The organism is Bacillus sp. BR3(2024), assembly GCF_039134555.1.
GTDB lineage: Bacteria > Bacillota > Bacilli > Bacillales > Bacillaceae_G > Bacillus_A > Bacillus_A cereus.
Map to the genome: position 1 here is coordinate 4542030 of NZ_CP152433.1, position 115343 is coordinate 4657372.

Consider the following 115343-nt stretch of genomic DNA (forward strand, 5'->3'; position numbering starts at 1 on the left):
TTTTGCTTCCGATTATTATCACGATTCTTCACACTTTCACCACCTACAAACCGTCTTTTTCATAATAAATAAGCCTCTTCTTAATCTATTTACAAAAATAATTTCCAAGACTATTTTTATTTTAAATAATAAAAACTCCCTTAATTCCTTAAGGGAGTCCTGCAATTGAATCCATATTATCTGTATTAGGGACAGCTTGTGCTATACCCGATGTATTTACACTTTGCCCCATATTTGTTCCTGTTACAGTACCAGCAGGAGTGCCTCTTGTATATGTTGTCGTCACCGAATCACCTGGCTGTAAACAAAGCTTCGTCTCCGTCCCTATTACTGTAACAACATCAATCCAAGTGCACCCCATTGAACCACTATATGATTTCGAAGCAGTAAATGAAGTATCACTCAAATTATCACCGGTAAATATATTCCCAGTGTTATTCACAATAACAAATTCTTTTATATGAGCAGGCATAATTACACTCTACCTTTCCTCTATGAACCTAATGTACGTGTACTTGTTGCTAACGGCGGAAGAAACACTGATGTTCTAATGACTGCTTCTGGCTGTCTTTTCCCATTTAAAAAAATAGCCGCACTCGACCCTCCAGCACCTGCATATACTTTTGCTACAGCTAAAGGCGAGATATCATAACAGTCGCCGACATTAACAGCTCCTGTATTATTCATAATTTTTACTTTACGCAAATTAATCCCCATTTACCCCTCCTCCTTTTTATACTGTATGCAAAAGAAAAAAACTTGAAACAGACTCGTTTCAAGTTTTTAACTATTAACTATTTCGTTTCACCTTCATATTGAAGCATACCGCCAACCATATTCACTGTTTTAAATCCTTGCTCATTTAAATAATGACATACATTTTCACTGCGCATTCCTGAACGACAAATAAAGATATATTCATTCTCTTTATTAAAGAAATCTACTTTATGTGGGATATCGCCCATTTTAATATGTACAGCTTCTGGAATCTTTCCTGCCGCTACTTCTTCATCTTCTCTTACGTCTACTAAAAATAACGTTTCTCCATTTTCTAAACGCTCTTGTACCTCTTCTGTAGTAATTGTTTTAACTTCTGTCATATGTAGTTCCTCCTTATATACAATAAAACCTTTAGTTTCTTTTTCACAAACATTCTCTACCAATTTTAGCACGCAAAAGAAAGAACGCAAAGAATCGAAAAACTATTTCTCAATTTTCTCGCAAAACTTATTCTTTACAAACATAACTCTTGCATTGTATCCTCAATATACTTGTCTTATGAAAGGAGCCAATGAAAATGACACTTTCCCTTTTCATAATGGGCATCATTTTCTTAATCGCTGCAATTATTACTCTTAGTATGAAAAATACTAAAAAAATAAAATCCCCCCAAGAAATGTCATTCTTATTTCTATTGCTTAGTATCGCATTCTTCGGTATAGCAATTGCCACATATATTTTCCGTCTACAAATCATGTAAAAAAAGGTGCTTACTACAAACATTGCACCTTTTCCCCATCATTTGTCTTCTAAACAAAACTAGATACTTTCCGATTTAAAAATTCATAAACTTTCTTTTCAAATAAATGAATATCAAATGCTCCCGCCATATGCCCATTTATACTTTCTATCTCATACACTTCCGCATACTTCCCTTGTTTTTGCAAAATATCTACCATTTTATAGTTGTAACGAGACGGCTGAAGCAAATCTTGTTTACATGGAATCATAAGTACATTCGCTTCTATGTTAGAAAGAGATTCTTCTAATGAAGAAAAACCATGTGCAATATCATGCAATAAAACTGCCTTTGCAGTATACATCCATGAATTTGCATCTACTAACTCTATACTTCTATATGTCGCTTTATTTATCTCTTTTTCAAATGATGTTAGTGTAGAAAACTTTTCATAAGGTTCTATCTCTATACTATTATGAGGAAATGCCATTTCATAAAAATGCTCATCAAACGCGTTCATAAACATCATTCTATTTGCTAAATGAAGCCCCTTTATCGGCTGCTCTTCTCCATATTTTCCACCTTTCCAACTTGGATCCAGTTGAATTGCTTCAATCGCATTTTGCGCTACGTTTACTGACGTAATAATTGGATTTTGTGGGTTCGTAATAACGCCAATCATCCGCTCTACCATATGTGGATAGTGAACCGCCCATTGTTGTGCAATCATTCCCCCTGCCGACGGTCCAATTACAGCGTGTAACCTTGAAATTCCCATACCTTTTATTAACTCATATTGCATACGAGCTACATCAAGAAATGTAAAAACCGGAAAATCCATAGCATATTCTTCTCCAGTTTCTGGATTAATCGATTTCGGTCCTGTTGTAATCACATATGGATTTCTCACCTGCACATTACAAAGATTATCTGTACATATAACAAAATACTTATTTGTATCAATTGCTTTTCCAGGTCCAATGAGCCCATCCCACCAACCAGACTCCTCATCATGCACTGTATATTTTCCTGCCGCATGACTTGTTGCACTAAAATAATGACAAACCAAAATCACATTTGACCTTTCTCTATTTAACATACCATATGTCTCGTATCCCATTTGAACAGGAATTTCCCTGCCATTTTCAAACGTAAACCCTTTTAAAACAAACTTCTCCTTTTTTACAATTTGCACAGATTCTCCCTCTTCTCGTTATAGTATGAACTGCTTACTAAAGATTTTTTTCCATGCAAACTAATCTCCTTCTTCTTTTCATAAATAAATGAATAATATACAAAATTAGCCACAAAATAGCACTATATTACAAGATTAAAGAGGGTATACACATGATTTGGAATTGGTTACGTAAGAAAAAAAAATCAAATAAACCAGAAGCAAACGAAACAGATAATCAGGAGCAGCATTCTAACAATGAAGAGGATGATAACAAAGAACAGACTAGAAGTATGAAACATAATAAAGGTAAAAATCACGAACAAAAAGATTCTTCTCAGGATAAGCAACAAAGTACTAAACAAAAAGATTCTTCTCAGGATAAGCAACAAAGTACTAAACAAGAGGATTCCTCTCAGGATAAGCAACAAAGTACTAAACAAGAGGATTCCTCTCAGGATAAGCAACAAAGTACTAAACAAAAAAATTCTTCTCAGGATAAGCAACAAAGTACTAAACAAGAGGATTCCTCTCAGGATAAGCAACAAAACTCTAAACAGGATGATTCCTCTCAAGATAAGCAACAAAGTGCTAAACAAGAGGATTCCTCTCAGGATAAGCAACAAAACTCTAAACAAGATGACTCTTCTCAGGATAAGCAACAAAACTCTAAACAAGATGACTCTTCTCAGGATAAGCAACAAAACTCTAAACAGGATGATTCCTCTCAAGATAAGCAACAAAGTACTAAACAAGAGGATTCCTCTCAAGATAAACAACAAGGTGCTAAACAAGGTGATTCGTCTCAAGATAAACAACAAAACGCTAAGCAAGATGAACCTTCTCAAAGTAAGCAACAACACTCTAAAGGTAATAGTATTTATGATTTTACGAAACCAGAAAAAGACCGTATCCATTCTTTACAAAATTTAATAGAGAAGCTGAAAAAATCTAGTGATTTTGTGAATTATCATACATCCGACGATGAAACGATGCCTTATTGGATTTCTTACTATCGTCCTTCGCTTGATGGAGAGAAATTACAAAAATATTTAATGCCTACTCTTTTGGAACGACCTAATGCTTCACTAGAAGAGCTGAAAGAACATATTCCAATGAGCGGCATTACAATTACGAACGACTTACAAAAAATTGAGGATATGGTTTTAAAGGGGCATGCGATTATTCAATTGAATCAGCAAGATCAAAAATGTATGCTTGCAAACATTGCAATTGATAATTATCGTGCACCAACCCCTCCTTTAAACGAATCAACTGTTATTGGTCCGCAAGAAGGTTTCGTAGAAGATATTGATACAAACATTAATTTAGTTCGAAAACGTCTTCCTGTTTTAGATTTACAAACAAAAGAAATGATTATCGGCGAGTTTTCCAAAACAAAAGTTGTCATGATGTATTTAGACAATCTCGCTGAAAAAGATAATGTAGATTTTCTCGAGGAATCATTACGCGCTCTTGAATATGATCAAATTAATGATAGTGCTTATATACAAGAATTGATGGGTGAAAAATCGATTTTCCCTCTCTATATCAATACAGAACGCACTGATAGAGTTACAAAAGCACTAATTGATGGAAAAATCGCTATTTTCGTTGATGGTTCTCCAAGTGTTTTACTAACACCTGTATCCTATTTCGATTTTTTCATTTCACCAGAAGACTATAACGTCTCCTGGATGTACGCTACATTTTCAAGGATTTTAAGATTAATTGCCGTTCTATTTTCAATTTGCGCTACACCGTTATACGTTGCAGTTTTAAATTATCATTATGAACTTATTCCAAGTGATTTACTTGAAACTTTAATTTTATCAAGGGCACAAGTACCATTCCCACCTTTAATTGAAGCGCTCTTTTTAGAACTTGCAATTGATTTATTAAGAGAAGCCGGCGCAAGGTTACCGATGAAAGTTGGGCAAACACTCGGTATTGTAGGCGGTATCGTAATCGGGCAAGCATCTGTACAAGCTGGGTTAACGAGTAACATTTTATTAATTATCGTTGCACTATCGGCACTCGCTTCCTTTATTACACCTATTTATAAAATGGGGAACGCTGTTCGATTACTACGCTTTCCTTTTCTTATGTTTGCAGAAATAGGCGGATTGTTCGGGATTTCTCTTGGATTTATCTTTTTATTTACTCATCTCTTTAGACTTACTTCCTTACGTAAGCCGTACGCTTTGTTTTATCCGACAAGGCAACAATCAGTTAAAGATTCTTGGATTCGTTTTCCATTAACAATGATTGATACGAGAGATGTGCAAGCAAGACCACAACATGTAAAAAAAGCAGCGAAAGGAATTTCAACAAAACATAGATCAGATTTTGATGATTGAGAAATGAGGTGCATTGATGAGTAAAGTTCAAGAAAAATATCAAATATCTCCTATCTTTGTTTTCTTCTTAATTCACGGTGCACAGTTTGGTGCTGGAGTTCTCGGATTCGCTCGAATCATCGCAAAGGCCGCTGGATACGACGGATGGATGGGAGTTATAATCACAGGAATTTTCATCCATATTCTTATATGGATGATGTATGTCTTATTAAAAGAAACAAATGGGAATTTAGTTGATTTACATCGGCAAACATTTGGAAAATGGCTAGGAAATGGCATTAGCATCATCTTTATGGCTTATTTTTTAATCGTTAGTATTTCGGTCATCCGAACATATGTTGAAATTATTCAAGTATGGATGTTTCCTACCGCTTCCACCTTTATGTTAACACTCTTTTTATGCTTAGTTAGCTATTACATTATCTCTTCTGGATTTCGTGTAATTACCGGTATTTGCGTCATCTCTGTTGGTGGTACATTAGGATACTTATTTCTAAGCTTATTCGTTTTGAAATATTCACATTGGGATAATTTACTACCTATATTCACACATTCTTTTTCAGACATTTTAAAATCCGCTCAACTGTCAATCTACAGTATGACCGGTTTTGAAATTTACCTCATGGTGTATCCATTTGTGAAAAAGCCTATGCAATCTCATAAATACGCTCAGTTTGGAGCACTATTTTCAAATCTTCTATATTTATTTAGCACCCTTTTAGCCTTTGCATTTTTTAGTGAAAAACAATTGTTAAAAACGATATGGGCCCAACTTTCTATGACCCAAGTCATTCAATTACCATTTATAGAAAGACTCGAATATATTGCAATTTCAGGCTATGCACTCGTTATTATTTCAAGTTTCATCCTCCCTTTATGGGCGTCAATGAGAGGAACACATGAAATATTCCGTGTAAAACAAAGGGGTATTTTAATTGCTTTTATCTTTATCACTCTCATTGTTTCGCAACTTTTAACCAACAGACACGATATTAATAACTTTATTAGTAATGTATCAAAAGTTAGTTTTTGGCTCATTTATGTATACATCCCAATCCTATTTATTATTGTGTGGGTGAAAAGAAAATGGAAAAAATCAAAAGCACAAGCAAATTAATACTTATTTCTTGTATAACATTCTTCAGTCTAATTGGATGTTTACAAAAAAATATTATCGATGATGTACAACTTATTCAAGGAAGCGTTTTTGATGTCGCAAAAGATAATAAAGTAAAAGTGACATTCGTTTGTCCCATTCAGAAAAAAGGAAATAAAGTTCAAGTTTTTGAAGGCAGTGCAAATGCAGTAAAACAAGTAAAAGCAGACACATCTTTAGAGTCTTCTCAACCATTTGCTAGCGGACAAATGCGTGTCGCTCTATATACAATAAGGCTTGCCAAAACAGGAATGTCTACTTCATTCGATACATTACTTCGAGATGTGAATATAGGGAACGCTTTATATGCTGCTTTATTAGATGGGAATGGTACTGAACTTTTAAAGGGCAAATATTCGACTTCATACAACGTTGCAATTTATATAAAAAAATTGCTAGAACATAACATGGAGACCGGACCTTTACCAGCGGATAATCTACATATAGGAGCATTTCGCTATTATCAAGAAGGAAAAGACTACTATATTCCCATTCTAAAGAAGCATGGTGATAAAATAAAAATTACCGGAATTGGCCTTTTTAAAAAAGATAAATATATCGGTAAAATTGCGGAAAAAGATATGTTCATATTTAAAGGACTATTAGAGAAACATAAATTAGATTCACATGAATTTAAAACAGATTCTGCGTACGTAATGATTAATAATATTCGTTCTGTTCCAACTTACGATATAAAAATTAAAAATGGAAAGCCTTCTTTTTTCATTAACGTTCGTCTTGATGCACGTATTCAAGAACTATCAAAACAAATTAACTTAGAAAATAATAAGAACACAAAAAACATTGAAAAAGATGTCCAAAAACAATTAGATAAACAAGCTGCTAAGTTAATTAAGCAACTTAAATCTTTAGGCGTCGACCCTCTCGGGCTAGGTGCAAAGTATAAGCAACATTATCGCCCATTCAAATTAGAAGAATGGAGACAAATGTATAAAGATGTTCCGGTTCATATAAAATACACCGTAAATATTACAAATTCTGGTGTCATTGAATGAGAAATGATTGAACTCCTCTCCCCAGCATGATACAACGGAGAGAGGAGTTTTTTTATTATCAAATAGAGAGAGAAGATATTTATGGGGGAGCTTATGTCTAAAAAATTAGTAAAGCCTATTTTAAATGGTATTTTATTTCTCGGCGTCTTTTTATTTGCTCATACATACTTAAAAAATGTTTCCTTCACACGTTACTTGCTTGTCGTTATACCAATGTTACTGGTCGGTATTTTTGGCATCGATCTTATTTCATCCCTTTTAATAAAAAAAGAAGAATAACGAGCGAACATCTTATTTCGATAAGATGTTCTTTTCATTTCATAATCACCTTATGTTACAATAAACTTCGGCATAACGTAAGAAAGGATGAAACAACATGACAAACGAAAAAGGTTTAGATAAAGGATACGAACTTGTTGCGAAAATGCATGAAGTATTCGGACATCCTGTGACAAATACTCCAACAAAATTAACAGAAGAGCGTGCAAAAATCCGTGCAAGTTTTATGCAGGAAGAACTAGAAGAATTTCTAGAGGCAACGACTGTTGAAGATCAATACGATGCACTGATTGACCTTATTTACTTTGCATTCGGAACGTTTGCAGAAATGGGCGTACGTCCAGATAAAGGATTCGAAATTGTAAACAACGCCAACATGGCAAAACTATTCCCTGATGGGAAGCCTCGATTCCGTGAAGGCGACGGTAAGATTCTAAAGCCAGAAGGCTGGCAAGCACCGGAACCACAACTTCGTGCTGAAATTGAACGTCAGCGTCAAGAAGCTGAAAAAAACTGCTAGGATTTCCTAGCAGTTTTTTATTATGTCTTTTTTTCTGGCAATCATTAATGACCCACGTGTCCCGCATGTCCTGCAGCTCCACTAATGCTAGCCGCTCCTGCTGCTGCCCCCGCTCCTCCTGCTCCAATTCCACCTGTCCAAGGAGAAGATTGTTGTTGTTGTTGATATTGCTGGTATTGTTGGTGCTGTTGGTGCTGTTGACCTTGGTGTCCATGATGTTGGCCTTGGTGCCCATGATGACCGTGTTGGCCTTGATGACCTTGGTGATGGTGGTGACCTTGGTGTCCATGATGTTGGCCTTGGTGGTGATGTCCATGGTGACCATGTTGGCCTTGGTGAGTTTGATAAAGAACAGCCTGCGGATGTATATGATGGTGGCCGTGGTGATGTACTTGTTGTTGATGATGTCCATGATGGCCATGGTGACCTTGGTGGTGATGGTGTCCATGATGGCCATGGTGACCTTGGTGGTGATGATGTCCATGATGGCCATGGTGACCTTGATGATGGTGGCCATGATGACCGTCGTGGTGGCCATGGTGACCGTAAAAACCTTGTGGATAACCACCTACTCCGCCTGCCACAACACCTACTCCCGGTACCGGAAATCCTGTTTGTACTCCTCCAACGAAAGATGGGAATGTAGTTGGTACGCCTACTGGTACTCCTCCGGCTGCTCCGCCTACAAATGTTGGGATTCCTGTTTGTGATCCAGCTACTGATGATGGAAATCCTCCTGTTAATGTTGGAATTCCAGTTTGTGCTCCAGCTACTGATGTGGAAAATCCTCCAGGTGTTCCACCCATCCAGCTCGGAATTCCGCCATATCCTTGTTGTCCGCCTCCCATTAACATCATTTGTTCATAACTATCCGATCCACCTCCGAAAAAGCCATGTGGTGCATTATTGTCCATCCCTTTCATTCCTTTCACCTCTTCTACTCAATTTAGCCTACCTTTTTTATCATATTTCCTATAGAAAAATAGGTGTTTGTCTGTATTGGAATTCCGCTCTTTTATTTGTACGTATTGGAATAATTGAAAACTTAGACTAGGGTGATCCAGAGATTATTTTCTACACAAAAAAGCTCAGAGTATACATACTCTGAGCTTTTATTTAGAATAAATTAATTTGCAACAACATTAACAAGTTTTCCAGGAACAACAATTACTTTACGAACTGTTTTCCCTTCAATTTGGTCTTGAATTGCTTCAAGTGCAAGTTGTTCCATTTCTTCTTTTGATGCGTCTTTACTCATTGTTAGTTTTGCGCGAACTTTACCCATAACTTGAACAACAATTTCAACTTCATCTTCTACAAGTTTAGACTCATCAAATGTTGGCCAGCTTGCATATGTGATTGTTTCATTGTATCCAAGTTTGCTCCATAGCTCTTCCCCGATATGAGGTGCAACTGGTGCAATCATTTTTACGAAACCTTCTACATATTCTCTCGGAAGTGTTTCAGCTTTGTATGCATCGTTGATGAATACCATCATTTGAGAAATCGCTGTGTTGAAGCGAAGCTCTGCATAGTCTTCTGTTACTTTCTTCACTGTTTGATGGTAAGCTTTTTCAAGCTCTTTATTTGGTGCGTCAGTAATTTTCTCACTTAATTCACCGTTATCTTGAACGAATAGACGCCATACGCGGTCTAGGAAACGACGAGCTCCGTCAAGACCATTTTCAGACCAAGCAATTGAAGCATCTAATGGTCCCATGAACATTTCGTATAGACGAAGTGTATCTGCACCGTGGCTTGCTACGATATCATCAGGATTTACAACGTTACCTTTTGATTTACTCATTTTCTCGTTGTTTTCACCTAGAATCATACCTTGGTTGAATAATTGTTGGAATGGCTCTTTCGTTGGAACTACACCGATATCGTATAATACTTTATGCCAGAAACGAGCATATAGTAAGTGAAGTACGGCATGTTCTGCACCACCGATATAAATATCAACTGGAAGCCATTGTTTTACTTTTTCAGGATCTACAAGTGCTTCGCTATTGTTTGGATCGATGTAACGTAGGTAGTACCAGCAGCTACCAGCCCATTGCGGCATTGTGTTCGTTTCACGACGACCTTTTTTACCAGTCTCAGGATCAACAACATTTACCCACTCGTCAATGTTAGCAAGTGGTGATTCACCTGTACCTGAAGGACGGATGTTTTCTGTTTTCGGAAGAACTAATGGTAATTCCTCCTCTTTCACAGCTGTCATTGTACCATCTTCCCAGTGAATTACTGGAATTGGTTCACCCCAGTAACGTTGACGGCTGAATAACCAGTCACGTAGACGGTACGTTACTTTTTGATTTCCTGCGCTCGTTGCTTCAAGCCATTCAATCATTTTTGCGATTGCTTCTTCTTTATTTAATCCATCAAGGAATGCTGAGTTTACGTGTGCACCATCACCTGTGTACACTTCTTTCGTAATATCTCCGCCTTTTACAACTTCCTTCATTGGAAGATTAAATACTGATGCGAATTCATAGTCACGCTCATCGTGAGCTGGAACTGCCATTACAGCACCTGTTCCGTAAGTTGCAAGAACATAGTCAGCGATCCAGATTGGTAATTTCTCACCGTTTACTGGGTTAACTGCGTAAGCACCAGTGAATACACCAGTTTTCTCTTTCGCAAGTTCTGTACGCTCTAGGTCACTCTTCATTTTTACAGCGTTAATGTAAGCTTCTACCGCTTCTTTTTGTTCTGCTGTTGTAATTTCTGCAACAAGTGCATGTTCTGGAGCTAGTACACAGTATGTTGCACCAAATAATGTATCAGGGCGCGTTGTGAAAACTGTGAATTTCTCGTCTGTACCATCGATGTTGAAGTGTACTTCTGCACCTTCAGAACGACCGATCCAGTTACGTTGCATATCTTTTAAGCTTTCAGGCCAATCAAGCTCATCTAGATCTTCTAATAGACGATCTCCGTAAGCTGTAATTTTTAACATCCACTGTCTCATCGGACGACGCTCAACTGGATGTCCACCACGCTCACTCTTACCGTCAATGATTTCTTCGTTTGCAAGTACTGTACCAAGTGCTGGGCACCAGTTTACAGGTACTTCATCAACGTAAGCTAAGCCTTTTTCAAATAGTTTTAGGAAGATCCATTGCGTCCACTTATAGTAGTTTGGATCTGTTGTATTTACTTCACGGTCCCAATCGTAAGAGAAACCTAATGATTTAATTTGGTTACGGAACGTATTAATATTATGCTCTGTAAATTCAGCTGGGCTGTTTCCAGTATCAAGTGCATATTGCTCTGCTGGAAGACCAAATGCATCCCATCCCATTGGATGCAGAACGTTATATCCTTGCATACGCTTCATACGAGATAAAATATCTGTCGCTGTATAACCTTCTGGATGTCCTACGTGTAAGCCTGCACCTGATGGATATGGGAACATATCTAGTGCATAAAATTTTGGTTTTTCTGTCTCATCTGGCGTACGGAATGTTTTATTCTCTTCCCAGTACCCTTGCCACTTCTTCTCAATTTCTTGATGATTAAAGCTCATGAGATACCCTCCTTGAAATTCTATTTATTTTCACCGCCCAAAATACAAAAAACCTCTCATCCCTAGAAAGGGACGAGAGGTTATAGATTCCCGCGGTACCACCCTAAATTAATGTACAAATATACATTCGCTTAGATCCGTAACGTGGATTAACGGCAATTGCTACTATTAGTTTCACAACTGCAACTCAAAGGCGAGTTCATAACGAAACGTGGATTGACTTGCACCGACCGTCAACTCTCTAAACCAGCTTCTATTACTACTACTCCTTCTCACTGTTATTACACATATAAGTTAAGTGAACTATCCTTCACCTAGTATCTCTTAAGAGCTTACTTAAAGCGAGGACTTCTCGGTTAATCGTTACTCTTAATAACTAACGAATTCATCTTAAGACAGCCGAGCTATCTCCCTTGTTCTAAAGGTTGTTTTATTTAAATATATTCTAAAACATGTTACATGTTCCGTCAAACTAAACTGCAATTTTTTCTTCAACTGTTTCTTCTACTTTTACTCGTTTATCATAAATGCTCGTTGCTATAAGCGCTACTACAAGCATTACCATGATTGCTATAAACAATACTTCCATATTGTATAAATCCACAATTGCTCCGCCAACGACCGGCCCGAACATTTTCCCTACAGTCGCCGCACTATTTACGACACCTTGATAAAATCCTAATTTATCTTTTGGTGCAAGTATATTTGCAATCGTTGGAACCGCAGGCCATACAAATAACTCACCAATTGTTAATGTTACCATCGCAACGAGGAACATCGTAAATTGCTGCGCTTGACTTAACACAATGAATGACGCCGCAAAAATGAAAATTCCAATCATAATTTGCTGTTTTAAAGAACGCTTCATCCAACGAATTAGCATACTAACAAGTGGTTGCGCACAAACAATCATCGCTCCGTTTATCGTCCATAGTAAACTATAGTGACGAAGGCTAATATTCAATTCTTGCATATGTGTTGCAATCGCTCCTTGCCACTGTACGTATGTAACCCAGCATAAAGCATATGCTACACACACGATAAGAAGTGCTTTAAATCCAGGTGTAAGTGACCACCCTTTTTTCGTTTCGACTTCTTTTTGCACTCCTGGCTCTTTCTTGTCTTCCATACCGCGGAATCCAATAAAAGCAATTAAAAAGAAAACAAAGTATAAAATAAAATTCGCTAAGAAAATATAATCAAAACGATACGATGCAACTAATCCACCACATGCTGTTCCGATCGCAATACCAACATTTTGTCCAACGTACATCGCATTAAATGCCCGTCTTCCGCCTTCTGGCCAAACCGTACCAACCATCGCATACATCGATGGGAAGACCATTCCAGAACCGAAGCCGATTAACGCTAGCCACACAACATATAACGGCCAACCGTGGAAGAACACAAGACCTAAAATCGATACAAGTGTAATCACAATCCCTACTAAAGTTGATTTATAACCGCCCCATTTATCAAATAAAACACCGCCGAGCAAGTTTCCGATTACACCAGTAAGCGAATTGATCATTAATACCATTCCGGCCACAGATAAAGATTTTCCTAGGTGATCATGCAAATAAATTGTATTAAAAGGCCATAAAAAAGAAGCACCCGTGACATTAATAATCATCCCAGCTACTAATAGCCATACTTTCCTTGGCATAGTTTCCCCTCCTATTCTATTTTTTTCGTTCATATATATAACAGTAAAATTGTAGTCGTTTTTAAATAGGAAGGCAACTGATTAATAGTTGATGAAATTCAGATAATGGTTCGACGGTAAATGAAATTATACTGATTGCTTCTTGGATTATCTCAGCGATTATTAAAATATATCGACTTACCGACAAAAAATGACAACAGTAACAATGTATAAAGAGGCTGCATGAACTTCATGCAGCCTCTTTATACTATCCAACTTCCTTTTCTCGCTTCGCACTTTCTTTAGCGCTCCATTTAAATATTTTATCTAATAAGGAATATATTCTCCCAGATTCTTTCGTTAACAAAGGTCCTAACGATGCTAATATTAAAACATACAAAGCAGAGAATGGTTTAATAGTTGCCATTAAGCCGCCCGCAATTCCAATATTCGCGACGATAATGGAAAATTCTCCGCGTGATACAAGTGTTAAACCGATATTCGTAGAAGCCTTATGCGATAACCCAGCTTTACGCCCCGCAACCATTCCAGCAGTAAAATTACCGATAAGAGTAATGAAAACTGCTCCTAATGCCAACCACACTGCTCCTCCAAGTGAAAATGGATCTATACTTAAACCGAAGCTGAAAAAAAATATAGCTCCAAAGAAATCACGAAACGGAACAACGAGCTGTTCAATTCGATCACTATGCTCTGTTTCAGAAAAGACGAGCCCCAATAATAATGCTCCAATCGCCTCCGCGACATGAATCGTTTCTGAAAATCCTGCTACAAAGAACAAAATAGCGAATATTACGATAATAAAAATTTCATTGGACGAAATATCTAACATTTTATTTAAAAATCGTGTAGCTTTTCTAGCAACTACAAAGAATAGTAGCATATACCCTACTGCGATTAAAATAGATGTAAGAGCCCCTACAAGTGACGTTGCCCCTCCGAGTACTAATCCTGAAATGACTGATAAATATACGGCTAAAAAGATATCATCAAACATAATGATTCCTAAAATTAGCTCCGTCTCTTTATTACCAGATCTTCTTAAATCAACAATTACTTTCGCAACAATTGCACTCGATGAAATTGTTATAATCCCAGCAATAATTAATGTTTCTAATAAGGGGAAACCCATTATATATCCGTAAAGTAAACCTAATATAAAATTAAGCGATATATGAACAGTTCCCCCAAAAGCAATTGATTTTCCTGATTTAATTAATTTTTTAATTGAGAATTCTAAGCCTAAATAGAATAAGAGGAATATAACGCCAACACGGCCGAGGAAGGAAATAACTTCTCCGCTTTCAATAAATCTTAAATCGATAAGCCCTAAATCTGGCGCATGTGGCCCCACTAGCATACCGAGTATAATGAGAAACGGAATAATCGAGAACTTTAACTTTGCAGCGAGAATAGCTGCAAAAGCGACTAATACTAACGCAGTCCCAACTTCAAAGATTAAAGTATCCATCGATTATGAATCCCCTCCTACTGAAAGCAACTCATTAATAATTCTTTTTACTTCATGTCTTTCACCTGATAGTACGAGCATATCGCCAGCTTCAATGATAGAATCTGGGCCTGGATTAAAGAACTTCTTCATATTCTTTTTCAAAATGGCAATAATCGTTACGTTATATGTGTTTCGGACATGTAAACTACCAATTGTTTTTTGTACGACTGGTGCATTATTTTCCACCTTAAACCACTCAATTGATAATCCTTCAAAGGCCATTTCAATCGTATCTAAAGCTTGTGGTCTATATACCATTCCGCCCAATATAGCTGCAATTTGTCTCGCTTCGGAATCACGAAGAGAGACGCTTGAAATACTCTCCTCATGATCAGCATCAAAATGGTACATTTCTCTTCGGCCATCATCATGAATAACGATAACCATCTTTTCATTACCTTTTGTAATCACTTCAAACTTACATCCAATACCCGGCAGTTCACTCTCTCTAATATTCATATTTTCCGCCTCCTAATTCTTTTAGTTACGGCTTTTATAAATCGACATCAATCTCCGTTTTAAAGGTCTCATCCTTTGAAATACCTAAATACTTTAGCGTCTCTGATGGAGTCGCGTGATGAAAATGTTTTTGCAACAGCGCAATCGCTATCCCTCTTTTGTACGCATGAAATCCGAACGTTTTTCGCATTGAATTCGTTCCGATCTTACCAACAACTCCAACTGCTTCTGCAGCATTATGAATTACACGATACGCTTGTTGGCGCGTAATTGAATTTGGCGTTTTATTAGATTGAAATACGTAATTTTCTCTTTTAACGCCAATAGATTGTACGTAATCTAAAAGCGCTTCTTTTACTTTTGTATTTAAATAAATATCTTGTTTGAATTTTTCATCTTTCACAGGAAGAGTATAAAACTCTTTAACAGTCCCATCTTCATTTAATACATCTTCAAATTTCATGCTAAGTAATTCTGTAATTTTTAATCCTGTGTTAATTCCAATAACAAATAAAAGATAATCTCGCTGGGAGTGCTCTTTTAAATATTTTTTCATAGCCTCAATTTGGCTTATATCTTTTAATGCCTCTACAACTTCCATACATGTATTCTCCTCATCTTATGAACGGTAATTTTCTCATTATGTTGTCCATTTTACCTTATCATGCTATGAGATTTCCATGTGTTATCCATTATTTTCACAATATACTCAGGTGGTTCTGAAAACTTTCAATGTGGAAACTTACGATTGTATAAATACGTTGCGGTAAAAAATGTGGGGATAAAAGCTTAGCTTCTTTCTACAGATTTGATTCCTCCTTTCCTTATACAGCTACTTCTACTTTTATATTACGTTACTTACTTACATTATATTATACATTTCAGTAACATTAAAGCGTTTTTTCTGAAAATAATAAAAACCGAGCGTTTTTGCTCGGTTTTTATTATTAATCTTCTTTCGGAAGAACAATTCCTTTATACAATTGAACTGTAATGAAGTAATAAATCGCATAAATAACTACGAAAATTACGATTGGTACCCAAATACGGAAGTACGGATCAAGTAAAATAAATCCGAAAATATTCATACCAACTAATACGTGAGCAATACCTACAATTGCTGGGAATAGGAATACTAAGAATAACTCTTTATAAATTGATTTTGTTAATAATTCACGGCGCACCCCGATTTTACGAAGCATTTGATAACGCGTAATATCTTTTGATGCACCAGAAAGAATTTTGAACATTAAACAACTTGCCATCATTGCTAAGAAAGCAATTCCAAGGAAGAAGCCCATAAATACTGTTCCGCTCGCAAGACCGTAGAACATGTCGTAAGATTGATATTTACTGTTCATTCTTTCAGCTGTTACATTTTTATATTTATCTAATTGCAACTCGTCAAGTTTTTTCCATTCTTTTGTATATGTTAAGAAATCATCTGCTTTTCCGATAAATGCTATACCTTCTTTACCACTTATCCCATCGTACATTTTTTGATCTACAATTTTAATTGCATGATCTTCATATATATAATATGGATGAATTGTGCTAAAAGCATCGACCCATTCTTCTGGAAGTTCTTTAGCGTTCGCATCTTTTTCATTCATTTCTCTAGAAACTGCGCCTACTGGTAATTCCTGTGAAGCCTTCTTCGTATTTACTAAATCCTTCATCGACTTCATATTTTCCATATCTTTTACTAAAGGACGATTTTTCTCTAAATCTTCTTTTACATAGTAAACGTATTTATCATCTACTTTGTAACGATATTCGCTTTTCTCTTTAAATGTAATACCGTCTAAAATTTTCTTTTCTTCAGCTGTCGGATTATGAACTACTGAATCATAGATTACTAAACCATCAACCATTTTTATAACGTTATTTTTAAACGCCATACCACCTGAAATCGCACCAGCTCCAAGAGCAACTAACATCGCTACTGTTGCAAGTACTTTCGTTAAGCTATTAATACGGAAATTTAATTGTGCAAATGTAAAAGCGTTAAGTCCTTTTTCACTACGCTTTTTATTACTTTTTAACTTTTTAATAATAACTGGAAGAAGTGATCCAAATAGCATATAAGTACCAGCTGTCGTTGTAATTAATGCAATAAGGATTCCCATTTCTCTTAGTTTTTCCATGTAAATCATTGATGCATAGCCAATGCCTAATAAAATAACCGCAAGGAATGCAACTAAGCCTGTCATTTTTCCTTTTACCGCAACACGTTCTGTTTGTGCATCTGCATGTACAAGTTGCAATACAGAAATACGTGATAACTTAATACTGTTCATAATTGCTGATAGTACAAATAGTGCAAAGAAGAAGATACAAGTAACAGTCATAGATGGCAGATAAAATGCTTTATAGCCTTCACCAGCAAATTCTAATTGTTTCATTAATAATTGACCGATACCTTCTGCAAGTCCTACACCAACTGCAATTCCAATTGCAAGAGACGCGGCGCCTAATACAATTGTCTCAATAAACATAAGTAATGTAACTTTATGCTTTTTTGCTCCTAACATCATATACATACCAAACTCTTTTTGACGAAGAGATAGTAAGAAAGAGTTCGCATATAAAATATAGAAGAACGTTATGATTGCTAATAAAAATGAACCTGCTTGGAATACAAATCCGATTGATTTAATCACTGAATTAGATTCAAGAAATGATTCATTTAGTGCTAACGTTTGAAACATATAAAAAATTGAGATCGACATGACAAGACCAACAAGTAAGACGATGTAATCTTTTAGCTTACTCTTTAGTCCTGACATGGAAAGTTTGAATAACATGCTCTAGAACCTCCTTTCTTACGCTTTTTGTGTGCCTAAGTCCGCAAGCACATCTAAAATTTCTTTATAAAACTCTTCACGTGTACCGCCGCGGTGAATTTCTTTATATAGCTCACCATCTTGAATGAATAAAATACGCTGACAGTAACTTGCACTGTACGGATCATGTGTAACCATCATAATAGATACGCCTTGATCTTTATTTAAGTTTGTCATCGCATCAAGTAAACTCGTTGCATTTTTAGAATCAAGCGCTCCTGTTGGCTCGTCCCCTAAAATAATTGCAGGCTCATGCACTAAAGCACGCGCTGCTGCCGAACGTTGCTTTTGCCCACCAGATACTTCAGATGGGTACTTTTGAAGTATTTCTGTAATTCCTAACATATCCGCTACTTTCTCGACTTTTGGTCCAATGTTACGTGATGGAACACCTTGCAAGGAAAGTGGAAGTGCAATGTTTTCATAAATAGATAAGTTTTCTAACAAATTAAAATCTTGGAAGATAAATCCTAACTTTTGTGAACGGAAATCTGAAAGCTCACCTTGCTTCATTTTTGTAATATCCGTTCCTGCAATTTCAACAACGCCGCCCGTTGCTTTATCTAACGTTGAAATTACATTTAATAATGTCGTTTTACCAGAACCAGATGGTCCCATAATTCCAACAAACTCGCCCTCTTGAATTGAGAATGACACACCTTTTAACGCGTGTGATTGGTTCTCACCTTTTTTACCGTACACTTTTTGAACGTTTTTTACGTCTACAACTGGTTTCGTCATATATATCCTCCTACGCTTGTTTTTCCATTACCTATTTTGCGCTTTTTAGAGGCGAACTGCTATTTGTTAACATTACATTTACCTTACACTTTTGTAATATAAAGAAGGTGGGCGTGTAAGTTTGGCTTTTACTACTTTGAATATTAGTGACATATTGAATCGGTAAATGAAATTATATCGGCGATTTTTCAAATATATCGGCGCAACTACAAAAGCTGAAAATAAAAATAGGCTGCTCCACAAAAAAGGAACAGCCCACTTCTCTCTTTATTTCTTTAAAGGTGTTACCGTCCAATACGTAACAACTCGCCAAATCCATTCTAATGGACCCATTTTAAAGATTTTCATCCAAATTACGCTAAATACAATTTGAATTGCATAAATTGCAATACATACATATAAAGTCTGCATGTAAGTTAAGTTACCTGCAAAGTTAAATACACTACCGGCAATTAAAATCATTGCCGTTTGTCCGATATAATTTGTTAAAGCCATACGACCATAGTATTTCAATGGTGCTAATAATGTTTGAACTGGTTTTAACTGAAGTAATAAAATTAATGCTCCTACATAGAAAGCTGAAATAATTGGTCCAACAGTAATACCAATTTTTAGAAACTGGCTTGCAGCATCCATTGTTCCGTCTTCATTCATCAATATCATATTTACAAATGGGCCAGCAGGCACGTGTCCATATTGATACCATACAGCTATGACACTTAAAACAAACATAATGCCTGTAAAAATAGCGACTTTCTTTATATTTTGCGAAAGATTTTCAAATACACGATATTGTCCTGCAGCAAGACCTAATAAAATTAAACCAAGTGGTAATAGTTCTTTAACACCCATTACACTAAAGGCTATTGTCAAAATAAGACCAATTACTAAGTTCACTTGTTTTTTCGCTTTATAAAACGGTAAAACGATTAATCCGCAAATTGCATATAACGTTAACGCTTCTCCAGGCTGAAACATGTAATGAATCAAACCAAAAATAAATAATGCAACTACACGGCGGAAAAATAGAACATATCCATTTTTCCCTTTCGCAATCGCTCTTGTAATGAAGATATAGAATCCCACTCCAAATAAGAATGAGAAAATCGAGAAGAAACGACCTTCTACAAATAAGTATAGAAACCTTTGATAGCTAGCATCTACTGTATTAGGATCTGGAGTTTTAATATTAAGTAGTGCTAAAATATTTACTAAAATAATCCCTAGTAGTGCAAAGCCACGAATGTAATCTAACTCATCAATTCGCTTGTTTATAATATTGTTCCCCATAAAGCAACTCCTTGTATAAAACTTAATCCTTTCTTACTCTACTGGAGAAAGCTGCTCACAACTATCGACAAACCTTACATAAATCTTACATTATTGTCATATAGCAAAATAAAACCAGGTCATATTGCGACCTGGTCTACTCTGATTGTTTCGATTTTTGAGGTTGTCCTTTTTTACTATTACGCTGTTTTACTTGAACAATCGGATCAAGTTCATTCGAAAACTCAGCGTTATGTCCATTTTGCGTTTTTTGTTCTGGGTTATTTTGATCTGAACGTTTCGCCATTACATTCACTCCTTATTAGTGCGGTGTAATAATCATTTGATGTTGCAATTGGCGAATTGCCATACGTGCTCTATTTAACTGCTCACGTTGCTCATCATTCGCATGTTGTTGCATCGTTTGTAAATCGTTATACGCTTGTTCTAATTGTAACTGCGCATCTGAATACTCCATCGTATTATAATGCTCTTGTCTCATACCAAGATCTAATTGTTCTTTCGCATATTCCACCGCTTGTTCCGCTTGTGTAATATAAGATTCAAGTGATTGACGCTCTGCCATAATTGTCCCTCCTTGCTTCAATTCCCCTTTAGTGTGTCCCTTCCATCTGAACCTTATGAGTATGTTATAATGGATTTTGTTTCATTTTGACTCGGCTTAGGAGGGAAAGTAATGAAGGTTCAAAACCCTTTTCCATATACAAACGACAATAAACGTTATCATACATGGAATTATCATTTACGAAATGAATTTGGTGAAAAAATCTTTAAAGTTTCATTAGATGCTGGCTTCGATTGCCCGAACCGTGACGGTACAGTTGCTTATGGCGGTTGTACATTTTGCAGTGCTGCTGGATCTGGTGACTTCGCTGGCGATCGCCGCGATGATGTTATAACGCAATATCATGAAATGAAAGAAAAAATGCGCTCAAAGTGGAAAGATGGAAAATGTATCGCTTATTTCCAGGCGTACACAAATACACATGCACCACTTGAAGTGTTAAAAGAAAAATTCGAACCGCTTCTAGCAGAAAAAGACGTTGTCGGTCTTTCTATTGCGACTCGTCCAGATTGTTTACCGGACGATGTTGTTGAATATTTAGCGGACTTAAATAAACGCACTTACCTTTGGGTTGAACTCGGACTACAAACCGTCCATGAACGTACTGCAAATCTTATTAATCGTGCTCACGATTATCCTTCTTACGTTGAAGGTGTAAATAAATTACGTAAGCACGGCATTAAAGTTTGTTCTCATATTATTAACGGCCTTCCACTTGAAGATTACGACATGATGATGGAAACAGCTCGTGAAGTAGCGAAGCTTGATGTACAAGGAATTAAAATCCACTTACTTCACTTATTAAAAGGAACGCCAATGGTGAAGCAATATGAAAAAGGACAACTCGAGTTCCTTTCTCTTGAGGATTACGTAAGTCTCGTTGTTGACCAACTTGAAATGATTCCAGAAGACGTAATTGTGCACCGCATCACAGGTGACGGTCCGCCTGATTTAATGATTGGTCCAATGTGGAGCTTAAATAAATGGGAAGTATTAAATTCCATTGATGCAGAATTTGTACGCCGCGGAAGCTGGCAAGGAAAATATGCAAATGAGGAGAAACAAAAATGAAATTAGAACGTGTATTACCGTTTGCTCGCTCGCTTCTGCAAACGGCAGTAAAAGAAGGCGATTACGCTGTAGATGCAACTTTAGGAAACGGCCATGACACTTGCTTCCTAGCTGAAATCGTTGGAGATAACGGAAAAGTATTTGGATTTGATATTCAAAAAGAGGCAATTGAAAGCTCAACAACTCGTCTAAAAGAAAAAGAACTTTTCGAACGTACTGTTTTAGTTCACGATAGTCACGATACACTTCTATCCGTATTACCAGAAGATGCAAAAGGAAAAGTAACAGGCGCAATTTTCAACTTAGGTTACCTTCCAGGCGGAGACAAGCATATCGTTACAAAACCGAACTCAACAATCTCAGCGATCGAACAATTATTAGAAGTAATGGCACCTGAAGGTATCATCGTCCTTGTTATTTACCACGGACACCCAGAAGGACAAGTAGAACGCGACGCTGTACTTACATTTGCCGAAGAACTAGACCAAAAACAAGCACACGTACTGCGATATGGCTTCATTAATCAACAAAATAACCCGCCATTTATTGTGGCGATTGAGAAGCGATAATATATTAACGATTTTTCAATTATATCTATCGTAACTCGGGATATATCAACGATTTTTTCGATATATCTATCATAACTTACAATATATCAACGATTTCTCGGATATATCGATTGTTCGACAAAACATAACAAAAAAAGACGTGCACTCACTGCACGTCTTTTTGTTATTCTCCTATATAATGGATGTAAACATTCTTAAAGGAGACGAAACAATGATCGGAATACTAGCAGGAATGGGACCAAAATCAACTGGGCCATTCGTCGATACAGTTGTAGCAAGGTGCCAAACAATATACGGAGCAAAGTATGATATGGACTTTCCTCATATGATGATCTATTCGTGCCCAACACCGTTTTACATGGATCGCCCTATTGATCACGAAGCGATGAAAAAAGCAATTATTGAAGGAGCACAAAAACTTGAAAGTACTGGCGTAAGCTTTATCGCTATGCCGTGCAATACGGCGCATCTTTATTTTGAAGAATTACAGCGTTCGCTTTCTATCCCGATTTTAAATATAGTCGATGAAACGTTACAATCAATTCCTGAAAATACAAAAAGAGTCGCTCTTCTCGCAACAGAAGCAACTGTTCAAGCCGGTATTTATCAAGACGGGATTGCAAAACGGAATATAGAATACATTCATTATGAAAAATGGCAAACGATGATTAATCAAATTATTACGTATATTAAAAGCGGGGAAGTTGAAAAAGCTCGCAAATTATGGAGCGCGCTCGTTGTGCAGTTGAAGGATGAAGTAGATACCGCAATTATCGCATGTACTGATTTGAATGTTGTGGCTAGTGAGAATTTTGTTGATTCTTCTCAATGTCTTGCGAAAGCGGTTGTTAGGATGTACTTATCAAATATAAAGAGATCTTCATAAACATAGAAAACACTCCTTCTAAAATGTGTTTTATGTTTAATAAAAATCCCACAAACTTTTAACTTTCTTCACAATTCTTTCAAAGTAATCACACTTAATCTCGCTATATTAAATAAGTAGTTATTCATATAGGGAAGGTTAGGGGAACTGAAAGTATGAAAGTAAATCGTTCGCTTCATTACATTTTTTGGCGTTGGCATTTTTATGCTGGGCTTTTTATTACGCCACTTCTTATTACGTTGTCACTGAGCGGAATTGGGTATTTATTTCGGGAGGAAGTTGAAGATTTCATCTATAAAGATTTATATTTTGGGAAGAGTGCTCAAACAGAATCTATTTCGATGTCTGCTTCTATTTCCTTAACAGAGAAAAAATATCCACATTATAGCGTGGCGAAAATTAGTGAGTTTAATGGGGATTATAATACGAGACTTACGATTGCAAATGAGTATACTGGACAACAAAAATATGTGTATTTAGATAATAATAATCAAATTGTTGGAGATCAAAATGCAAGTGAAACGTTTGCCAATATCATGAGGGAATTACATAGTTCTCTTTTAGTTGGCGGCACTATCGTTAACTATACTGTGGAGCTTGCGGCATGCTGGACAATCTTTTTAATCATAACCGGATTGTACATGAGTATACGCCAATTCAAAAACACACCATCATCCAATAAGCGAGAAAAAGCAAAAAGACGTCATTCTATTATCGGTATTATATTTACAATTCCTCTCTTTCTGCTAGTCGCATCTGGATTGCCATGGTCAGGATTTATGGGGAACCAAATTTATAAAATTGCATCGTCAAATGAATCACTCGGATATCCAAAATTGTACATGGCACCGCCTGAATCAAAGGTAAAAGAATTGCCGTGGGCAACAAGAAAAGAAGCTCCTCCTGAATCGAATTCAAATGAACCGAAAGCAATTTCTGTCCATGAATTACAAAAAGGAATTGAAATAAAGAAGCCATATGTTATTTCACTACCAGCTGATCCAAAAGGTGTATTCACTGTTTCGAAATCGAGCGGTTCTGGTATTACAGGTATGCATGTTGCACCAAATGAAGAGATAACAGCTTACTTTGACCAATATAGCGGGGAACTCATTTCCAAAACGGACTATCGTGATTATGGATTACTTGCACAATGGTTCACTTACGGTATCCCACTTCATGAAGGACATTTATTCGGATGGCCAAATAAAATATTATGCTTACTAACGACATTATCTCTACTACTTCTCATTTATTACGGAATAAAAATGTGGTTAGCAAGAAAGCCGAAAGGAAAATTAGCAGCACCTCCAAAACAAAGAGATAAGAAAAGTATATTCGTTTTCTTTATCATGATGGTGATACTAGGCGCTGTCATGCCTTTATTTGGACTATCTGTTTTAGTTATTTTTGCAATTGAACTTCTTATATATGTATTTTTAAAAATACGATCATAATGAAAAAGCATTTGTACCATCGTGTACAAATGCTTTTTATTTACTATTCTCTTTTTTTCTACCACTTATTAAAAAAACAATATCTACTATAATAATCAATGCAATGATAATTTGAGCTACATAATCCATCGTTGTAGGACCGCCGGTTTTATTCATCATCATATACATTCCAGTTACAAATGAAATGGAAAGTAGCACAAGTAATGTTACTTCAATATTGTCATATAGCTTTTGAAACAATCGCTTCATTTCCACCACCACCTTTACCATATTATAACAAAAAACCACTCTACATGAGTGGTTTTCTTCATCACTGCGCTGTTTTCTTTCGGTACATCTTCCCGTTCCAATAGAAGAATCGTGAAGTGAGGCCTCCGTACTTTACAATGCGCCGTGCCATTTTGTGCATATTCTTTTGTGCTGATACTTTTTGATCTGATAAATAAATACCAAGTAACCCTCGGCTTATAAGGCGATGAAACTTCGCATGAGGCAAATCACCAATGCTCTTCTCCGCTTCTTCTACAAAGTGTTTCATCCGATCTAATATCGCTTGCTCGTTTTCATAATAACTACAGAAATTCAAATCTCCGCCTATACGGTCTTCTTCTTGATCAATGAAATAATCAAGTAAGATATGAAGTCCTTGTACGTAAGGGAAGTACCCTTGTCTAATTTTCGCAATATCTTCATCATGTAACTCATCATGAAATGCATATGCTACAAGACAGAAAATTCCAAGTGTAGAACCGGCACATGCTGAAAATTCAAACCAACTCATCTCAGGTAAGTTTTCTTTATGTGCTTCAAACCAATTTTTCAGGCGCGGCTCTCTTTCTTCTAATTTCACGTGTTTATGAATTTGCAAATCACAATAATAACAAGCAAGTTCATGAAGAACAGGAGCAATTTTGTCATAGTGCTTCGTTTTCTTTAAAACATCTTGGCATGTTTCAACAAGTTCATCTAAATAACCACCATCATCTTGATCATCACGATAACGATAATAATTACCGCCACCTTCTACTTCAGGTGATAATGCCATTAACATCGATTCATGCAGTGCGGCAAAATCATTTGGATCAAGTGATGTACTGCGATCACATAAATTATCTAAATAGTCGCTGATCGTTTGATACGCTACGATAAAACGAATACATTCTTCTCGGTGTTCATTTGCTAGCAGAGCTAAAATGCCACCGCCCTCACAATGAAACGTTTTATGCTCAATACTTGCGATTGCCTGACTATGAAGCTCATCATTCGGAATATGGTAGGCACGCTCTTTCCACATCGCTAGCTCATGGTGTACAACCGGAAACACATCACGGTATACTTTCGCCATGAGCGTTATGGGATTACTCGGTACGTTCACTTCTTCCTTCATCTCCTCTATTAAATGTACAAATAATGATTTATTTGTTTGTTTTTACTATATTATTGACATGCATTTCAGTAAATGACTGAATATAACTCAAAATTTCATCACGCTCATACTCATTTAATAACTCGTGATAACAATTCGGCCATTCTTTAAAAGCCTTATCACTTATTTTAACATTATCAAACCAAGTGCGGACACGTGTTTTATCTACAAGTTTATCCTCACAAGCTTGCATTAGCAAGAGCGGAACATCTGGAAAATCATCTATTTTTTTATGAGCAATTTCGATAGACTTAATCAATTCACTATACCAACGTACTGATACTTTGCGCAAGAACAAAGAATCATTCTCCATTGCATCTCTCACTTCGTGGTTACGTGTTGACATTTCCACCGTAAGATTCGTTGCAAATTGCAATTTTGGAGCCACAACATTTAATATTTTTGAAGCAAATTGAAGCGGAGCAGAGGGTCCAGTCACTACCCCTAAACAAGGCGAACTCAAAATAATACCCTCTACATCTTCTCTCTTCGTTTCTTGCATCATACGAATGACAATAAGACCACCCATACTATGACCGAATAGAAAAATAGGTAACCTATACTTTCTTGCTTCTTTCACCCATAATTTAACTTCCTCTATGTATTCATCAAATGAATCAATATGTCCTCTATTTCTTGAAGTCGTTCCATGTGACGGAAGATCCCCCATCACGACGTGATAGCCGATATGATTCCACATTTCCGCAACGGCTTCGTAACGTCCGTGATATTCCATTGCACCGTGCACAATAACAATGACAGCCTTTGCTTCCTCCGCTTCATAATTCCACATACGGCTCTCCTCCATTTCACTCTTTCTCATAATTTGATACACTAAAACTAGTCTCTAGGAAAGGAAGACTTTACATGATATATCCTTACAAAGAAAAAAAACCGAAAATTGCGAGTAGTGCTTTTATCGCTGACTATGTTACGATTACAGGCGATGTTTACGTTGGCGAGGAATCAAGTATTTGGTTTAATACAGTCATCCGTGGTGATGTGTCACCAACGATCATTGGAGACCGAGTAAATGTACAAGACCAATGTACACTCCACCAAAGCCCTCAGTATCCTCTTATCTTAGAAGATGATGTTACAGTTGGGCATCAAGTTATTTTACATAGTTGTCATATTAAAAAAGATGCTTTAATTGGAATGGGATCCATTATATTAGATGGTGCTGAAATTGGCGAAGGAGCTTTTATCGGCGCTGGAAGCCTCGTTTCACAAGGAAAGAAAATTCCACCAAACACGTTAGCTTTCGGTCGTCCCGCGAAAGTCATTCGTGAATTAACAGCAGAAGACCATAAAGATATGGAGCGTATTCGCACGCAATACGTTGAAAAAGGTCAATATTATAAATCATTACAGAAGTAAATTTCCGCTGCCATAAGATTGGCAGCTTTTTTTATATAAAAACTAACTTTTTCTTTACAAAACATTATTACTCCCTCAACAAAATCTTATTAAAATAAAAGCTAATATCTCCATATATATGTAAACGAGGGAGGAGAATTTTCATGAAGGTCAGTGGATTATATAAAATAGAATGTTACATTTTTAAAGGAATTAATCGCTACTTTGATCAAAAAACATTAAATATCTTTTTCAGCAATATTACTCATATCGGTGGCGCGACTTTCTCCATCGCACTCACACTTTTCTTTTTAATTTTTGCAAAAGGTACTTTACATCAGGCAGCAATTGCAACTGCTATTTCTTTAGCAATTAGCCATATTCCTGTACAAATATTAAAAAGATGGTATCCACGAAAACGTCCTTATTTAACAATTCAGGATGCAAAATATCCAGTCCATCCATTAAAAGACCACTCTTTCCCGTCTGGTCATACAACAGCCGTTTTCTCTGTCTTCATTCCATTTATTTGCTATAATCCAAGCTTACTTGCTTTCCTATTACCGTTAGCATTATGCGTCGGTATTTCACGTATTTATTTAGGACTTCACTATCCGTCAGATGTATTCGTCGGTATGTGCCTTGGCACTTGCTCTGGCATCATCTCTTTTTATCAATTCATCCCACTTTTCACATAAAGGAGTGATATGATGAGAGTCGCCATTTTTACCGATACTTTTACGCCACAAGTTAACGGGGTTGCGAAAACGTTAGAGCGATTAACACGATATTTTCAGAAAGAACAGATCGCCTATTCTGTTTTCGCCCCTCAGCATACAGCTGAAGATAATTTTGTAGCGAATGTGAATAAGATGAGAAGTATCCCGTTAACAATATTATATCCAGAATGTCGTTTTTCTTTTCCTACTCCGCGTATTAAACGGGAACTACTTTCCTTTAAACCTGACATTATTCACATTGCCACACCTTTCAACATGGGACTTTGTGGATTGTATTATGCAAAAAAGTTAAACATCCCAGTTGTCGGTTCTTATCATACTGATTTCGATGCCTATTTACGTTATTACAAAATCGAATTCCTCTCCAATATGCTTTGGAACTATTTAAAATGGTTTCATAGTCATATGCAAAAAAATTTTGTACCTTCCTTTGAAACATTACATCAATTAAAAAATAAAGGCTTTCAGACCCTCTCTATATGGGGACGTGGTGTAGATTGCACACTCTTTCATCCAGCTTACAATACAGACCTATTCCGAAAAAAATATAATATTACAGCGAAGTATGTCCTTTCCTATGTTGGACGAATTGCTCCTGAAAAAGATATTGATACGCTGCAACACCTTATCGTTAAAACAGCACATACTCGAAACGATATTCATTGGCTCATCGCAGGAGACGGTCCTCTAGCAACAAGTTTACGTGAAGCTGTTCCGAAAACAAATATCACTTTTACTGGCTATTTACAAGGCGGGGATTTAGCTGAAGCATATGCTTGTTCTAACATAATGGTGTTTCCATCAGCTACTGAAACATTCGGAAATGTCGTACTTGAATCACTCGCATGCGGTACACCTGTTATTGGTGCAAATAGTGGCGGGGTTAAAAATATTATTACAGATGGAAAAACGGGAGTTCTTTGTCCGCCTAAAAATGAAGATGCATTTCTATCATCCATTTATTTTTTATTACAAAATGAAGAAAAACTTGAGCAGATGGGAATAGAATCTTCCTCTTTTGCGAAATCAAAGAGCTGGGATGAGGTCTTTCGTGGCTTGCTTAACCAATATGAAGAAGTCCTTCAGCATAACGCATCAGAGTTGCTTGCTTAAATAGAAAAACTCCCTTCAAAAAACGAAGGGAGTTTATTACATGGTCATAAATTTTAGTTTAATAAATGATACATAAGGTTAAGCATTGTTTTATTTCTATATTAATTATATCAAAAATAAACATAACTAAACAGACTTGTAATAAAAACCCATAAAAATTAATATATGGTTATACAGTGTTTTAACTGTATAATGATTTTAAGAATTCCCCTTAAAATCAACTCACTCACATACCTTTATACAGCAATTGTTCCCCAATTCTGTATATCAAAAAAACCTTTCATTCATTTGAAAGGTCTTTTTGAGCCTGCACATATTCTTCTTTCGTATTTACATTTATAAACCAATCCGCATTCGCTTGTACATCTTCTCCAGAAACATACTTCACATTACATTGTGATAAAAGCTGCCCCATACTTCTTTTTTCTTCCTGAAGTAAAGCATAAATCTTTTCTTTCACGCGGTTATGATACGCCGCAAGTAGCGGTTGTTTTCTTCCATTAATAATAGGTACAACCGCATCATATTCATTGTTCGTTTGCTCTAGTAAAATGGTAAACCATTCATGCGACACGTTTGGTGCATCGCAAGGCATAATAGCGTACCAATCTGCTTCTATGTATTCCATTCCTGATACAATGCCGGCCAGCGGTCCATTCCCTTTATAGTGCGGAATGTCTTCTATAACAGGTACTTGTACGAATTGCTCTACTCGCTCTTTTATATCAGTATGGCTAATTACTACAATGTCTTGCAAAGTATTTCCCATCACTTTCACAATATGCTCAACAAAAGTAGTTTCCTTCCAAATTGCTAACGCTTTCGGCTCACCGAATCTACTCGACATACCACCTGCTAATACAATTCCAGCATACTTACTCATTGGCGATGCAGCTCAAATGTAATATGACCTAATTCCGGTAAAATTAATTTATTCATCGCAAGGCGAACCGCTCCGCTAGACCCTGGCATCGAGAAGACTACTTTGCGCCCAATTGTACCACCAATCGCTCTACTTAACATTGCGCTGCTTCCGATATCTTCTAAATAACTAATCATACGGAACAGCTCACCAAATCCAACAATTTCTTTATCTAATAACGCTGATACTGCTTCAATTGTGACATCGCGTTTCGTAATACCAGTACCGCCATTTGTTAATACAACATCTACATCTTCCTTATGATAACCAGCTAACACTGCTTGCTGAATACTTTCTTTATCATCTTTTACAATTTCATAAGAAGTTACTTTATGTCCCGCTTCTTTTAACAATTCATGTAATAGTTGTCCGCTCTTATCTGTTTCTTCCGTACGTGTATCGGAAATCGTAACAATCTTGCAACGCACTTCTTTTGGAGCTTGTTTTTTATGTTCAGTTACACTCATTTTTTATCTTTCCTTTCTTAAAAACTTTTCTTCATTTTATCATACATATCTTTACACAATTATGTATGAAGCCAATAATGCGCCATGATACAATATAAGTATACTAACCCACAAAAAGGAAAGTGCCCTTTCTTATACTCCTAGACTACACATCTTTAGCTACTCTTTATATTTTCTACATAATAGAATTCAATTTTAAAACTTGTACTAAAAAATAAATCGGAGGTCTACCTATTATGGAACTATACAAAAAATTAACAACAACATTCATCCTCTTATTCGTCGCTTCCATCACTGTCGGTTTTTCTCTAAAAGGCGCAATTCCATACGCTACATTAGTAAGTATTATATTCGCAACGCTATTTTTACTAAGCAGTGCATTTTGCGCAGGTAAAGCACGTCAAATGAAAGGTTGATTACATATGTTCCAGAAGAAATCAATCCTTTGTAAATCATGTGAAAAGGAAATACAAAAGGAGGACTTACATTGTTTGAATCAAACCGTATCCAGTTACGAAAGTTTTCCGAAGATGATATTCTAACATATTATAAATGGCATAATGATATAGACGTTATGAGTTCAACTACTCTCACTCTTGATAAATATTCCCTTCAAGACACAGAAAAACTTTGCCAGCAATTTATTCATTCTTCGGACTCTAAGAGCTATATCATTGAAGAAAAATCTACGCATCTTTCAATTGGTATTACTTCTTTAATTCATATTGATTCGTATAATCGAAACGCTGAATGTATTATTGATATTGGTAACAAGGATTACTGGGGGCAAGGTTATGGGAAGGAAGCTTTCACCTTATTATTGGATTATGCATTTTTAGAATTAAATTTACATCGCCTTTCTTTACGAGTATTTTCTTTTAACGATAGAGCAATTAAATTATATAAATCACTCGGTTTTCAACATGAAGGAACTTGTAAAGAAGCTATATTCCGCAATGGCAATTGGCATGACATTGAACTCTTCGCTTTATTCCAACGTAATTATAAATAAAAAAGCTTTGCGCTCACCGCGCAAAGCTTTTTTTCATATATTATAGACCAGCTTGCTCTTTTAAAGCTGCTGCTTTGTCTGTACGTTCCCATGATAGATCTACATCAGTACGTCCAAAGTGGCCGTAAGCTGCTGTTTGTTTGTAAATTGGGCGACGTAAGTCTAGCATTTTAATAATACCAGCTGGGCGAAGATCGAAGTTGTTACGAACTAGCTCTACTAGTACGTCTTCAGATACTTTACCAGTGCCGAATGTATCAACTGAAATTGATACTGGTTGTGCTACACCGATTGCGTATGCAAGTTGTACTTCTGCTTTTTCAGCAAGACCAGCTGCTACGATGTTTTTCGCAACATAACGAGCTGCATATGCTGCAGAACGGTCAACTTTCGTTGCATCTTTACCAGAGAATGCACCGCCACCGTGGCGAGCGTATCCACCGTAAGTATCAACGATGATTTTACGTCCTGTTAAACCAGCATCACCTTGTGGTCCACCAATTACGAAGCGGCCAGTTGGGTTAATGAAGAATTTCGTTTCTCCATCCATTAATTCTGCTGGTACTACAGCTTTAATTACGTGCTCTTTTAAGTCGCGATCGATTTCTTCCCATGTAACATCTGGGTGATGTTGTGTAGAAATTACGATAGTATCAACACGTACTGGTTTACCATTTTCATCATACTCAACTGTAACTTGCGTTTTTCCATCCGGACGTAAGTATGATAATGTATCATCTTTACGTACTTCAGTTAAACGGCGAGCTAATTTGTGAGCAAGCGAGATTGGAAGTGGCATTAACTCTTGTGTTTCATTACATGCGAAACCAAACATTAAACCTTGGTCTCCTGCACCAATTGCCTCAATCTCAGCGTCAGTCATTTGACCTTCGCGTGCTTCTAGCGCTTGGTCAACACCCATAGCGATGTCAGCAGATTGCTCATCGATAGATGTTAAAACTGCACAAGTTTCTGCATCGAATCCGTATTTTGCGCGTGTGTAACCAATGCCTTGAATTGTTTCACGAACGATTTTTGGAATATCTACGTAAGTAGAAGTCGTAATTTCCCCCGCTACCAATACTAAACCAGTTGTTACAGTTGTTTCACAAGCTACACGTGCATTTGCGTCTTTTGATAAGATCGCATCTAAAATTGAATCAGAAATTTGGTCACAAATTTTATCTGGATGTCCTTCAGTTACAGACTCAGATGTGAACAGATGACGTTTTTTTGTCATGTGGTAAACCTCCCTACAGTAATTGTATATATTGTACGGAACTCATCCTTAATTTGCCACAAACTGCGACATACATTTATTCTCCCACACAAGCATACAGAAAAACCTTTCCTACTTTACATAGAGGAAAGGTTTAATTTGCTACTTGCATACTGCTTTTTGCCCTTCGCTCTTATCGTTCGAGACCTGTAGCCTCGCACAGGTTTTAGCACCTATTCACCTGTATTTACCACTACAAGTGAGGTTGCTGGGCTTCATCGGGCCTGTCCCTCCGCCAGCTCGGGATAAGAGAGTATCCGTCCCAACCTATACTAAAGAAATGATATTCATTTGTCAATTAATATTCACATTTTCCTGAAAGTTTTTCTCAATACGCCTGAAATGAAATATTAATAGGGAAATAATGCATTCACACAAACAAAAAGAAATAAATAGTATACATTATTTATATAATTGTGTTATACTCTTGTTGGGGATTACGAGAAATATTTCATTAAATGAAAAGGATGGTATATAAATATGAGTACTGTGAATGTCCAAATTGGTTTACACGAATTATTGAACGGAAGCAATGCACAGATTCAACTAAGTGTTCCGCAATTAGTGGAAAAAGTATTAATGCGAAATGAAGGGAAATTAACTTCGACTGGTGCCGTTTCTGCTTCAACTGGAAAATATACAGGACGTTCTCCTAAAGATAAATTTATTGTGAAAGAAGCATCGGTTGCTGACAAAATTGCTTGGGGAGCTGTGAACCAACCGATTTCTGAAGAACATTTTAATAAATTATATACTAAAGTTTTAGAATACTTAAAAGAAAAAGAAGAGTTATTCGTCTTCAAAGGATTTGCAGGCGCTGACCGCAATTACCGCCTACCAATTCAAGTTATTAACGAATATGCATGGCACAATTTATTTGTACATCAATTATTCATTCGTCCAACTGAAGAAGAATTAACAACTCATGAATCAGAGTTCACAATTGTTTCTGCACCGAATTTCAAAGCTGATCCAGCTGTTGACGGTACAAACTCTGAAGCATTCATTATGGTTTCATTCGAAAAACGTATCGTACTAATTGGTGGTACAGAATACGCTGGAGAAATGAAAAAATCAATCTTCTCTATTATGAACTTCTTATTACCTGAACAAGATATTCTTTCTATGCATTGCTCTGCAAACGTAGGTGAAGAAGGCGACGTAGCACTATTCTTCGGTTTATCTGGAACAGGTAAAACAACATTATCTGCTGATCCAAACCGTAAATTAATCGGTGATGATGAGCACGGTTGGTCTGATAACGGTGTATTCAATATTGAAGGCGGTTGCTACGCGAAATGTGTAAACCTTTCTCACGAGAAAGAACCACAAATTTTCGATGCAATCACATTTGGATCTGTTTTAGAAAACGTTATCATTAATGACCAAACACGTATCGCCGACTACAACGATACTACTTTAACAGAAAATACTCGTGCTGCATACCCTATGCATGCGATCGACAATATCGTACTGCCAAGTGTTGCTGGACACCCAAATACAATTATTTTCTTAACTGCTGATGCATCTGGCGTATTGCCTCCAATCAGTAAGTTATCAAAAGAGCAAGCTATGTATCATTTCTTAAGTGGTTACACTAGTAAACTAGCAGGAACAGAGCGCGGCGTTACTTCTCCGCAAGCAACATTCTCAACTTGCTTCGGTTCACCATTCTTACCACTTGATGCATCTCGCTATGCTGAAATGCTTGGTGAAAAAATCGAGAAACACGATGCGAAAGTATTCTTAGTAAACACTGGCTGGACTGGTGGCGAATACGGCGTTGGTAAACGTATGAACTTAGGTTACACTCGTGCAATGATTCAAGCTGCATTAAACGGTGAACTTGCAAAAACTGAAACAGCTAAACATGATATCTTCGGTCTTGAAGTTCCACTTCACGTACCAGGTGTACCTGACGAAGTGTTAATGCCTGAACAAACTTGGGCTGATAAAGCTGCTTACAAAGCAAAAGCAATCGAACTTGCAAATGAATTCAAAGCTAACTTCAAAAAGTTCGACAGCGTATCTGAAGACATTATTAACTTAGGCGGTCCAATCGCTTAAATTAAAACTTTCTGTTGGAATAACCCTTTACTCATATGAATAAGTGTCGTGTAACCGTAAAGTTTCGCGTACTCACCGACAAAACCCAATGCGGCTTAACGGTTACACACACTTACATAAAAAAGAAGCTTACGTGAAAACGTAAGCTTCTTTCTATATCTTATATAAAGTGAAACGCTAATCTCTTCATCTGTGACCTAGATTATAAAATTACAGCTTCGAATATATACATTATATCCCTACTCACTACATCTCTCGGGTTTCACATCGTATGGGGCTAAAAAAGGCCCTGACCGCTTCTATTCGTGACTGGATCATCTATTCCATCTAAAAAGAAGTCTTTTATCTTTTTAGCTCTTTGTTAGTTCTTTCTCATCTTTCATGCTATAGTAACCTAAGTTCACAACGATTAAAAAATAACCGCCCATAATCCCTACTGCAAATGCCCACATCACCATATGGTGCTCAATTTCGTACATAATAATAGCGCCCAAAATAGCAGCCGCAAAACGATTAAACATACCAAGCGTCGGTGCTTTCGTTTTCTTTACGATACTATCTCCAAGCTTCTCAATTCTTCTCCCTAAAAGCCAAACGCAATACATACTTACGATAAGTCCAATTCCTGCACCTAAAAAATGTGCTGAAAACGGTGTTATCATCCAGCCTAGTAAAAGAATACCTAGTATATAATACGATTGAATTTTAAATGATCTTAGTGACATACTAATCATGCTGTACCTCTCTTCATTCGTTCTTATCTATCCAACAAAAAATTTCTTTCAAATTCATATTCCTTACATTCATTTCATTCAAATTAAAAACAACATAAACAGTATGTTTATGTTGTTTAAATGTTTTTAGAAAATAATATTATACAAGATTTCAAACATCATATTCTCATATTTTGTGACGGTTTTTCAAACTTTTTTCGTCCATTTATGAAAAAAATGATATCAATCTATGAACATACGGATATGATGTAATAAGCACACAAATAAAGGGGGCGTCTAATGATTTATTTTTTAATGGCTCTCATTCACCTCATTATCCCTGCACTTATTGGACTTTCATTGTATTGGTACACGAAAAATCATAGCATTTTTTACGCTGTCCTCGGTGTTCTTCTTCCAGGTATTATTCTTATTACACTCTTCCGTATTCCATTTTTAAACTTAATTCCACTTATTACTGCTATCTTGTTTCTCATCTTCTTACCAAAAATAAAAAAATAGGAAAGCAGATCATAGGTGATCTGTTTTCCTATTTTGATATAGGTTCCCCTGCAATAGAATGAACTTTTACTTTCTCCGATTTCACAAACCATAGACCGACAAAAATGATAATTCCACCGATGATTTGTTGAAACGATACATATTCATTTGCCCAGACAGCTGCAAATAGAACCGCTACAAGCGGCGTTATATACATATATACCATCGTATGTGACGCCCCAATTTTTTGAACACCAACATACCACATTACTAGACCAAATACTGTTACAAAGAAAATAGAATATAGTAAAGCAAATAGTGTCATTCCGTGAGTAATGTGAAATGGCATGACAAACACATGTGGACCACTTAACAATAATAGCGGAATCGCACCCACTAATGCAGACCATGCAGTAACACGTAATGCTGAATATTTTTTAATTAATGGTCCTGCTAAAACAGGATAAAGCCCCCAGCATATTGATGTAATAAGTCCAATTCCATTGCCATAAAAAGAACTAGTAAGTGAATGTCCTGCTACTAAAACTAAGGCTGCACCAACAAAGGCAGTCATAGAACCGATTAACTTTCGAGAAGAAAACTTTTCTTGTTTCAAGAAAATCGCAAATGCAGTTGTAAAAATAGGTGAAATAGAAATGAGTAAAGAGGCATTTGTAGCGGATGTATATTTGACAGTTTCCATAAATAACGTTTGATACAGTACAATACCTACAACGCTAACGATAATTAATCTAGGTATATCCGTTCGCTCCATATAAACCGACTTTTCAATACAAAAGGTAAGGAGTAACAGAAGCGGTGCCGCCGCCATCATACGAAGTGCAGTAAACTCAATTGCTGTAAATTCTAAAAGTCCATACTTCGCAATTGTATAGTTAATCCCCCAAATAATAACAACACTTAAAATTAATAACTCAATTCCCCATCTTCTCATGCGTATCCCCTCCGCAAAGAAGATTATACAGAAAATTCAATCACATGTACATTTCATTATGTGAAAAAATCTTTTTATTATATGAAACGTTTTGGTAAATGAAATTATATGGGCGATTTTTTCAATATATCGACTTATCGACAATAATAGCGACTTATAAAATAAAAAAAGTGAGTCCAAAATACATTTTGGACTCACCTTTACTATACTCGAACGTGTAATTTCATATTTGGATTATAAAACTGGCTTGGGCTCTTCAACTGAAAAGTTCCTCCACCTTCATGCCAATCAACCGTTAACTTATCGTCCATAAATACAAGCTTTGTACGATCAGCGATAAAATTCATTGTGCTTGATTCAATATCCACATCGCGCTCATCTTTCTCTGCTACAGCTACTAAATCGATGATTCCGCTCATAACACAACCGCAACCTTCATTATCATAAAATAACTTTATATATTTCGCTTCACTTGGAATCGTATCCATAATCTTTTTATATGCTGCTTCTGTTACAGTAACGTACATATGTTAATCTTCATCCTCTCTTCTCTTATCATTCATATATTGTATCACCATTTTTCTTAAAAGTTATATACAGAAAATTAAGACTAATATACAATGTATGTGATAAAGTTTCAGCAATCGAGCTTTTATGAGTAGTTCATGCAGGAGAAAGGATGTTTACTATCTGTGTTCAAACTACAACGATATCCCATGTTATTAGGTGTATTTAGTAGTTTCTTCATTTCTAGCGGAATGCTATTATAGCATGTACTTCCCTATTCTCCTTCTATTAGCTGGATTCTAGGTTTTATTTGTTTCCTATCCGCTTCTTATTTTGCTACGAAGAATACAAACAACTCATAAAGCAAGAATCATCTTAAGGAGGATTATCAAACATGCCAGCCTTAAAAAAAATAGAGCAATCACTCGATCACTTATTCCAAATTGAAAAATACGGAAAAGATAGTGCCTTTAGTCGATTTATCCCAGCCGTATATGATCCTATCAAATTTCCTTGGCAACAATTTTTCGAAGCAAATTTTGTAGATTTATTTAACGGCCTTATGATGCACGGATCTGAAAATGTAAACAAAGTATTTTTAGCTGTATTCCCTACAGATGACGTTCTTGAAACATTCATTTCACAATCCACACCCGGTGATTTACTCTTTATGCACCATCCCCTTGTAATGGAGTGCGGTGATCCGCTTGGAAGATCAGGCCGCGGTTTCATACCAATTCCTGAAAAATATTTGCAAGGAATAAAAGAAAAACAACTTTCTATATATACATGTCACGTACCAATGGATTTTCATCAAACACATGGAACGAGTATTTCAATTGCAAAAGCATTAAACGCTACTGTAGTGGACGACTTTGCATATGGAGGCCCAGAACAAGAACCAGTTGGCCTTATTTGTGAAATAGATGAAACATCAACAGAAGCACTCCAAAAACATCTAAAACAACTCTTCCAGATTCCTTACACAGACTTCGAAGGTAAACGACATGATTCCATCAAAAAAATCGCAATTATCGCTGGATGTGGCGATGTCGTATCTTTAATGAAGGAAGCAGAAGAAAAAGGTGCTGAAGCATATATTACAGGAGAAATCCATTGCCATATCGATAATGATTACGGCAGACATAAATACTCGCTCATTATGGATTATGTAAAAGAAACGAATATGTCTCTGATTGGTGTGTCACACTCTGCCTCTGAATATTTAGTGAAAGAGACATTGATGTATGATTGGTTTAAAGAGAATTTTGATGTGGATGTTATTTTACTTCCTCAGGAAAAATGGTGGCTCTAACACTACTTAATTCTCCTCCCGCTATCTTTTGAAATCTAGACACAAAAGACGATCTGCCACACAAAATTATAGAATTCATAATATATATATATTAGTTCTATTTTAAAAACTAGATTTTGAAAATATAGAAAGGAGAACATATATGTACCCACGTAATTTTTTTAGTTGCGATGGCAGACGCAACAGCGGTTCTAACGGAAATACTGGACCCACGGGGAACACCGGACCTACAGGGAACACTGGACCCACGGGGAACACCGGACCCACGGGGAACACCGGACCCACGGGGAACACCGGACCCACGGGGAACACCGGACCCACGGGGAACACCGGACCTACGGGTAATGCTGGACCTTCCGGAGCTGGTTTCCAAAGTACTACCACCTTTAGTCTAGCAGCGGCTCCCAACTATAAAAAAGGACAAGTTGTCACTTATACGGGCAGTGGCTATGTTGTAAAAAAAGATGCACCTCAAGGGTTTCCTAATATATCTCCAGATTATATCGTATTAGTAGAAAGTGGACCTACCGGTAGTACCGGGCCTACCGGCATCACTGGGCCTACGGGGAACACTGGATCTACTGGCATCACTGGGCCTACGGGGAACACTGGACCTACGGGCATTACTGGACCTACGGGATCTGCCGATAGTGCTTCAGCAAAAAGTATTGTTTTTCAAGGAACAAATGCTGGTTTTCAACGTATAGCGGGTTCTCCTGGAATTGACTCCAATGTTATTCCATATGTCACTGCTGGAGCCGGTAGTATTGTCGGCTTTTCTGCGTCTATAAATATAAATAATTTACCTGCTGCTATTTATACGATTAATATTTGCAGAAATGTCCCAACAAACCTCACAACCCCTTCTTCTAGCTACATCCTATCTACTATTACCTTAACTACTACTGACAAAATTACCGGAACTATGGTATTTTCCATTAAACCAACGGATAGCGGAGCAGGACAAATTCAAGTATTTAATCCTACTCCGGCAGTAGGTCCCGCTACTGTAACTTGGACTAGTATTACAACTGGAAACCCAGTTGCAAGAGGAGATGCTATATCCCTTTATATTACCCCTGGAATTACTGCAAGTGCTGTATATTCTATTTTTCTAATTACCGATATATAGCAATTCATTTCATAAAAAAAGACCCGAAATTCGGGTCAACAAATAGAAATATAAATGAACTACAACAAATAACAGACAAAGCCATTATATATTTTTCATAGTAAAACATCCATTATTTTCTTTTTACACTATCAATATATTATTTTTCGTTATCGTCCTCTTTTTTAGAACGTCTACCTAAGAAGAACACAAAAACATCACTTCCAAATAAGTGATGTTTTTTGTAGTTAATGCAGTGGTAACATAACTTCAACCGTCGTTCCAACCCCAACTTCACTTTCAAAACTCATTTTACCGTTGTGGTCTTTAATAATTTTTTCTGTAACTACTAAACCTAGACCAGTTCCTGTTTCTTTCGTTGTATAAAAGGCTTCATTTAACTTTGGAATTTTATCTTTCGGAATGCCGCATCCCTCATCTTTCACTTGAACGATAATTCCATCTTTTACAGTAACTTTAATCGTAATTGTTCCGCCAACTGACATTGCTTCAATTGCATTTTTGATTAAATTAAAAAAGACCTGTTTTAATCGTTTTTCATCACATATAATTGATGGTAAGTCTTTACTGTAAATACCTTGTATGTAGACTCCTTGTTTTAAAGCTGGCTTTTCCATAACTCGAATAACATAAGAAATAATTTCTTGTATGTTATGAGTTTCTGATTCTAGTGATTTAGATTTCTCAAATCCACTAAGTTCTGTAGCAATTATATGAATCCGATCTACTTCTTGTTTCATAATATCACTATAAATTTTATCCTCTGGATGCTTGTCTGCTTGTTTATTCACAAGTTTTTTTAAGTTTGCTAAAGGTCTTCTAATCTTATAACCAATAACCGTTGCCATCTTTCCAACAGCTGCTAGTTTTTCTGTCTGTTTTATTTCTTTGTCCATCATCTCAAGCGTACGAACGTAAGACTGAACCCTTAAAAATATAATCCAACATATGATAGTAAATACGCTATATAATGCCATTGGGATTAAAACGAGAGAAGATTGAATAATGATTCCTGTAAGAGCATACTTTCCGATAAGTATCGCTGGAACTAACCAGAAATATCTTTTATTCACAAAGATTGGTGCAAACAAAATAAAAAATCCTTCTACTATATTTCCACCGTCAAATTCTGCATCGCTACCATAATAAATCATAATGTTATGGATACAATCTAATACATTATAGCCAATTAGAATAATATACTTTACCGCAAAAGCATTCTTCCATTTCATAAAGTATATTCCAATGCAAAACAATACCACCATCAAAAAGTAAAGCCATAAACCTAAACCATCTTCAAACTCTCCTACACCTTCTTGCTCTCCACCGATTAACGGTACGATAAATTCATAGGCAAGATCATATACGAAAAATATAATAAAAAATAAACTTAAAAATGCTTTCAGCGCCTTTATTTCTTCATTTTTAAATATATAGCCTTTATTCATATGGTAACTCCTAGCTTTTCTTCCACTTGGATTTCAGTATTTCCACACTTCCTTGGGAGAATGATGTCTATTCTCGTTCCAGTATCTTTTTCACTTGAAATATGCAACTCACCAAGGTGCTCGGCGACAATTCGATTCGCTACCGTCAGTCCCAGACCAATTTTATCTTGTTTCGTTGTATAAAAGGCCTCTGTAACACGGGGTAAGTTTTCTTGCTTAATACCATGACCATTATCGATCACACTGATCATTACATATTCTTTCCCTTTATTTTCTAATTGTAAATGTAATATACCACCTTGTCCCATTGCCTCTAAAGCATTTTTTATCGTATATAAAAAGACTCCTCTTATTTTTCGTTCATCACATTCAACTTCTATTGTTTTTTCTTCCACATTAGAAATAAACTGAATGTTTAATTCATCTATTTTTTCACGAAGACTTGTTATTACTTGTAATACAATTTTTCCTACATCATGTTTCTTATAAATAGAAGGTTTGCATGTAGCAACTTCCATTAACTCACTTATCATATTATTCATATTTTCTATTTCAAAAATCATACGTTTATAAATAGGATCCTCTTCATGCTTCTCTCGTTGTAATTGCGTAAATCCTTTTAATGAAGCAAGTGGATTTTTAATTTCATGTCCAACCGTCGCTGCCATTTTTCCGATTACTGCTAATTTCTGTGATTCACTAGCAATCGCAATACTTTCCTTTACAGCTGAAAGATATTGTAAAAATCGGTTTAAAATGATATATACAGCTATTAACATAAGTGTATACATAATAAGGAACATAAATGCTTTTACTTCCTCTAATACAAATAAATAAATTAAATATTTTCCTACAATAGAGGAAAGTAAAAACACATAGAATTTTTTATTTAAAAATATAGGTACAAAGAAAATGAGAATAATTTCTATTATATTTGTCGCATCAAACGCCGCCTTATTATAAAAAACATACGAAAATATATTAGCGAGTTCTATCCCTATGTATGCAAATATCCATGCATATTTAACAAGGTTTGCCTTCTCTTTTTTCATTAAATATATATTCACGCACAGTATTGCTATTCCGCAAATAACTTGCCATATTATGTTGTATCCCTTATCCATTATTGATTTATCTTCTAATACGATTGCATAGAAAATTTGATATACAATAACAATGACATATAACACCCATAAAAGGATTTTTGCATTTCTTTCTTCTTCTTTATATGATAGAAAACTTTCTTTCACTTCAACACCCCTTCAAAATAATATCTCGAAGAATACCATTTATTATAATAAATGATTTTCATAGACAAACAAAGATAAATCGAACATTTGAGGAAAATCATGCCAACTATGCAATATCTTCATGCTATATACAAGCATAAAAAACATAAAAAATAATACGTATATTATGGGAGGTGTTTTTTATGGATGGCAAAAAAAATAAAAAGACCGAACAACTCCAATCTTTTACGCACGAAAATGAAGGAAAGGAGATGACAACAAATACAGGTGTTAAAATTTCAAGCAATGAAACTGCCAGTGATCGTTTCAGAACGATTAGGTAGTGCAGGGAACGCCAAATGGACAGTGGGAAGTAAATGATACTTTCTTAACAGGCTCACCACTCCTTTATGATGGATTACTTCTTATCGGCGGAGAGATGGATGATCATTTTCTTAACAAAGCAAGTTCATTTGTCGTAGAATCATATAATCACTTTAAGCCGATTGGCTCCTTCCAAAACGGCTCTTCTATTATTCAATCTTTAAATATCGAAGGAAAGCCTGGTGTTCTAATAGAACAAGACCCTACGAGGCTAGCAAATGAATTTATTAAAGCTATGACAAAACAACGCTTTTGGGATAGAGCATATTCATAAAATAGGGGGACATTTATGTTTGTTACTGTCGAGAAAGATGTGCATATTTTTGTGCAAGACGTTAATCCTGGTCCAGGTAGTAAGACTGTTTTCTTCGTTCACGGATGGCCTTTAAATCATCAAATGTACCAATATCAACTCAATGTTTTACCTGAGCATGGCTTTCGCTGTATCGCCATGGATATACGAGGGAATGGACAATCTGATAAGCCATGGACTGGTTACACGTATGATCGATTAGCCGATGATATCGCAATTGTTCTGGAAGCACTTCAAGTAGAGAACGCTACATTAGTCGGTTTCTCAGTTGGTGGTGCTCTTTCTATTCGCTATATGTCTCGCTATAATGGGCGCCGCATTTCTAAGCTCGCATTAATTGACGCTGTCTCCCCCTCTTTCGTTAAAAATCAAGAGTCCCCTTACGGTGTACCGAAAGAACAAGCAGATGCTCTCATTAATCAAATGTATGCTAATTTACCAAAATTTTTAAATGATGTATCTTTATCCTTTTTTAATAGAAACTTAGGGGCTGCAACCCTTGAATGGTTTTCTTATCTCGGTATGCAGTCCGCTTCTTATGCCCTTATAAAAATTTTACAAGCAGCTGCAAATGAAGATGTAACGAAAGATTTAAATAAAATTAACGTCCCAACAAAAATCTTCCACGGCGTTCACGACCAACTAATTCCTTACAAAAGTGCTGAGCTTACGCAACAACGAATTAAAAATTCTCAGTTACATGCTCTTACAAATAGTGGTCATGGTTCACCAATCGATCAAGCGGATGAATTAAATAAAGAACTGATAAAATTTTTACATGCATAACAACTGCTATACAAGAACGAAAGTTAATATAATCGATTTTTCACAAAACATAAAATTCACATATTTCTCACAAATACACAAATAAAACGATTACATTTTCATATATACTAAATGTACAGGTAATACTCCCTAAACCCAGCTTGTCTGGTTACCCCGTTAAATACTATGAAAAAAGAACTTGTATCGTTATACAAGTTCTTTTTGTTTCTTTTATTTAAAGAGGATATCTTTACTATATTGATTTCCAACGAGTAAATCATATTGAAGCATTTTATATTGCTCTAACATTTCTTTTTGTTTCTTTGTTAAATCATTGATTACTTCTCCATTTTTATCAACTTTTAATTCATCTCTAAGCACTGGTATTTCCTTGTAAAATTCCGATAAAAATTGATAAAATAAGGATTTATTTAATCCTGCATAATCAAAAATAAGATTAGAAAAATGAATTGGGCTTACTAAACCTAAATTATCATTTGGCATATCAAAGTTTGCATACATTAATAACGGCGTTTGCGCCATGGCTAAACGTTCATTCGGTGTTTTTTCATTCGTTATATACCCATTTTCTTTATAAAAAGATTTATTTGTTCCTAATGATGGAAGATGATCTCCAAAGAATACTAATAATGTAGGTCTATCAAAATTATCTAGTTGCTCTATTAAATATTGAAGAGCCTCATCTGAACGTCTTAATCCTTCTGTATACGTCTCTAATTCTCCCTTTGAGTCTTCATTTTCTAGACCGCTAATTTCAATTAGTTTTTCACCAAATCGGCCCTCTGTAAATGGAAAATGATTTTGCATCGTAACTGCATGAATAAATGTAGGTTGTTTTTGTTTCTCTAACTCAGCAATTATCTCTTTACTCATCGCTAAATCACTAATATAATCTCCATCAATATCCACATTTTCCATCGTGTCCTCTGCATTAAACTTATCAAACCCTAACACCTTATATACATCATCACGTTTAAAGAATGTGCGACCAAATGAATGAATTGCACTTGTATAATAACCTTCTTTTTTCAACGCTGTAGGGATTGATGGAATTTCTTTCTTATTTGTAATAATCTGCTGATATGGTATAGAACCTGGCTTTAACAAACTCATTGAATAGCTTGTTAATGCCTCAAATTCAACGTTCGCCGTATTTCCCCCAAATGTAGGAGAAATAGTTTGTCCACCAGGAAAGTTTTCTATATAATGATGTAAATTTGGTACAGGATCTTCACTAAAAGAAAGGTTAGTTACTTTCGTCGGATCCCAAAACGATTCACTCATTACAAAAATAATATTCGGTTTCTCTTTTTTCTTTTGGCTCCCTATATTTCCACTATATTGTTTTTTTATATCGTTTGCTATTTGAAGCATATTTTCTTTAGAATAATTTTTGGGTTTTTCCATAACTGTTGTATCTAAATTGCTAATAAACCCAAGTACAAAACCATTTGAAGCATAGTTCTCATTTTGATTCCACAAAACAAAATCTACACCTGATTTTTGAAATACTTTATTCATAAATGTATTCGCAAAATTACCATACGCATATAGAACAAAAATAGACCCTACTACTAATAAGGCTCTTATTCCTAGATGAATCTTTACATTTTGAATATACCTTCTCATATATATCCCTGCTACAATACAAGCTACGATACTTAAGATAATGACAAAAATATAACTCCAACTAAAATAGTCCATCACCATCGGTATAACAGATTGCATATGCGTAATTTGTGTAAAATCAGAAGGATATAACGGATCACCTCTGAAAATAAGCTTCAAATAATTCACAATACATAAAATGACTAACGTACAGCTCGTTAAAACCATACTTAGAAAAACCTTACCTATTAAATTATATACAAGAATATATATTGCATAAATTACTACAAAACTTAATATAAACTGCATATTATAAAAGTAAATCCAATTCATTGCCTCTATGAAACTCATATTAACTTGCATGACAATATAAAATAACGCTACTGTATGAGCTAGCAAAAATAATATAAAATGCACTCGTAGGGATGCTCTAAGTATAGACATCTCTTTTTTATTGAAATGCGTAATATAAAACGTTATGCCCCATATGAAAATCATCATAACACTTAAAACAAGCTTTTGATTTAAATGATCTTTCATCATGTCTAAATTGAAAATCTTTAAAATCATAAACAGCATAGTTATTACTAATAAAGTCACCATACTACTTATAATGCTAGAAATTAATATATTTCTTTTTGGAAGATGAAAAAGTGTAGAACCATACTTCAATTCATTCCCTCGTTTCTATGTCTTAATTTCCCCCGCATCGAAAGAACTATTTCTATTAAAATAACATATATTACATATTTCGTCTGCATACTTGTTTCTATCATAAATGTATTGTCTTAATATTCCCTTAATCAACAGTTAAATTGTGGCATACAAATTACTCATTCTTGAAAAACTTAATTTCAGCATTCCACTTTATGATATAATAACTATGTTTTGGAAATCCTTAATACTATTAAAGATTTCACATAAAAATACGAAAGAATTAATAAAAAAGGAGTTGCTCATTTTTGCTTACTAAGTTTAAGAGTTTGCCTAAAGCCGTATATGTAATTTTGGCGCTTTCTTTCCTGTTGCACGTTTTTTGTTTAGTAAAACAGCCAGGATTAGATGGAGAGTTAGTCAAAGTAACATATGGTGCAAATGATGCCTTTAACTATTCGTTAACAGCTGAACAACTATTAAAACATGGTGTATTTGGTTATGTGTATTTAGAACCTAGTGAAGTTCCAGGAAAAAATGCATATATTACACCAGGTCAGCCATTACTATTAGCTGGCGCTATGATTATTTCTGATATTACATCAATTCCTTACTATTACGTAGCAACTGTTATTAACATGATCATGAACCTTTGCACAGTGCTATTAGTATTCTTAATAGGAAAAGAATTGTTCGAAAAAAACATTTATGGAATTGTTGCAAGTATTTTATATGCTATTTATCCAAGTAACTATACATACTTCCGTACATTGCTAACAGAAGTTCCATCCATATTCTTATTGGCGTTATGTGTATATGTATTTGTTCTCGCATGGAAATACAATAAAGTGAAATTCCATATATGGTTTGGAATTGTCGTTTCAATTTTACTTATGTTCCGTCCAAATCCAGCTCCAATGATGCTCATTCCTGTTCTTGTTGTTTTATTTACATATGGATTTAAAGACTCCATTCGAATCGGATTGTTATGGTTTATCGGACCTTTCTTTATTATTGGCGCATGGGTTGTTCGTAACTACTTAGCACTCAACCAATTTATTTTATTCTCAACCCAAGGTGCAGATCCACTAATTGCCGGTGCAGATCCATTTAATAAAATTGGATATGAAAATATAGTAAATGAAATGAGAGCTAAAGGCTTAGATGACAAAGGTGCATACGCAAAAGAATTAATCAAGAACGGATTTAAGACGGACTTCACTTATTGGTTCTCTTGGTTCACTGTCGGTAAAACAATTGAATTATTCAAAACAGCTCCTGCTGTAGACCAATACCGTATTCACAACTTTATGCAACTATGTCATAGAGTGTTTATCATCGGTACATTCTTGAGCAGCTTCTGCTTCATGCTAAATTCATTTAAACATAAACGCGTTATGATGCTAGTAGCAAGTTCTATTATTTACATTATCTTCTCAAACTTATTCTTAGCAATTAATCGCTATGGATTTTTCATTAATCCTCTTATGTGCTTAATTCTTGCATACGGATTAATTCACATTGTGCAGAAACTTCCATTCTTCCGCACTAACCAAGCATAATAAGAAAGAGGTCGTCCACCGTTGGACGACCTCTTTCTTATTCCCCACACTTTACACACGGCCAATTTGTCCATTCTGTAATTACACTTTAATTCCGTATGTATGTGTTTCTGTATTTGTCAAAATATCTTTCACAACACCACTCACTGTTTTATGTATAAATGCAAGTTTTTAACAACTATTACTATAACGAAAAGAACCCGCCACAAGACAGGTTCTTTTCGTTATTTTATGATAAAAGAGAAGATGATTAGCATGTGTATTATATAAAAGGAAGCAGCCATATTTTCCATACGATACATACGAGTACTGTAACTACAAAATCAAAAAAATCTAATCTCGGGCCTTTTTTCATATTCATATGTAGCCACATATGAAACCATTTTATTTTTGTATATTTATGGATGTTTTTCTTTGCAAATCGGTAAATAAGCATTTGCATAATAAAAAATCCGGCCACAAAAATAAATAATAAGATGAGAAATCCAATCACAAAATTCCTCCTATTTTTGTAGCGTTTTTTCTACTATCCGATTTTTCAAAACCCACTCTTCAAACTGGGCACTTCCAAATTCCCAACTAAGATCGCGAGCATGTACAGAAAAAACGTAATAACCGGCATATTCATCCATAAACCTACCTAACTCTACATCGTCTTTCTGAATACCGTATACTCCAAAATTAAAATACACATCCCATACGTCTTCATTCTTTCTCTTATAAGCAATCGATTCCATATCACATTCTGTCCCGAAATAATCAAGATGTAAATGTACGCTATCATCGTATTCGTACTCCATTTTATCACCCCTTATATTTGTACTTCTTTACCACCAAAAAAATTCCTGCTATCTACACTCACATATGGGCGATTACCTACATATCATGCTTGTAGAGTGACTTCTAGGAGGTGTTATATAGTGAAAAAATTAATCGCGATTTTTTGCATCATGTTACTAGCTGTTTTTACTTTTGCTGCTTGTAGTAGTAAAAAAGAAGGTACGAAAGAACAAACTCAAAACATTCGCGTCGGCGAAGTTACCCATTCTCTCTTCTATGCCCCATTATATGTTGGGATTGAAAAAGGATTTTTTAAAGATGAAGGACTAAATATTGACCTACAAACAACAGCTGGTGGCGATAAAACGATGACCGCCCTATTATCTGGCGGAATTGATATTGCTCTCGTCGGTTCTGAAACGTCTATTTACGTTCATCAACAAGGAGCGAAAGACCCTGTCATTAACTTTGCACAGCTTACACAAACAGATGGGACATTTTTAGTTTCACGTAAAAAACTAGACTCTTTTAATTGGAATGACGTAAAAGGTGTTACATTTTTAGGACAGCGTAAAGGCGGCATGCCGCAAATGGTTGGGGAATACGTTTTAAAGAAAAATGGCATTGATCCTCGTAAAGATACGAACTTAATTCAAAATATCGAATTTGCTAATATTGCAAATGCCTTCGCATCTGGTACTGGAGAGTTTGTCCAGCTCTTTGAACCGACTGCAAGCATATTCGAAAAAGAAGGTAAAGGTTATATCGTCGCTTCATTCGGAAATGAATCTGGTACTGTTCCTTATACAACATTCATGGCAAAAGAAAGTTTCTTAAAGAAAGATAAAGCTGCTGCTGAAAAGTTCACACGTGCGCTCTATAAAGCACAGCAATGGGTTGATACACATAGTCCAGAAGAGATTGCTGATGCTGTTTCCCCGCTATTTAAAGACACTTCAAAAGACATTACAGTAAAAGTAATTGAACGGTATAAAAAGCAACATTCTTATGCGACAAATCCACTACTAGATGCGGAAGAATGGAAACAGCTCCAAACGATTATGAAAGACGCTGGTGAATTACAAAAAGAATTCCCACATGAAGCGCTCGTCAATACAAAAATTGCCGAAAGCGTTATTAAGAAATAGAGGCGAAGTGTATGAGTTTTTTACAAATACGTAACGTTTCTCACTGCTTTTTTGCAAAAGAGAATGCCAAACTTATTCTTGAAGATATGAGCTTACAAGTGGAAGAAGGCGAATTTATTTCTATACTCGGCCCAAGTGGTTGCGGTAAAACAACGCTCCTCTCAATCATTGCTGGATTACTTGATCCAATTGATGGTATTGTCTTTTTAGATGGTGAACCAATTACAACGAAAACATCATCTATGGGATATATGTTGCAGCAAGATTACTTATTCCCGTGGAAAACGATTGAAGAAAATATTATGCTTGGACTTCATATTCGAAGGATTTATGATGAACAAATGAAAGAACATACTTTAAACCTTTTAAAGCAAGTCGGTCTACATGGGGTAGAAGGACAATATCCTCGTGAACTATCCGGCGGTATGCGTCAACGTGCTGCTCTCGTTCGAACGTTAGCAACTGATCCGAAAATTTTATTACTAGATGAACCATTCTCCGCACTCGATTATCAAACGAAATTAAAACTAGAAGAACTCGTTTTCAACTTACTAAATAAATATAAGAAAACATCACTACTTGTTACTCACGATATTGAAGAGGCGATTGCGATGAGTGATCGTATTTATTTACTGCAAGCAAATCCTGGAAAAATCGCGAAAACCTTTATCGTCCCGGAAAGTATCCGTTCTTTATCACCGTTAGAAGCACGCCATCACTACGATTTCCCAGCCCTCTTTCAAGATATATGGAAGGAGCTGGAACGACTTGGATAATATAAAACAACTACATGAACAATTTCGAAAGAAAGAACGCAGGCGTGCTTGGATTGCTCGCTCACTACAGCTTTTACTACTTATTCTTTTCTTTGCACTATGGGAAATAGCTAGCAAAAAAGAATGGATCGATCCTTTACTCTTTAGTTCTCCTTCGAGTATTTGGGATCTCTTCTTAACGAAATGGATCGACGGTTCACTTTGGGTCCACATATGGACGACATTGCTGGAAACAGGAGTAGGCTTCATTCTCGGAACGGTACTCGGTGCTATTATTGCCACGTTTCTTTGGTGGATGCCACTTCTAGCCCGCGTACTTGATCCTTACCTCGTCGTCCTAAATGCAATGCCAAAAGTTGCACTCGGTCCAATCATCATCGTTATTTTCGGTCCAAACATTTCATCTTCTATCGCAATGGGAGTAATCATTTCCATCATCATTACCATTCTCGTTATTTACAGTGCATTTCAAGAAGTCGATTCTAACTATATAAAAGTGATGGATACATTTGGCGCAAATAAATGGCAATGTTATAAGCAAGTCGTTCTCCCTGCATCCTTTCCAGCAATTATCTCAACGTTAAAAGTAAATGTTGGTTTATCCTGGGTTGGTGTTATTTTCGGAGAACTTCTCGTTTCCAAACAAGGACTTGGCTACTTAATTAGCTACGGATTCCAAGTCTTTAACTTCACACTCGTCTTACTTAGCGTACTACTCACATGTGTTCTTGCAACTCTTATGTATGTATTTGTTGAGGCATTTGAAAAAATTCTAATTGGAAAAAGAAAAAGAAGCTGACTCAAAACAGTGCGCTATAGTCAGCTTCTTTCTTTTACCTTTTATCACACATTTTCGTTTCATTTGTAATGTTTCCATCCGCAACCGTAACTGTATGGAAACAGTCTTTCACACGTACTGTAACGACATTATCTTTTCGATCTATCACATGATAATCATTAAACTTTTCATTCAAAGCACTACGAATTTGCTCCCCTTCAAAAATCGGAAAACCGTGAGACATTACCCAAATGAGACCAGCAACAGCAAGAATCGTTTTCATACGTTTCATTACCTCCTCGAGAGTAAACTTATAGTCCCTACAACACGCGCATTATAATTGTGTCTAAATTGTGACATTTTTATACTAATTCTCTTTTGTGCCTCCAGTTCCTTCTTCTTTTTGATAAAAATACATAATTTTCAATTTTATCAACATAAGAAAAAACGCAAAGAATTAAAAATTCTTCACGCTTTTCTTTAACGAAACTATATCGAAAGCATAACTCACATTAGTCTCCACTTTGTTGTTCTATCGTTTTCGAAACATCATATAATCCTGACAGCACTTCCGCTCTCATTTTTACAAGCTCAGGGAACTGATAGAAGAAAGCAATTTTCTTATATTTTAACTCTGTTCCTTCTTTCACTTTTTTTGAATCTTGTAAAATGAACGCTGTAAATGTATCTGCGATATCTTCCGTTACATTTGTTGTTCCATATAGCGATACAAAATCATCATGCTTTTCTTTATAAAATTTAATTTGTGCCTCTTCACTTTCTTCTACTTTCTTTTCTGTCCACTCTTGCTCAATTGGTTTCCAAAATTCATTATAAAATTGGTTAATATACGAAGTTTTTCTCGCACATCCATTTTTCAAGAACACCGTTTTACATTTATTTCGATATGATGAAATGTCTTTCTCTTCATCAAACGCCTCTAAATATTTCCTATCCACTGGTACTTGTTTATGCCCAATCGTTAATACGTGAGCCGTTTCATGAATTAATGTTTTCATCACTTCATCTATATTCACCCCAGAATCGAGCACGTCTAAACTAAGCAACCAATCTCTCGGGTCATCCATACTTGGCATGACATGAGCAACAACGCCATCATAACCATCCGTTATTAGATCAAACCCTGTTATATTCTCACGATATTTCACTGGAATGAGAGTGCGATACATGTCCCATAAAGTTTCATGATACTCTCTATCTTGCCGTTGGCTTAACAAATCATCTTTTGCTACTTCGTCATCTGCAAAAGCTTTATTCAATCTCTTACGATCCAATTTCTCAAAATAAGGATCTACAATTTCATCACCATCGATATAATAAGAAGCTAAAAAGAAATAATTGTCATCCTCTTCTTTTTTCTGTTCCGCCTCTTTCATATTCACACTTTCATACTCTTCTATGTCATAATCTTCTACTTTTTCAAGTTCTGAAAGTCCCTCTATCTTTTTATATACTTTTTGTAATGTTTTATCTCCTATTTGCGTACACTCTTCTTCTGTTTTACAAATTTCTTTTTCTTTTGTAACCTCGATAGCACTATCGCATCCTGCAACTAAACCGCTTGCTATAATACAACACACTAACTTGCCATACAGTTTCTTCATACAATCCCCCATTATTCCATTCTACAAAATATCATAATCATTTTTTTGCGAATATGCGATAATTAATTATAAAAACTGCAAGGAGGCTTCTCATGATTCGTGCAATCTTATTCGACTTAGATGGAACACTATTAGATCGGCGCCAATCTTTAGAACAATTTATTTGTGAGCAATATAATCGCTTCGCCTCACATTTGAAGAGTATAGAGAAATCAAAGTATTGTTCTCGATTTCTTGAACTCGATAATAATGGCTATACGTGGAAGGATAAAGTATATGCTACTCTCCTTTCCGAATACAACATTACTACTTTAACGTAAGAGCAACTACTACACGACTATATTACAAACTTCCAACATCATTGTATTCCTTTCAAAAACACGCATGAACTACTTCAACAGTTAAAACAGCGAAACATTAAAATTGGTATTATCACAAACGGTTTTACTGAATTTCAGATGAGCAACCTTCGAGCACTACATATACATACGTATACAAACACCATTCTCGTTTCAGAAGCTGAAGGAATTAAAAAACCTCATCCTGAAATTTTCGAACGTGCTTTGCAAAGACTAGATGTTAAGGCAGAAGAATGTCTTTATGTTGGAGATCATCCAGAAAACGATGTGCTTGGTTCTGAACAAGTAAGGATTCTTGGTGTTTGGAAAAAAGATTCGTTTTGGGGTGATTTTAAGCATTCACGTATCGTAGATGATTTGTTGGAGGTGCTTTCGTTTTTAGAGGTGGAGATAAAAATACAATAATAGTAATTAAATTATATCAACAATTTTCACAATATATTGATTTACCGACAAAAAATAATAAGAGGAGGCAGTTGTTCAAAAACGCCTCCTCTTATTATTCATATACTGTAAACTGCGGTTTACTCGGATGATCTTTTACTAGCGCATCATCTGGAAACTTTGAAACTTTTTGATATAAGGCAATGTCACCGATACAACCTGCTGTTAGTAGAATTCCTAAAAATGAGAGTGGCTCCAGATTCATAGCTACTCCCAATACAATTGGCAAAATTCCAGTTGGTAAAAACGGAAGCATTAACACTTTCTTCATTTGCTTTACTGTAACCGCCTGTTTAGAATGAGCATATGCAACACCTAATTTCCAATTAACGCCCCATTTTAGTTCACTCCACGGAACACCTCCGATATAGCGAAAGCCAATTAAATGTATCGCTTCATGAATACAAACGAGAACAATCATTGCGATAATAAAAAGAAACATCGTTAATAATGTAACTTCAACTTGAACCCCACCTGAAAGAAATATATGCAAATAACCAATTCCAAACGACAAAGCAATTATTATAAAAAATAAAGAAAAGTTTAATTTAACCATCGAAACAGTAACAGTCGTTTCTTTTCTTTTATCCATCTTCCCCCTCCTAAAATGTAAATATATCTTTACAAAATTGTATAATATACCCAAAATAATGTAAAGATATATTTACATTTATTCTTACATACAAAAAAAGAAACCGGCTACTTTACTTCGTAAAACAGCCGATTTCTTCTATATGTTTCATCGTACGCGCTAATACGTCATCGCGCATTATAAAGCTAAATTTTCTATTCGTTTTAATGTTGTCAGGAATGTCTTTTAATAAAACAGACCCTTTCGTTTCTTCGTAATGCGTATGTTCTTCTACCGCACTAATTGTTGCAAAATAAATGTTTTTAATGATTATTTTGTCTTTTCCAGATACTTTGTATTGTCCTAAGTAAGTTAAATCAGAAACTATGCCGCCGGTTTCTTCATGAACCTCTCGAACTGCCGCTTCTTCCGGTGTTTCCCCTAGTTCTACTTTACCACCTGGAAATTCAAGACCGCGACGTAAATGATGCGTTAATAACCATTGATCCCCGTACCGGCATACAACCCAAACATGCTTTGGCTCAGGAGAAAATGGATAACGTTCAAACGATAATTGTACAGTGTTGTGGTAATAATCTTTAAATTTGTACATGCCATTACTCCCCTATTGATGGTTACAAGTTTTTCCTACCACAAATTGTAGCATATTCTCGCTTTTCTGCATAATATTATCCAATTACAATCCATTGATTATTCCCATTTGTGCGACTAATTCTTTCGTCTCATGATTTCCTAAATCGTAAATCATTTTATATGCTTTTTGTAGTTGTTCATCATATCGGTCATTATTTGAATCGTGATGATACTCAACAAATGGAACGTGGGAGCGTACAAATGACCCTAAATCTTCTACATATGCTTGATCAAAGTGCTCTCTTAATTCCGTAATTTCCTCATCATTTGCGGAAATCTCAAAATTATACGTATCCGCCGTCTTCACTTGTGAAATTTGACCGTTTCCTATTGATATATAATATGTTTTTTTCGTCTCCATGTAACACCCTTCTTTCATCCTTTTATTTTCTATTGTTTTCATCAATTACAAAATTATGTAAAATAAAGAAAAGGAGGGATTTTATGTTCAAAATATTAATTATCGGTATTATCATCGTCCTAATCATCCTCGTACTCTCCGTCATGACAATTAATAAAGGCTATGCTTATAAACATTCCGTCGATAAACTAGAAGACAATCCTTATACAAAAAAGAATAAGGAGAATTCCTAATATGCTTCGTATACTTCGCATCATAGTAGCACTCACTGTGAGCGTTATGTCGGCAATTGGATTATATACAGGTCAAAATAATTCTTTACCTCTTTCACAATTTCTATTAGGGGCTTTAATGTTTCTCATCGCATTTGAACAAATAAAGAAAAGGGAATCAGCAACTGGACTTATTTGTATTATTGCCGGTGCTTTCATTTGGATTGTTCTCATTATTACCTACATAAAATAGAGGAGGTCTTTTATGCTAAAAGGGGGACGGATTACTTTATCACTTATTGCCTTATCTATAGCAATCTATGGATTTTTTACTGGTAATAGAGAAATAATCCCTTATATGTTCATCTTTTTAGGAGGTATGGCCCTCACCATAAGTTTAGAGGAAATATTAAAACAGCAAACAGGAGGTAGTGTGCTCGCTCTACTAGCAGGAGCCGCTGCTTTATTTATTGGTTTCACAGAAATATTCTAGTAAATGGTCTAAAGGGGGCTATACGATGCTAACTCTAACTATATTACGGATTTTTTTAGCATTTTTCATGCTTCTCTTACTCACTCTAAGCACTTATGTCCATTTTACCGATAATTTTTCACTTCTCCCATACGTACAATTTATTCTCAGTTGTTCCTTTATTCTTCTAGGAATTAATGAGTATCCCGTATTTTTTCGTTTCTAGTCTCATATTCTTCTTTTTAATATCAAACTCTTTCGCTACATGTAGAATAAAATTTCGATCAATTTAGCATTTATAATTATTTTCTCTCAGTAACTATTTCTTTCTACTTAAGGGGGATTCCATGTTAAAAAACATTCAAATTATAATCGCCACTATCGCTCTTTCTCTCGCCCTATTTAGCTTCTTTGCAAACTTCACTATTCTTTTACCTTACGTGTTTATCCTTTTAAGTATTATGTTTATCCTTTTTGGAATTGATGAAATGAAGAAACGGGAAAAAGCAAAAGCATTTGTTTATTTTCTCGGTTCTGCCTTTGTTTTATATGTTGGAGTATCTAATATATTTTCATAAAAAAGAAGAGTATGTTCGCTCTTAGTACAATAAAAAAACTGCCCTTTCACAGGCAGTTTTCCTTTTTATCCAAACACTTTCTCAAGTTCATCTTTATCTTGGCTTAACCAGAAGTTCATTAAGCGTTGTGCTCCTTCTAAATCGTGAAGCTTCGCTTGACCACATTGTGTTTCATTTGCAGCTGGAATTTCTGTAATTTGAACCGCATCTTTTAATGTTAGTTCTAATAAATCAATAATTTCTCGTACTGTCGGTGTTCCGCTTACTACAAGATAATATCCTGTTTGGCAGCCCATCGGTGAAATATCGATAATATCAAAGTGCGGATAACGATCAATATATTTACGTAAATTAAATGCTAATAAATGTTCTAACGTATGAATAACATCTGGTTTCATTGCTTGTTTATTCGGTTGGCAGAAACGAATATCGAATTTATTTACAATACCGTCACTACCTACATTGTGAACTCCGCAATGTCTTACATAAGGTGCCTTTACAATCGTATGATCTAATTCAAAGCTTTCTACTGATGGCATACAACATCTCTCCCGCTTTTAATTTAATTCCGTTATATCCAATATGATATAACGGAAATGCACATTAGTAAAGTATTATGTACAGTCGTGCTATAATACTTTAAGAATATGCTGAAAAGGAGACCGTTATGAAACAGATTTTTATTGGGATTATACGCTTTTATCAAAAATTCATTTCTCCGATGACACCACCAACATGCCGTTTTTATCCGACTTGTTCTCATTACGGATTAGAGGCGTTTCAAAAACATGGTGCATTCAAAGGCTTTTGGCTTACTTGTAAGCGTATATTAAAATGTCACCCTTTCCACCCGGGAGGATTTGATCCTGTCCCAGATAAAAAGGATGACAAAGTAAATTCTTAATTGTCGTAACCATTTACAACTAAATCTAATTTTCCTGTATCAGGATCTATAACAAGACCGTGAACAGGTACTTCTTCCGGAAGTAATGGGTGGTTGCGAAGTACTGATACGCTATGTTCTACACTTTCTTCCACACTAGAGAAACCGCGCAAGAATTGTTCTAAATCGATTCCAGAATAACGAAGCATATCTAATTTCTCTTCTGTTATACCGCGTTCTTTCATTTTCTCAATCGTACTGCTTGCTTGAATTTTTGCCATACCACAATCATGGTGACCAACTACACAAACTTCATCAGCGCCAAGTTCGTATACAGCGACTAAAATACTACGCATAATACTTCCAAATGGATGTGAAATAACAGCGCCTGCTACCTTAATAATTTTCACATCACCGTTACGCATATTCATCGCTTTCGGTAATAGTTCAACAAGTCGTGTATCCATACAAGAAATAATTACCATCTTTTTGTTTGGAAATTTCCCCGCTACAAACTCTTCATATTTTTTCTCTTCAACAAATTTCTCATTGTACTGCAAAATCTCTTCTAATGACTTCATAGTAAGGAACCCTCTTTTCTCTCATTTACACTACATAAATAGTGTACCAAAATATGAAAAACTCAAAAAGGATATCGCTTTATAGTAAAAATAAGATATTTTCAGATAATCGACATAATTCTTTCAAAATATACACACAGCTTTGTAACAAGTTTCACATACTTTAAACGTATTTTCACTATAAACTGATTGTAGATAATGTAAAAAAGGAGTGAATATTCATTATGTCCGACGTTCTGTTACTGAGTCGTTTTCAATTTGCAATTACTATTTTTTATCACTTTTTATTTGTACCTTTGACAATCGGACTTGTCATTTTAGTAGCATGTATGGAAACTCAATACGCCCGCACATTGAATCCAACATACCGCAAAATGGCAAATTTCTGGGGTAAATTATTTACAATTAACTTCGTAATGGGGATTATAACCGGGATTACGATGGAATTCCAATTTGGAACAAACTGGTCTGAGTACTCCAAATATATGGGAGACATTTTCGGATCACCTCTCGCAATCGAAGCACTTGTTGCCTTCTTCTTAGAATCTACTTTCATGGGAATATGGTTATTCGGTAAAGACAAAATTTCACCAAAGTTCCGTGCCTTCTGCATGTGGATGGTTGCACTTGGAACAAACATTTCTGCCCTTTGGATTATTACAGCAAACGGCTTTATGCAAAACCCTGTTGGCTACGTAGTACGTAACGGCCGCGCTGAATTAAATGATTTCTGGGCACTCGTTACGAATCCATACGCTTGGAATATGTTCTTCCATACTGTAGTTGGTTGTTATATTGTTGGTGCTTTCTTCGTTATGGCAATTAGTGCCTATCACTTATTACGTAAAAATGAAGTTGAATTCTTCAAAAAATCATTTAAGTTCGGCTTAATGTTAGGCTTATTCGCCGCAACAATTACACCGTTTATGGGACATCAATCTGGTGTATCAGCAGCTAAATATCAACCCGCAAAAGGAGCTGCGATGGAAGCAGTTTGGGAAACTGGAAAAGGACAAGGCTTCTCAATTGTTCAAATTCCTGATGTAAAAAATGAGAAGAACTTTGAATTCCTTACGATTCCAAAACTCGGAAGCTTCTTCTACACAAATTCATTTGATGGCGAAATTGTTGGTTTAAAAGATATTCCGAAAGATGAACGTCCAAATGTTAACCTCGTGTATTATAGCTTCCGCTTAATGGTTGCACTCGGTATGTTCTTTATGGCATTAACTTGGTATGGCTTCTATTTAAACCGAAAAGGAAAACTAGAAAACTCAAAACGTTATTTAAAAATTACAATATGGTCTGTCTTACTTCCTTATATTGCGATTAACGCAGGATGGATTGTCGCTGAAGTAGGTCGCCAACCATGGACAGTATATAAACTAATGCGTACAGCAGAATCTGTATCGCCTATATCTGTCCCGCAAATTTGGTTCTCATTAATTAGTTTAATTTTATTCTACACTTTACTTTTAATCGCAGACGTATACTTAATGCTGAAGTTCGCGAAAAAAGGACCTGCCGCATTAGAAGAACCTGCTACTGAGGGAGGTGTGGCTCATGTCTCATGATATGCTTGCAATCATCTGGTTCGGTTTATGGGGCGTGATTTGGACAGTTTACTTCATTCTTGACGGGTATGCACTTGGTAACGGAATGATTTTTCCTTTCGTTACGAAAGATCGACAAGAACGAAATCAATTACAAGAAGCAATTGGCCCGTTCTGGGGCGGTAATGAAGTATGGTTAATTACAGCTGGTGGCGCAACATTTGCTGCCTTCCCAGTCACATATGCTAATATGTTTAGTTATTTATATACACCGTTATTCTTAGTATTACTTGCACTATTTGCTCGTGCCGCTGGACTGGAATTCATGCATAAAGATGATTCACCAATTTGGCAAAAAACTTGTAAATGGGCATTTGCAATTGGCAGTTTCTTAATCGCCTTTTTATTCGGTGTTACATTTGCTAACTTGTATTACGGACTACAAATCGGAAAAAATGGCTATGAAGGAAATTTACTTAGCTTACTAAACCATTACGGTATATTAGGTGGTCTTTTCTTCACTGCTATATTTGTCGTATCCGGTGCCCTTTGGGTCATGATTAAAACGACTGGTGAAGTATCCGACCGTGCTTATAAAATCGCAAGACTGTTTTCAATGGCAGCTGCTATCATTTTAGCTATTTTCTATGTAGCGACTGCTAATCGAACAAACTTATTCCAAAACTTTACGGAATATCCGGTACTATTCATTCTTCCAGTACTTGCAATGCTAATGAGTGTACTCGCACTAATTATGGTGTACAAACATAAAATTGGCCTTGCATTCACATTCGTTTGCCTAACAATCGCAATGTTTATGACAACTGGCTTTGCAGGTATGTTCCCAAGAATGTTACCATCTCGTATTAACGATGCATACAGTACAACGTTATACAACGCAGCTGGTAGTCAATTAAACTTAAAAATTATGTTCTTCGTTGCAATGGTCATGGTACCAATCGTTATTGGATATCAGCTTTGGAGCTACAGTATATTTAAAAATAAAATTCATAAAGACTCTGCTAAAGGGTATCACTAAGGTAAAAAAAGACACTTCATTTGAAGTGTCTTTTTTATACGTATGATTTTCGATAAGATGTTATATTTCTAATCTAACAACTATACTACAGAAGAATCATTAACAGCTCACAGCTAGATTGTATCATAGGGCAACTTCATCATTTTATGCAATTTTACATACTGTACTATAAAGTAAACTGTATCCCCTGATCATTCGCATCATTATCCCATACATCAGCTGTACTAATCCCGCTAAACGTTTGTACTTTCATTCCTGTATTTGATGATCCCGATCCATTATAAGCCTTCGTCTTTTCAATCGGCTGTACGTTATATTTGTCACCTACATTAATTGTTCCATTGCAGTTTTCAATAATAACACCTTCCACAACTGCCGGCATTTTGTCACCCACTTTCATTTCTTTACTTTTATTTTATGAAAATCGCCTAGAAAAATAGCATGTTTCAATAAGAAAAAGCACTCAATTTGAGTGCTTTTTCTTTAAGCATAAAGACAAGTTTGGAGACAGTTGACTTCTTCAAAATTTTATTAGGGGTAATATTTTGAAAAAGAAAGCCTTTCATATGTAGGTTAACACCACTGGAATATATAGTAAATTGATAATATTTATACGGAAGATTGCTAATGTTTAGTATAGATAGTTTACACTATGCTAACAGTGTAAACTATCTATACTAATAAAAAAAGGTGCCTTCAAAAAAGACACCTTTCAAAAACAGACACTATAAAACAGAATTATTTATTGTTATACGATTGTTAGATACAAAAAGTAGAGGGAAATGTTTGTATGAAATTCTGCTTTATAAAGTCTGTCTACAACTTATATTGTAATCCTCTTCATTTGAAAAAAAATATAATATGCACAATTGCATACAAAAAGAAAAAGCACTCTACTGAGTGCCTTTTCAACCATTTTACTTTTAATATATCGCTTTGAATATATTGTAACATACGTATCTATATATTTTATTGAGAAAATTCAAAATCCTTTTTCTTTCATTTTCACTTATAAAATCATGTAATATAAAAGGTATGTCAAATTCTTATACAAGTTGAGGTGTACTATATTTATGATGTATTTCGGAATTATTCCTCTTATATTATTTATTATTTTTCTTATCTCATATTTAAAAGATCCGCGAAAAATAATAAACGGCTTTTTATTTAATGCCTTTATCTGTTTTTTCCTTCTTTTTTGTGTGATTGTATCATTGAACTCAGATAGTGATGTCCTACGCTACATTATATTTTTACCTTTTTTAGCACTTCTCATTATGCTTCCTTTCGGTATTGTTGCTTTAATGTTTGGGCTATTTCTTAATGCTAGAATTTTAATGAAGCGAGAAGGACGACGGTTCACTAACTGTTTAACACTCCTTGCTGCTTTAGGGATGTTATTCTTTATGTTACTCCCTATTATAAATCCAGCAAGTTTGGTTTCATCGCATTTAGAGCCTATTTTTGCAGCTATTTCTCTTATAAGCATATATTTCTTTATACACTTATCTAACTTCTTAAGTGCATATTTTTTATACCAATTCAACAGACCAAGACGTAATCAAGATTTCATCATCGTTCTTGGTAGCGGCTTAATTAATGATAAAGTACCACCTTTACTTGCAAGCCGCATTAATAAAGCGATTGACTTCTATTGGAAACAAGCCGCTGTTAATACACCACCAACAATTATTTTTTCTGGTGGACAAGGTCCAGATGAAGGTCTTCCAGAAGCGGAAGCGATGCAAAGTTACGCTGTTGAAAAAGGAATTCCTCTTGAACATACAGTCCAGGAAAATCGCTCTGTAAACACATATCAAAATATGCTGTTCTCTAAAGAAATTATGGATTCTTTAAAACCAGAAGGTAAATATAAAAGTATTTTTACAACGAATAATTTCCACCTTTTCCGTGCTGGTATATATGCAAGACAAGCCGGTCTTAATAGCCAAGGAATCGGATCAAAAACTGCATTTTATTACTGGCCTAACGCAATGATCCGTGAATATGTTGCGATTGTCGTAATGGGACGCAAGCGCCATATGAAAATATGTGGAACTATTTTAGGTTTCGCTTTATTCGTATCAGTACTTAGTTTTATATTTTCTTAATAGCATCCCATCCTTTGAAAGGATGGGATTTCTTATACTGATTTCAAAAATATTTTAAAGATAATATGGTGATAATATTCCCTGCATACATCCATTAAAGGAGAATTTTTTCAAATTAAATGTTAAAATAAAATTTAGGTGTGAATTACGTAACAAATAAGAAACTAGTTTGAAACGAGGAAATTACATGGAGAAAATTATCAAAAACAAGCCCAATAAGCTAAGAATTGCTTCAAAAGCTTTGATGATTATTATTGGGGCATTTATCACAGCGTACGGATTAGAAGCAGTATTAATTCCAAATAACGTATCAGACGGTGGTGTAACTGGTTTAAGTATCGTTAGTTCAAGATTATTTGGATTGCCATTAGGAGCTCTAATCGCAGTTATTAACATTCCTTTCGTTTGGTTAGGGTATAAGCAAATCGGTAAAAGCTTTGCGATTTATTCTATTATCGGAATTGCTTCATTAGCAGTAGGTACCGTTGTCATGCACGGAATACCAGCTATTATTGAAGGCGATACATTATTAGTTACAGTTGTTGGTGGTATTATCATCGGTTTTGGTATGGGACTAGCATTACGTAACGGTGGGGCATTAGATGGAATCGATATGCTTGCTGTATTGCTTTCTCGTAAGTTACCATTTGGAACGAGTGACCTTATTTTATTCTTAAACATGTTCGTATTTATTTTCGTATCAACGGTATTCGGCCTGCAAGGAGCTATCCTTTCGGCAATTGCTTACTTTATCGCTTCGAAAGTGATTCATATCGTTGAAGTTGGTTTAAGTGGTTCAAAAGCATTTAAAATTATTACAAAAGAGCCTGAATTAATGGTAGAAACAATTCGCGATCGTTTAGGCCGAAGTGCAACATATAACGAAGTATACGGTGGTTATTCAAGAGAGAAGTTTAAAGAAATTTCATGTGTAATTAACCGTTTAGAAGAAAGTAAAATGAAAGAACTTATTAATGAAATCGATCCACACGCCTTTATTACAGTTTATGACGTAGCAGAAGTAAAAGGCGGTAACTTTAAGAAACGTGATATTCATTAATCGTTATGAAAAAGAGGGTGTGCCAAAATTTTGGCACACCCTCTTTTTATTATTAAGTTGCTATCGTTGTCAGTTTTTGTCGGTAAGTCGATATATTTCAAAAATCGCTGATATATTTTTACTTCCTCCCTTATGCCTAAATCGTACCACATGAGAGGAATTAATTCCCATAACAAAAAAGACCAAAAAGCAAATTCCACTTTTCGGTCTCTACACTATCTTCTCTTCGTAATTTTTCCTGAACCACCGACCCTCGTTTTCGGAGGAGATGTATTCCTTGGCGGCGTTTTAATAGATGATTTTGGCTTCACATCTGATCCGCTTGAACCGCCTGGTGTTTTTGTAATCTTACCCTTGCTTCCAGTAGAAGGTGGGGGCGTAGTATTACTTCCTTTTTCAGTAATACTTCCCTTATCACCTACTGATGGTTTCGAATCTACATTATCGCCTCGCTTAATGATAGACCCTTTCCCTTCCTTCGTAATTGGAGGTGGGGTTTTCTTTTCTTCTTTCGTAGGTGGTCTCTCTGGAATAACTGGTTTATGATTTTGTCTGTCATTATATCCTCGATAATCACCGTATGATGATTTTCGTGAACCGAATATATCGTTTAATATGCTACCCATAATATATCCTTGCAAGAAGGACGGTTGGTAATTTTGACGGACAAATTCTTTATTACTTATTTCAATTAACGTATCAGATGGTTTCTCTTTATCCTTTTGCAGGTTATAAATCTTATCAGAATAAACGAGGAACATTTGATTTTCGTCTTCTTTAGATGCTTGCTTCGGTTCTCTTTCGTTAATGAGTTCCTTCGCTACTTCAGGAACTGACCGATTGGCGGCCCTATACACGTAAGATTCTTGTTTACCTTCCTTGGCAACAGATTCAAGTGGATAACGGTCTTGAATCGACTTTGTCTGCCCGCCTTGACAACCTGATAAGGCATAACCAGCAACAACAAGTAATATAACGATAGCAAGTATAGGGATCACAAACGATTTAATCATGGTAAACAATCGGTTTGACATGATTACGCCCCCTTACGTTGCTCTTATAATTTGTACATCAGCAGGAATGATTGCTTCTCCCTCATACATCATTGTGCGACCATTTTGCCATTCAATACGCAATAATTTTCGATTATCTGATTGGAATTCCCATATATACTGTTCTTCTGAAGCTGAGAATGGAGTTTTTCCCATCACAACAACACGTCCGTTATATTGTTCTTCCATATGGTACTCGATATCATCCATTTCAATTGTCGTCGGAATTTCATCAATTGAATCTAAGCGACCATCAATTGGAGTATATAATTTGTAATACGTATTTTCTCGGTCTTCAATTTTTAAATAACGAATATCTTTTCCATCTTGCAATGTCAAAACAATTTCCTTACGCGAATGCATACTCGTTTTCCCAATTAATTCATACATAACTAATGAAACTTCAATCATATCGCCAGGAGCTAACGTTAAAAGACTCTTTTCCGGCTTCGGTGGCTCTGGGCTTTTCATTATATTTTTAATTCGTTTAAATAAACTCATGATCTACCCCTCCTTTTCTCTTTATAAACAAGCACCTAAAATTAGTGCACCAACAATATGTAATGATCCGGCTAACATCGCATGTGCAACGCTACCTTCTTTCGTACCTTCTTCTAAATCAAGACCAGACATTTTCTTTAATACGAATTCGATAAACATTTCTACCACTAATAAAATAACGAAAGAAACTGCTGATGCAAGAAGTGCTTGCCATAAATCATTTGCTTTCGTTATCGATTGAGATAAAATGTACCCTTGTGCAAATAATTTCATAATAAAACGAGTTGTTACAGCTGTATTTCCATTTTTGATTTCTTTTAAATCATTGTATTTTGTAAAAATTGAATCAACCCACATAATTGCAAATAAAAGTACTGCACTCGCTCCAGTCCATACAAGCATGGCAACTACATTCATCCATGTCATTGCAAAACCTCCTCTAAAATATAATAGAAAACCGACATGAATATATTTAGACATGTCGGTTCATTTGTCTTTATTCTATATTATTTCTCATACTGCTTCATAATACGAGCTAATTCATCGTCAACAGCAGAATTTTTGTTTAAGCTTGCGAATTCATCATCTAATGATTTTTCTTTCTTATAAACTTCACCGCTTGCTTCCGCTTCAGCCTCTAATTGAAGGGCTTTCTCTTCCATACGGCTTAAACCAGCTTTTGCTGAATTTGAATCAAATCCAGACATCGCCTGATTAATATTTTTCTGTGCTTTCGCAGCATTTACACGTGCTACAAGTGTTTCACGTTTATTTTTCAGCTCTGTTAATTGCTTACGCATTTCTTCTAGCTTTAGGCGCAGGTTATCAGCAGCAGTTTTATTTTGCTCGTAGCTTGCTTTATACTCATTCATTTTTTGCTCTGCATTTTGTTTTTCTTCTAATGCACGACGCGCAAGATCTAAGTTATTAGCTTGAACAGCCATATGAGCCTGCTCTTCACGTTTTTTCACAAGTGCTTCTTGCTCTTCAAATAATATTTTGAATTTCTTCTCAAGTGCGATTTGAGCTGCTACACTTTTCTCAGCCTCTTGTACATCGGCTTGCATATCGCGTAAATATTGATCAGTCATCTTAACTGGATCTTCCGCTTTTTCAATTAACGAATACACATTCGACATTGTTAAATCTCTTAATCGTTTAAATACAGACATCTAAATTCCTCCTATGATATACCTCATATTTCAAATTCACTACTTGGAAAACTGAAAAATCTCCCTTTACAGTAAAGAATATTCATTTTACAGCCTATGTGTTTATTATAACAAAACTAATATGTCCTTACATGTTATTTCCAAAATACATCCATTATAATATGACATTTTATATATAATATTGTATTTACAATATATTATAATTATATCTATTTGGAATTAACTTACTTTTGTGCAATTTCACTAAATTACATAAGTGTAATGTTACTGTAAGCTAACTCGATAGTTGCATTCCAATATTTCTTATACACTAATATCAGAAGCAACAAACAAGCTTCTTCGCATGTAAGCAACGATACAAAAATTGTATTTACTATAAAACAGATAAAAGGAGAAATCATCATGAAAAAATTAGTAGGAATCGGATTAGCAGCAGCAATTTCACTTGGAGCATTATCAGGTTGTTCTTTATTAGGAGAGAAAGCGAACGGCTTTGTACTGTACGGATCAGAAGAACAAGTTCAGCAAATTACAGATAAAAACAAAAAAGAAGTGAAAGAAAAAGACTTCTATAAAATGAAAATGACAACATTAGATGGTAAAAAAGTTCTTGTAATGGATAAGAAAACTGGTGAAGAACTAGTGAAAAAAGAGTTACTTAGCAAAGTTGATGAAAAAGACAACACGAAACCACTTGATAAATTACCAGCTGTAACAACAGAACAAGGTGTATTATTTGCAAAAGAAAAAGTAGAAAATGCTGCACTTGATGGGGCAAAATTAAAATATGAAGGCAACACAATTATCGGAAGTGGTCGTGCATATACAGATATGTATGCGATTGTCGATGACGCAACTTACAGCAATGTAAAAGGTGATGAAAAATCTGTAGGTGTATTAAAATTTGATAAAGACCCAAGTAAAGAATTCCCTGGTTACAAAGGCGTAGAAGCTTCTCAACTTGTAAAAATTAAAAAGTAAAACAAAAAAGCTTTGCGAAATTCGCAAAGCTTTTTTCTATTTATTATGAGCAATTTGCTCCATATCCGGGCTACAAGTTTGCGACTGACATGACTTATTTAAAGAACATGCCGCGCATTTTCCTTTTTTACTTCTCTTTACAAAATTAACTAACGTATATGCTGCATAACCAAAAATGATAGCTCCAATTATAATATTGACCATCATCACAATACATCTCCTTCTAGAATCCGAGTAAGGATCCAACTTGGTATATAATGAGCGTTAATACATAAGCAACTACGAGTGGATAAACGACTGAAAAAATCGTCCACTTCGCTGATCCTGTTTCACGTTTAATAACAGCTACCGTCGCTAAACACGGAACATATAATAAAATAAAGAACATAAATGCATAAGCTGATAATGCTGTATAATGTGCTCCCATTACATTTCCAAGCACATCTTCTTTAACTGCATAAATAATTGCCATTGTAGAAACGACAACTTCCTTCGCTAAAAATCCTGTTAAAAGGGATGCTGCAGCTTGCCACGTTCCGAAGCCGAGCGGTGCAAATAATGGTGCGATAAATCCACCAATCATCGCTAAGTAGCTATCTCCCATATCAACGCCGAATCCTGATGGACCTGCATAGTTTAATAACCAAATAACAACCGAACCACCAAAGATGAATGTACCAGCTTTACGAACAAATCCCTTTCCTTTCTCCCACGTGCTTAGCCATAATGTTTTTGCTTGTGGCACACGGTAAGGCGGTAATTCAATTACGAAAATAGACTTTTCCGCTTTCAAAATTGTAAGAGACATAATTTTTGTAACTAATAACGCAAGAACAATCCCTGCAACATATAAAGAAAATACAACAGTCGCCTGACTATGCGGGAAAAATACGCCCGCAAATAATGCATATACAGGTAATCGTGCTGAACAAGACATAAATGGTGTTACTAAAATGGTAAGTAAACGTTCTTTTTCCTGTTCAATCGTTCTCGCAGCCATGATACCTGGAACGTTACATCCAAAACCGATAATCATCGGAATAAAAGCTTTTCCGTTTAAGCCGAAAAACTCCATAATTCTATCCATAACAACTGCAATTCGCGCCATATACCCTGAGTCTTCTAATAATGAAATAAAAAAGAATAGTGCAAAGATTTGTGGTACGAATACTAATACAGCACCAACACCGGCAATAATACCTTCTGTAACTAGTGCTTGAATAAAATCAGAAGCTCCAATACTTGTAAGTCCAGCCGTCACCCAATCCGTAAGCTGGCCACCAAAAAACTCATCTAACATATCCGATAAAGGTGTACCAATCCACGTAAACGTAACCTGAAAAATAAAAAACATAACTGCTAAAAAGATTGGAAGTCCTAAAATTTTATGTGTAATTAATCTATCAATTTTTTCTGAAAAAGGAATTTTTCCTTCTTTCTCATGCTTCATAACATTTGTTTTTAACTTTTCAATATACGCTTCACGAGTTTTGTAAATGTGCTCTTCTAACGTACAATCAAGTCTTCCTTCTAAGCGAGATCGAATGGCTATGAGTTCCTTATAAATTGGTAATGCTTTCATTTCTTTTTCTACTACTTCGTTATTGCTTAAAAATTGAAGTGCTAACCATCTCGGATGCTCGTAATTCGCTGTCTCTAAAAGAGCAATTACTTCTCCAATTCCTTCATCCATTTGTACACCATATGAAATAAGGAATGGCTTTTTCTCTTTTTTGTCATTTTCTTTAAGAGTCGTAAGCAGTTCTTCACAGCCTTTTCCACTTCTTGCAACAACAGGAACGACTGTTACACCTAATAGCTCTGATAATCGTTTTACATCAATGACAATTCCTCTTTGCTTCGCCACATCAACCATGTTTAAACCAATTGAGACTGGCTTACCAAATTCAAGTAACTGCAACGTTAAATGCATATTTCTTTCAAACTGCGAGGAATCTACGATATTTAACATATGATTAAATTCTTCTGTTAATAGAAAGTTTGTTACAACACCTTCATCACGTGAAACTGGATTTAAATCATACACACCTGGCAAATCAATTAATGTTCCTTGTCTATCTTTTAATTTACCAACCTTCTTTTCTACTGTTACACCGCTCCAGTTTCCTACGTATTCATAAGAACCAGTAAGCGCATTAAATAATGATGTCTTCCCTGTATTCGGATTCCCTAGCAAAGCTACCTTATTCACGCTAATTCCACCTTTATCATTTTCGCGTCACAATGACGAATACTAATTAACTGTCCACGACACTCCAATGTACAAGGACCTTTGAACATCGCTTTCTGTTTCAGGCGAAGTTCGCTTCCTTCAGCAAGACCGAAAGCAGCTAGTCTACGCTTTAATAGCTGATCTAAAGACTGAATACTTTTTACTAACACTTTCTCTCCAATTTTAATATCTACTAAGCTCATAACCTTCCCCCTCAGAAGAGAATGATAATTATTTTCAAAAAAATTATACCACACCCAATTTCTCTTGTACTATACCCTTTTGCTTCATATTTATTAACATTTCGCTACAATTCTATTTCAATTATTGTCATACTGTATTCGTTTGCCATTCTCATCCATTTCGCTTACAATAAACAATAACAAATAAAGAATTTCGTTATCACTGGGGGAGCCATGCCGCTGAGAGGGAACACTTCGTTCCGACCCTTCGAACCTGTTAGTTAATGCTAACGCAGGGATTGTGCAAACGTCCGAAATACATACCTCATTTTTATTTACGTATTTCGTATCCTCCTATGATATCTATTCTTTTTTGTACAACTTGGATTTAGGGGGAGACAACATGCGTAACACCAATTTACAAGCGATGATCGAATCTGCTATTCTTGCAGCCTTCGCCATGATTATCGATATTTTACCATTATCACTTAAACTTCCAACAGGCGGTTCTATCTCATTCGCTATGATTCCTATTTTTATTATTGCTTACCGCTGGGGCTTTAAATCAGCTTTCTTAGGCGGTTTAGTTTGGGGACTATTACAAATTGTCGTGGGAGATGCTTATATTTTAACACCTGTTCAAGCATTCATTGAGTACTTCATTGCCTTTGCTTTTATCGGATTTGCTGGCTTATTCTATCGTCCAATTCAAAAAGCACTTTTAACATCCAATGAAAATAGCTTAGAACAATCAAATTTAGGTAACCATAAAGACAAACATTCATCAAAACAAAATCAGGGTAAGAAAGTCCTTGCTTATATTATCCTTGCTACATTTATCGGTAGCTTTGCTCGCTATTTCTGCCACTTTATTGCCGGCATTATTTTCTGGGGACAATATGCGCCGAAAGGTCAATCAGCTGTGTTATATTCATTAATCGTAAATGGAAGTACAATGCTTGGTTCTTTTATTTTATGTACCGTTTTACTTATATTTTTATTTATCACTTCACCACGATTATTCAAAAGCATCAGTGCTTATCAAATGAATACACAAAAAAAGGGCGCTTAATGAGCGCTCTTTTTTCATATCGTAATATCAATTAAAAATACAATAAATGCGCAAAAGAAAATAAATACCATTATACTTAGCCAATTGCTATGCACGGTTCATCGACTCCTTACATAACCTCATATTCTAAACAAATTATACTGATTAAAAATAAAGATTAGGTAAAGATAATATGAAAATAAATTAAAAAAGCATAGATCATATTGTCTACGCTTTTTTCGGTAAATAGAAATAAAATAATACACCATCTTCTGTATTTTCTGCCCCATATTCAGCATCATGTAGTTCTAAAATATTCTTTGAAATAGCAAGCCCAAGCCCCGTCCCACCTTGTGAACGCTGACGAGCTGTATCCACGCGATAAAAACGATCCCAAATTTTATCTAATTGCTCTTCTTCAATATGAGTACCTTTATTTTCAATGCACACTTTTATACGATTCTTCTCATCTATTGTAGAAATAATAATATCCTCTTTATTTGGTGTATATCGTATAGCATTCGTAATGAAGTTCACGATGACTTGTTCAATCCGGCCTTGATTTGCAATCACTTCAAATGAACTTATATTTTTATGAATATGAAGTTCTTTTTTCTCTATTTCCACAGATAGATGTTCACATATACCTTCAATTACTGTATCAATATAAAACGAATCTTTTTTCATTTTATATGTACCAGATTCAAATTTAGCTAACTCAAGCATATCCAAAATTAACGTATCCATTTTGTCTACTTCTCTCTCCATTGCCTGAAAATAATACTCTTTTTTATGTTCAGCTACCCCATCTTTTAAAATAGAAATACAGCTTTTCATAATACTTAGCGGTGTTTTTAATTCATGTGAAACACCAGAAATGAATTCTTTTCGCGTCTTTTCTAACTTTCTTTCCTTTTCAATATCTTCTTCTAACTGTCCAATATGCGAATGGAGTTTATTTGATAGCACATTAATATTTTTCGATAAATCTCCAATTTCATCTTTCGAAGTAATCGGTATTTTTTCTGTGAAGTCTAAATGCGCTATTTTCTTTGTTGTATCATTTATTTTCAATAATGGCTTTGCAATTTGTTTTGAGTAATAGAACGAAGCTAGAAAAATAAGAACGACTACAAATGCAATGATATAGATATAATAATCTTGCACCATTTGTACAGCTTCATCTACCGGCTGTAAAGAAGCCATCGCATAAATATATGTTACCGATCCGTCTTTTTCTTTTATTGGTTTCATTAATAATTTATATTTTATATCATTCTTTTCGTAGTCCATTGTCTTTGTTGAATACTCTATTTGATTACTCTCTTTTAGTAACACATCCGTTTGAAATTCTTTTATACTATCCAAAAATAAAGTGTTTTTATAAATTGGATTTACGGGGCCTTTTACATCTGGAAACTGTACTTTCGTAACACGCCCTCCTATGTAAACATCTGGTTCTTGAGCAGCTTGCTCCCGAACAGCCGGCTTCTTTTCCTTACCAACTTGTTCCACAGCTGCTTTCTTTTTCTCCTCATTTAATTTACTCATTTTCTCATTAAATGCTTTTTCTAACGGTTTATTAGATCCGCTTAAATTCTGCTTAGATAAAGAAAAAGAGAATGGAATAAAACTATCTTCTTTTCTCACTCCAGAAAAATAAATTTCTTGCCCTAAAAAATGCTCCGATAATTTATTATCAATCTCCTCAATATTGACGAGATTGCCTAAAGGAATTTTAAATATTTGTTGTCCAAAGCTCTTTTGTTGCCTACGATCTATCGTTACCTCAAAATAAAAATCATCTGCATGTTTTAAATTCCCGTTCTTATCTAATGTCGTAATCCACGTATTATTTTCTCTTAAAAAGTCTTGCTCTAGTTTCTGAATTTCTTCTGCATTTCCTGCATGATTTAAATAGTTCTTCTCAAAGGAATTTAAATTCACTTTAATATCTTCCACTTTTCGATTCGCATAATATTGTTTAAAAAATATCGTTTGTCCAATAAATATCGTCGCTAAAATTAACATGCATAATGCTGTTGTAAGAGTAAATAATTTTAGAACAATCCCTTTTCTCATATATTCCCCTCAAATTTATAACCAGTTCGTACTACAGTTGTAATATACTTTGCTTTCTCTCCTAATTTATTTCTTAAATTACGAATATGGCTATTCACCGTTCGATCATCGCCAGCAAATTCATATCCCCAAATTCTTGAAATGAGTTGCTCTCGCGTTAAAACGATTCCTTGATTTTTCATGAAATACACCAATATTTCAAACTCCGTATGCGTTAAACTAACATCTGCCTCATCAACAGTAACAGTACGCGATGGAAAATGGACATGGATGCCATGAATCGATAACGTATCATCTTCGTTCTCTAAAGGTTTCTTCGATGCTTTTCTACTTTCTAATAATCGTTTCGCTCTTGCTAATAAAATTGGCGGACTATACGGCTTCGTCACATAGTCATCTGCTCCAAGTTCAAAACCAAGTAACGTATCGTCTTCATCTACGCGCGCCGTCAGCATAATAATAGGCACCTCCGACGTCTTCCTAATCCTTCGGCAAACAGACCACCCATCAAGTTCTGGCAACATAATATCTAAAATAACTAAATCAACCTCTTCTTTTTCAAATACAACTAAAGCCTCTTTCCCGTCCCTCGCTTCAAACACTACATATTGCTCACTTAAAAAATAATCTTTTAATATTTCACGTAATATGTCTTCATCTTCAACAATTAAAATATTTTTTGACATAATTTATATATCCCCCTCCCGCTTTCAGAAACTATAATTTCACTTTGAATAACTGCCAGTTAACTTCGCCTCGATAATATATCTATCTGGTGCATTCCCTATATAATTAAATGGGTAACAAGTTGTCATTGTTAATATCGGTTCTTCTTTTTTTATAATAACAGTACGATCATCCGCATGAGTAATCCATGTCTTTTGAATTTCATATGTGTACGTTTTATTATCATACTCTAAAACAAGGGTATCCTTTTCTTTCAACTCTTCTAAATCTGTAAATACAGTATCTCGATGTCCACTCAGTACAGTATGTCCCCCTCCAGATGGAGTTGTCGTTAAATCACTAACGAACATACCCACTCCTTTTTTCAAAGTCGTATCATCTGCTCCCCAATATATAGAAAACTTCTTCTTTATTTTCGGTATGTTTAACATCGCTACCTTTTCTCCTTCTTTATGTTCTGTTTGAGAAGAAGGCACTTGAGAAGTTACAGGTGTTTCACGAGAAAGTTGAGTATCTTGTATATTTTTAAGACTCTTTATTTCTTCTGCAGTTAATTGCCCGGCAGAGCTTCTTCCTTTATACCATTCCACAGCATAATAGGATCCCATGAATAGCCCTATAGCCATCAATATGATACCGATATAATTGAGTAACTTCATTCTTCATTCCTCCATGCCAAAAATGGTAGGAGTAACCTACCATTTTTAATATATGAAATTATCCCATTCTTTATAGGAAAATATTTTATTTACGCTTTAATCTTATTGCGACGATTCAAACCAAATAATGTACCTACCGCTACAAGACATGCACTTAATCCCATCATTGCTACATTATTTGATGCTGTATTTGGTAATTTTTCACCTTGTACAACTGGCTTTACTACTTCTTTTTTAGCTACTTCATTCTTTTGCTCGACTTTTATCGCTGCTTCTTTTTTTGTCATATCATTTTTTAACTGTTCTTGCGCTATTCTCTTTTTCTCTTCTTCACTCTTTTTCTCAGCTTTTATTGCTTCCTCTTTTTTAGCCATATCATTTTTTTCTTGTACTTGGGCCGCTTGTTTTTTCTCTACTTCATTTTTTTGCTGTTCCTTAATTGCTTCTTCTTTTTTAGCTTTATCTTGTTGCACTTGCGCTTCTTCTTCCTTTGTTACTGTTCCAGTATCCGCACTCGCTACTGAAGAATATCCTACTGTTAAAAATGCCATTGCACAAATTGGTAATAGTCTCTTTTTCATCTTCATTCTCTCCTTATATTTTATTCACATCAACTCGCACCGGATGTATTACTAGAATAAGCAAGAGATATAAATATAAGATGCAGATGAAATATATTTCATTTAAAGATTTCATTGTAGAAAAAGAAAAAAACATCGTAATATGTACGATGTTTTTTCGGGTGTGTGTCTCAATATTTACATGTTACTTTCGCGTGATTTGGAAGTAGAACGGGCCGGAGCGATAACTAATTGTCTCGGCTCAGTTTTCTTGAAGTGATTTTTGACGTTACACTTACGACGTTGAACAACCCACGCTTTAATAGGGTTTGTTAAAATAATCTTTTGCTCTTCGTTAGGGGCCTCTTCTTCAAACCTACAACTTTCGCTCCATTTATTCCATTTCATTGTAAATTTAGAAGAAGAATGATCATCTTCACGATCAAACAAGTGCAAAAAATCCATTTTTCCATCTAGCATTACGGTGTTACTAGTCGCTAAAAAAGAAAAGGTCGTCCAACGTTTCTCCATGCCCTCCTACTCCTTTTTCACATATAGAGTGCCTAAAACTTAATTTACCTAAAATATGCTTGCCTTTTACCTTACACCCATAGTTTATCCAAAATGCTATTATGCAACTATCGATTTGCCTTACAACTACCTTACATTTTTGTAAGAAACAAAAAAACCTTCACTCTATATAATGAAGGTTTCTTACTTGTTATCTATATGATCTCTCATATCATCAAGTCCAGCTTCTTTTAGCTGCGACATCATACCGTGCGAAATTGCTCCTAACACTAAAGTCATTCCAATTAATGAAATACGAATCGCAGGTACATCAATTACGTAAGCCAACAGGCCAAGAACAATTGTTAAAAGTAATGCTTTTATAAATGTTACACTTGTGTACTGTTTCTTCTTCATCATATTCACCCTTTATGGAAGCGTTTTCTTAATATAATTAGTATATCATATCATCAGATGATTTTGTCGTTATCTTTGTAAAAAATTACTATCTCCTTTGACTTTTTCTATTCTATCCTTTACAGTCGAAATGTTCATAAGTTTTACACTGTAGGAGGATTACAATGAATATTGAAATAAAAGACACTTTAATTTCTGAAGAACAATTACAAGAAAAAGTAAAAGAACTAGCACTTCAAATCGAACGTGACTTTGAAGGAGAAGAAATCGTAGTCATCGCTGTACTAAAAGGATCTTTCGTATTCGCTGCTGATTTAATTCGTCACATTAAAAACGATGTAACAATCGACTTTATTTCTGCATCTAGCTATGGAAATCAAACAGAAACAACTGGAAAAGTAAAACTATTAAAAGATATCGACGTAAACATTACTGGCAAAAACGTAATTGTCGTAGAAGACATTATCGATTCTGGTTTAACACTTCACTTCTTAAAAGATCACTTCTTTATGCATAAACCAAAAGCGTTAAAATTCTGTACGCTACTTGATAAACCTGAGCGTCGTAAAGTGGACTTAAAAGCTGAATATGTTGGCTTCCAAATTCCAGACGAATTCATCGTTGGATACGGTATCGACTGTGCGGAAAAATATCGTAACTTACCATTTATCGCTTCAGTTGTAACGGAATAATATAATAAAATAAACTTTCATCAATTACTGGTGGAAGTTTATTTTCTATCACAATTCGTAAAAGACAAAGGGAGAGAAAAAAATGACAAAGACAAAATTTGAAAAAGTACTCCTCATCGTAAATCCGAAAGCTGGTCAAGGTGACTTACATACAAATTTAACAAAAATCGTACCACCTCTTGCCGCAGCTTTTCCTGATCTACATATCCTTCATACGAAAAAACAAGGTGATGCAACAAAATATTGCCAAGAGTTTGCTAGTAAAGTAGATTTAATTATCGTCTTTGGTGGGGATGGAACAGTATTTGAATGCACAAATGGCTTAGCACCTCTCGAAACTAGACCTACACTTGCAATTATTCCAGGTGGAACTTGCAACGACTTCTCTCGCACACTTGGTGTTCCGCAAAACATTGCAGAAGCGGCAAAACTTATTACAAAAGAACATATAAAACCAGTTGACGTTGCAAAAGCAAATGGACAACATTTCTTAAACTTCTGGGGGATTGGTCTCGTATCTGAAGTATCAAACAATATCGATGCAGATGAAAAAGCAAAGCTTGGTAAAATCGGTTACTATTTAAGTACAATTCGAACTGTAAAAAATGCTGAAACATTCCCAGTAAAAATTACTTATGACGGACAAGTATATGAAGACGAAGCTGTCCTTGTCATGGTTGGAAATGGTGAATATCTTGGTGGTATTCCATCCTTTATTCCAAACGTAAAATGTGATGACGGAACACTTGATATTTTCGTAGTCAAATCAACAGGTATTCAAGCATTTAAAGATTACATCGGAAAGAAACTATTCGAGGATTCAAATGAAAATGACATCTTCCACGTAAAAGCGAAATCCATTCATATTGAAACGAAAGAAGAAAAAGAAGTAGATACAGATGGAGAAAGTTCGCTTCATACACCTTGTCACATTGAATTATTACCAGGACACTTTACGATGATTTATAATCCTGCGGTTGTGTAAAGAAAAAAACGAGTGCTAGCACTCGTTTTTTTCTCTTCTAATCTAGTTATGTCGTTGAATCATTTCTTCTATTTCTTTAACTCTTTCTAAAGTAATTCCATTCCTTTGTTCGATCGCTAAAGGATGCTCGGTTGGCTCTAATTCAACATACGGTGCCGTTCCAACTTCTCTTATATGTACATTTGTTTTTAAATTTAATGTTTCTGGATAAAATGGTATTTCTACAGATAACCAACCAAAATAAGGATCACTATTTTCTCGGCCTCTCTCATCCCACTTTTCTAATACTTCATCATAACTTTCTTTACTAAGTGATACCCAAACAGTCCATGTGAAATTTTCGTGGTAATCAATGATAGGAATCTCTAAACATCCTCTAATAAAATAATGTTCATCATCCATTACACAAAGATCTGATGTTAAATGGAAGCGTTCCTCTCTTTCATGGGGCGCTACCTCGTAATAATAATATGGTGCTTCACTTCCGTAGCATAGAGGTAGTGCAAAACGATGCATTTGTACTTTTTCTCCGGATTTTCTTCTTCTTTTCATTTATTATTCTTTCTCCTATCCTTTTCAGTCACAATCAAACTCTATCCAATTTCTCCAATGCGTATTAGCATTAGCATTTTCATTCACAATAACACTTGGATCTTTCTTCTCTATTGCAGCGGCTACTGATTGGAAGAATTCATTTTCACTTACTTTTTCGTCTTCAACATGTTTCCATTCTTCCGTTTCATACGCTAGTTCCCAATTACCTTCTAAACCGAACTCTTCTAAAATCTCTTCTTTACTCCACCATAATAATGTTCTAACTTCTTCATTAGTAGCAAGCATACGCATAAAGTATGTTGGATAATGCTCTGTCGTTTGTACTTCTATTCCATTATTTATATAATCCTCTTCTGTAAATTCATATTCAAAATGCTGCTCACGAATTTTTAAACTGCCGTTATAAATATTCGGCATAAATTCACCTTCATCATTAAATAACTCATAATTGCCATCATTTAATTGTAAAATGCAATCATCACCCATTGAATGAGTAATTCTATCTCCATATACTTGAATATCATTACATACACCTAATGAACCTACACCAACAAGTTGAAACACCATTAACCAATCCTTAGTATCTTTAAAGAAAAGAGAGAATTTCACTTGCGAAATATCCATATATTCATTATCAAAGGCAGGAAATTCATAGTTACTTTGCTTTTTATCTAATAGTTTTAAAATATCTTTTTGCATATGTATCATCTTCACCCCGATATAAACAAAAATATTTTTTTAATTTCACTAGAGTATAACATAACCATACTTACCTGTGACATTCTAATAAAACTACTAAAAAATAGAAGAATGGCTTGTTTGCATACTCTAGTTCTTTTTATGTACAATGAAGGAAAGAAGTACCTTCATATAAGGGAGAGGACAAACTTTGTTCAACCAACAGTTAGTTAATTTACGCATTGATTTTGCATTTAAACAATTGTTTGGTACGAATGGTAGCGAAGATATTCTAATTGCATTTTTAAATGCTATGTTACAAGAGTCTTTAGAGTCGCCCATTGCTTCTCTACAACTAGAAGATCCACATTTACACAGGGAATATGAAGAGGATAAGTTATCTATTTTAGACATTTCAGCGACATTAGACACAGGAACAAAAGTTAATGTAGAAATACAAGCGCGACAAGAAGTCGCTTCATAATAGTGCGTATCCATAAGGATACGCTATTCTAGTTGTCAAGAATATTTCCACCCAAAACAGCGTTGCCAGTAATGGCAGGGTTGGTTGCATGAGGGAATGCATAAGGAAGCGATGAACGTACATTCAATCCGTGCTAGGGAAAGATGAGAAAGGTAAACGACAGTGAATCTTCTTAAGCTTCGTTACTACAAATCTAATGAAAGACGTTGATACATTGGAACTGCGGATTAGAAAAGTGGACTTTGTATGCTACTGAGAGACAACCTACATATCCGTCGGAGTAGAAGAAGGTACCTTCCCTCATCGTATCTATTAGAAGTGGAACTTGGTAAGCCCTATATAATCTGTACGTTGTACAGTAAGGATGTCGTAAGGCAAAATGACGTTATAGAGGGTATGGGATGTTGGAAAAAGCGAAAGTCGCAAGGTCGAAAGACAACAGGAACTCATAACTGTGCGAATAGCATCCAGGGGAAAAAAAACTAATGATGCAACCCGAAAGGGTGCAGACTTCCAACAGGTCTTCAACACGAAAAAAAGCGAAAAAAAACTTCTGCCGAAAGGAAGGAATCTAGTTATGGATACAGCTCACAAGGCGTCGGCTATTCCTTCACTTACAGATTGGTTTACAATTCAATGGAAAGAAATCGAAAGGTATGTAAGGAAGTTACGACAACGAATTTTTCGTGCCAAACAACAAAACCAAAGTAGAAGAGTAAGAAAATTACAACGTCTTATGCTTCGGAGCAAAGCGAATCTATTGTTATCAATTAAAAGAGTTACACAAATAAACCGTGGGAAGCGCACAGCGGGTATTGATGGAGAACGTATATTATCACCTAGGTCTAGGGGAGCATTGTTTCATCAAATGAGTTCCCAAAATATCAAATTACATCGCCCGAGAGCAGTAAAGCGCATACACATTCCGAAGAAAAATGGAAAATTACGCCCGTTGGGCATTCCGACAGTTAAGGATAGAATTTGGCAGAATATCGTCAGAAACGCCCTGGAGCCGGAGTGGGAGGCAGAATTTGAACCCATTTCGTACGGATTCCGTCCAAAGCGTAGTGCGCATGATGCCATAGCGAATATCTTTAATAAACTAAACTCCAAAAGCAAAAAAGTTTGGGTATTTGAAGGGGATTTTGCAGGGTGTTTCGATAATCTCAATCATGAACACATCTTAGAGAAAATTCAAAACTTCCCAGCAAAAGAAATTGTTAGAAGATGGTTAGCATCTGGGTATGTAGATAATCAAGTGTTTCACCCTACAACAGCAGGTTCTCCTCAAGGAGGAGTGATTTCACCTCTCTTGGCTAATATCGCCTTACATGGTATGGAGAAAGAACTCGGTATTAGATACAGTAAGAGTAACACAAAAAGACAAGGTACTATCTATAATATTCATGTCAAATGTACAAAGGCAATGGTTCGCTACGCAGATGATTTTATCATCGCTTGTCAAACCAAAAAAGAAGCCGAATCCTTGTATCGAGAGTTAGTACCATATCTCGAGAAACGCGGAATTACATTAGCAACAGATAAAACCCATGTTACTCACATTACTGAGGGTTTTGATTTTCTAGGTTTTCATATTAAACAATATGTGCAAGACAAGAATAAATTGTTAATAAAACCGTCAAAAACAAGCATTCAAAAAGCTAAGAAGAAAATTAAAACAACTTTCCAAAACTTGAAAGGGAAACCTGTTTATACGCTATTAACAAACCTAAATTCAATAATCCGGGGGTATGTGTATTACTGGAGACATGTAGTATCGAAAAAGGTGTTTTCATCGATTGATTACTTTATATGGGGAAATGTTGTACGACATGTAAAACATTTGCATCCAAAGAAAAGTTGGAAATGGATTGTAAAACAATATTTTCGAAAACCTAAGCATGGAGGACATGATAAATGGGTTCTTACCTGTCCAAAGACACAGTATCAAATCTATAAAATGGTTTGGACCCCCATTGTAAGGCATATTGGGATAAGATACAAAAACAGCCCGGATAATCCTGAACTCTCTGATTATTTTGCCAAACGAAATAAAAAAGATTTTGAGAACAATAATACGCTAACTCGAATCAAGATTGCAAAGAAACAGAAATATATCTGTCCAATGTGTGAAGAGGCTCTACAAAACGGAGAAGCACTAGAAATACATCATAAAGTTCCTAAAGTGTACGGAGGAACAAATGAATATGGTAATCTTCAACTTCTACATACATCTTGTCACATTCAACTCCATCAAAAGCATCCTATCTTTCGAGAGAGAGCATATATTTACAAGAAAGTGAACAAACATATTTCACTAACGCCTCGAGAAAGAATCCAGGTAATAGAATGGCGTATGATGGATGAAGAACGACTAGCTGTTTGGGATAAAAAGAAGGCTTGAGCCGGATGTTTGGAAACGGACAAGTCCGGTTCTGAGGGGAGAAAGAGTCCGCGAGGACTCCGACTTACCCGACCTCAATAATAATCACGATATGGTTAAACGCAGTTTATATTATTGGGGAAGGCTATACACATCTCAACTACAAAAAGGGATGCCCTACAGTGCACTTCACAAAACCATCACCATAAACTTACTAAACTTCGCAATGTTTTCGGAACACCCAGCCTTCCATACAACGAGCGTATTATGGAATACACAACAAAAAAAAATCCTGAGTGAAGACATAGAAATCCACATTATAGAAATTCCAAAGTTAACTGAACAATGGCATGAAGAAAAAGTAAATCCGTGGAAAGATCCATTTGTTCGTTGGCTTTTATTGCTTTCAGCAAATGAGGATGAGCACTTAACTAAACTATTGGAGGATATTGCTATGAACCAAGACCCTATTTTACAAAAAGCGATAAATAAATGGGAACGTATGAGTCAAGATTCATCTTTCCGACAAGCCTATGACGCAAGGGAGAAAGTTTTAATGGATGAAGCAGCAAAATTCGCCCATGCAGAGACAGAAGGAATAAAAAGAGGAATGGAACAAGGAATTAAAAAAGGACTTGAAAAAGGGCTTGAAAAAGGGCTTGAAAAAGGCATTGAAAAAGGCATTCAACAGGGGAAAATTCAAATGATTAAAAATATGTATGATCTTGGTATACCACTTGAAACGATTGCTAAGGCAAGTAAATTAAGTTTGCATGAGATTGAGCATATTTTAGGACATAAATAGCCATGAAAAAAGAGCTTGAATAGTTTCAGCTCTTTTTTTATCAACTCTCCTCAATATCATCCAATTGAGTCTTATAACACTCATCACACTCTGGCCTCGTAGGAAGAATCCCTCTTTCATCAGGTAATAAAACCCTCAAAACTTCTCGATCCATCTCTGCGAAAGACTTTATAATAATGGGATATCCTTCAATAATATTCGTATACTCAATCCCTTGTTCAAACTTTTTTCCGCTCTTTATTTCTTCTATTATGGAACAAAAAACACTATGCGCGACTTCAGGATCCATATTTAATGTTATTTGTAAATCTTGATGATTAAGGTTCTCTCTTAGACCATTAGTATGATAATTAGCATGGATGCCATCAATATCTTCTGCTAATATGCTATGCATGTACCATCCATACTCTTGTAGCATATTTTCTTCCCATTCATCTGCATCCTCTTCTAAATCTTCATCAAACAAATCCGAATCATACCACACGTCCTCGTAATCTCCAGCAATTAAAAATCTCCAACCAGGTGGTAACCCTAAATACTTCTTTATTTCAGGTGCCCATTCATCAATATGTTGAACGTGTAAAGGAAGAAAGAAATCTTCCTCTGTCCCCATTTCTTCACCAGCCCAAATGTACCAACCTGTCGTTCCGTTTTCTATAGGCATTCGTAACCCATTAATCGGAGCGATACTATCTTTCACATTTTGTGCTATTCCTAATTTCAATTCATTCGTGGATTCTACATACTCTGCTTTATATTTATCACATATACTCATCTGTTCTTTTATGTATTTTTCCATCCTTTTAGCACACTCCCAAATTTTTGAAAGATAGATTTCTTTGCCGAAGCACTCTCTAACTTCCATACCCCACACGGGTTATAAAATGGATCCTCTTGCTCATAACGTTCATCTATATAATGAGATACACGATACACTGGAGCACCTTCTGTGAAACTAATTGTATCTCCATCTTTCAAATTAGGTTTTTCCAATATATTATGTAGGTTAAAATCATTTAATAAATCTACAGCTACTTCCGGATCTATTCCTCCGTCTAAAACAACGTCTGGTAGATTAAATGCCTGCATTCCACATGAATAATAATCGTCCTCTTCATCTCCGACTAAAGTTACAAGATGTGAATACATAGGGAAGATTTCCTTATCCTCTGCAAGCTCTTGCCATTCCTCTTTCGAATAAGCTACACCTGCTGTTTCAACTTTTAAAGCAAGCCCACCTGCATTTAAAAGTTCCATTCCTACATCAATCACTTCTTGTAACCTCTCTGTATCGTCAACTTTCGCAATAACATACACTGTATAAGTATGCTTCTCTAACTCTCGAAGCAATTCTTCATCAAAACGCTCACCACCTGCATAGAAGAAAGCCTCTCTCAAAGAAGGGTCTTGTTCATATATATCAATTTCAAAGCCAATCTCTTTCTCCTTATGTTACATAACATTTCCTGCTAATATATAGTTACTTTTACTCACAACTTCTTGTATTAATTCTGTTCTATCTTTCCATAAACCAGGTACTCCAATAACGATTTGTGTCTCCATCATATGCACTCCACTTCTCATCTATTTTCAATCTATTCTTTCAATCTTCCAAACTAAATTAGCTGGGATATCTTTCTCTAAAAAGGTTAACATCCATACAGTTTTTCCTTTATCATTCATCAGTAGCACTTTATGATTTAACTTCCAAGCCACTTCACTAACATGATGAAATATCTTTGTTAATAGGCCTTAATCAATTTCAAGCCAACCCATTCCCATAGAAAGAAATAACACTCCATTTAAATACCATTTTCATGCACACCTCATTTTAACTAAAAAAAGCGAAAGAGAACATAATTTTCACTACGCTCTCTTTCGCTTTTTCAAAAACTGTATACCTTATTTTCATTTACTAACAATCCTGAAATAAGAACGAACTGTTAAGCAATAATAACCAATATAAATAACACTATACACCCCGATGCTAATTAGTAACGGAACTGCAATTTCATACGGAATAACTGTCGCTAATCCTTTGAGCGCAAATAAAGTGTGTAATATACCAACTACTAAAGGAATAAAGAAGATAAATCTCATTTGCTTCGCAATGGCTTTTTTCATTTCTTTTTTCGTGACACCGAGTTTTCGAAGAACGATGTAATGTTCACGATCTGCATGTGCTTCTGTTAATTGTTTGAAATAAATAATAGAGCCTGTTGCAAGTAAAAATACAAGTCCTAAGAATATACCACTAAACATCATTAACCCTGACGTTTCAATACCGCTGCGGAATATTGTATAGAAGTCACTGAATTCCTCTCTTCCTTCTGCATCTTCTTCCGATATTACTTTCTTTAATTTCTCCGTTAACACTTTACTATTTCTTTCGTCTTTCACATCAATATTTTTCACAGTATGAGAGCCAATTGTCTTCTTTGCTTGCTCATACACTTCATCCGGAACGACAACTAGAAGTTCATATAAGTTTGTAATGTTTTTTGCTTGTACATCTTTCACTTGTACTGGTGCTACTTCTTCAATTGGGAATGTAGCTTTTCGATTTTTATATACGCCACTATCTCTCTTACCTTCACTGTACATGCCATCAAATGCATACAATTCGTTCTTCTTTAAATCTAGAGTTTCTTCATTTAAATATTTTGCGATTGTATTAAATGATGATTGCGCGATAAGTTCTGTTGTTCTTGATTGTAATGAAGTGCCATCACCGTATTCTCCTACTACTTTTACCGTCTCTAATTCATATTGATGAATGACTTCATTCTGTCCTTCTTTTAAAATCTCATTTACTTTACGATCTAATTCCATATCTTTCTTTTCATAAGAATAACTAACTGGATGATATTTCTTCGCCTGCATATATGTGTTGTAATACATCGTTACAGAAGTTCCAACCGCCGTTAACGTTACTGCGCTTAATACGGCAATTGTTGCTAACGATTTTGCATTTCCTTTAATGCGGTATAGTAACTGAGACGTCGTAACCATTTTCATTCCGTTATAAAATGCGGATTTTTTATTTCGCACTCTTTTTAATACAAAAACGGTAAAGAACATAAATAATAAATACGTTCCAAGTACTGTCGCTAATAAAATGTAAAGTGCAAGGGGCATAAAGTTATCACCGCTCACATTTTTAATAGCCGTTACTGACAAGAAATAACCTGATCCAATTAATAATAAAGAAATGAAAGCCATTATTTTCGAACCTTTTGGCATGACTTCGCCTTCGTTATCTGCACGGAATAGCTCGATTAACTTAAATTGATAAATAACGCGGTATCCTTTAAACGATGTGTATAAAATGATGAGACAAAAAATAACTGTTGTATCTATAACCGCTCCAACTGGTACTTCAAAATGAACATTTACATGTAGCTCTAACATATTTAAAAGTAGCTTTAGGAATCCTTTTGAAAGTAAACTACCAATTACAATTCCGATTACTAATGATAATAAACCCATTAACATATTTTCATAAAACAGCATTTTACCTATTTCTTTTTTTCGAATACCGAGTAAAGAATAAAGACCTATTTCTTTCTTACGCTTTCGTGTAAAGAAACCATTCGAATATATAATAAATATTGCAAGGAAAATAATGAGCATTACGCTCGCAAGCTGGAATCCTCGTCCAATGTTATCTCCAGCTTCACTTATTTGTGAATTGTATTGCAACGCCTTAAACGTAAAATAAATGACAATGCTAAAAATCATGGAAGCAAAGTATATAAAATAATCTTTAAAATTTCGTTTTATATTACGAAGGGCGATGCTAGATAAGCTCATTTGCCGCACCCCCAGAGATTGAAGACATCATATCAATAATTTGTTGGAAGAACTGTTTTCTTGTCATCTCTTTGCGATGTAATTCTTTATATAACTTTCCATCTTTAATAAATACAACTCGTTTACAATAACTTGCCGCAAACGCATCATGCGTTACCATTAAAATCGTTACAAGATCTTTTTCATTTAATTTCTTCATACTTTCTAATAAATCCGTCGCTGACTTCGAATCAAGCGCACCAGTTGGCTCATCTCCAAAAATCATACTTGGATTTGTTACAATCGCTCTTGATGCCGCGCAGCGTTGTTTTTGTCCGCCTGAAGCTTCATACGGATACTGATTTAAAATATGATCTATCCCAAACTTCTTTGCAATCTCCTCAACGCGAGATTCTACTTCTCTCGCCTTCACCTTTGATAAAGCAAGTGGCAATGCAATATTTTCTCGCACTGTTAACGTATCTAATAAGTTATAATCTTGAAAAATAAATCCTAAATGATTACGGCGAAAAAGTGCCAATTCATCATCATTCATCTTCACAATATCTTTTCCATCAATTAAAATCTCACCTTTTGAAGCCGTATCAATAGTAGAAAGAACATTCAAAAGTGTCGTCTTACCAGAACCAGACGGTCCCATAATACCGACAAACTCTCCTTCTTTCACTTGCAGTTGAATATCTTTCAACGCTTCAAACGTATTCCCGCCTGTATCATATATTTTCGAAATCCCTTTCGCTTCTAACATTGTTTTCATCTATTTGTACCTCCTGTTATAATTCGTGGTGTTCTCTTTAAGCAACAGAATTCAGTATAGATACATTTTCTTAACAAATAGTAATGGGGTTTCTTAATATTTTCTTAAAAAGAAAAATCCAAAATCATAAGAATTGATTTTGGATTTAATATAGTTAAAATATTAAATTACATTTCGAACAAAAAGGAGCCGAATTCCCTTTTCTAATTTTCGCATCACATTTTGGGCAATATACATATCGCTCTTCTATCATTTGTCGCTCTATCATATGTAAGGATACTATTCTCATACTGCACATAATCCCAATTAATATAAGGCTAACAATGAGTAGCATACCTCTCGCCCTCCCCCTTTATCATTTTACCATAAAATAACAAACCCGATTCTCTCATCTAGAACCGGGTTTATACTTACAATCCTAACTTCACCTTCGCGCCATCAGGAATTATTTCTTCTTCTATTTGTACCTTATCGTGCACAGACTTTCCTCTCGTAATTACATGCCAGTAGGAACCTTTTTGCAATGTATCCACTCCATCAATTGTTATCTCTTTTTCGTTTCCATCCTTATCATATGTGTTCACTGTGTATGCACGGCCTTTATTTCCACCTAAATCTTTTCCATCGTTATCAATTACCGCATAACGATATTCTAATTTAAGAAACGGATTCATGGAATCTACTGTAGCACTCCCATTTAACAAATATGCCGCTCCTGCTATGATGACAAGTAATGATCCTAAAATAAATCTTTTCATCTATATTCCGCCTTTCATTATGTTTTTCTATAAGACCTTTCTAAGTATAGAGAGCATTTCTTAATAAAAACTCGTGCGGTTTCTTAACTTTTTCTTAATGTCACAGGGCTTTGCATCAGCACTTCGATAAATAAAGCCATATTAATAATAAAAGGAGGCTGCCGCCTCCTTTATTTACTCATCACTGTATTTCTTTTTTGTCTGTAAAAATAAAACACACTCACAATCAATGCAATACTCCCGCCAAAATACAAACCATACTCTATCGCAGCTGCTACAATCCTTTCAATATGTTGTCCAAATAAAGAACCGAGCAAAAAATAAACGAGTGTCCAAACAAATCCTGTCGTATAGGAATACAAAGCATATATCCGAAATGACATGTTATTCATCCCAACTAAATATGGTACGATATGTCTTACAACTGGTATGAAATAGCTTGTAACTAACGCGTACTGTCCGTATTTATCAACCATTTCTTGTGATTTCATCAAATACTTCGCTTTTTTCTTTTTCATTAATTTATGGAGTACCTTCGTTCCAAAAACCTTCCCTAATATATATCCTAAAGAAAGCCCTGATACAACACCTAAATATGTTAATACGAATGAAGGAACAACACTTAATATACCTACTGAAGATACGAAACCACCACTCATAACAATCATTTCATCTGGAATTGGCATACCGATAATCCCTAACCATAAACAGAAAAATAAAGCCCAATAACCGTATTGTTCAATATAAGATAATAATTCATGTAATTCCATTATGCATATGCTCTCCTTAGTTCTTTTTTGCAACTAAAGACGTAGGCTGGCGGGAAATTGAGCCATACTTTTTCTAGTGTAATTTCAGGGAAGAAATGCTGTATAAACCCTTTTTTCACAAGTGAATATTGAAATGTAATGAACTCACCATTCTCATGTATCGCTTCCATCGCATTATTTAAAATGCGCTTTGAAACTTCTTCTGGTAAAGAAGTGAAAGGCAACCCTGATAAAACGTAATCAATGCCTTCTATATTGAGCTCCTCCATATACTTCTTTATATTTTCAGCTGAACCGTGTACAACAATGACATTCTGCTCATCTTTAAACTTTCTTTTTAATTCTTTGAAAAATACTTCATTAATTTCAATAAGAAGAAATATCGTTTCCTTCTTTTTTCTCTTCATAATCTCTTTCGTAAAAACCCCTGTGCCAGGCCCTAACTCTACAATACATTTCGCTTTATTAAAATCAATTACATCGACCATTTTCTTTGCTAATATTTTTGAACTTGGCGCAATTGCACCAGTATGTTTTGGATGCTTTATAAATTCATGTAAAAATGTAATGAGCTGCATGTAAACCTCTCCTCATTCGTTCGATAGTTTTTAACTTGTGTCTAAGTATAACTATCGTTTCTTAATAAAAATTGAGGAAGTTTCTTAAGATTTTATGAAGAATAAAAAAAACAGCTATCGCGTGTAGCGATAGCTGCCCCTTATTACTTCGCACTCACGATCTTATAATAAGAACGAACCGTTAAGAAGTAATATCCAATATAGATGACACCGTATACTCCAATACTAATGAGAAGAGGCATCATAATTTCAAATGGTAATATATTTGATAAACCTTTTAGTGCAAATAAACTGTGTAAAATACCGATTACTAACGGAATAGCGAAGATAAAGCTTACTTGTTTTGCGATAGCTTTCTTCATTTCTTGCTTCGTTACACCAACTTTATGAAGGACAATGTAACGATCACGGTCAGCACTTGCTTCTGTTAATTGTTTAAAGTAAATGATTGAGCCTGTTGCTAATAGGAATACTAATCCTAAGAATAACCCAATAAACATCATTAAGCCTGTCGTTTCAAGCCCCATTTGGAATCCTGTATAGAAATCGTTAAATGGTTTTAAAACTTCTGATTCTCCAGCTGGCATAATGCTTGCTAATTTTGCTGTTAACTCTTTACTATTTCGCTCACCTTTTACATCAATATTTTTTACAGTACGCGTTTCGTTTACTTGTTTCACTTGCTCATATGTTTTATCAGGAACGATTACAAATAGTTCATTTAAATTTGTAAGGCTTCTATTATTTACACCTTTAATTTTTAATTCTTTTGACTCATTTCCAACAGGGAATACAGCTGTATTTCCTGTATAAAGAGGACCAAAATCAAGTTTCTCAATATATAAGCTATCATATACGAAAGCTTCATTCGCACTCAAATTTACAGGTTCTACATCTAAGTGTTTCACATGTTTATTAAAGCTTGATTGAGAAATAAGCTGGTACTGATTCGTAACATTATAGTGTGTGTTCAGAACTTGATCAGCTCTTTCACCTTTAAATGTTCCTTTCACAGGAATCATTTCAACTTCTGATTCATATGTGACTGGGTGATTATTCTTCTCTCCAGCAAGTATTTCATTTACTTTTTTATCTAATGCTGCATCTTTTTTCTCATAGGAATAACTATACGGCGCAGCAACTTTTGATTGCGTAAATGTATTGTAATACATCGTAACTGACGTACCAACCGCTGTTAATGTAACTGCACTTAAAATAGCGATTGTCGCCAATGATTTCGCATTTCCTTTAATACGATATAGTAACTGCGATGTCGTTACCATATTCATACCATTATAAAATGCTGACTTATTATTTCTTGCACGTTTCAATACAAATACTGTGAAGAACATGAACAGTAAATAAGTCCCTGCTACTGTCGCTAATAAAATATATAATGCAACGACCATAAAGTCTGCATACATAACTGCTTTCATGTACATTAGCGCTAAAAAATAACCTGAACCGATTAAGACAACTGAAATTAATGCCATAATGACAGACCCTTTTGGCATTGTTTCTCCTTCACGTTCTGCGCGGAAAAGTTCAATTAACTTAAAGCGATAAATTAAACGATATCCTTGAAGTGATGTATATAAAATAATCACAAAGAAAATAATTGCTGTATCAATAATAGCAGCCATCGGTACTTCAAAATGAACATTTAAATTTAATCCCATCATATTTACTAATAACTCAAGGAATAATTTCGAAAGGACACTACCAATCGCAATCCCGATTACTAATGACATTAATCCCATTAACATATTTTCATAAAAGAGCATTTTACCAATTTGTCTTTTACGAATACCTAATAACGAATATAAGCCAACTTCTTTTTTACGTTTACGTGTAAAGAATCCGTTCGAATATATAATGAACACTGCTACGAAAATGATAAGCATCACACTGGAAACTTGGAACGCTCCGCTAATCTTTTTAGAAGCTTCTGCTGCTTTTTCCATTTGTGAATTATATTGCAGTGCTTTAAATGTAAAATAAATAACGATACTAAAAATCATAGATGCGAAATATACAAAGTAGTCTTTAAAGTTCCGCTGTATGTTGCGGAGGGCAATGCTAGATAAGGTCATCAGCCATACCTCCAGAAATAGAAGACATTACGTCAACAATTTTTTGGAAGAACTGTTTACGCGTTGATTCACCACGGTGCAATTCTTTATATAGTTCACCATCTTTAATGAAAATAACTCGTTTACAATAACTTGCTGCAAATGCATCATGCGTTACCATTAAAATTGTTGAGTTATCATATTCATTTAATGACTTCATACTTTCAAGTAAATCTGTTGCAGATTTAGAATCAAGCGCTCCAGTTGGCTCGTCTCCGAAAATCATACTTGGATTCGTAACGATTGCACGTGATGCTGCGCAGCGCTGCTTCTGTCCACCAGATACTTGATATGGGAACTGACTTAAAATATGATCAATACCAAATTTCTTTGAGATTTCAAGAACGCGGCGATCAATCTCACTCGCTTTCACCTTTGATAACGCAAGTGGTAAAGCAATATTCTCTTTCACTGTTAACGTATCTAATAAGTTATAATCTTGGAAAATGAAGCCTAAATGATCGCGGCGGAATAACGCTAACTTATCATCATTCATTTTCACAATATCTTTTCCATCAATTAAAATTTCACCGTTCGTCGCATTATCAATTGTAGAAAGAACATTTAGTAAAGTCGTCTTACCAGAACCAGAAGGTCCCATAATTCCAACGAACTCACCTTCTTTTACTTGTAAGTTAATACCTTTTAACGCTGCAAATTTATTACCACCCGTGTCATATACTTTTTCAATATTTTTTGCTTCTAATACTGTTTTCATCTCGACATCCCTCATTTCTTCAATTCTCTATTTTCAACTATATACACTCTCTACTCTTGCCACTATCGATGTTTCTTACACAAACATGACAGTTATGTAAGGCACATAAGTAAAGAAATCAAAAAGTTAACGTAATGAATTAAAGTACTTTGTTACTATAACATTGGGATATCATACCATCCATTCATTCTCCTTACAGGAACATTACAATTTTGTAAGGTAAAAAATGCACCTACAAAGTTGTGCACGAAATGTCGGATGGAGCTATTTCGTTCCTGCTATTCTATGTACAGAGGAGGTCATAATATGGATTCACTTAAAAATATGAATGCTGCAATGCAGTATATCGAAAACAACCTTACACATGAAATTGATTTTAAAGAAGTCGCAAAAATAGCTTACTGCTCCGAATATCATTTCAAGAGAATGTTTTCTTTTTTAGCTGGCATATCACTATCAGAATATATTCGCTGTAGACGTCTTACTCTCGCTGCCTTTGAACTAAAAAACAGCAATGTAAAAGTCATTGATATCGCTATAAAATATGGATACAACTCACCAGATTCATTCGCTCGTGCATTTCAAAACTTGCACGGTATAACACCTTCAGAGGCCCGAAATAGTAGCCATTCTTTGAAGGCTTATTCACCAATGACCTTCCAATTATCCATTCAAGGAGGAAATGAAATGAACTATCGAATTGAAGAAAAAGAGCCATTTCGAATTATAGGTATTACAAAACGAGTACCAATCGTTTTTAACGGTGTAAATGAAGAAATTGCTTCTATGTGGAAAAGTTTAAACCCAGAGTCTATTCAAACATTAAAGTCCCTTTCGAACATTGAACCTACTGGAATTATTAGTGCTTCTACTAATTTTTCTGAAGGAAGAATGGAGGAAAAAGGAGAACTTGATCACTATATTGGAGTAGCCACAACAAAGGATTGTCCAGAGCAATTCGCGCAACTTGAAGTCGCAGCTTCAACATGGGCTATATTTGAAGCTGTCGGTCTATTTCCTGATGCATTACAAAATGTGTGGGGGCGTATTTATTCTGAATGGTTCCCTTCTTCGAACTATGAACTAGCGGAAGGACCGGAAATATTGTGGAATGAACAGAAAGATATATCTTCTCCAAACTTTAAAAGTGAAATTTGGATACCGGTTTTGAAGAAGTGATTAAAAAAACAAAGCTGCTCTTCCCTAAAAGGAAAAGCAGCTTTATTTACATTTTCAACTCTTCTTTATAAATACTATATGACTTTATTGTTGATACGATAATACATATTAATATGATTCCAATCCCCATAAAAATATTAAATGGATCTGGAAGCAAAGCCCCGGCATATATACAAAGTGAACCTATTACAAATACCCTCGAAGCAAATCTATGTGTTTTTCTCCAAACTACAGGATTTTCTAATGTCCAGTCCATTCGGATGCCTACTAACCCGTTCGGCTTCGTTTGTTGCATGCAATTACCTAGTACAAGAAACAATGTTCCAAGTCCAAAATTAAATGCAATTGAGCCCGATGCAATATAATTAGACGCTGCTAATAGTGCAAATATGTTACATCCAAATCCGATAAAGAGAATGGCATAATTAATCGCTGAAAGAACTTTGGATTGCTGTGTAGACTTATCTTTTATGAATCCAAAAACTAGCCATATCATATAGAGCACTACCATACTACCTATCGAGAATGAACTTGCTTCTATTTTAGAAAAATATCCATCTACTACTCCTGCTGCATTATAATGGCGTGGAATTTGTTCTGGTAAATATGGCCATACAATATACCATCCAATTGCAATGCCAATAATTAAACTCCATGGTAATACGTGTCTTTTCATCCTCTCTCCCCCATAATTTTTTATTAGGCCCCTATTTCTTTTTTATAAGCAATATATGAATATCCCATCGTTAATCCTACTGCACCAATAATAATTCCAACCATTACGAAAGATTTCCACGTTACTGGTGCAAAAACACTTAAAATCATAATGATCCCCAATGCAACAAACACCTTTCCGCTAAAACGGTGCGTTTTTCTCCACACTTCTTCGTTACTTAATGTCCACGGTGTTTTTATACCTACAAAGTAGTTTGGTTTACATTGTGGTAAATAGTTTCCGATGACTATAAATAAAATACCCACTAATAATTCCGGCACGCGATTAATGAATAAATTGTATCCTAATCCACTTGTAATAATATCTATATTCCCTACAAATAGTAGCAGTAGTATCCCGTTATTCATCATCATAAAAGCTTTAGAAAACTTCTCGTAGTTCGCTTTCTTTGGATCAATCTTTGGTAACACGTTTAGAAAAATATATAAAACAATCATAATTCCAACCATAGAAAGCATTCCATACAATTTAGAAGAATATCCATCTACTTTACCGCCGCTCCAATGCGTTGCAATTGTATCCGGTAAATGTGGCCAAGCAAACGCCCAAGCTAAACAAGTTATAACAATTAATAAGATTGCAAAAAGATGCTTTTTCATTTCCCCTCTTCACCCTTATTCGTAAATGTAAACACCCAAGTCAATAAATCTTGAAAGACCGTTGTGTTTAAAGAGTACATAACGAATTGCCCTTTCTTTTCATCTTGAATAAGTTCAGCATTTTTAAGTGCATTTAAGTGGTGTGAAATACTTGGTTTTGTCATATTGAAATGTTCAGCAATCTCACCAGCGGTTAGATCGCCTTCTTTTAATAAGTCTAAAATTTTTCGCCTTGTTGGATCTGCTAATGCTTTGAATGCTTGATTCAATGTCTTTCTTCCTTTCGATAATTAGACATTTAGATATTTATCTAAATATTAAACCAATTACCGTTATTTGTCAATTTCATCCAGCGCCCTTTTTACTTTTCTCACTTTTAACCTATACTGTTTACTAGCTTATCTTTCAACATAATGAAAAGACTTGAAACACATGATACACTATAGCTACAATTGTTTTTTTGAGGAGGAATATACATATGTATAAAATTTTAATCGTTGAAGACGATCCAAATATTTCATCATTACTGCAATCTCACATTCAGAAGTACGGTTATGAGGCTGTGGTAGCGGAGAATTTCGATGATATTATGGAATCGTTTAACGCAGTGAAACCACATCTTGTTTTACTTGATGTAAACTTACCGAAATTCGATGGTTTCTACTGGTGCCGTCAAATTCGTCATGAATCTACTTGTCCAATTATTTTCATTTCAGCGCGTGCTGGTGAGATGGAACAAATTATGGCAATTGAAAGCGGTGCGGATGATTACATTACAAAACCATTCCACTACGACGTTGTAATGGCAAAAATTAAAGGACAATTACGCCGTATTTACGGTGATTATGCACCAAATATTTCTGAACGTATCGTTGAAGTAGAAGGTTTAAAACTATTCCCTGAACGTCCAGAAATTCATTTTGGATCTGAACAAGTTCTTTTAACGAAGAAAGAGGCAATTTTAGCAGAAATGTTATTATCTAAATTCCCTCGTACAGCGAGCCGTGAAGATTTATTAGCTGCGCTTTGGGATGACGAAAGTTTCGTTGAGGAAAATACATTAAACGTAAACATTACACGTCTTCGTAAAAAGTTTAATGAGCTTGGCATTGAGAACTCTATTGAAACAGTACGTGGACTTGGATATCGCTTTAACGCAACTTGGAGTGAATAAGCATGAAGCTATTTTTACGTGATCATTTTGCATTTTTTCTACTGTACGTATTAAACTTCGGTATCATTTTCGTTCTTTATGATGCAGTAGACGGATTTCAAAATAATAAATTTTACTTCGTCGTTTTAAGTTTATACTTATTTATTTGTTTCCTCGCTTATCGTTACGTTCGCAATCGTAGAATGTACCATAGATTAAGTGAGCAACCAGAAAAAATGGAAGATGCGTTTATTGAAAGAGCAACTGCTCCGATGCCTCACGGTGTCAATGAACTCGTACGTACGCAGTACCGTCTATTCCAAAAAGAACTACAATCGTATGAAGTAAAACAACAAGAACATCAATTATTCATTAACCATTGGGTACATCAAATGAAGACACCTGTTTCTGTTATGCAGCTTATGGTGCTAGAAATGGAAGACGAGCATTTAATTCCAAAGTTTAAAAAAGAATTAGAGCGTCTAAACCAAGGACTTGATATGGCTTTATACATGGCTAGGTTAAATAACTTCCATGAAGATTTCCATGTCGAGACGATTTCATTAAAAGATACGGTAACAAAAAATATTAACGGATTAAAAGAACTATTCATTCGTAATGGTGTCTTCCCTGTTTTAGAAGTCCATTCTGATTTAAAAGTTGCTTCTGATGCGAAATGGCTAAAATTTATCATCTATCAGTTAATGACAAATGCTGTTCGTTACTCTGGGGAACGCGGAAAGAAGGTATTCTTATCTGCTTACCGAAACGGAAAAGATATTATTTTAGAAGTTCGCGATGAAGGTGTTGGTATTCCGCAAGAAGATATTCGAAGAGTATTTGAACCATTTTACACTGGGAAAAACGGTCGCGCATTCGGAGAATCTACTGGTATGGGCCTTTATATTGTAAGTAAAATTTGTGATTATTTAGGTCACTCTGTCAAACTAGATTCTGAAGTTGGTAAAGGAACGACGATTAAAATCATCTTCCACAACGCTGCAAATAATCAAGCAGAACATACGGAGAAGGTGACCGAAGCATGATCGTAACATATGCAAGCAAAATGTATGAGAACTCACTCTCATACATTTTTTGCAATACAACTACTTCTATATCTTCTAGCCGGAGGTATAATCTATGACATTTTGGCAATTTGCATTTAAAAACGTCACGCGCAACTCAAGAGCTTATTTTGCTTACTTTGTAAGTAGCTCCTTTTCCATTGCTGTGTTCTTTTCGTTTGCTGTTTACTTATTCCATCCGAAATTACAAAACTTTGACATGACCTCTGAAATTTCAGGATTAATGATATTTTCAGAAGTAGTAATTGTATTTTTCTCTTTCTTCTTTTTACTATATTCCATTGGTACTTTTTTAAAAGTTAGAAAAAAACAATTTGGTATTTTGACCATTTTAGGAATATCGAGAAAACAATTACATCGTCTTATTTTTATGGAGAATATGTTAATCGGGATTTTATCTATCTTTTTCGGCATGCAGTTTGGAGTTGTTTTTTCTCAATTTTTCTTATTAGTAACAGCCAAACTTACCCATGTTCCAGGAATATATTTATACGGGCCTACTAACGCGTTTATTTTAACAACCATTGTTTTCCTTAGTCTTTTTATCATTGTATCTGCATTCACACCAATGCTTATTCGTACAAAAAAAGCAGTACACCTTTTAAAAACAAATGGTGGAAAACAAAAAGAAAGAAAACCATCCATACTTGTTTCATTATTTGGTGCGATTTGTTTATTTGGTGGTTATGCGTTAGCTGGAAATCCTAAATATTTCGTATCAGTAAGCCCGCAAATCGGTGTTATATATATGGTTTCAAGTATTTTCGTTATCCCAACGCTTGTTACAATTGGAACATATTTCTTCTTTTCACAAATTAGTTTCTTACTTATTTATATTTTAAAGAAAAGAAGGAAGTTTTATATGAAACGGATTAATATGCTTTGGATTTCGGATTTAGCGAGCCGTATTCGAACGAATATTAATATGCTGTTTATTGTAGCGATGCTATCTACAATTGCTTTCACAATGATTACGTTTCTATATGGATTCGGGAAATTTATTAAGCTAGAGGTGAATAGAACTTCTCCTTTTCCAATTTCTTATTTTTCTTATGATGCGAACCCTTTTGTTACAGAGCATTTAAATTGGCTTGAGCAACAATTACAAAAAGAGCATTTCCCCTATCAAAAAATAAAAGCTGATATATATGAAACACCACTAAAAGAAGATAAAGATATAGCTATTTATAATGACGTATACGCAATTAAGCAAAGTGACTATAACAAACTTGCAGATTCTTTACGAATGAAACAACTATTTATGGATGATAACGAAGCATATGTGCTAACAGGGACATCTTATAACACCATATTCAACGAATTTGAGCAAAGCTACAAAAGAGATTACATTACACTCTCTAGTACAAATACGAAATTACGAGTGAAAGGCTATGAGCATGTGAATGCAATTCCATCTGGCTTTTCATATCAAACGATAGTTTTGCCTGATGTTATCGTAAATAACTTACCTAGCACCGTAAAGCATATATCAGCATACAATTACAAAATTCAAAACTGGGAACAGACATATGAAATTGCTGATAATTTTATAGAAAAAGTGCAAAAAGATCGAAATAAATCCCAGTATGAAGGACCTCTTATTCGTTCCTTTGAATCAGCAGGATCGTTATACAAAATAACATCAGGCAGTGCTGCATTTTTCCTAATTGGGACATTTTTAGGAGTTATTTTCTTCATTGGAGCTGGTAGCGTTCTTTACTTTAGAATGTATACGGATTTGACGAACGAACAAGAGAAATATATAACGATTTCTAAAATCGGTGTAACAGATACAGAGATGAAACGATCTGCAACCATTCAACTTAGTATTTTATTTTTCATTCCTTACATTATGGCATCCATTCATACAATGTTTGCAACAAAAATGCTACAAGATGTAATTGGTTTATCTCTGTTCAAAGAGGTTTCAGCCGTTCTTATTATTTTTGGATTCGTTGAAATCGTATTTTTCATATTCATTCGTTCACTTTATATGCAAAAATTATCACAATACACGAGTGGACAAAATATTTAAAACAAACTTGATGAAAAGAGTATTTCTTATGCTCTTCTCATCTTCACCCTATCAGGAGGTTCAGGTGAATGACATTTTGGCAGTTTGCATTTAAAAACGTGACGCGGAACGCCAGAGCTTATTTCGCCTATTTTGTAAGCAGTGCGTTCTCCATCGCAATCTTTTTCTCATTTGCAGTTTATTTATTTCATCCTAAATTGCATATGACAGACGTGAATTATTCTCTGAACATATTAATGACAATTTCAGAAGTTGTCATTGTGTTCTTTTCATTTTTCTTTTTACTGTATTCAATCGGGACCTTTTTAAAAGTACGAAAAAAACAGTTCGGGATTTTAACAGTACTTGGCATATCTCAAAAACAATTAAAGCGACTCATATTTATAGAAAATATGTTAATTGGTGCTCTTTCTATATTTTTTGGCATTCAACTTGGAGTTGTCTTTTCACAGTTCTTTTTATTAGTTACCGCCAAAATTACACACGTACCTGGTTTATATTTATATCCGCCTACAAGTGCTATCGTTTTAACTATCATCATCTTTCTTGGGCTCTTCATTCTCGTATCATCTTTTACACCGATGCTCATTCGTACGAGAAAAGCCGTACGTCTTTTAAAAGAAGGAACACAACAAAAAGAAAGAAAAGCATCCGTGCTCATCTCTCTATTTGGTGCGACGTGTTTAATATGTGGATATGCGTTAGCCGCAAATCCGTTGTATTTTATGTCGCTAGGTGACATCATTGGGCTTTTATACGCCGTCTCTAGTATATTTGTCATCCCATCGCTTATTGCAGCTGGAACATACTTTTTCTTTTCACAAATTAGTTTTTTACTTATTCGTATTTTAAAAACGCGAAGAACGTTTTATATGAAACGAATTAATATGCTTTGGATTTCGGATTTAGCAGCGCGCATTCGGACAAACATTAACATGCTCTTTATTGTAGCGATGCTATCAACACTCGCTTTTACAATGATTACATTCTTATACGGTTTTGGGAAATTTACAAAGTTTGATGCAATTAGACAAAACCCTTTCCCGTTTACGTATTTATCGCATACTGAAAATACATTAGCTGATGAACATTTAAACTGGTTAGAGCAGAAATTTTATGAAGGGCACTTTACTTATACAAAATTTAAAACGGATATATATGAGGTATCTTCAGCTGAAGATAACACGCAGCTCTATTACGCAATTAAACAAAGTGACTATAATGTACTTGCTAAAGCATTAAATTTGGAAAAACTCACGGTAAATAAGAATGAATCTTATATTCTTATGAAAGACTTAGATGATCAAGTTATTGGAACACTTCACAATGAAGAAAAGAAAAATACTCTTACACTTACTCAAAACAATTTACAACTACAAGTGAAAGAATATAAAAGTTATAGCCCATTCCCAAACAGCTTAATATACCAATTACTCATACTATCTGATGAAAATGTAGAAGCCTTATCCACAGTTTCCAAACAAATGAGTGTATATAACTTCAAAGTTACAGATTGGGAAAAAGCACATAATATCGGTTCATCGTTTATAACAAAAATCCATAACGATAATGCAGCTATTCAAGCAGAGCACCCACCTTTCCATGCAAGTGAAGCGAGCGATTCTCTATATAAGAAAAAACTAAATGTTGCCTCATTCTTCTTAATTGGTACTTTCTTAGGTGTTATTTTCTTTATCGGTGCTGGTAGTGTTCTTTACTTCCGAATGTATACAGATTTAACAAATGAGCAAGAAAAATATATAACGATTACGAAAATTGGCTTAACTGAGACTGAAATGAAACGTTCAGCGACAATTCAGCTTGCGATTCTTTTCTTCGTGCCTTACATTATGGCATCAATCCATACGATGTTTGCGACAAAGATGCTACAAGAAATATTACATCTCTCGTTCTTCGCTGAAATTACAGTCGTACTTATGATTTTTGGAACAGTTGAAATTTTATTTTTCCTTTTAATTCGTTCCTTTTATATGCAAAAATTATCACAACACATTAAGTTTTAAAAAGTAGAAAGGTGATTACTATGGAAGAAGTATTACACATAAAAAACGTCTCAAAAGTATATGAGGGAAAAGTCCCTCATACTGCTTTAAAAAATATAAATTTACACGTGGATAAAGGTGAATTCGTTGCCATTATGGGACCATCTGGTAGCGGGAAATCTACATTTTTAAACGTTATCTCTACAATCGATTCTCCGACTTCTGGTGATGTCGTGATTAACGGAAAAAAACCGCACACATTTCGTAGAGAGAAGTTAGCTATTTTCCGCCGCCAAGAGTTAGGATTTGTTTTCCAAAACTTTAACCTACTAGATACACTAACAATCGGTGAAAATATCGTACTACCTTTAACATTAGATAATGTTCCATTAAAAGAAATGGATGAAAAGCTTGATAACATTTCAAAAAAGCTTGGAATTGATCATATTTTGGACAAGCGTATTTTTGAAGTTTCCGGGGGACAAGCACAGCGTACCGCAGTAGCACGTGCTGTCATTCATCATCCTTCACTTCTACTTGCCGATGAACCGACAGGAAACTTAGATTCAAAAGCGGCAATTGACGTAATGGAGCTATTTACGAAATTAAATAAAGAAGAAGATGCAACGATTTTAATGGTTACCCATGATCCGTTTGCAGCAAGTTATTGTAACCGTGTTATTTTCATTAAAGATGGAGAGCTTTACAATGAACTACACCGCGGATTGTACCGTGAGAAATTTTATCAAGAAATATTAGATGTTTTAGCATTATTAGGAGGAAGACGTGGATGACATTTTGGCAATTCGCATTTAAAAATGTCTCACGTAATTCGAAAGCATATTTCGCCTACTTTGTAAGTAGTGCGTTTTCTATCATGGTTTTCTTTTCATTTACTGTATACGCGTATCACCCGCGGTTACAAAGTGTACAAAGTTTCCAAGAACGTGATCCTCTAATGAACTTAGCTAGTACAGCACAGCTTGTGATTGTTATGTTCTCGTTCTTCTTTCTCTTATATTCAATTGGAACATTTTTAAATGTACGGAAGCAGCAATTCGGGATACTCACCATTCTCGGTATCTCACAGAGACAATTAAAGAGACTGTTATTTACTGAAAATATGATAATCGGGATATTGTCTATCTTTATCGGCATTCAAGGTGGACTTGTATTTTCTAACTTTTTCTTATTAGTCACTTCGAAATTAACAAACGCGAAAGGTCTCTATTTATATTGGCCAACAGAAGCGATTATCGTTACAACCGTAACGTTTATCATCTTATTTTTAATCGTTTCTACATTTACACCAATGTTTATTCGTACTCGAAAAACAACGAAGCTTATTAAGGGCGTTAACAAAGAGAAGAGCGAAAAAAAACCATCTATACTGATTTCACTATTTGCTTTAACTTGTTTAGGACTATGCTATTATATTGCTGGTTATCCGCAAGGCTACATAACGGAAAAAAATGCACAAAATGGATCTGTATTCTTAATTATGCTATCTATTTTACCGCTTGTAGTAGTTGGGACGTATTTATTTTTTTCACAAACATTTCTTCTCTTTATCTATATTTTAAAGAAACGAAGAAAGTTTTATTTAAAACAAATAAATATGTTATGGATTTCAGATTTAGTTTCTCGTACACGCAGTAATATTAATGTACTCTTTATTGTTTCTATGCTATCTGCACTTGCATTTACAATTATTATCGGGTTATTTGCTGCAAACAATAATACGAAAGCACCCATACTAGAACGATATCCAATACCATTCACCTATACATCAGAAGGTGTTAATGCATTTGAACAAAAGCATATTACTACGATTGAAACTGAACTTACAAATGCTAATTTTCAATATGACAAATATAAGTTTACCGTTTTAAAAGATACAGCTTCAAAAGAATCAATTGCCATTATGAAAATGAGTGATTATAACGCAATAGCACAGCAATTAAACAGACCAAAAATCACTCTCGATTCTTCACAAGTTTATAATATTTCTCGCTATTCACCAGTGTTATTAAATCTCGTGTCTAACCCATTTGCGAAGCAGAACACGATTACACTTGGCTCTAATAAAAAGGAATTTCAAATTAAAGGTTTTATTAATAGAGGAATTGAGCCTCCCTTTGCATTACCTCACTTAATTGTGATGCAAGATGAAGTAATTGAAAATATGATTCCTCATATTGAAACAATTACAGTCTATAACTACTTCGTGGAAAATTGGGAAAATGCAATTGTCCCAACAAAAAATATATTAAAAAGCTTAAATCATGATGCAGAAACCTTGTATGAAGCACATAAAAATGAAGAAGATTTCATTAAACCATTTTATATTTATACAGCTACGGATGAACTCGTTCATAGTAAAGGAAATGCAGTCGCTCAATTCTTTATTTGGGCATTTCTCGGCTTTATTTTCTTTATCGGAGCAGCTAGTGTTTTATATTTCCGTATGTATAATGACTTAACAACTGAAAGACAAAAGTATATTACGATTACAAAGCTTGGCTTAACTGAATCAGAAATGTTTCGCTCTGCAACGATTCAATTAGGAATTTTATTTTTCGTTCCTTATGTCGTTGCTGGTGTTCACACATTATTTGCAGTTAAGTTTTTACAAAGCATGTTTTCTTTCTCCTTATTAAAAGAGACATGTATCGTACTCACCTTTTTCGGGATTATCGAGATCATTTTCTTCTTCTTAATCCGTTCTCTTTACATTAATAAATTATCACAGCATATAAAAATATGAATAAAATAGCCTTGTGCAATATGCACAAGGCTATTTTCAATAGTTTTTAATAATTAGCAGCAATATCCGCCGTAGCCGCCAGCATAACCGCCGTAACCACCATAACCACAACCGCCGCCTCCGCCGAAGCAGCTAGCACCGATGATAATTAATAAAATAAACAATACGATTAGAAGCGCAAAACCGCCTCCGCAACCATGTCTGCGGTTACAATCATCATGTCTGTGTTCACACTTTTCGCTCATTACCCTATTCCTCCTTTAGTATCATTCATAACAAGTTCACCTTGCTCTAAATGAGGGGATTCCATTTATATTATGTTTTCAGGGCGAATAAGAAGCTTGGCTTACCTAAAAACGGGCTTGTTTTAGGAATTGGGCTTTATTAAAAAGCGAATGAGCCTTATCCAGATGTAAGCATAAAACATTTGACATACTCTTAATTTCTTACTAATATTTAATTGAACGACCAATCAATTTTTTGATTATACATTCAAATCATATAAATTAGGAGTTGAATAGCGTGACTGATTCTTTTATTGCAGAGGCTAGGCGTGAACAAATTATTCTTGCATGTATTGATACATTAGAAGAGGTTGGATATAACAACTTAAGCTTAACGAAGGTAGCAAAAAAGGCTAAGATTAGTACCGGACTTATTTCTTATCATTTTAATGATAAGCTTTACCTTATGAATCGCACATTACAATTTTTAGTTGCCAAGCAACATGAATTTATTAGTAATCGAGTGCTATTAGCTCAATCTGAAATAAATAAACTAGAGGCTTTTATTGAAGCGCATTTGGCTTATCAAGAAACTCATTACAAAAATAATATTGCCTTAATTGAGATTGTCTTTAATGCAAGAAATGAAGAGAACGTTCCTTATTACAGAATCGAAGACGACGAAGAGGAGGATGCTCTTAGAACGATGTTATTAGATATTTTGAAGACTGGTCAACAAAATGGCGTGTTTTCCGATTCTTTCCAAACCGACACATTAGCTTCATTTATTTTAGGAGCAATCGAAGAAAGAATGCTGAAGGCAAATTCATCTATATCCATAGAAAATTACTCAGATGAGCTCATAAAAATGGTGAAGAAACTCACTGTTTAAAACATGCCTTGATTAAAAAAATATATATGAAAGGATGAACTACACATGAAAAAGGCATCTGTCATTGGATTAGGTTTTTTAGAAAAATTACTTGCTATAGTAAGCCCAATCCTTTTAGGAATTATTGGATATTTTTCACCTAAATTAATAGAGATTATAAAAAAGATTCCTCTCTTTTCTGATTCAAAAATTATAGAACTTTTAAATTTTATTAATCCCTTCTGGCTTCCTATTATCCTCATGCTAATTGGTGTTATTGCAGGAATTTTATTTTCTTTAATTATTTATAGTGAAGCTTTAAAAATGAACATTACTTCGGAAAGCATTCACGTGAATAAGGACGATCAAAAGAAACAAATCACCAGATTAAATGTAAAAGCCGTTTTTGTAGATAAGCGTCAAGTGGTTATCATTGATCAAGAAGACCGAGAATGGTTACGTGAAACATCTGACATTACCCCAAGCAAAATTAAAGATACTTTCTTAATGCACGGCTTCCCCTGGGTGGAACAAGATCCTTATAAACATGAGTATAGCTTATGGAAATTAGAGGATGAGCGATTTAATAAAAGCATAAATACTATTTTGTATGAAAGACGCAATGCCCTTCGAGAAGGAAACTCTAAAAAAAAGAAGCATTTACGCAAAGATTTGAATGAGCTAGGAGTCTTTGTCAAAGACGATGGAGAAGATCAGTATGTCCGTTCCATTAAGTAATAGAAAGCACAAAAAACGAATAAAACCTACAGAGAAATTACATTTCCTCTGTAGGTTTTATTCGTTTAAATCTGATCTCCTCTCCTAAAGAAACATATTCAACAAAAGAGCAAAACCAAATGCAATAAATGATAACAATGTCTCGAGTACCGTCCATGTTTTAAACGTTTCCTTCACCGTCAAACCTAAATACTCTTTTACAAGCCAGAACCCTGCATCATTTACGTGAGAAAACATTAATGAACCTGCACCGGTTGCAATAACGAGAAGCTCTAAATTCACACCAGACATGTGCTGAATAACTGGTGAAACAATCCCTGCTGCTGTCGTTAATGCTACTGTAGCTGAACCTGTTGCAATTCGAATTAAACCAGCTACCATGAAAGCTAATACGATTGGTGATAACGAAATATGTTCTGCCATTTGTGCAATAGCTGTTCCAACGCCGCTTTCAATTAATATTTGTTTAAATCCACCGCCTGCACCAATTATTAAAATAATAGAACCGACAGGCAATAAACTTTCATCTGTTAATTTTTTAATCATCTTTTTATTAATACCTTGTTTGATACCAAGTAAATAAAATGCTGCGAAACATGAAATAAGTAAGGCGATTACTGGACTTCCTATAAACACGAAAAATTCAGTCATTTTTTTCGGTAATGAAATATATGGTGCAACTACTGATAAAATCATCAATACAACTGGTAGTAAAATAATAAAGAATGAAACTTTACGACTTGGCAAATCAGTTGAGACAGTCGTAACCCGAATAAGCTCTGGTTCATTTTCAGGTATCACCCTTTTATGTACCCACTTTGCAAATATCGGTCCTGCGATAATGGCTGTTGGTAACGCGATAATTAATGAATATAAAAGTACCTTTCCTAAGTTCGCGTTATAAATACCGATTGCTGTCATCGCCCCTGGATGCGGAGGCACGAGCCCGTGAACAATAGATAATCCTGCAATGACAGGTAACGCAATTAATAATATATTTTGCTTCGTCGTTTTTCGAATGGAAATAACAAGTGGTAATAAAATGACGATCCCCACTTCAAAAAACACTGGAATCCCTATAACAAATCCTGCAAATAACATAGCCCAAGGTAGTTTCTTTACACCGAAAAATCGAATAAAGAAATCTGCCACTTGCATGCCGGCCCCTGAATCGGACATCATTTTCCCTAAAATTGTTCCGAGAGCTAAAATACCAACTAAATGCCCTAGTACACTACCAACACCAGTTTCATAGGCAGTCACTATTTTTGTTAAGTTCAGTCCAGACATGATAGCTAAAAACAAACTCGCAACTGTTAAACTAATAAATGCATGCCATTTCCACCATGATACCCCTAAAATAACAATCGCAATTGCAAGTAACGTGACGATTAATAAGTATATATCCATCTCCCATTCTCCTTACTTTATAAAAAAAGAGGGAAAATCCCCTCTTTTTTATACGTCATAATTCACTACATAATGCTGCATTTCTGTATTGTAGTAGCCTTCGCTATATTCAATTACTTCGCCAACTTCATCGTAAGAATAACGCATGCGTTTTAATAGCGCTGTCCCCTCTTTTTCACCTAGCGCTTCTGCAACGAAACTAGGCGCGAGTCCAACAGCGAATTCATCTCTGAAGTTTTCTAAATGAATACCTCGGTCTTCAACTAAATCATAAAGCGATTGCAAGTCAAAATCCGATAAATCTGAACTTGCCATTCCTGCTGAGAAATAGTGCGTATAATGAATGTACGGTGCATCATTTAACGTATATAAACGTTCAATACGAAAACTCTCCTTACCGAATAATCGAAATGGCACTGTTCCTTCTTCATTCTGCACAATTTCTGCTTTTAGCAATTTCTTCTGTACTTTATATCCTTCTTCCACTAACACTTCAGTAAATTTCTTACCCTTTGACAGTTTTGTCGCAGAAGTATTGCGGATGACTTTCGTTCCTTTACCGCTTTTCTTTTCCAAATATCCTTCTTGAGCGAGTTCTTTAATCGCATTTCGCACTGTAATTTTACTCACTTTGAACTCTTCTTCTAACTGCGGTTCGGAAGGGATATTCGTATGAATCGCATATACACCATGCAATATTCGATCACGAATAATATTTTTTATTTGCAAATATAATGGTCCTTTTTTTCTCGTTACGTTCACCGTTACACCCACTACCTTTCTACATCACCTACTGATGCCGTCATTGCCCGAAGTATATCCTTCTCTGATGACATTGGCGTATCACCGACGATTGTATGTGCTAGCATTCCAGCTGCTGACGCAAATGAAACAGCTTTCTCTGGTGCGAACTCCTTTATCTCGCCATGAATAATTCCGCTCGTATAAGCATCTCCAGCACCTATTCTATCATATACAGAAAACGTAAGTGTTTTTGCAAAAGTGAACGTTCCATCTTTACATATAAACCCGCGAAGCGAATGTGTATTATCACTGTTAATAGAGCGATGAGTACCAGCGATTGTAGCGATATGATACGTTTCAGCTACCTTTGGAATAAGATCAACAAGTTGCGCCTCTCGCTCCGTTTCTTCGGTTTTTATTCCTAAAACAAACATTGCATCTTTTTCGTTCATCATAACGATATCAGCAAGTCCCAGCATTTCTTCATAATGCGGTTTTGCCTGTTCATATCCGTCTTCTCCCCAAAGTGATGGACGATAATTACAATCAAAAACGACGGTTCCTCCGTTTTCTTTAACTGCTCTCGCTAAAGACTTCATATGATGGCGCACCGTATCATTCATCGCAAGTGTAATACCGCAAAAATGAACGATATCAATTTCCTTAGCAATTTCTTCAAATTGGTATATCTCTTCAGACGCCGTATTGAAGCTACTTTCTAGTCGATTCGAATACGTAACGCGGCTTGCACGTGCACCGAATCCATTTTCTAAAAAATACATACCTACATATTTACCACCTCTTGAAACAAGAGAAGTTTGAATTCCTAACTTTTGAATGTAAGATACAGCTGCATCTCCAACCGAATTTTCCGGTAAAGTTGAAATAAGAAGCCCTTCATGCCCTAAGTGAGAAAGTGCCGCTACAACGTTCACACCTGTACCTGAAAATGAGTAATTTAACGTGTTAGCTTGCGACAACAATTCATATCCAGGTACTTGCAGGCGCATCATTACTTCGCCGAACGCTGCAATTTTCTTACGCATATTGATCAACTAGCTTCTTCACGACTGCTAATAATTCACGCACATCTTCTACTTTCGTGTTACCAGTTTCTTTATCAATAATAGAAGAGTACACGTGCGGGATAACTTGCTCTACATTTGCCTCAAGCGCAATACGTACAATTGTTTCGAAGTTTTCTTTATCAATTCCGCCTGTTGGCTCTAATGCGAATCCTTCTTCCGCACAAGCTTTCGCAACTGCGCGATATTCTTCTTCATGGGCTAGCCCTTTCATCGGGAAGTACTTCAATGAATTTCCGCCCATATCACGTACAAGTGCAATCGCTGTTTTAATTGGAACGATTGCTTTTTCTTCTCCAGCCGCACTAATTGGGCCAGTAGAAATATTTACGTAACCTACTTTTCCTGTTGGCGATACTAAACTATTAATCCAGCTATCTTTTTCGCCAAGATTTGCACGTGTCGCTCCAACTGAAGGAAACACTTGGTTAATATGGCTACCAGGATAATGCTTCGCAATTTCAGCCACAACTGCCGCTTGGCGATTATCTCCTGCGCCTAGTCCGATTGATACAGCGTCATCAATTTCTTTTCCATATGCTTTCATAGCTGTAACAGCTTCTTCTACTGTTGGATAGTCTTTTGATAACACTCCCACTACTACATAACCTTCTGCTGCTTCAAAAATATCTTTCGCATTTTCTATATTGTTTGCCAATACATTTAATGCTACGCGGCCTTTATAAAAACGTTTTTGAATGTTTGTCATTTTAGTTTCCCCCTACAATTTCTCTCATTTTTTCTTCAATTACATGTATGTCATCACCTTGAAGTGGACGTGGATCGATATCAAAGAACCCTTGTCTTACTCCGTAATCACGTGTGTAAATTGCAATTTCCCCGTCGCGTAATGCAGCCACAACGTCTTTTGCCGATTTATTTAACTCTTTTTCGTTAATATGAATACGTGCTCTAAAGATTGCTCTTCCAGCTTCATCTTGAACGATCGTTACATTTACACCATTTAATTCTTTTAGCGGCATAAGTACTTGTAGCAATTCTTTTTCTTGCTCGCTCTTATCTTCTTTTACTCCGTACTCATCAAGTGCTTGAAGTAAACCAAAAGTTGTTTCTTTCCCAACTTTCATGCTTCTTCCGATACAATGTAATTGCACTTTCAGCCATTCAATATACTTTCTTTTACCGCCCACAATACCAGAAGTAGGTCCTTCAATTGCCTTTGAACCGCTATAAATAGCAAGATCTGAATACTTCACATATTTTTGAATGTCTTCTTCAGCTGCTGCATCCACGATAAACGGTACTTTATTTCGCTGCGCAACTTCCCATGCTTCTTCAACAGAAATCATATTTTTTTGCACTGCATGATGTGATTTCACATACAGAATCGCTGCTGTATTTTCACCAATTGCATCTTCAATATGCTCTGCTTTCCCTTCATTTGCATAGCCAACTTCTACAAGTTTACCGCCGCCTAAGTAAATCATCGTTTCAACAGGAGCACCGTATTGAACGTTATGACCTTTTAACATAATCACTTCGTTTTTCGCGATTACTTCTTGATGAAGTCTTTCACTTTTACGGCGATTTCCTTCTGTAACGATACCAGCGATAGAAAGCGCAATTCCGCTCGATGCTGAATTCACAACGACCGCTGCCTCTGAATCTAGAATTCTCGCAATATGGTCTCCTGCTTTATCTACTAAATCAGCAATTTCCACATAATTTTGTCCACCATGTTTCATCGCATCCATTACCGTATCTGTAGGAGCAGATACACCTAAAATACTCATTCTACCGCTCGCATTAATTACTCTTTTTAATCCGTACTTAGCATTCAATGAATGACCCATTAATTACAACCCCTTTTGTATCAATTCTTTTTTTAGCAATGCGCTGGTCCCCTTCTGAATCGATTAACGTAATCTTCTCATCTTTCACCGTAAATAAAGTTAAGTTTGCAATATGGCCTTCTTGAATACGGCCAAGCTCTGGTTTCTTCAGCCACTCTGCCGCATTTTTCGTAACCGCATTAATTACTTCTTCTAGCGGATAACCTAAGTAAAGGAATTTCGAAAGAACGTGAGCCATACTATATACTGGACCGTGTATACGATTCTTTCGGTAAATATCTGTACTAATTGTATGAAAGGCAATACCGTGACGCTTCGCCGCCTCTGCTACTTTAAAAGAAAAACTAGCATTACCATGACCAACATCTAAATGTACGCCGCGATTCACTGCATCTAGTAACACAGGTAGCGGTTTTCCTTCTTCATCAAATAAGTTATTTTCTTTCCCGTTTAAGTAATGTGTAATAACATCATCTTTTTCTAAAAGAGGTACAACTTCCTCAATGCGAGGAGGCGCTGAACCGATATGTACCATAATCGGTAATGATGTTTCACGGGATAAAGAGCGCGCTACATGAAGCGGTTCAATTCCACTATCACAAACGACGCTTTTACTCATTCTCGCTTTTAACCCAACGATTACATCTTTATACTTTTCTACTGCTTCTATTACTTTCTCTTTATCTATCCATTCCATATTGGATAATTCATCAATTCGTTTCAAACCGATGCGAGAAATATTCAAAAAGGCAAATAAATTCGTTTTTGCCTGCTCTCTACTTTTTACTAAATCTGCAATGCGATCAGCACCGCAGCTACCCGCATCAACAATTGTCGTTACCCCTTGCTTAACACCAATTTCATCCACTTCATCGCCATACGGATCAAACTCTGGAAAAGCATGAACGTGTAAATCAATCCAGCCACTCGATACGTAAGTACCAGAGCAATCAAGAACCTTTCCACCCTCACCAGCACCAGCTTTCGTCACCTGTGCGATTTTATTATTTTCAATTACAATGTCAATCTCTTCCCCGTTCACACGTTTCACATTACGTAGTACGAATCGTTCTGTCATTGTACTTCCATCCTTTTCTATAAGAAGCCATAAGAATACGCTTACATTAAAGTTTCATTTTTATATCTCTTTCACACGTTTAGCGTAACACAAAAAAAGGGAGAAGTAAATATAACGTTATAATGTTTAAAAGCGAATAAAAAGATGCTCCTCCAAAATGCTAATAGTATAGGAAATTATATCAACGATTTTTTGAATATATCTATCATAACTTACAATATATCAACGATTTTTCAATTATATCTATCATAACTTATAATATATTAACGATTCGACAAAGAATATCGATTTACCGACAAAAAACGTCACTTCCTTTCTTATATAAGAAAAGGCTGTCCCAAATGGCACAGCCTTTTTCTCTATTCCTGAACCGTCACAATAACCCCATCCATATTGTTCCCGGAAATTTCATACTGCTTGTTTGCTGGAACGTTCACTTTCATATTCTCAGAAACTTTATAATAAGAAACAGTATATTTCTTACCTTCGACTTCAGTTGAAATCTCTTTTTCCTCTTTTAAAAACTCTAAATATTCCTCTAGTGTGAAATTCTTTTTTTGCATAATTGCGCTATGAGGTAAGCCTACATAACGTATATGCCATGGCTCATATTGAATGCCTGTAATGTTACTTTTATTTTTCGGATAACGTAATACAAAGCCATGCTTCCATACGTTCTCTTCAATCCATTTTCCTTCAGGCGCTTTCTCCATTTTCTTTTGAGTAGACCCAATGTCCAGTGATAATCCTAAGTTATGTTCACTGTATCCTGCTGGAAGTGCATAATCAGATCCCATTTTTTCATATAGCTGTTTTTGCTCTTGGAAATCTCTATAGCCACTACTAATCAAAAAATGGTTAACACTTTCTTTTCCAGCCGCATCGACAACGTTCAAAAACTTTTTCACAACATCCTTTGATAAACGAAGATTTCTATCAAATATTACATAGCCTCTCACTAATTCACTATTATGATTTACATTTATAATATCAGACCTAATACTATCTTTTTTTACTGGGTAATCCCTGTTAACTAATAATAAATCGCCCTTATAAATTTGTTCCTTCGTAATCTCTTTCCCATCGGTGTTTGCCGCCTTTACTAGCTCATCTTTCCCGACAATTTTAACGTCGATTTCCTTTTGAAATAACGGTGATATATAAACGCCTACACATACTGTGCATACTATAAAAAAAGAAATAAATACCCACTTTTTCATTTCTAGTTCCTCCTTAACGTAACTTACGTATAGAATAGAAAAAACTATTAAAATAAAAAGTGGGATAAAGTTTAAATTTTTATTAAATTGTTACATTCTCGTCTTTTGGCAATCGTACTTCAAATATCGTTCTAACTACATTGCTCTCAGCAGAAATCGTACCGTTATGTTGCTCGACAATATTTTTCGCAATAAATAGTCCAAGGCCTGTCCCGCCACGGTTCTCAGTTCTTGCTTTATCACCTGTATAGAACATATCAAAAAGATACGGTAAATCTTCTTCCGGGATGCTATCTCCGTAATTCATAATTTGTACGACAACTTCTCCATTATCAACATACCCATTCATATCAACAAATTGTCCATCATAGCCGTAACGAACGGCATTTGTTAACAAGTTTTCAAATACTCTAGCTAACAATTTTCCATCACCGTGCATCGGTAAATGAGGAGCCACATTCAATCTAGCTTCTAAATGATGTTTTTCTAATAACGGATACAATTCCTCCTCTAACTGTATAAGCAACTCACTTATATCAATCGGCTTTTTATCCAGCTTTAGCATGCCATAATTCATACGTGTAATTTCAAATAGCTCATCAATTAAACTTTCCAGTCTTTGCGATTTTGTATATGCAATTGTGGAGAAATGTTTAATTTGTTCTTTTGTTAAATTTTCATCTTTAAGAATTAAATCTAAATATCCTAACACGGATGTTAATGGTGTTCTTAAATCATGAGCTAAATTCACAACAAGCTGATCTTTACTACTTTCAGCAAAGTCTCCTCTTTCAACAGCTTCTTTTAACTTTTCACTTGCAACATTTATTTCACGCGCGATATTTCCAAACTCATCATTTGATGAAACTTGAACTTTATTCGTAAAGTTACCGTTCGCAAGATGATGAATCCCATTAGAAATTTCATCAAAGTATTTTAAATACGGTTTTGTCAAAAAGAAGAAAAAGATAATAGATAACGGAATAAAGAAAATTAAAAAGAAATTAATGTCTCCAAATTCCCTTACCATTGACCTAAATTGTGCTAAAGGCTCTTCGTAGCGAACCATCGTTTTATAATACAGCTGCAATCCTTTATAAATTATATAAGTTACAGTTGCTGCAAGTACCATACTTAACGCAAATAAGGCAATCATTTTAAATCGAAAACTTTTCATCATATTAGCCATTAAAAGTATAACCTACTCCCCACACTGTTTTTATTAATTTATCCTTTCTTTTATCTTCTCCAAGCTTCTTCCGCAACGTACGAATATGTACCATTACTGTATTTCCACCTTCATAATAATCGTCTGCCCATACGTGCTGAAAAATATTTTCTACATTGTACACTTTCTTCGGATGACTCGCTAATAAATATAAAATATCAAACTCTTTCGGCGTTAATTCAATTTGCTCACCATATACATCAACCGTCCTACGCTCGGGATTAATTACGACTCCGCCTATTTCTAAAGCAGATTTACTCTCCGCTACTTTCGGTTGATTTAACGTAAAAAACCTACGCAGTTGTGCATTTACACGTGCAACTAATTCAATCGGTGTGAAAGGCTTCGTCATATAATCATCCGCGCCTAGTACAAGACCTGTCACCTTATCAAAGTCCGAAGTTTTCGCGCTTAAAAAAATAATCGGCATATGATGTTTCGTGCGAATTTGACGCGTCACCTCATACCCATCCATTTTCGGCATCATAATATCTAAAATTACCAAGTCGATTGGCTGCGTTTCAATAATATGAATTGCCTCTTCTCCATCAGCTGCTTTCACGACGTGGTACCCTTCTTTTTCTAAATGTATCTCAATTAAATCAGCAATTTCTGCCTCATCATCCGCTATTAAAATTGAAATGCGCTTCATTTTACTCCCCCTTTTTCATTCCATTTTTATACGCTCGATTGTAAACTAGTCTATCCAATTTGTACAATACAAAAAGGCTACTCGTTAGAGTAACCTTGGTAAATAAAATTATATCAGCGATTTTCGAAATATATCGATCACAACTTGAATTATATCAGCGATTTTTCAATTATATCGACCGTAACTCAAATTATATCAGCGATTATTGAAATATATCGACTTACCGACAATTAACGACAAAATCCGCCCGCTATTTGAAAAACTCAGCTTACCGCTCCAAAACAATCCGCTGCTTCGTGATTTCCGCCAGTCTTCCGCGATCTACCTCATACTCAGCATCAACACTTTGCGGTACAATCACTTTTCCGCCCTCAAGCGCCACTTCCGGCGAAATAATATCCCTCTCCCAGTGCCTACTAGAAGCAGATATATCTCCTGGAATCGTAAAGTTAGGCAATGACGCAAGAGCAACATTTTGCGCTCGTGAA

124 protein-coding genes, 5 pseudogenes, 2 riboswitches and 1 other annotated feature (2 of these 132 cut by a window edge) are annotated in these 115343 nt (G+C 35.3%); of the genes and pseudogenes, 51 read left to right on the top strand and 78 right to left on the bottom strand.

Going from position 1 to position 115343, the window contains the following annotated elements:
* The 4 genes from V7S45_RS23405 to V7S45_RS23420 all read right to left on the bottom strand — a co-directional run.
* On the bottom strand, nucleotides 1–32 hold the beginning of the coding sequence (locus tag V7S45_RS23405) for a BclA-related collagen-like exosporium protein (RefSeq protein ID WP_342761510.1). It extends 3907 nt beyond the left edge of the window; 32 of the gene's 3939 nt are visible here — the first part of the coding sequence; its start codon is at nucleotides 30–32; the stop codon falls past the left edge of the window.
* Between the two features lie 116 nt (nucleotides 33–148).
* The gene (locus tag V7S45_RS23410) at nucleotides 149–472 is read right to left on the bottom strand and encodes a hypothetical protein (protein ID WP_001110855.1); all 324 of its coding nucleotides are present in this window, start codon (nucleotides 470–472) and stop codon (nucleotides 149–151) included.
* A 20-nt stretch (nucleotides 473–492) separates the two neighbouring features.
* A complete protein-coding gene (locus tag V7S45_RS23415; protein WP_000512468.1) occupies nucleotides 493–717 on the bottom strand; it encodes a spore germination protein in 225 nt (74 codons plus the stop codon).
* Between the two features lie 77 nt (nucleotides 718–794).
* Nucleotides 795–1100 carry a rhodanese-like domain-containing protein gene (locus V7S45_RS23420; protein WP_000141207.1) on the bottom strand — a complete coding sequence of 102 codons (306 nt, stop codon included), beginning with the start codon at nucleotides 1098–1100 and terminating at the stop codon, nucleotides 795–797.
* Nucleotides 1101–1297: 197 nt separating this feature from the next.
* Between V7S45_RS23420 and V7S45_RS23425 the strand changes: the two genes are divergently transcribed.
* On the top strand, nucleotides 1298–1480 hold the full coding sequence (locus V7S45_RS23425) for a hypothetical protein (protein WP_000175905.1): 183 nt from the start codon (nucleotides 1298–1300) through the stop codon (nucleotides 1478–1480).
* A gap of 49 nt (nucleotides 1481–1529) precedes the next feature.
* Here V7S45_RS23425 and V7S45_RS23430 read toward each other — a convergent pair whose 3' ends face one another.
* Nucleotides 1530–2654 carry a homoserine O-acetyltransferase gene (locus tag V7S45_RS23430; protein WP_342761511.1) on the bottom strand — a complete coding sequence of 375 codons (1125 nt, stop codon included), beginning with the start codon at nucleotides 2652–2654 and terminating at the stop codon, nucleotides 1530–1532.
* 152 nt (nucleotides 2655–2806) lie between these two features.
* On the opposite strand from V7S45_RS23430, the gene V7S45_RS23435 reads away from it, so the two are divergent.
* The 5 genes from V7S45_RS23435 (at nucleotide 2807) to V7S45_RS23455 (ending at nucleotide 7964) form a co-directional block, all read left to right on the top strand.
* A complete protein-coding gene (locus tag V7S45_RS23435; protein WP_342761512.1) occupies nucleotides 2807–4993 on the top strand; it encodes a spore germination protein in 2187 nt (728 codons plus the stop codon).
* 16 nt (nucleotides 4994–5009) lie between these two features.
* Nucleotides 5010–6110, top strand: a complete 1101-nt coding sequence (locus V7S45_RS23440) for a spore germination protein (protein WP_000049053.1) — start codon at nucleotides 5010–5012, stop codon at nucleotides 6108–6110.
* Nucleotides 6080–7165, top strand: a complete 1086-nt coding sequence (gene gerHC / locus V7S45_RS23445) for a spore germination protein GerHC (protein ID WP_000411389.1) — start codon at nucleotides 6080–6082, stop codon at nucleotides 7163–7165. The genes V7S45_RS23440 and gerHC overlap by 31 nt, the downstream gene beginning before the upstream one ends.
* Nucleotides 7166–7258: 93 nt before the next feature.
* The gene (locus tag V7S45_RS23450; protein WP_000038781.1) at nucleotides 7259–7444 is read left to right on the top strand and encodes a hypothetical protein; all 186 of its coding nucleotides are present in this window, start codon (nucleotides 7259–7261) and stop codon (nucleotides 7442–7444) included.
* A gap of 97 nt (nucleotides 7445–7541) precedes the next feature.
* A complete protein-coding gene (locus V7S45_RS23455) occupies nucleotides 7542–7964 on the top strand; it encodes a hypothetical protein (RefSeq protein WP_000180554.1) in 423 nt (140 codons plus the stop codon).
* Between the two features lie 44 nt (nucleotides 7965–8008).
* Here V7S45_RS23455 and V7S45_RS23460 read toward each other — a convergent pair whose 3' ends face one another.
* The 11 genes from V7S45_RS23460 to V7S45_RS23510 all read right to left on the bottom strand — a co-directional run bounded on the left by V7S45_RS23460 (nucleotide 8009) and on the right by V7S45_RS23510 (nucleotide 20579).
* Nucleotides 8009–8887, bottom strand: coding sequence for a hypothetical protein (locus tag V7S45_RS23460; protein ID WP_342761513.1), 879 nt, complete (start codon nucleotides 8885–8887; stop codon nucleotides 8009–8011).
* Between the two features lie 203 nt (nucleotides 8888–9090).
* Nucleotides 9091–11499: a leucine--tRNA ligase gene (leuS, locus tag V7S45_RS23465; RefSeq protein WP_000009461.1), complete on the bottom strand. Its 2409-nt coding sequence runs from the start codon at nucleotides 11497–11499 to the stop codon at nucleotides 9091–9093.
* A gap of 65 nt (nucleotides 11500–11564) precedes the next feature.
* Nucleotides 11565–11784: a binding site (T-box leader), on the bottom strand.
* Between the two features lie 187 nt (nucleotides 11785–11971).
* Nucleotides 11972–13165, bottom strand: a complete 1194-nt coding sequence (locus tag V7S45_RS23470; RefSeq protein WP_001137561.1) for an MFS transporter — start codon at nucleotides 13163–13165, stop codon at nucleotides 11972–11974.
* Nucleotides 13166–13412: 247 nt separating this feature from the next.
* Nucleotides 13413–14636 (bottom strand): cation:proton antiporter, encoded by a 1224-nt coding sequence (locus V7S45_RS23475; protein WP_025687328.1) that lies wholly within the window; start codon nucleotides 14634–14636, stop codon nucleotides 13413–13415.
* Nucleotides 14637–14639: 3 nt separating this feature from the next.
* Nucleotides 14640–15137 carry a cation:proton antiporter regulatory subunit gene (locus tag V7S45_RS23480; protein WP_001026053.1) on the bottom strand — a complete coding sequence of 166 codons (498 nt, stop codon included), beginning with the start codon at nucleotides 15135–15137 and terminating at the stop codon, nucleotides 14640–14642.
* A gap of 34 nt (nucleotides 15138–15171) precedes the next feature.
* Entirely contained in the window at nucleotides 15172–15738 is a 567-nt protein-coding gene (locus V7S45_RS23485; RefSeq protein ID WP_000454210.1) for a tyrosine-type recombinase/integrase, read from the bottom strand.
* A gap of 346 nt (nucleotides 15739–16084) precedes the next feature.
* Nucleotides 16085–17944, bottom strand: coding sequence for an ABC transporter permease (locus tag V7S45_RS23490; RefSeq protein WP_025687327.1), 1860 nt, complete (start codon nucleotides 17942–17944; stop codon nucleotides 16085–16087).
* 18 nt (nucleotides 17945–17962) lie between these two features.
* A complete protein-coding gene (locus V7S45_RS23495) occupies nucleotides 17963–18724 on the bottom strand; it encodes an ABC transporter ATP-binding protein (RefSeq protein ID WP_000165844.1) in 762 nt (253 codons plus the stop codon).
* A 267-nt stretch (nucleotides 18725–18991) separates the two neighbouring features.
* On the bottom strand, nucleotides 18992–20014 hold the full coding sequence (locus V7S45_RS23500; RefSeq protein WP_025687326.1) for a DUF418 domain-containing protein: 1023 nt from the start codon (nucleotides 20012–20014) through the stop codon (nucleotides 18992–18994).
* A gap of 136 nt (nucleotides 20015–20150) precedes the next feature.
* Complete coding sequence (locus V7S45_RS23505; RefSeq protein WP_001129340.1) at nucleotides 20151–20300, bottom strand: hypothetical protein; 150 nt, start codon at nucleotides 20298–20300, stop codon at nucleotides 20151–20153.
* A 15-nt stretch (nucleotides 20301–20315) separates the two neighbouring features.
* Nucleotides 20316–20579, bottom strand: coding sequence for a YtzC family protein (locus V7S45_RS23510; protein WP_000840865.1), 264 nt, complete (start codon nucleotides 20577–20579; stop codon nucleotides 20316–20318).
* A gap of 111 nt (nucleotides 20580–20690) precedes the next feature.
* Between V7S45_RS23510 and V7S45_RS23515 the strand changes: the two genes are divergently transcribed.
* The 4 genes from V7S45_RS23515 to V7S45_RS23530 all read left to right on the top strand — a co-directional run bounded on the left by V7S45_RS23515 (nucleotide 20691) and on the right by V7S45_RS23530 (nucleotide 24562).
* Complete coding sequence (locus V7S45_RS23515; protein ID WP_000868031.1) at nucleotides 20691–21650, top strand: TIGR01212 family radical SAM protein; 960 nt, start codon at nucleotides 20691–20693, stop codon at nucleotides 21648–21650.
* Nucleotides 21647–22219 (top strand): class I SAM-dependent methyltransferase, encoded by a 573-nt coding sequence (locus tag V7S45_RS23520; protein ID WP_000764473.1) that lies wholly within the window; start codon nucleotides 21647–21649, stop codon nucleotides 22217–22219. Before V7S45_RS23515 ends, V7S45_RS23520 begins: the two co-directional genes overlap by 4 nt.
* Before the next feature lie 211 nt (nucleotides 22220–22430).
* Complete coding sequence (locus V7S45_RS23525; RefSeq protein WP_000579356.1) at nucleotides 22431–23105, top strand: amino acid racemase; 675 nt, start codon at nucleotides 22431–22433, stop codon at nucleotides 23103–23105.
* A 155-nt stretch (nucleotides 23106–23260) separates the two neighbouring features.
* Entirely contained in the window at nucleotides 23261–24562 is a 1302-nt protein-coding gene (locus V7S45_RS23530) for a PepSY domain-containing protein (RefSeq protein WP_342761514.1), read from the top strand.
* Nucleotides 24563–24598: 36 nt separating this feature from the next.
* On the opposite strand, the gene V7S45_RS23535 is transcribed toward V7S45_RS23530, so the two are convergent.
* From V7S45_RS23535 to V7S45_RS23545, 3 genes are read right to left on the bottom strand one after another with little or no spacing between them, the layout of a single operon-like run.
* Complete coding sequence (locus V7S45_RS23535; protein ID WP_118961730.1) at nucleotides 24599–24832, bottom strand: hypothetical protein; 234 nt, start codon at nucleotides 24830–24832, stop codon at nucleotides 24599–24601.
* A gap of 40 nt (nucleotides 24833–24872) precedes the next feature.
* Nucleotides 24873–25937 (bottom strand): tetraprenyl-beta-curcumene synthase family protein, encoded by a 1065-nt coding sequence (locus V7S45_RS23540; RefSeq protein ID WP_001102461.1) that lies wholly within the window; start codon nucleotides 25935–25937, stop codon nucleotides 24873–24875.
* Between the two features lie 40 nt (nucleotides 25938–25977).
* The gene (locus V7S45_RS23545; protein ID WP_000267421.1) at nucleotides 25978–26781 is read right to left on the bottom strand and encodes an alpha/beta hydrolase; all 804 of its coding nucleotides are present in this window, start codon (nucleotides 26779–26781) and stop codon (nucleotides 25978–25980) included.
* Nucleotides 26782–26855: 74 nt separating this feature from the next.
* Here V7S45_RS23545 and V7S45_RS23550 point away from each other — a divergent pair, with 74 nt between their 5' ends.
* From V7S45_RS23550 to V7S45_RS23560, 3 genes are all read left to right on the top strand, one after another.
* Nucleotides 26856–27368 (top strand): gamma carbonic anhydrase family protein, encoded by a 513-nt coding sequence (locus tag V7S45_RS23550; RefSeq protein WP_025687322.1) that lies wholly within the window; start codon nucleotides 26856–26858, stop codon nucleotides 27366–27368.
* A gap of 143 nt (nucleotides 27369–27511) precedes the next feature.
* Nucleotides 27512–28045, top strand: coding sequence for a phosphatase PAP2 family protein (locus V7S45_RS23555; RefSeq protein WP_000868582.1), 534 nt, complete (start codon nucleotides 27512–27514; stop codon nucleotides 28043–28045).
* A 12-nt stretch (nucleotides 28046–28057) separates the two neighbouring features.
* Complete coding sequence (locus tag V7S45_RS23560) at nucleotides 28058–29200, top strand: glycosyltransferase (protein WP_001261642.1); 1143 nt, start codon at nucleotides 28058–28060, stop codon at nucleotides 29198–29200.
* A 280-nt stretch (nucleotides 29201–29480) separates the two neighbouring features.
* Here V7S45_RS23560 and V7S45_RS23565 read toward each other — a convergent pair whose 3' ends face one another.
* On the bottom strand, nucleotides 29481–30083 hold the full coding sequence (locus V7S45_RS23565; RefSeq protein WP_000049593.1) for a molybdenum cofactor guanylyltransferase: 603 nt from the start codon (nucleotides 30081–30083) through the stop codon (nucleotides 29481–29483).
* Entirely contained in the window at nucleotides 30080–30589 is a 510-nt protein-coding gene (locus tag V7S45_RS23570) for a molybdenum cofactor biosynthesis protein B (RefSeq protein WP_000117124.1), read from the bottom strand. Before V7S45_RS23570 ends, V7S45_RS23565 begins: the two co-directional genes overlap by 4 nt.
* Before the next feature lie 236 nt (nucleotides 30590–30825).
* On the opposite strand from V7S45_RS23570, the gene V7S45_RS23575 reads away from it, so the two are divergent.
* Nucleotides 30826–31005, top strand: a complete 180-nt coding sequence (locus V7S45_RS23575; protein ID WP_000424805.1) for a hypothetical protein — start codon at nucleotides 30826–30828, stop codon at nucleotides 31003–31005.
* A 71-nt stretch (nucleotides 31006–31076) separates the two neighbouring features.
* Nucleotides 31077–31601, top strand: coding sequence for a GNAT family protein (locus V7S45_RS23580; protein ID WP_000464126.1), 525 nt, complete (start codon nucleotides 31077–31079; stop codon nucleotides 31599–31601).
* A gap of 40 nt (nucleotides 31602–31641) precedes the next feature.
* On the opposite strand, the gene metK is transcribed toward V7S45_RS23580, so the two are convergent.
* Nucleotides 31642–32841, bottom strand: coding sequence for a methionine adenosyltransferase (gene metK, locus V7S45_RS23585; RefSeq protein ID WP_000163123.1), 1200 nt, complete (start codon nucleotides 32839–32841; stop codon nucleotides 31642–31644).
* Between the two features lie 169 nt (nucleotides 32842–33010).
* A riboswitch (SAM riboswitch) is annotated at nucleotides 33011–33132 on the bottom strand.
* A gap of 228 nt (nucleotides 33133–33360) precedes the next feature.
* Between metK and pckA the strand changes: the two genes are divergently transcribed.
* Nucleotides 33361–34947, top strand: a complete 1587-nt coding sequence (gene pckA / locus V7S45_RS23590; RefSeq protein ID WP_000108802.1) for a phosphoenolpyruvate carboxykinase (ATP) — start codon at nucleotides 33361–33363, stop codon at nucleotides 34945–34947.
* A gap of 350 nt (nucleotides 34948–35297) precedes the next feature.
* On the opposite strand, the gene V7S45_RS23595 is transcribed toward pckA, so the two are convergent.
* Nucleotides 35298–35681, bottom strand: coding sequence for an ATP synthase subunit I (locus V7S45_RS23595; RefSeq protein ID WP_000624922.1), 384 nt, complete (start codon nucleotides 35679–35681; stop codon nucleotides 35298–35300).
* A 279-nt stretch (nucleotides 35682–35960) separates the two neighbouring features.
* Here V7S45_RS23595 and V7S45_RS23600 point away from each other — a divergent pair, with 279 nt between their 5' ends.
* Nucleotides 35961–36182, top strand: coding sequence for a hypothetical protein (locus V7S45_RS23600; RefSeq protein WP_000639042.1), 222 nt, complete (start codon nucleotides 35961–35963; stop codon nucleotides 36180–36182).
* 28 nt (nucleotides 36183–36210) lie between these two features.
* On the opposite strand, the gene V7S45_RS23605 is transcribed toward V7S45_RS23600, so the two are convergent.
* Complete coding sequence (locus V7S45_RS23605) at nucleotides 36211–37116, bottom strand: EamA family transporter (protein ID WP_001255411.1); 906 nt, start codon at nucleotides 37114–37116, stop codon at nucleotides 36211–36213.
* 203 nt (nucleotides 37117–37319) lie between these two features.
* Nucleotides 37320–37643, bottom strand: coding sequence for an iron-sulfur cluster biosynthesis family protein (locus V7S45_RS23610; protein WP_000289570.1), 324 nt, complete (start codon nucleotides 37641–37643; stop codon nucleotides 37320–37322).
* A 374-nt stretch (nucleotides 37644–38017) separates the two neighbouring features.
* On the opposite strand from V7S45_RS23610, the gene V7S45_RS23615 reads away from it, so the two are divergent.
* Entirely contained in the window at nucleotides 38018–38938 is a 921-nt protein-coding gene (locus tag V7S45_RS23615) for a Nif3-like dinuclear metal center hexameric protein (RefSeq protein ID WP_001111122.1), read from the top strand.
* Between the two features lie 142 nt (nucleotides 38939–39080).
* Nucleotides 39081–40070: a collagen-like protein gene (locus V7S45_RS23620; RefSeq protein ID WP_342761515.1), complete on the top strand. Its 990-nt coding sequence runs from the start codon at nucleotides 39081–39083 to the stop codon at nucleotides 40068–40070.
* Nucleotides 40071–40297: 227 nt separating this feature from the next.
* Here the strand turns inward: V7S45_RS23620 and V7S45_RS23625 are convergent, their stop codons facing one another.
* Nucleotides 40298–41518 (bottom strand): ATP-binding protein, encoded by a 1221-nt coding sequence (locus tag V7S45_RS23625; protein WP_001032627.1) that lies wholly within the window; start codon nucleotides 41516–41518, stop codon nucleotides 40298–40300.
* Nucleotides 41515–42768 carry an ATP-binding protein gene (locus V7S45_RS23630; RefSeq protein ID WP_025687319.1) on the bottom strand — a complete coding sequence of 418 codons (1254 nt, stop codon included), beginning with the start codon at nucleotides 42766–42768 and terminating at the stop codon, nucleotides 41515–41517. Before V7S45_RS23630 ends, V7S45_RS23625 begins: the two co-directional genes overlap by 4 nt.
* 294 nt (nucleotides 42769–43062) lie before the next feature.
* Here V7S45_RS23630 and V7S45_RS23635 point away from each other — a divergent pair.
* Nucleotides 43063–43405: pseudogene (locus tag V7S45_RS23635) on the top strand (catalase); the annotation flags it as partial.
* Nucleotides 43406–43420: 15 nt separating this feature from the next.
* Nucleotides 43421–44230, top strand: coding sequence for an alpha/beta hydrolase (locus tag V7S45_RS23640; protein ID WP_000498278.1), 810 nt, complete (start codon nucleotides 43421–43423; stop codon nucleotides 44228–44230).
* Nucleotides 44231–44440: 210 nt separating this feature from the next.
* Here the strand turns inward: V7S45_RS23640 and V7S45_RS23645 are convergent, their stop codons facing one another.
* Nucleotides 44441–46510: an LTA synthase family protein gene (locus V7S45_RS23645; RefSeq protein ID WP_342761516.1), complete on the bottom strand. Its 2070-nt coding sequence runs from the start codon at nucleotides 46508–46510 to the stop codon at nucleotides 44441–44443.
* 290 nt (nucleotides 46511–46800) lie between these two features.
* On the opposite strand from V7S45_RS23645, the gene V7S45_RS23650 reads away from it, so the two are divergent.
* Nucleotides 46801–48054: a glycosyltransferase family 39 protein gene (locus tag V7S45_RS23650; protein WP_000956221.1), complete on the top strand. Its 1254-nt coding sequence runs from the start codon at nucleotides 46801–46803 to the stop codon at nucleotides 48052–48054.
* Nucleotides 48055–48135: 81 nt separating this feature from the next.
* On the opposite strand, the pseudogene V7S45_RS23655 reads toward V7S45_RS23650, so the two are convergent.
* From V7S45_RS23655 to V7S45_RS23665, 3 genes and pseudogenes are all read right to left on the bottom strand, one after another.
* Nucleotides 48136–48207: pseudogene (locus tag V7S45_RS23655) on the bottom strand (DUF2196 domain-containing protein); the annotation flags it as partial.
* 109 nt (nucleotides 48208–48316) lie between these two features.
* On the bottom strand, nucleotides 48317–48547 hold the full coding sequence (locus tag V7S45_RS23660) for a hypothetical protein (protein WP_000578982.1): 231 nt from the start codon (nucleotides 48545–48547) through the stop codon (nucleotides 48317–48319).
* 10 nt (nucleotides 48548–48557) lie between these two features.
* Nucleotides 48558–48854: a DUF3986 family protein gene (locus V7S45_RS23665; RefSeq protein WP_000455580.1), complete on the bottom strand. Its 297-nt coding sequence runs from the start codon at nucleotides 48852–48854 to the stop codon at nucleotides 48558–48560.
* A gap of 120 nt (nucleotides 48855–48974) precedes the next feature.
* On the opposite strand from V7S45_RS23665, the gene V7S45_RS23670 reads away from it, so the two are divergent.
* Genes V7S45_RS23670 through V7S45_RS23680 form a run of 3 tightly spaced genes read left to right on the top strand, consistent with a single transcriptional unit; the run spans nucleotide 48975 to nucleotide 51557 of the window.
* Complete coding sequence (locus V7S45_RS23670) at nucleotides 48975–49982, top strand: ABC transporter substrate-binding protein (RefSeq protein WP_342761517.1); 1008 nt, start codon at nucleotides 48975–48977, stop codon at nucleotides 49980–49982.
* Between the two features lie 11 nt (nucleotides 49983–49993).
* Complete coding sequence (locus V7S45_RS23675) at nucleotides 49994–50758, top strand: ABC transporter ATP-binding protein (RefSeq protein ID WP_000009035.1); 765 nt, start codon at nucleotides 49994–49996, stop codon at nucleotides 50756–50758.
* The gene (locus tag V7S45_RS23680; RefSeq protein WP_000368771.1) at nucleotides 50751–51557 is read left to right on the top strand and encodes an ABC transporter permease; all 807 of its coding nucleotides are present in this window, start codon (nucleotides 50751–50753) and stop codon (nucleotides 51555–51557) included. Before V7S45_RS23675 ends, V7S45_RS23680 begins: the two co-directional genes overlap by 8 nt.
* A 34-nt stretch (nucleotides 51558–51591) precedes the next feature.
* Here V7S45_RS23680 and V7S45_RS23685 read toward each other — a convergent pair whose 3' ends face one another.
* Together V7S45_RS23685 and V7S45_RS23690 are read right to left on the bottom strand one after the other, a co-directional pair.
* Nucleotides 51592–51819 carry a hypothetical protein gene (locus V7S45_RS23685; RefSeq protein WP_000849112.1) on the bottom strand — a complete coding sequence of 76 codons (228 nt, stop codon included), beginning with the start codon at nucleotides 51817–51819 and terminating at the stop codon, nucleotides 51592–51594.
* A gap of 229 nt (nucleotides 51820–52048) precedes the next feature.
* Complete coding sequence (locus tag V7S45_RS23690; RefSeq protein ID WP_025687316.1) at nucleotides 52049–53161, bottom strand: hypothetical protein; 1113 nt, start codon at nucleotides 53159–53161, stop codon at nucleotides 52049–52051.
* Between the two features lie 92 nt (nucleotides 53162–53253).
* Between V7S45_RS23690 and V7S45_RS23695 the strand changes: the two are divergent.
* Nucleotides 53254–53925: pseudogene (locus V7S45_RS23695) on the top strand (HAD family hydrolase).
* 94 nt (nucleotides 53926–54019) lie between these two features.
* On the opposite strand, the gene V7S45_RS23700 reads toward V7S45_RS23695, so the two are convergent.
* The 3 genes from V7S45_RS23700 to V7S45_RS23710 all read right to left on the bottom strand — a co-directional run bounded on the left by V7S45_RS23700 (nucleotide 54020) and on the right by V7S45_RS23710 (nucleotide 55550).
* Entirely contained in the window at nucleotides 54020–54556 is a 537-nt protein-coding gene (locus V7S45_RS23700) for a DUF3267 domain-containing protein (RefSeq protein WP_025687315.1), read from the bottom strand.
* Nucleotides 54557–54668: 112 nt separating this feature from the next.
* Nucleotides 54669–55148 carry an antimutator 8-oxo-(dGTP/GTP)ase gene (gene mutTA / locus V7S45_RS23705; protein WP_000276385.1) on the bottom strand — a complete coding sequence of 160 codons (480 nt, stop codon included), beginning with the start codon at nucleotides 55146–55148 and terminating at the stop codon, nucleotides 54669–54671.
* Nucleotides 55149–55232: 84 nt separating this feature from the next.
* The gene (locus V7S45_RS23710; protein ID WP_000448409.1) at nucleotides 55233–55550 is read right to left on the bottom strand and encodes a hypothetical protein; all 318 of its coding nucleotides are present in this window, start codon (nucleotides 55548–55550) and stop codon (nucleotides 55233–55235) included.
* 83 nt (nucleotides 55551–55633) lie between these two features.
* Between V7S45_RS23710 and ytzI the strand changes: the two genes are divergently transcribed.
* The 4 genes from ytzI to V7S45_RS23730 all read left to right on the top strand — a co-directional run bounded on the left by ytzI (nucleotide 55634) and on the right by V7S45_RS23730 (nucleotide 56812).
* Nucleotides 55634–55783, top strand: coding sequence for a YtzI protein (gene ytzI, locus V7S45_RS23715; RefSeq protein WP_000472794.1), 150 nt, complete (start codon nucleotides 55634–55636; stop codon nucleotides 55781–55783).
* A 1-nt stretch (nucleotide 55784) separates the two neighbouring features.
* A complete protein-coding gene (locus V7S45_RS23720; protein ID WP_088346549.1) occupies nucleotides 55785–56015 on the top strand; it encodes a DUF3953 domain-containing protein in 231 nt (76 codons plus the stop codon).
* Between the two features lie 12 nt (nucleotides 56016–56027).
* Entirely contained in the window at nucleotides 56028–56255 is a 228-nt protein-coding gene (locus V7S45_RS23725; protein WP_000911650.1) for a DUF3953 domain-containing protein, read from the top strand.
* Nucleotides 56256–56581: 326 nt separating this feature from the next.
* Nucleotides 56582–56812: a DUF3953 domain-containing protein gene (locus tag V7S45_RS23730; RefSeq protein WP_000916668.1), complete on the top strand. Its 231-nt coding sequence runs from the start codon at nucleotides 56582–56584 to the stop codon at nucleotides 56810–56812.
* Nucleotides 56813–56877: 65 nt separating this feature from the next.
* Here V7S45_RS23730 and luxS read toward each other — a convergent pair whose 3' ends face one another.
* A complete protein-coding gene (gene luxS / locus V7S45_RS23735) occupies nucleotides 56878–57351 on the bottom strand; it encodes an S-ribosylhomocysteine lyase LuxS (protein ID WP_001141371.1) in 474 nt (157 codons plus the stop codon).
* Between the two features lie 128 nt (nucleotides 57352–57479).
* On the opposite strand from luxS, the gene yidD reads away from it, so the two are divergent.
* Nucleotides 57480–57716 carry a membrane protein insertion efficiency factor YidD gene (yidD, locus tag V7S45_RS23740; protein WP_000809330.1) on the top strand — a complete coding sequence of 79 codons (237 nt, stop codon included), beginning with the start codon at nucleotides 57480–57482 and terminating at the stop codon, nucleotides 57714–57716.
* Here the strand turns inward: yidD and V7S45_RS23745 are convergent.
* Nucleotides 57713–58276 (bottom strand): carbonic anhydrase, encoded by a 564-nt coding sequence (locus tag V7S45_RS23745; protein WP_000838159.1) that lies wholly within the window; start codon nucleotides 58274–58276, stop codon nucleotides 57713–57715. The genes yidD and V7S45_RS23745 overlap by 4 nt on opposite strands.
* Nucleotides 58277–58500: 224 nt before the next feature.
* Here V7S45_RS23745 and cydA point away from each other — a divergent pair, with 224 nt between their 5' ends.
* Both cydA and cydB read left to right on the top strand, forming a co-directional pair.
* Nucleotides 58501–59850: a cytochrome ubiquinol oxidase subunit I gene (cydA, locus tag V7S45_RS23750; RefSeq protein WP_001286188.1), complete on the top strand. Its 1350-nt coding sequence runs from the start codon at nucleotides 58501–58503 to the stop codon at nucleotides 59848–59850.
* Nucleotides 59840–60868 (top strand): cytochrome d ubiquinol oxidase subunit II, encoded by a 1029-nt coding sequence (cydB, locus tag V7S45_RS23755; RefSeq protein ID WP_342761518.1) that lies wholly within the window; start codon nucleotides 59840–59842, stop codon nucleotides 60866–60868. Before cydA ends, cydB begins: the two co-directional genes overlap by 11 nt.
* A gap of 166 nt (nucleotides 60869–61034) precedes the next feature.
* Here the strand turns inward: cydB and V7S45_RS23760 are convergent, their stop codons facing one another.
* Complete coding sequence (locus V7S45_RS23760) at nucleotides 61035–61268, bottom strand: spore germination protein (protein WP_002001299.1); 234 nt, start codon at nucleotides 61266–61268, stop codon at nucleotides 61035–61037.
* A 673-nt stretch (nucleotides 61269–61941) separates the two neighbouring features.
* Here V7S45_RS23760 and V7S45_RS23765 point away from each other — a divergent pair.
* Both V7S45_RS23765 and V7S45_RS23770 read left to right on the top strand, forming a co-directional pair.
* A complete protein-coding gene (locus V7S45_RS23765; RefSeq protein WP_000990094.1) occupies nucleotides 61942–62979 on the top strand; it encodes a YdcF family protein in 1038 nt (345 codons plus the stop codon).
* A 187-nt stretch (nucleotides 62980–63166) separates the two neighbouring features.
* Complete coding sequence (locus V7S45_RS23770; RefSeq protein WP_000411246.1) at nucleotides 63167–64039, top strand: YitT family protein; 873 nt, start codon at nucleotides 63167–63169, stop codon at nucleotides 64037–64039.
* Nucleotides 64040–64254: 215 nt separating this feature from the next.
* Here V7S45_RS23770 and V7S45_RS23775 read toward each other — a convergent pair whose 3' ends face one another.
* The 4 genes from V7S45_RS23775 to V7S45_RS23790 form a co-directional block, all read right to left on the bottom strand.
* Nucleotides 64255–65073, bottom strand: a complete 819-nt coding sequence (locus tag V7S45_RS23775) for a DUF4247 domain-containing protein (RefSeq protein WP_000071190.1) — start codon at nucleotides 65071–65073, stop codon at nucleotides 64255–64257.
* Between the two features lie 12 nt (nucleotides 65074–65085).
* The gene (locus tag V7S45_RS23780; protein ID WP_000051743.1) at nucleotides 65086–65592 is read right to left on the bottom strand and encodes a DUF4178 domain-containing protein; all 507 of its coding nucleotides are present in this window, start codon (nucleotides 65590–65592) and stop codon (nucleotides 65086–65088) included.
* Nucleotides 65593–65613: 21 nt separating this feature from the next.
* Complete coding sequence (locus V7S45_RS23785; protein WP_000220087.1) at nucleotides 65614–66018, bottom strand: DUF350 domain-containing protein; 405 nt, start codon at nucleotides 66016–66018, stop codon at nucleotides 65614–65616.
* Between the two features lie 80 nt (nucleotides 66019–66098).
* On the bottom strand, nucleotides 66099–66764 hold the full coding sequence (locus tag V7S45_RS23790; protein ID WP_025687310.1) for a PspA/IM30 family protein: 666 nt from the start codon (nucleotides 66762–66764) through the stop codon (nucleotides 66099–66101).
* 402 nt (nucleotides 66765–67166) lie between these two features.
* Between V7S45_RS23790 and V7S45_RS23795 the strand changes: the two genes are divergently transcribed.
* The gene (locus tag V7S45_RS23795; RefSeq protein WP_000737501.1) at nucleotides 67167–67745 is read left to right on the top strand and encodes a lipoprotein BA_5634 family protein; all 579 of its coding nucleotides are present in this window, start codon (nucleotides 67167–67169) and stop codon (nucleotides 67743–67745) included.
* A gap of 36 nt (nucleotides 67746–67781) precedes the next feature.
* Here the strand turns inward: V7S45_RS23795 and V7S45_RS23800 are convergent, their stop codons facing one another.
* Genes V7S45_RS23800 through V7S45_RS23810 form a run of 3 tightly spaced genes read right to left on the bottom strand, consistent with a single transcriptional unit; the run spans nucleotide 67782 to nucleotide 70181 of the window.
* Nucleotides 67782–67952 carry a FeoB-associated Cys-rich membrane protein gene (locus V7S45_RS23800; RefSeq protein ID WP_000989598.1) on the bottom strand — a complete coding sequence of 57 codons (171 nt, stop codon included), beginning with the start codon at nucleotides 67950–67952 and terminating at the stop codon, nucleotides 67782–67784.
* A 16-nt stretch (nucleotides 67953–67968) separates the two neighbouring features.
* Nucleotides 67969–69957, bottom strand: a complete 1989-nt coding sequence (feoB, locus tag V7S45_RS23805; RefSeq protein WP_001044840.1) for a ferrous iron transport protein B — start codon at nucleotides 69955–69957, stop codon at nucleotides 67969–67971.
* Nucleotides 69954–70181 (bottom strand): FeoA family protein, encoded by a 228-nt coding sequence (locus tag V7S45_RS23810; RefSeq protein WP_000060512.1) that lies wholly within the window; start codon nucleotides 70179–70181, stop codon nucleotides 69954–69956. The genes feoB and V7S45_RS23810 overlap by 4 nt, the downstream gene beginning before the upstream one ends.
* Before the next feature lie 194 nt (nucleotides 70182–70375).
* Nucleotides 70376–70477, top strand: a riboswitch (TPP riboswitch).
* A gap of 86 nt (nucleotides 70478–70563) precedes the next feature.
* Between V7S45_RS23810 and thiT the strand changes: the two genes are divergently transcribed.
* Nucleotides 70564–71232, top strand: a complete 669-nt coding sequence (thiT, locus tag V7S45_RS23815) for an energy-coupled thiamine transporter ThiT (protein ID WP_025686750.1) — start codon at nucleotides 70564–70566, stop codon at nucleotides 71230–71232.
* A gap of 207 nt (nucleotides 71233–71439) precedes the next feature.
* Here the strand turns inward: thiT and V7S45_RS23820 are convergent, their stop codons facing one another.
* The 6 genes from V7S45_RS23820 to V7S45_RS23845 all read right to left on the bottom strand — a co-directional run bounded on the left by V7S45_RS23820 (nucleotide 71440) and on the right by V7S45_RS23845 (nucleotide 76129).
* Nucleotides 71440–73293, bottom strand: coding sequence for a HAMP domain-containing sensor histidine kinase (locus tag V7S45_RS23820; RefSeq protein ID WP_001225339.1), 1854 nt, complete (start codon nucleotides 73291–73293; stop codon nucleotides 71440–71442).
* Nucleotides 73290–73979, bottom strand: a complete 690-nt coding sequence (locus V7S45_RS23825; RefSeq protein ID WP_025686752.1) for a response regulator transcription factor — start codon at nucleotides 73977–73979, stop codon at nucleotides 73290–73292. Before V7S45_RS23825 ends, V7S45_RS23820 begins: the two co-directional genes overlap by 4 nt.
* Nucleotides 73980–74018: 39 nt before the next feature.
* Nucleotides 74019–74639: a class D sortase gene (locus V7S45_RS23830; RefSeq protein WP_025686753.1), complete on the bottom strand. Its 621-nt coding sequence runs from the start codon at nucleotides 74637–74639 to the stop codon at nucleotides 74019–74021.
* An 89-nt stretch (nucleotides 74640–74728) separates the two neighbouring features.
* Nucleotides 74729–75220, bottom strand: a complete 492-nt coding sequence (locus V7S45_RS23835) for an LPXTG cell wall anchor domain-containing protein (protein ID WP_000746700.1) — start codon at nucleotides 75218–75220, stop codon at nucleotides 74729–74731.
* 177 nt (nucleotides 75221–75397) lie between these two features.
* A complete protein-coding gene (locus V7S45_RS23840; protein ID WP_000415613.1) occupies nucleotides 75398–75730 on the bottom strand; it encodes a hypothetical protein in 333 nt (110 codons plus the stop codon).
* Between the two features lie 183 nt (nucleotides 75731–75913).
* Nucleotides 75914–76129: a hypothetical protein gene (locus tag V7S45_RS23845; RefSeq protein ID WP_002041936.1), complete on the bottom strand. Its 216-nt coding sequence runs from the start codon at nucleotides 76127–76129 to the stop codon at nucleotides 75914–75916.
* A gap of 161 nt (nucleotides 76130–76290) precedes the next feature.
* On the opposite strand from V7S45_RS23845, the gene hpt reads away from it, so the two are divergent.
* Both hpt and V7S45_RS23855 read left to right on the top strand, forming a co-directional pair.
* On the top strand, nucleotides 76291–76818 hold the full coding sequence (gene hpt / locus V7S45_RS23850; protein ID WP_001019304.1) for a hypoxanthine phosphoribosyltransferase: 528 nt from the start codon (nucleotides 76291–76293) through the stop codon (nucleotides 76816–76818).
* Nucleotides 76819–76900: 82 nt separating this feature from the next.
* Entirely contained in the window at nucleotides 76901–77803 is a 903-nt protein-coding gene (locus V7S45_RS23855; protein WP_000167897.1) for a YegS/Rv2252/BmrU family lipid kinase, read from the top strand.
* A 42-nt stretch (nucleotides 77804–77845) separates the two neighbouring features.
* Here the strand turns inward: V7S45_RS23855 and V7S45_RS23860 are convergent, their stop codons facing one another.
* Together V7S45_RS23860 and V7S45_RS23865 are read right to left on the bottom strand one after the other, a co-directional pair.
* Nucleotides 77846–78355 carry a DUF2199 domain-containing protein gene (locus V7S45_RS23860; protein ID WP_342761519.1) on the bottom strand — a complete coding sequence of 170 codons (510 nt, stop codon included), beginning with the start codon at nucleotides 78353–78355 and terminating at the stop codon, nucleotides 77846–77848.
* 24 nt (nucleotides 78356–78379) lie between these two features.
* Nucleotides 78380–79057 (bottom strand): hypothetical protein, encoded by a 678-nt coding sequence (locus tag V7S45_RS23865; RefSeq protein ID WP_088344262.1) that lies wholly within the window; start codon nucleotides 79055–79057, stop codon nucleotides 78380–78382.
* Between the two features lie 190 nt (nucleotides 79058–79247).
* On the opposite strand from V7S45_RS23865, the pseudogene V7S45_RS23870 reads away from it, so the two are divergent.
* The 3 genes and pseudogenes from V7S45_RS23870 to V7S45_RS23880 form a co-directional block, all read left to right on the top strand.
* Nucleotides 79248–79496, top strand: a pseudogene (locus tag V7S45_RS23870) (Rpn family recombination-promoting nuclease/putative transposase); the annotation flags it as partial.
* A gap of 601 nt (nucleotides 79497–80097) precedes the next feature.
* Entirely contained in the window at nucleotides 80098–81924 is a 1827-nt protein-coding gene (ltrA, locus tag V7S45_RS23875; RefSeq protein WP_257115727.1) for a group II intron reverse transcriptase/maturase, read from the top strand.
* A 31-nt stretch (nucleotides 81925–81955) separates the two neighbouring features.
* Entirely contained in the window at nucleotides 81956–82708 is a 753-nt protein-coding gene (locus tag V7S45_RS23880) for an Rpn family recombination-promoting nuclease/putative transposase (RefSeq protein ID WP_342761916.1), read from the top strand.
* 40 nt (nucleotides 82709–82748) lie between these two features.
* Here V7S45_RS23880 and V7S45_RS23885 read toward each other — a convergent pair whose 3' ends face one another.
* The 10 genes and pseudogenes from V7S45_RS23885 to V7S45_RS23930 all read right to left on the bottom strand — a co-directional run bounded on the left by V7S45_RS23885 (nucleotide 82749) and on the right by V7S45_RS23930 (nucleotide 92234).
* Nucleotides 82749–83507 (bottom strand): DUF4262 domain-containing protein, encoded by a 759-nt coding sequence (locus tag V7S45_RS23885; RefSeq protein WP_088344266.1) that lies wholly within the window; start codon nucleotides 83505–83507, stop codon nucleotides 82749–82751.
* Nucleotides 83492–84271 (bottom strand): annotated as a pseudogene (locus V7S45_RS23890) (DUF4261 domain-containing protein). Before V7S45_RS23890 ends, V7S45_RS23885 begins: the two are co-directional and overlap by 16 nt.
* Before the next feature lie 345 nt (nucleotides 84272–84616).
* Nucleotides 84617–86521 carry an ABC transporter permease gene (locus V7S45_RS23895; RefSeq protein ID WP_342761520.1) on the bottom strand — a complete coding sequence of 635 codons (1905 nt, stop codon included), beginning with the start codon at nucleotides 86519–86521 and terminating at the stop codon, nucleotides 84617–84619.
* Complete coding sequence (locus V7S45_RS23900; protein ID WP_342761521.1) at nucleotides 86508–87278, bottom strand: ABC transporter ATP-binding protein; 771 nt, start codon at nucleotides 87276–87278, stop codon at nucleotides 86508–86510. Before V7S45_RS23900 ends, V7S45_RS23895 begins: the two co-directional genes overlap by 14 nt.
* A gap of 154 nt (nucleotides 87279–87432) precedes the next feature.
* Nucleotides 87433–87612 (bottom strand): hypothetical protein, encoded by a 180-nt coding sequence (locus tag V7S45_RS23905; RefSeq protein WP_000924676.1) that lies wholly within the window; start codon nucleotides 87610–87612, stop codon nucleotides 87433–87435.
* Nucleotides 87613–87688: 76 nt separating this feature from the next.
* Nucleotides 87689–88036, bottom strand: coding sequence for a YxeA family protein (locus tag V7S45_RS23910; RefSeq protein ID WP_000819387.1), 348 nt, complete (start codon nucleotides 88034–88036; stop codon nucleotides 87689–87691).
* Between the two features lie 170 nt (nucleotides 88037–88206).
* On the bottom strand, nucleotides 88207–88806 hold the full coding sequence (locus V7S45_RS23915) for a DedA family protein (protein ID WP_088344268.1): 600 nt from the start codon (nucleotides 88804–88806) through the stop codon (nucleotides 88207–88209).
* The gene (locus V7S45_RS23920; RefSeq protein ID WP_025686759.1) at nucleotides 88806–89384 is read right to left on the bottom strand and encodes an rRNA adenine N-6-methyltransferase family protein; all 579 of its coding nucleotides are present in this window, start codon (nucleotides 89382–89384) and stop codon (nucleotides 88806–88808) included. The genes V7S45_RS23915 and V7S45_RS23920 overlap by 1 nt, the downstream gene beginning before the upstream one ends.
* A 143-nt stretch (nucleotides 89385–89527) precedes the next feature.
* Entirely contained in the window at nucleotides 89528–91477 is a 1950-nt protein-coding gene (locus tag V7S45_RS23925) for an ABC transporter permease (RefSeq protein WP_088344270.1), read from the bottom strand.
* Nucleotides 91464–92234: an ABC transporter ATP-binding protein gene (locus V7S45_RS23930; RefSeq protein ID WP_000859655.1), complete on the bottom strand. Its 771-nt coding sequence runs from the start codon at nucleotides 92232–92234 to the stop codon at nucleotides 91464–91466. The genes V7S45_RS23925 and V7S45_RS23930 overlap by 14 nt, the downstream gene beginning before the upstream one ends.
* 306 nt (nucleotides 92235–92540) lie before the next feature.
* Here V7S45_RS23930 and V7S45_RS23935 point away from each other — a divergent pair, with 306 nt between their 5' ends.
* Entirely contained in the window at nucleotides 92541–93413 is an 873-nt protein-coding gene (locus V7S45_RS23935) for an AraC family transcriptional regulator (RefSeq protein ID WP_025686761.1), read from the top strand.
* Nucleotides 93414–93459: 46 nt separating this feature from the next.
* Here the strand turns inward: V7S45_RS23935 and V7S45_RS23940 are convergent, their stop codons facing one another.
* The 3 genes from V7S45_RS23940 to V7S45_RS23950 are packed head-to-tail and all read right to left on the bottom strand — an operon-like array spanning nucleotide 93460 to nucleotide 95017.
* Nucleotides 93460–94089 (bottom strand): SdpI family protein, encoded by a 630-nt coding sequence (locus V7S45_RS23940; RefSeq protein WP_000820671.1) that lies wholly within the window; start codon nucleotides 94087–94089, stop codon nucleotides 93460–93462.
* Nucleotides 94090–94112: 23 nt separating this feature from the next.
* Entirely contained in the window at nucleotides 94113–94748 is a 636-nt protein-coding gene (locus V7S45_RS23945; protein ID WP_000716357.1) for an SdpI family protein, read from the bottom strand.
* Nucleotides 94745–95017, bottom strand: a complete 273-nt coding sequence (locus tag V7S45_RS23950) for an autorepressor SdpR family transcription factor (protein ID WP_001070523.1) — start codon at nucleotides 95015–95017, stop codon at nucleotides 94745–94747. Before V7S45_RS23950 ends, V7S45_RS23945 begins: the two co-directional genes overlap by 4 nt.
* 209 nt (nucleotides 95018–95226) lie before the next feature.
* Between V7S45_RS23950 and V7S45_RS23955 the strand changes: the two genes are divergently transcribed.
* From V7S45_RS23955 to V7S45_RS23980, 6 genes are all read left to right on the top strand, one after another.
* Nucleotides 95227–95922: a response regulator transcription factor gene (locus V7S45_RS23955; protein WP_000276738.1), complete on the top strand. Its 696-nt coding sequence runs from the start codon at nucleotides 95227–95229 to the stop codon at nucleotides 95920–95922.
* A 2-nt stretch (nucleotides 95923–95924) separates the two neighbouring features.
* On the top strand, nucleotides 95925–96947 hold the full coding sequence (locus V7S45_RS23960; RefSeq protein WP_000765341.1) for a sensor histidine kinase: 1023 nt from the start codon (nucleotides 95925–95927) through the stop codon (nucleotides 96945–96947).
* A 94-nt stretch (nucleotides 96948–97041) separates the two neighbouring features.
* Nucleotides 97042–99021: an ABC transporter permease gene (locus tag V7S45_RS23965; protein ID WP_000145051.1), complete on the top strand. Its 1980-nt coding sequence runs from the start codon at nucleotides 97042–97044 to the stop codon at nucleotides 99019–99021.
* A gap of 68 nt (nucleotides 99022–99089) precedes the next feature.
* Nucleotides 99090–101045 (top strand): ABC transporter permease, encoded by a 1956-nt coding sequence (locus tag V7S45_RS23970; protein WP_342761522.1) that lies wholly within the window; start codon nucleotides 99090–99092, stop codon nucleotides 101043–101045.
* A gap of 20 nt (nucleotides 101046–101065) precedes the next feature.
* Nucleotides 101066–101818 (top strand): ABC transporter ATP-binding protein, encoded by a 753-nt coding sequence (locus tag V7S45_RS23975; RefSeq protein WP_000393250.1) that lies wholly within the window; start codon nucleotides 101066–101068, stop codon nucleotides 101816–101818.
* Nucleotides 101815–103791: an ABC transporter permease gene (locus V7S45_RS23980; protein ID WP_000144951.1), complete on the top strand. Its 1977-nt coding sequence runs from the start codon at nucleotides 101815–101817 to the stop codon at nucleotides 103789–103791. Before V7S45_RS23975 ends, V7S45_RS23980 begins: the two co-directional genes overlap by 4 nt.
* A 53-nt stretch (nucleotides 103792–103844) precedes the next feature.
* Here V7S45_RS23980 and V7S45_RS23985 read toward each other — a convergent pair whose 3' ends face one another.
* The gene (locus tag V7S45_RS23985; protein WP_001290392.1) at nucleotides 103845–104036 is read right to left on the bottom strand and encodes a YjcZ family sporulation protein; all 192 of its coding nucleotides are present in this window, start codon (nucleotides 104034–104036) and stop codon (nucleotides 103845–103847) included.
* Between the two features lie 277 nt (nucleotides 104037–104313).
* Between V7S45_RS23985 and V7S45_RS23990 the strand changes: the two genes are divergently transcribed.
* Complete coding sequence (locus V7S45_RS23990) at nucleotides 104314–104907, top strand: TetR/AcrR family transcriptional regulator (RefSeq protein ID WP_000132248.1); 594 nt, start codon at nucleotides 104314–104316, stop codon at nucleotides 104905–104907.
* A gap of 45 nt (nucleotides 104908–104952) precedes the next feature.
* On the top strand, nucleotides 104953–105624 hold the full coding sequence (locus V7S45_RS23995; RefSeq protein ID WP_000710350.1) for a hypothetical protein: 672 nt from the start codon (nucleotides 104953–104955) through the stop codon (nucleotides 105622–105624).
* Nucleotides 105625–105708: 84 nt separating this feature from the next.
* Here V7S45_RS23995 and gntP read toward each other — a convergent pair whose 3' ends face one another.
* From gntP to menC, 10 genes are all read right to left on the bottom strand, one after another.
* Entirely contained in the window at nucleotides 105709–107034 is a 1326-nt protein-coding gene (gntP, locus tag V7S45_RS24000; RefSeq protein WP_025686764.1) for a gluconate permease GntP, read from the bottom strand.
* Between the two features lie 48 nt (nucleotides 107035–107082).
* Entirely contained in the window at nucleotides 107083–107808 is a 726-nt protein-coding gene (locus V7S45_RS24005) for a GntR family transcriptional regulator (RefSeq protein ID WP_000539278.1), read from the bottom strand.
* A complete protein-coding gene (locus tag V7S45_RS24010; RefSeq protein WP_001227516.1) occupies nucleotides 107808–108824 on the bottom strand; it encodes a sugar kinase in 1017 nt (338 codons plus the stop codon). Before V7S45_RS24010 ends, V7S45_RS24005 begins: the two co-directional genes overlap by 1 nt.
* Nucleotides 108817–109572 carry a KDGP aldolase family protein gene (locus V7S45_RS24015; RefSeq protein ID WP_000181907.1) on the bottom strand — a complete coding sequence of 252 codons (756 nt, stop codon included), beginning with the start codon at nucleotides 109570–109572 and terminating at the stop codon, nucleotides 108817–108819. The genes V7S45_RS24010 and V7S45_RS24015 overlap by 8 nt, the downstream gene beginning before the upstream one ends.
* Nucleotide 109573: 1 nt before the next feature.
* Nucleotides 109574–110677, bottom strand: a complete 1104-nt coding sequence (locus V7S45_RS24020; RefSeq protein WP_025686765.1) for a DgaE family pyridoxal phosphate-dependent ammonia lyase — start codon at nucleotides 110675–110677, stop codon at nucleotides 109574–109576.
* The gene (locus V7S45_RS24025) at nucleotides 110655–111755 is read right to left on the bottom strand and encodes an amidohydrolase/deacetylase family metallohydrolase (RefSeq protein WP_025686766.1); all 1101 of its coding nucleotides are present in this window, start codon (nucleotides 111753–111755) and stop codon (nucleotides 110655–110657) included. The genes V7S45_RS24020 and V7S45_RS24025 overlap by 23 nt, the downstream gene beginning before the upstream one ends.
* Before the next feature lie 359 nt (nucleotides 111756–112114).
* Nucleotides 112115–112975 (bottom strand): D-Ala-D-Ala carboxypeptidase VanY, encoded by an 861-nt coding sequence (locus V7S45_RS24030; RefSeq protein ID WP_000759406.1) that lies wholly within the window; start codon nucleotides 112973–112975, stop codon nucleotides 112115–112117.
* A gap of 82 nt (nucleotides 112976–113057) precedes the next feature.
* Entirely contained in the window at nucleotides 113058–114164 is a 1107-nt protein-coding gene (locus V7S45_RS24035) for a HAMP domain-containing sensor histidine kinase (RefSeq protein ID WP_000002598.1), read from the bottom strand.
* Complete coding sequence (locus V7S45_RS24040) at nucleotides 114157–114855, bottom strand: response regulator transcription factor (RefSeq protein WP_000822487.1); 699 nt, start codon at nucleotides 114853–114855, stop codon at nucleotides 114157–114159. The genes V7S45_RS24035 and V7S45_RS24040 overlap by 8 nt, the downstream gene beginning before the upstream one ends.
* 268 nt (nucleotides 114856–115123) lie before the next feature.
* Nucleotides 115124–115343 carry the final stretch of an o-succinylbenzoate synthase gene (gene menC / locus V7S45_RS24045; protein ID WP_342761523.1) on the bottom strand. Its footprint extends 887 nt past the window's final position, so 220 of the gene's 1107 nt are visible here — the last part of the coding sequence; its start codon lies beyond the right edge, outside the window; it ends in the stop codon at nucleotides 115124–115126.

Coding starts and splice junctions, on each gene's coding strand:
- V7S45_RS23600 (WP_000639042.1), top strand. CDS start 35,961: ATGATTTATTTTTTAATGGCTCTCATTCACCTCATTATCCCTGCACTT.
- V7S45_RS24020 (WP_025686765.1), bottom strand. CDS start 110,677: ATGGGTCATTCATTGAATGCTAAGTACGGATTAAAAAGAGTAATTAAT.
- V7S45_RS23490 (WP_025687327.1), bottom strand. CDS start 17,944: ATGTTATTCAAACTTTCCATGTCAGGACTAAAGAGTAAGCTAAAAGAT.
- V7S45_RS23495 (WP_000165844.1), bottom strand. CDS start 18,724: ATGACGAAACCAGTTGTAGACGTAAAAAACGTTCAAAAAGTGTACGGT.
- V7S45_RS23510 (WP_000840865.1), bottom strand. CDS start 20,579: ATGGCAGAGCGTCAATCACTTGAATCTTATATTACACAAGCGGAACAA.
- V7S45_RS23945 (WP_000716357.1), bottom strand. CDS start 94,748: ATGAAAAAGCATCTTTTTGCAATCTTATTAATTGTTATAACTTGTTTA.
- V7S45_RS23910 (WP_000819387.1), bottom strand. CDS start 88,036: ATGAAAAGATTTATTTTAGGATCATTACTTGTCATCATAGCAGGAGCG.
- hpt (WP_001019304.1), top strand. CDS start 76,291: ATGAATATTGAAATAAAAGACACTTTAATTTCTGAAGAACAATTACAA.
- V7S45_RS23940 (WP_000820671.1), bottom strand. CDS start 94,089: ATGAAAAGACACGTATTACCATGGAGTTTAATTATTGGCATTGCAATT.
- V7S45_RS23985 (WP_001290392.1), bottom strand. CDS start 104,036: ATGAGCGAAAAGTGTGAACACAGACATGATGATTGTAACCGCAGACAT.
- V7S45_RS23460 (WP_342761513.1), bottom strand. CDS start 8,887: ATGAAAGGGATGGACAATAATGCACCACATGGCTTTTTCGGAGGTGGA.
- V7S45_RS23530 (WP_342761514.1), top strand. CDS start 23,261: ATGAAAGTAAATCGTTCGCTTCATTACATTTTTTGGCGTTGGCATTTT.
- V7S45_RS23455 (WP_000180554.1), top strand. CDS start 7,542: ATGACAAACGAAAAAGGTTTAGATAAAGGATACGAACTTGTTGCGAAA.
- V7S45_RS23905 (WP_000924676.1), bottom strand. CDS start 87,612: ATGCTACTCATTGTTAGCCTTATATTAATTGGGATTATGTGCAGTATG.
- V7S45_RS23960 (WP_000765341.1), top strand. CDS start 95,925: ATGAAGCTATTTTTACGTGATCATTTTGCATTTTTTCTACTGTACGTA.
- ytzI (WP_000472794.1), top strand. CDS start 55,634: ATGTTCAAAATATTAATTATCGGTATTATCATCGTCCTAATCATCCTC.
- V7S45_RS23700 (WP_025687315.1), bottom strand. CDS start 54,556: ATGGATAAAAGAAAAGAAACGACTGTTACTGTTTCGATGGTTAAATTA.
- V7S45_RS23515 (WP_000868031.1), top strand. CDS start 20,691: ATGAAGGTTCAAAACCCTTTTCCATATACAAACGACAATAAACGTTAT.
- V7S45_RS23845 (WP_002041936.1), bottom strand. CDS start 76,129: ATGATGAAGAAGAAACAGTACACAAGTGTAACATTTATAAAAGCATTA.
- V7S45_RS23505 (WP_001129340.1), bottom strand. CDS start 20,300: ATGGCGAAACGTTCAGATCAAAATAACCCAGAACAAAAAACGCAAAAT.
- gerHC (WP_000411389.1), top strand. CDS start 6,080: ATGGAAAAAATCAAAAGCACAAGCAAATTAATACTTATTTCTTGTATA.
- V7S45_RS23885 (WP_088344266.1), bottom strand. CDS start 83,507: ATGGAAAAATACATAAAAGAACAGATGAGTATATGTGATAAATATAAA.
- V7S45_RS23800 (WP_000989598.1), bottom strand. CDS start 67,952: ATGATGGTCAATATTATAATTGGAGCTATCATTTTTGGTTATGCAGCA.
- V7S45_RS23980 (WP_000144951.1), top strand. CDS start 101,815: ATGACATTTTGGCAATTCGCATTTAAAAATGTCTCACGTAATTCGAAA.
- V7S45_RS23855 (WP_000167897.1), top strand. CDS start 76,901: ATGACAAAGACAAAATTTGAAAAAGTACTCCTCATCGTAAATCCGAAA.
- V7S45_RS23620 (WP_342761515.1), top strand. CDS start 39,081: ATGTACCCACGTAATTTTTTTAGTTGCGATGGCAGACGCAACAGCGGT.
- V7S45_RS23560 (WP_001261642.1), top strand. CDS start 28,058: ATGAGAGTCGCCATTTTTACCGATACTTTTACGCCACAAGTTAACGGG.
- V7S45_RS23415 (WP_000512468.1), bottom strand. CDS start 717: ATGGGGATTAATTTGCGTAAAGTAAAAATTATGAATAATACAGGAGCT.
- yidD (WP_000809330.1), top strand. CDS start 57,480: ATGAAACAGATTTTTATTGGGATTATACGCTTTTATCAAAAATTCATT.
- V7S45_RS23835 (WP_000746700.1), bottom strand. CDS start 75,220: ATGAAAAAGAGACTATTACCAATTTGTGCAATGGCATTTTTAACAGTA.
- V7S45_RS24015 (WP_000181907.1), bottom strand. CDS start 109,572: ATGACAAACATTCAAAAACGTTTTTATAAAGGCCGCGTAGCATTAAAT.
- V7S45_RS23475 (WP_025687328.1), bottom strand. CDS start 14,636: ATGGATACTTTAATCTTTGAAGTTGGGACTGCGTTAGTATTAGTCGCT.
- V7S45_RS23820 (WP_001225339.1), bottom strand. CDS start 73,293: ATGAGAAAAGGGATTGTTCTAAAATTATTTACTCTTACAACAGCATTA.
- V7S45_RS23790 (WP_025687310.1), bottom strand. CDS start 66,764: ATGTCTGTATTTAAACGATTAAGAGATTTAACAATGTCGAATGTGTAT.
- V7S45_RS23480 (WP_001026053.1), bottom strand. CDS start 15,137: ATGAATATTAGAGAGAGTGAACTGCCGGGTATTGGATGTAAGTTTGAA.
- V7S45_RS23770 (WP_000411246.1), top strand. CDS start 63,167: ATGGAGAAAATTATCAAAAACAAGCCCAATAAGCTAAGAATTGCTTCA.
- leuS (WP_000009461.1), bottom strand. CDS start 11,499: ATGAGCTTTAATCATCAAGAAATTGAGAAGAAGTGGCAAGGGTACTGG.
- V7S45_RS23935 (WP_025686761.1), top strand. CDS start 92,541: ATGGATTCACTTAAAAATATGAATGCTGCAATGCAGTATATCGAAAAC.
- V7S45_RS23965 (WP_000145051.1), top strand. CDS start 97,042: ATGACATTTTGGCAATTTGCATTTAAAAACGTCACGCGCAACTCAAGA.
- V7S45_RS23520 (WP_000764473.1), top strand. CDS start 21,647: ATGAAATTAGAACGTGTATTACCGTTTGCTCGCTCGCTTCTGCAAACG.
- V7S45_RS23575 (WP_000424805.1), top strand. CDS start 30,826: ATGGAACTATACAAAAAATTAACAACAACATTCATCCTCTTATTCGTC.
- V7S45_RS23725 (WP_000911650.1), top strand. CDS start 56,028: ATGCTAAAAGGGGGACGGATTACTTTATCACTTATTGCCTTATCTATA.
- V7S45_RS23420 (WP_000141207.1), bottom strand. CDS start 1,100: ATGACAGAAGTTAAAACAATTACTACAGAAGAGGTACAAGAGCGTTTA.
- V7S45_RS23765 (WP_000990094.1), top strand. CDS start 61,942: ATGATGTATTTCGGAATTATTCCTCTTATATTATTTATTATTTTTCTT.
- ltrA (WP_257115727.1), top strand. CDS start 80,098: ATGGATACAGCTCACAAGGCGTCGGCTATTCCTTCACTTACAGATTGG.
- V7S45_RS24040 (WP_000822487.1), bottom strand. CDS start 114,855: ATGAAGCGCATTTCAATTTTAATAGCGGATGATGAGGCAGAAATTGCT.
- V7S45_RS24025 (WP_025686766.1), bottom strand. CDS start 111,755: ATGACAGAACGATTCGTACTACGTAATGTGAAACGTGTGAACGGGGAA.
- V7S45_RS23425 (WP_000175905.1), top strand. CDS start 1,298: ATGACACTTTCCCTTTTCATAATGGGCATCATTTTCTTAATCGCTGCA.
- V7S45_RS23785 (WP_000220087.1), bottom strand. CDS start 66,018: ATGACATGGATGAATGTAGTTGCCATGCTTGTATGGACTGGAGCGAGT.
- cydB (WP_342761518.1), top strand. CDS start 59,840: ATGTCTCATGATATGCTTGCAATCATCTGGTTCGGTTTATGGGGCGTG.
- V7S45_RS23525 (WP_000579356.1), top strand. CDS start 22,431: ATGATCGGAATACTAGCAGGAATGGGACCAAAATCAACTGGGCCATTC.
- V7S45_RS23625 (WP_001032627.1), bottom strand. CDS start 41,518: ATGAATAAAGGCTATATATTTAAAAATGAAGAAATAAAGGCGCTGAAA.
- V7S45_RS23685 (WP_000849112.1), bottom strand. CDS start 51,819: ATGAAAACGATTCTTGCTGTTGCTGGTCTCATTTGGGTAATGTCTCAC.
- V7S45_RS23555 (WP_000868582.1), top strand. CDS start 27,512: ATGAAGGTCAGTGGATTATATAAAATAGAATGTTACATTTTTAAAGGA.
- V7S45_RS23915 (WP_088344268.1), bottom strand. CDS start 88,806: ATGGAATTACATGAATTATTATCTTATATTGAACAATACGGTTATTGG.
- V7S45_RS23925 (WP_088344270.1), bottom strand. CDS start 91,477: ATGACCTTATCTAGCATTGCCCTCCGCAACATACAGCGGAACTTTAAA.
- V7S45_RS23410 (WP_001110855.1), bottom strand. CDS start 472: ATGCCTGCTCATATAAAAGAATTTGTTATTGTGAATAACACTGGGAAT.
- V7S45_RS23440 (WP_000049053.1), top strand. CDS start 5,010: ATGAGTAAAGTTCAAGAAAAATATCAAATATCTCCTATCTTTGTTTTC.
- V7S45_RS23745 (WP_000838159.1), bottom strand. CDS start 58,276: ATGAAGTCATTAGAAGAGATTTTGCAGTACAATGAGAAATTTGTTGAA.
- V7S45_RS23830 (WP_025686753.1), bottom strand. CDS start 74,639: ATGAAGTTACTCAATTATATCGGTATCATATTGATGGCTATAGGGCTA.
- mutTA (WP_000276385.1), bottom strand. CDS start 55,148: ATGTACAAATTTAAAGATTATTACCACAACACTGTACAATTATCGTTT.
- V7S45_RS23895 (WP_342761520.1), bottom strand. CDS start 86,521: ATGAGCTTATCTAGCATCGCCCTTCGTAATATAAAACGAAATTTTAAA.
- V7S45_RS23975 (WP_000393250.1), top strand. CDS start 101,066: ATGGAAGAAGTATTACACATAAAAAACGTCTCAAAAGTATATGAGGGA.
- V7S45_RS23825 (WP_025686752.1), bottom strand. CDS start 73,979: ATGTCAAAAAATATTTTAATTGTTGAAGATGAAGACATATTACGTGAA.
- V7S45_RS23955 (WP_000276738.1), top strand. CDS start 95,227: ATGTATAAAATTTTAATCGTTGAAGACGATCCAAATATTTCATCATTA.
- metK (WP_000163123.1), bottom strand. CDS start 32,841: ATGACAAAAAAACGTCATCTGTTCACATCTGAGTCTGTAACTGAAGGA.
- V7S45_RS23840 (WP_000415613.1), bottom strand. CDS start 75,730: ATGGAGAAACGTTGGACGACCTTTTCTTTTTTAGCGACTAGTAACACC.
- V7S45_RS24010 (WP_001227516.1), bottom strand. CDS start 108,824: ATGCGTAAGAAAATTGCAGCGTTCGGCGAAGTAATGATGCGCCTGCAA.
- V7S45_RS23930 (WP_000859655.1), bottom strand. CDS start 92,234: ATGAAAACAGTATTAGAAGCAAAAAATATTGAAAAAGTATATGACACG.
- V7S45_RS23775 (WP_000071190.1), bottom strand. CDS start 65,073: ATGTCAAACCGATTGTTTACCATGATTAAATCGTTTGTGATCCCTATA.
- V7S45_RS23500 (WP_025687326.1), bottom strand. CDS start 20,014: ATGGGGAACAATATTATAAACAAGCGAATTGATGAGTTAGATTACATT.
- V7S45_RS23605 (WP_001255411.1), bottom strand. CDS start 37,116: ATGAGAAGATGGGGAATTGAGTTATTAATTTTAAGTGTTGTTATTATT.
- V7S45_RS23795 (WP_000737501.1), top strand. CDS start 67,167: ATGAAAAAATTAGTAGGAATCGGATTAGCAGCAGCAATTTCACTTGGA.
- V7S45_RS23470 (WP_001137561.1), bottom strand. CDS start 13,165: ATGCCAAGGAAAGTATGGCTATTAGTAGCTGGGATGATTATTAATGTC.
- V7S45_RS23730 (WP_000916668.1), top strand. CDS start 56,582: ATGTTAAAAAACATTCAAATTATAATCGCCACTATCGCTCTTTCTCTC.
- V7S45_RS23570 (WP_000117124.1), bottom strand. CDS start 30,589: ATGAGTGTAACTGAACATAAAAAACAAGCTCCAAAAGAAGTGCGTTGC.
- V7S45_RS24030 (WP_000759406.1), bottom strand. CDS start 112,975: ATGAAAAAGTGGGTATTTATTTCTTTTTTTATAGTATGCACAGTATGT.
- V7S45_RS23610 (WP_000289570.1), bottom strand. CDS start 37,643: ATGTACGTTACTGTAACAGAAGCAGCATATAAAAAGATTATGGATACG.
- V7S45_RS23900 (WP_342761521.1), bottom strand. CDS start 87,278: ATGAAAACAATGTTAGAAGCGAAAGGGATTTCGAAAATATATGATACA.
- V7S45_RS23535 (WP_118961730.1), bottom strand. CDS start 24,832: ATGGTAAAGGTGGTGGTGGAAATGAAGCGATTGTTTCAAAAGCTATAT.
- V7S45_RS24035 (WP_000002598.1), bottom strand. CDS start 114,164: ATGGCTAATATGATGAAAAGTTTTCGATTTAAAATGATTGCCTTATTT.
- V7S45_RS23995 (WP_000710350.1), top strand. CDS start 104,953: ATGAAAAAGGCATCTGTCATTGGATTAGGTTTTTTAGAAAAATTACTT.
- V7S45_RS23760 (WP_002001299.1), bottom strand. CDS start 61,268: ATGAAAGTGGGTGACAAAATGCCGGCAGTTGTGGAAGGTGTTATTATT.
- V7S45_RS23690 (WP_025687316.1), bottom strand. CDS start 53,161: ATGAAGAAACTGTATGGCAAGTTAGTGTGTTGTATTATAGCAAGCGGT.
- V7S45_RS23545 (WP_000267421.1), bottom strand. CDS start 26,781: ATGTGGAATTATGAAGCGGAGGAAGCAAAGGCTGTCATTGTTATTGTG.
- V7S45_RS23550 (WP_025687322.1), top strand. CDS start 26,856: ATGATATATCCTTACAAAGAAAAAAAACCGAAAATTGCGAGTAGTGCT.
- V7S45_RS23450 (WP_000038781.1), top strand. CDS start 7,259: ATGTCTAAAAAATTAGTAAAGCCTATTTTAAATGGTATTTTATTTCTC.
- V7S45_RS23810 (WP_000060512.1), bottom strand. CDS start 70,181: ATGAGCTTAGTAGATATTAAAATTGGAGAGAAAGTGTTAGTAAAAAGT.
- V7S45_RS23920 (WP_025686759.1), bottom strand. CDS start 89,384: ATGCAGCTCATTACATTTTTACATGAATTTATAAAGCATCCAAAACAT.
- V7S45_RS23565 (WP_000049593.1), bottom strand. CDS start 30,083: ATGAGTAAGTATGCTGGAATTGTATTAGCAGGTGGTATGTCGAGTAGA.
- V7S45_RS23595 (WP_000624922.1), bottom strand. CDS start 35,681: ATGATTAGTATGTCACTAAGATCATTTAAAATTCAATCGTATTATATA.
- cydA (WP_001286188.1), top strand. CDS start 58,501: ATGTCCGACGTTCTGTTACTGAGTCGTTTTCAATTTGCAATTACTATT.
- luxS (WP_001141371.1), bottom strand. CDS start 57,351: ATGCCATCAGTAGAAAGCTTTGAATTAGATCATACGATTGTAAAGGCA.
- V7S45_RS23865 (WP_088344262.1), bottom strand. CDS start 79,057: ATGCAAAAAGATATTTTAAAACTATTAGATAAAAAGCAAAGTAACTAT.
- V7S45_RS23780 (WP_000051743.1), bottom strand. CDS start 65,592: ATGAGTTTATTTAAACGAATTAAAAATATAATGAAAAGCCCAGAGCCA.
- V7S45_RS23485 (WP_000454210.1), bottom strand. CDS start 15,738: ATGGAAGTTGTAGAGGCATTAAAAGATATAAGCCAAATTGAGGCTATG.
- V7S45_RS23710 (WP_000448409.1), bottom strand. CDS start 55,550: ATGGAGACGAAAAAAACATATTATATATCAATAGGAAACGGTCAAATT.
- V7S45_RS23615 (WP_001111122.1), top strand. CDS start 38,018: ATGCCAGCCTTAAAAAAAATAGAGCAATCACTCGATCACTTATTCCAA.
- V7S45_RS23675 (WP_000009035.1), top strand. CDS start 49,994: ATGAGTTTTTTACAAATACGTAACGTTTCTCACTGCTTTTTTGCAAAA.
- V7S45_RS23640 (WP_000498278.1), top strand. CDS start 43,421: ATGTTTGTTACTGTCGAGAAAGATGTGCATATTTTTGTGCAAGACGTT.
- gntP (WP_025686764.1), bottom strand. CDS start 107,034: ATGGATATATACTTATTAATCGTCACGTTACTTGCAATTGCGATTGTT.
- pckA (WP_000108802.1), top strand. CDS start 33,361: ATGAGTACTGTGAATGTCCAAATTGGTTTACACGAATTATTGAACGGA.
- V7S45_RS23435 (WP_342761512.1), top strand. CDS start 2,807: ATGATTTGGAATTGGTTACGTAAGAAAAAAAAATCAAATAAACCAGAA.
- V7S45_RS23970 (WP_342761522.1), top strand. CDS start 99,090: ATGACATTTTGGCAGTTTGCATTTAAAAACGTGACGCGGAACGCCAGA.
- V7S45_RS23720 (WP_088346549.1), top strand. CDS start 55,785: ATGCTTCGTATACTTCGCATCATAGTAGCACTCACTGTGAGCGTTATG.
- thiT (WP_025686750.1), top strand. CDS start 70,564: ATGCGTAACACCAATTTACAAGCGATGATCGAATCTGCTATTCTTGCA.
- V7S45_RS23860 (WP_342761519.1), bottom strand. CDS start 78,355: ATGAAAAGAAGAAGAAAATCCGGAGAAAAAGTACAAATGCATCGTTTT.
- V7S45_RS23665 (WP_000455580.1), bottom strand. CDS start 48,854: ATGGAGTACGAATACGATGATAGCGTACATTTACATCTTGATTATTTC.